The sequence below is a fragment of the Mariniluteicoccus flavus genome, from assembly GCF_054776655.1.
On the sequence record NZ_BAAHBN010000003.1, the window covers coordinates 196318 to 311660 of the forward strand.

Genomic DNA, 115343 nt, shown 5'->3' on the forward strand with positions numbered 1-115343 from the left:
GGTTGTACGTTCTCCGAGCGAGCGCCAGCGAGTCGAGGAGCCGCAGCGAGACACGGGTTGTACGTTCTCCGAGCGAGCGCCAGCGAGTCGAGGAGCCGCAGCGAGTCGAAGCCGGGTGACCTCTCTCACATCTCGGCCCCCCGATTCGTCTGATCACCGCAGCGCTCGGTAGGTTTCGTCCATGGATTGGGCGGGTGCGGTCGAGCTTGTGGGCCTGGCGCTGGTGCTGCTCGTCCTCATCCCGGTGATCGCCCTCTTCGCCCGCCGCCGGTGGCTCTCCCGGCAGGGCGGCATGTTCGAGTGCAGCCTACGTCTCAACAAGGCCATCCCGGGCGCCGGGTGGAGCCTCGGGGTGGCCCGCTACAACGGCGAACACCTCGAGTGGTTCCCCGCCTTCTCGCTCGGGTTCCGGCCACGCGTACGCCTGCGTCGCACCGCGACAGCCGCCATCGACACGCGCGATCCGCGCGATGCCGAGGCGGTTCTGCTGTATCAGGGCCAGCGCATCGTCGAACTCCGCACGATCCAGGATTTCGGCGATCCGGAGGAGTGGGAGCTGGCGATGGATGCCGGCTCGGTCACGGGTCTGCTGTCGTGGCTCGAGGCCGCCCCGCCCAGCGTGGGCCGCTTCCGCTCCTGAGACCGTTGACCCCTCGCGGACCCCGCGTACGCCACCGTGCGACGATGCCCGCATGACCGCCCCCGATCCCGCGTCCACGATGGTCGAGCTGCTCGACCTCCCCGACCGCCTGGACCTCCCGGAGGGGGAGCGGCCCTCGGTCCAGCGCGTGCTGGTCGGCGACGGCTGCCGCGTGGTGATGTTCGCGTTCCGCGTCGGTCAGGAACTGCGCGAGCACTCCGCGGCCTTCCCGATCCTCGTCCAGCCGCTGCGCGGCGAGGTCGATTTCACCTGCGGTGGCCGCACCGCGGCCCTGGCGCCCGGTTCGGTCGTCCACGTGCCGGCGCGCGTACGCCACGCCGTGCGCGCCACGACGGACGCGTCGATGATGCTGACCATGCTCGACCCCGATGCGCGGCTGGGCGAGGACACCGCGACCACCCGGCTTCCGGACGCCTGAGGCGCGCTCCAGAGCCTCAGCGCTGGTCGTCGTGGCGCTTGGCCGGCGCCTCGCGGTCGGTGCCCGGCACCCACAGCACCTCGCCCTCGGCCCCGTTCACCGCGCGCGTCAGCACGAAGAGCAGGTCCGACAGCCGGTTGAGATAGCGCACCGCGACCATGTTCACCCCGCCGGGCTGCTCTGCGTCCTCGCCGGCCTCCTCGGTCCCGTACGCCTCCACCGCCGCCCACGCCGACCGCTCGGCGCGGCGGCAGATCGTCCGCGCCATGTGCAGGTACGCCCCCGCGGGCGAGCCGCCCGGCAGGATGAACGAGCGCAGTGTCGGCAGGCCCTCGGAGAACTCGTCGCACCACGCCTCGAGGCGCTCCACCGACGCGTCCACGGCGCGCAGCGGCGCGTACTTGGGGTTGGCCGTCAGCGGGTTCGACAGGTCGGCCCCGACGTCGAACAGCTCGTTCTGGACGATGGCGAGGGCGGCCGCGATCGGCTCGGGCAGCCCGGTCGCCAGGGCGACTCCGATCGCCGAGTTGGTCTCGTCCACATCGCCGTACGCCTGCACGCGCGGGTCGGTCTTGCGGGCCTGCGACATGTCCGACAGGCGGGTCTCGCCGGCGTCGCCGGTGCGGGTGTAGATGCGATTGAGGACGACCATGCGCGAAGGCTACCCCGGCCGCGCGCCGAGTCGGGGAGCGGGCCGAGGGGCCCTATGCTGGGCGGGTGCGCGTACTCCCGATCGCCCTCGCCGGCGCCCTGCTGATCCTCCCCACGGCAGCCTGCTCGGCCGATGGCACCGCCCAGCCGGGCTCGGCCACCAGCAAGGCGGTGAAGTGCTCCTACCCGCCGTCGGGCGATCCGGCGAAGCCCGTCGACCCGCCGTCGCCCACCGAGGTCAAGACGTCCGGGCAGGTGAAGCTCACGATGAACCTCGGTCAGGGTCCGGTGACGTTCACCATGGATCGCAGCGCCACACCCTGCACCGCCCACTCGTTCGAGTCGCTGGTCAAACAGGGCTATTTCGACGACACCGCGTGCCACCGCCTGGTCGACTCCGGAATCTTCGTGCTGCAGTGCGGCGACCCGACCGGCACCGGGCGCGGGGGCCCCGGCTATCGCTTTGCCGACGAGTTGAAGGGAAGCGAGAAATATCCAGCCGGCACGGTGGCGATGGCCAACGCCGGGGCCAACACGAACGGCTCGCAGTTCTTCTTCGTCTACAAGGATTCGCCGCTGCCGCCGAAATACACGGCGTTCGGTCAACTGGACGAGGCCTCGCTCGGTGTCGTCGCGCGCATCGCGGCCGAGGGGCAGGACGGCTCCAACCCCGACGGCTCCGGCAAGCCCAACGGCGACGCGAAGATCGCGACGGCGAAGGTCACCGGCTAGGTGTCGCCTCACGTTCTCCGAGCGAGCGAAGCGAGTCGAGGAGTCAGGCGTCCACGAAGTGCCGCAGCGCCGCGGTGAACACCTGCGGCTGCTCCGAGTGGACCCAGTGGCCCGCGTTCTTGACCGTCACGAGGCGCACGCGGCGGAACAGGGCCCGCATCGCGTCGGCATGCTCCGGTCGCACATAGTCGGAGTCGGCACCGGCGATCCACAACACCGGACCCTCGTACGCCGGCTCCTGGGGCGCCTCCCAGCCACCCAGCGTGTCCAGGTTGGCCGCGATGACGTCGAGGTTCATCTGCCAGCGCCACTGCTCGCCCGCCTGGGCGTGCTGGTCGCGACGCAGGTTCTGCATGAGGAACGAGCGCACCACTGGGTCGGGGACACCGTCGGTCAGGTGGGCGTCTGCCTCGGCCCGCCCCGACAGGTTGGCCAGGTCGAGCGAGGTCATGGCCTCGACATAGCGGTGGAATGACCGCAGGCCGGGATAGATCACGGGCGCGACGTCGACGATGCACAGCCGTTCGACCAACTCGGGGTGGCGGAGTGCCACGTGCATGGCGATCTTGCCGCCCATCGAGTGGCCCACCAGCGCCAGCGGTCCCTCCGGTGCGAGATCGGCCGCCACGACGTCGGCCATCGCGGGATAGGACGTCGCGGACGTCCACGGTGAGCGCCCGTGGTTCGGCATGTCGAGCAGGATCGACCGGTGGGGGGCGCCCGTCCCGTCGTTCAGCGCCTTCGCGACCGACGTCCAGTTCTTCCCCTGGCCGAAGACACCGTGGCAGAACGCCACAGTCGTGCCCTCGTCGCCGATGCGGGTGGTGTGCAGCTCCATGTCTCTCCTCGTCACGCCATCTCTGGCAGCCTCAGGCGGTCACGGCCGGCGTTCCCAGCACGCCCGGTGCCAGTGCCGCCGCTCGTCGAGCCCGCTGGCCGACAACCACGACCCCTCGCGGGGCCAGACCACGACGTGGGCCGCGCCCACGGGCACCAACTGGTCGCATCCGGGACACCGGTACGCCTTCTCCGAACGACCCACGGGGATGCCGCGCACCAGCCAGCCCCCGTCGCGCTTGGTGACCGCGATCGGGTGATAGCCGCCCAGCTCCCTGTGGGGACGGGCGTGCTTGCTGGGGCGGCGGCCGGTCGGCATCAGGCCCGCGTCGCCGCCCGCAGCTCGGCCACGGCGGCGGCGCCGTCGTCGGCCGCCGCGAGCTCCTCGAGGAGCCGGGCCGGGCGGTGGCCGGGCTCGGCGGTCTCGTCGAACGTGCGCCGCTGCACCTCCAGCACGTGCTTCGGCCCCAGCTCGGCCAGCACCTCGAACGGCTTCGGCATGCGGCACCCCTCGGCCATGCCGGTGTCCACGTCGTCGACCGACGCGTACCCCGTCTCGACCATCCGGATCGCCTGGTTCAGATATTCCGCGACGAGGCGGTCGGGCAACTCGTCGGCGCGCGAGCGCCGGGGCGTACGCGCGGGCCCGGCCCACTCGGTGACGCCGTCCGGGCCGTACTCGTAGAACCCGCGGCCCGACTTGCGGCCCAGCATGCCGGCGGTGACCATCTGGGTCAGCAGGGGAGCGGGCGCGTTGAGCCGGTCCTTGGTCTCGTCATACATGCGCTCGAGCACGGCCAGCGTCACGTCGTGGCCCACCAGGTCGAGCAGCGTCAACGGGCCCATCGGATAGCCGGCCTTCTCGACCATCGCGGCGTCGAGCTCCTCGCGCGACGCGAACCCGTCGGCGTACAGCTTGATGGCCGAGCCCAGGTAGGGCACCAGCAGCGCGTTGACGATGAACCCGGCGCGGTCGCCGCAGACCACCGGCGACTTGCCGAGGCCGGCCAGTAGTCCGGTGAGCTCCGAGACGACCTGCTCGCGGGTGTGGATGGTGCGGATGACCTCGACCAGCGTCTGCACCGGCGCCGGATTGAAGAAGTGGACGCCGACGACGCGGCCCGGGTCGGCGACGACGGCGGCGATGGCGGTGATCGACAGCGACGACGTGTTGGTCGCGAGGATCGCCCCCGGCGCGGCGATCCGGTCGAGGTCGGTGAAGATCGACGTCTTCAGGTCGAGGTTCTCGTTGACCGCCTCGATGATCAGCTGGCAGTCGGCGACGTCCTCGCGGCTCGTCGACAGCTGCAGCCGGCCGAGCAGGGCGTCGCGGTCGGCCTCACTGAGCTTGCCCTTGGACAGGGCGCGCTGGGTGGACTTCTCGATGATGCCGCGGCCGCGCTCGAGCGCCGAGTCGTTGTATTCGATGCCGCGTACGGTGTGGCCGGCCTTCGCGAAGACCTCGGCGATGCCGGCCCCCATCGTGCCGAGGCCGATGACGGCGACGTTGATCGGGGTGCTGGTGGGGGTGCTGGGCGTGGTCACGCGCCCAAGTCTAGCCAGACGGGGCCGGGCCGGCACCGCGATGGACGTAGGCTGGCCGGGTGAGCACATCCCCCTGGTCGCGCCCCGACCACCACGATCCGTACGCGTCCCCGCAGCCCTCCTACGGCCCCGGCCCCCAGCAGGCGGCCAACGACGAGCCGGTCGGCTACGTCGACGCGCAGGGGAACATCGCCCGCGGGCCCGCCACTCCGGGGCCCGGTCCGCAGCCCTACCCCCAGCACCACCCGCCGTACGCGGGCCAGTTCGGCGTGCCGATGATGCCGAAGCACCCCAACGCGGTCATGGTGCTCGTGCTGGGCATCGTCGGCTTCGTGGCCTTCCCGATCGTGGCCCCGGTGGCCTGGGTCATGGGTCACCAGGCGCGCAGCCAGATGAGGGCCCAGCCCGGACGGTGGGCCGACGGCTCCGAGGTCACCATCGGCTGGATCCTCGGCATCCTCGCCACGATCGGCTGGACCCTCCTGCTGCTGGTCTATGTCGTCCTCGTGGTCGTCGCGGTCGCGGTGAGCAGCAGCTGAGGCCATCGGCTAGTCTCCTCGGGTGCGTCTGGTCATTGCTCGCTGTCAGGTCGACTACGCCGGACGCCTGACGGCCCACCTGCCCCCGGCCACCCGGCTCATTCTGGTGAAGGCCGACGGCTCGGTGTCGATCCATGCCGACGACCGCGCCTACAAGCCCCTGAACTGGATGAGCCCGCCGTGCACCCTCACGGTGCGGGAGCCCCAGGTCGTCGGCGGCGCCCAGGACGAGGCCGCCGTGCCGTCCGCCCTCGACGCCGAGGTCACCGAGGTCTGGGAGGTTCGCGGCAAGGACGGTGACACCCTCCAGATCTCGATCTTCGAGCTGCTCCACGACTCCCACCACGAGCTCGGCGTCGATCCCGGGCTGCAGAAGGACGGGGTCGAGGCCCACCTCCAGGAACTGCTCGCCGACAATCCCGAGACCTTCGGCCCCGGCTGGACCGTCGTGCGCCGCGAACACATGACGGCCATCGGGCCCGTCGACCTCCTGTGCCGCGACGCCGGGGGCGCGTACGTCGCGGTCGAGGTCAAGCGCCGCGGCGAGATCGACGGCGTGGAACAGCTGACGCGCTATCTCGACCTGATGCGCCGCGACCCCCTGCTGGGTGACGTACGCGGGGTCTTCGCCGCCCAGCAGATCAAGCCGCAGGCGCGGGTGCTGGCGACCGACCGCGGCATCGACTGCCTCACGGTCGACTACGACGCGCTGCGCGGCATGGACGACGCGGAGGACCGCCTGTTCTGATCGGCGTACGCGCGGGTCTGATCGGCGTACGCGGGGTCAGCTCCGGTCGAGCTTGGGGATCAACACCTCGCGATAGAGCAGCAGCACGATCGCCGCGGTGGGAATCGCGATGATGGCGCCCACGATGCCGAGCAGCAGGCCGCCCGCCAGCGCCGAGACGATGACGACGGGGCCCGGCACGTCGACCGAGCGCCGCATGACGCGGGGCTGGACATAGTAGGCGTCGAACTGCTGGTAGATCTGGAAATAGATGATCATGGCCAGGCCGTACCAGGGCCCCAGCGTGGAGAACGCAACGATCGCGACGAGGAGCATGGCGATGTTCTGGCCGACCAGCGGGATGAACGCGCACATCGCCACGAGCACGGCGAGGGCCAGGGCGTACTTGGCCATGCCGGCCAGCATCAGGAACACGAACGAACACGTGCCGGCGAGGGTGACGACGAAGAACATCCCGCTGAGATAGCCGCCGATGCGGCGGAACATCTCGTCGGCGAGGTAGCGCACGCGCGGCCGGCGCGACGCGGGCGCCAGGCGATAGATGGTGTCCTTGATCGACGGCAGCGACGCGAGGAAATAGATGGTCAGCACCAGGCCGACGACCGTGGAGAACAGGACGTTGGCGACCAGCTTGCCCGCGCCCACGAGACCGCCGAAGATCTGGTCGAGCATGGTCCCGCCGTTGAGGTAGGCCGTCGCCTTCTCGATGATCTGGAAGCGGCGGTCGAGCTCGGCGATCTGCTCGTTGCGGCGCAGCCCCTCGAGGTAGTTCGGGGCGTTGCCGATCAGCGTGGTGATCTGCTCGGTGAAGACCGGCACCACGGCCCAGCCCGCGAGGACCAGCAGCCCCAGGATCGACAGCGCGACCAGCAGGACGGCGAGTCCGCGGCGCAGGCCGCGCCGCACCACGGCCTCGACCAGCGGGTTGAGGCCGAGCGCCAGGAACAGCGAGACCAGGATGATGATGAGGATCGACTGGAGCTGACCCAGCATGAGCGTCAGGCCCCAGGCCACCATGGCCCCGAGGGTGCCGAAGAAGCCGATCGCGAACGGGTTCATGCGTGTCAGCACGCCAGCCTTGTCCGCCGGCTCCACGGGCGGCGGCGGTGGCGTCGTGGCCACTGGTTCGGGGGCCGGCGGGGGTGCGACCGCCTTGAGCGCCCGGCGTTTCAGCGACGACAGTACGCGGCGCCCGCGGCCGCGCCGGGTCTCTGCGGGCGGGGTCGGACTGACGGTCCCGATCGGTTCCGTGGGCTCGTCCTGGGTCATCGACGCTCGGTCGTCCCGGGCGGCTGGATCGGGGGGCGCTGGGCTGGAGGCTGGTGTGGGGCGGGCTGCTGTTGCGGCCGCGCCTGGGGCTGGGGCTGGGGCTTGGGACGGGGCTGCGGCGACGGACGCGGGCCCTGCGGCGGACGGAGCTGGGTCGTCTCACCCTCGCTGGGGGACGACGGGCCGGCTGGCGCCGGCGTACGGTCCGCGGGCGCGTGGTCCTGCGGGGCGTTGTCGGGAGTGGGCGGCTGCACCGAGGGCTCGGGCAGGGGCCGGAGGTCGGGGAAGTCGGCCGCTGTCTGGGTCGCCATGGCCGAGAGCGATGCGAGCTGGGCCATGATGGCCTGCTTGCGCTGCATCAGCATCTCGTTTTCGCGCTTCAGTTCCTCGGCGCGCCACGCGGCGCGTTCATCGGCCTTCCGCACGACCTCGCCGGCACGCTTGGTGGCGTTGGCCAGCACCATCTCCGCCTCGCGGGCGGCCTGGATCTTGGTGCGTTCGACCTCGGCGGCGGTCTCGCTGCGCAGGCGGGTCACCGACTCGACCTCACCCGCGACGAGCCGCTGGGTCTCCTCGTGGTTGCGGGTGGCCTCGGCGAGGAGCTGGGCGCTCCGGCCTGCGGCCTCGTCGTGCTCGGTCGCCAGCTTCGCGAGCAGCTGCTCGCGCTCGGTCGCCGAGGTGGCGCGGAGCTGGGCCGCCTCACGCTCGGCGGCCTGTCGCACCGAGGCGGCCTCGAGGCGCGCGGCCTCGAGCATGGCCGACGCCTTGCGCTGCGCCTCGTGCTGAACCTGCTCGGCGTGGCGCTGGGCGGCGGCCACCAGGCGCTCGCCCTCGCTCCGGGCGTGCTGGAGCTGCTCGGCTCCGCGCCGTTCGAGGTTGCCGCGGAGTTCGCGGAGCTCGCCGACCGACGCCATGCGTACGTCCTCGGCCTCGCTCTCGGCCTGCTCCCGGGCCGCCTCGCCCTGGCGACGGGCCTCCTCATGGATGCGGGCGGCCTCGGCCTTGGCGCGCTCGGTCAGTTCGCGTGCCTGGACCTGCGCTATGCGCAGGATCTCGGTGGCGTGGCCCCCGAGATGGTCGAAGTCGTGGTCCTCGGGGCGGGGCTCGGGGCGGTTGGCGAGTTCGGCGACCTGTGCCTCGAGCCGGCGGCATTCGTCGCGGGCCTGGGCCAGACGGGACTCCAGGCCCAGCACGTAGTCGTCGACCGCGTTGCGGTCGTAGCCACGCAGGGCACCGGGGAAGTTGCCGGCCGCGCTGGCGGTCTCGTCGAACAGGCTCAGCCCTGACTCGTGGGACACCGCTCCTCCTGGATCTTGTTGCGGGTGCGCTCGCCCGAGACGCGCGCCACGGGGTGAAGCGTACCCGCCGGCACCTGCCGACGGGGCGGTGACGCCCCGCCGGTGCGCGGTGATTCAGTGAGCGGTGGCGGCCGGCTCGACGAGTTCGAGCAGGAAGCCGCCGGCGTCCTTGGGATGGACGAAGTTGATCCGGGATCCGCCGGTGCCGATCCTGGGCTCGTCATAGAGCAGGCGCATGCCGCGCTCGCGCAGCGTGGCGCACACGGCGTCCATGTCGCGCACCCGGTAGGCCATCTGCTGGATGCCGGGGCCGTTCTTGCCGATGAACTTCGCGATCGTCGAGGTCTCGTTGAGGGGCGCGAGCAGCTGGATCTGAGCGCTCTCGGGAAGCTGGTCGCCGGTGCCGAGCATGGCTTCCTCGACGCCCTGTTCCTCGTTGGTCTCGCGGTGCAGCACGCGCCACCCGTTCACCTCGGTGTGGTGCTTGATGGCGGCTTCGAGGTCGGGGACCGCGAGGCCCACGTGGTCGATGCAGACGAAGAGACTTTCGGTGTTGTCCATGGCCCCAACTCTGTCACTGCGCGGTGTACGCGGGTTTAAGGGGTCTGGCCGCGCGCCCGTCGCGCGCGGACTAGGGTGACCATGGGCCCGCCAGCGGCCCGGATTCGACGCGGAGGAAGGTCACGGCAATGGGTTCTGTCATCGTGGGGGGCGCGCGTACGCCCATCGGTCGCCTGCTCGGCGGCCTCAAGGACCTGAGCGGCGCCGAGCTGGGCGGCATCGCCATCGCAGGCGCGCTCGAGCGCTCCGGTGTGCCGGCCGATCGCGTCGACTACGTGATCATGGGCCAGGTGTTGCAGGCGGGCGCCGGCCAGATCCCCGCGCGCCAGGCCGCCATCGCCGGTGGCATCAGCAAGGACGTGCCCGCCCTCACGATCAACAAGGTCTGCCTGTCGGGCCTCAACGCGATCGCGCTGGCCGACCAGCTGATCCGCGCCGGGGTCTGCAAGGTCGTGGTGGCCGGCGGCCAGGAGTCCATGACGAACGCGCCCCACCTGCTTCCGAAGTCGCGCTCGGGGTTCAAGTTCGGCGACGTGGCCCTGAAGGACCACATGGACGTCGACGGGCTCTACGACTCCATCACCGACCAGGGCATGGGCCCGCTCACCGAGGCCCACAACGTCGACGCCGAGGCCGTCAGCCGTGAGGACCAGGACGCCTTCTCGGCGCGGTCCCACCAGCGCGCCGCCGCGGCCGCCGACGTGTTCGCCGAGGAGATCGTCGCCGTACGCATCCCCCAGCGCAAGGGCGACGACCTGGTCGTCAGCGCCGACGAGGGCGTACGCCCCGACACGACCGTCGAGGGCCTCGCGAAGCTGCGCCCCGCGTTCTCGAAGGACGGCACGATCACGGCGGGCTCGGCCTCCCAGATCTCCGACGGCGCCGCCGCGGTGGTCGTCATGAGCCGCGAGACCGCCGAGGAGCTCGGCTGCGACGTGCTGGCGGAGATCGGCGCGAGCGGCATGGTGGCCGGACCCGACTCGTCGCTCCAGCTCCAGCCCGCCAACGCGATCCGCAAGGCGTGTGAGATCGAGGGCATCGACGTCGCCGACCTCGACCTGATCGAGATCAACGAGGCCTTCGCCGCCGTGGGTGTGGCCTCGGCGCGCTCGCTCGGCCTGTCCGAGGAGGATGCCGACGCCAAGGTGAACGTCAACGGGGGAGCGATCGCGCTCGGCCACCCGATCGGCGCGTCGGGCGCGCGACTGGCGCTCCATCTCGCCCTCGAGCTCAAGCGCCGCGGCGGCGGCACCGGCGTCGCCGCCCTGTGCGGCGGTGGCGGACAGGGTGACGCCCTGATCCTGAAGGTGGCCGGCTGACGGTGGCGACCCCCTCCCTCGACGACCTGCTCGAGTCGGCCCGCGCCGGCAGGCCCCGGGCGATCGCGAAGCTGATCAGCAAGGTCGAGAACCAGTCCTCCGACCTGCGCGACCTCATGGCGCGGCTCGCACCGTTCACCGGGCACGCCCACGTCGTCGGCCTGACCGGGTCGCCGGGGGTCGGCAAGTCGACCTCGACCACCGCGCTGGTCTCGGCCCTGCGGGCCAGGGAGCTGAAGGTCGGCGTGCTCGCGGTCGACCCCAGCTCGCCGTTCTCGGGCGGAGCCGTGCTCGGCGACCGCGTACGCATGCAGAAGCACTCGACCGATGACGGGGTCTACATCAGGTCGATGGCCTCGCGTGGACACCTCGGTGGTCTGTCGACCGCGGCCCCGCAGGCATTGCGCGTGTTCGACGCCGCCGGGTTCGACGTCGTCCTCGTCGAGACGGTCGGTGTGGGCCAGTCGGAGGTCGAGATCGCCTCGACCGCCGACACCACGCTGGTGTTGCTGGCGCCTGGCATGGGCGACGGGATCCAGGCCGCGAAGGCCGGCATCCTCGAGATCGGCGACATCTTCGTCGTCAACAAGGCCGACCGCGACGGTGCCCAGAGCCTGATCCGCGACCTGCGGAACATGGTGGCCCTCGACAGCCGCGGGCCCGACGCGTGGAAGCCACCGATCGTGCGCACCGTCGCCTCGAAGGAGGAGGGCATCGACGAGTTGGTCTCCGAGATCGATCGCCACCGCGAACACGGGCAGGCGGGCACGGCGTGGGCCGACCGCCGTCTCGCGCGCGCCTCGGCCGAGGTCGAGGCCCTCGCGCTGGCGCAGGTGCGGCGTCGGTTCCTCGCCGAGGGGCGCCAGGGTCTGGATTCCCTGGCGGCGGCCGTCCGCGACGGCGAGCTGGACCCGTTCACCGCGGCCGACCGGCTGCTGGCCGAGATCTGATCCGCCCGGTCGTCGCGCCCGATCGGGCGCGGTTCGGCGCGCCGTGGGTGTGGGCGGGCCCGCGTACGGTAGACAAGGCTCGCAAGCACTGCGCACTTCCCGCACCCGCAGGCCTGACGAAGGGTTCGTTCGATGAAGGACTGGATCAAGAAGATCTTCTGGTTCCTCGTGGTGGGTTTCGCCCTGTTCTATCTGGTGACCCGCCCCGAGGACGCCGCCAACGCCGTGAAGGGCTTCTTCGACGCGCTCGGAGGCCTCGTCCGCTTCTTCGAGACCCTGGCCCGCTGATCGGCCCGCCATGGGCAACCCGTTCGCCAAGTTCCTCGACCCCCAGGTCACGCGGCTGCTGATCAGCGACGAGGGCGAGATCATCATCGACGAGGTGCGCCGCCACTGGATCGCCCTCACGCTGCCCGTGCTCGGCCTGTTCGGCGCCATGGCCCTGTTCGTGGCGATGGCGTACGCGGGGGGCCTGTGGTTCGTGCCCTGCGTGCTGGGGCTCGTCCTGTTCACCTGGTGCCTGTGGCGCATCCACAGCGAACACATGGATCGCTTCGTGGTCACGAACATGCGGGTGTTCCGCGTCCATGGGGTGTTCTCCCAACACATGGCCACCATGCCGCTGACGCGGATCCTCGACATCGCGGTCGACAAGCCCTTCATCGGGCGGCTGCTGGGCTATGGCCACTTCGTCTTCGAGTCTGCGGCCCAGGACCAGGGGTTGCGCGACATCCGCTACGTGCCCCGCCCCGAGGAGCGCGACCTCACGATCCAGCGGGTCATCCAGCGCTCCGGCGCCCGCAAGAGCTTCGCGGGTGAGATGTGATGGCGGGGGACAGGTGAGCGGGCGTGCGCCGCTCCCGTTCGACCCCATCGAGCAGGCGAGCGCCCAGTGGGCGGAGCGCTTCGGCGAGGTCGAGCGCATGCGCGCGATCACCTCGGTCATGCGCGTGCAGCAGTTACTGCAGGCCCAGCTCGACGAGCTGCTGAAGCCGTTCGGGCTGACGTTCGCGCGCTACGAGGTGCTGGTGCTGCTGTCGTTCTCGCGCCGCGGGTCGCTGCCGCTGGGGCGCATCGGCGAGCGGCTGCAGGTGCACGCGACATCGGTCACGCCGCTGGTGAATCGTCTGGCGGCGGCCGGGCTGATCGAGCGCCGACCCCACCCCGAGGACGGTCGTGCGGTGCTCGCATCCTTGACGGACAAGGGAAAGCGGGTGCTCGCCGACGCCACGACGGCGCTGACCGACGCCGAGTTCGGGCTCGGCGCGCTGACGCTCGACGAGTGCGAGCGGCTGACGCAGACGCTGACCGGCGTGCGTCGAGAGGCGGGCGATTTCGCGTGAGGATCGTCAGCGTCTGTGACTCCGACTCCTACCTGAAGTGGGCCGCGTCGCTGCTGGAGGACGTCCCCGCGTCCTGGCGCGTACGCCACACCGTGGTCACCAACGTGCTCGAGCCGTCGGACGCCCAGGTCGAGGCCGTACGCGGGGGCTGGCCGATCGAGCGGCGCACCGCCCTCGGGCTCGCGCGGTTCCTCCGCCGCGAGAGGCCGGACGTCGTCCTGCTGTCGGCGACCGGTCCCGCGATCGAGGCGGTCATGGAGGTGCTCCACGAGACCGGCGCGCTGGCCCATCGCCCCGTCCTTGCGACAGGGCTGCCCGGGATCTCCTTCCCCGCGAACGATCTGGCGGTCCATCACCGCCGCGACTGCGACCTCTTCGTGCTCCACTCGCGCCGCGAGGTGGCCGCGTACGCCGCGGTCGTCGCCGCCCGCGGGGGAGCGGGACCCGCGATCGGGCTGGCCACCCTCCCTTACCTGCAACGGATCGCGCCGTCCGCGGGCGGGCGCGACGTGGTGTTCGCCGCTCAGGCGCTGGTGCCCGTCGATCTCGTCGATCGCCGGCGTGTCCTTGCGGCGTTGGAATCCCTCCCATCGGAGTTCAACCCGGTGGTGAAGGTGCGCGCGCTGGCGGGGGAGCGCCAGGCCCACAACGAGGACCACCCATACGCCGGCCTCTGGGCCGCCCGGCCCCATAGCCGCGAGATCGAGTTCCGCGCGGGCGCCATGCGCGACGCGCTCGCGCGGGCGCACGGATTCGTGACGGTGTCGTCCACCGCGGCGATCGAGGCGATCGCGGCCGGTGTGCCGAGCCTCGTGCTCGGTGACTTCGGCGTGGACGCGGCGACGATCAACCTGGTCTTCGAGGGGTCGGGGCTGATCGGCGATCTCGATGACCTGGCCGGGGCGCGCTTCCGCACTCCGGACCCCGCCTGGCTCGACGCCAACTATTTCCACGACCCCGCCGCCGATGACTGGCGCGAGCGGCTGGAATCGCTGGTGGCGCAGCGATCCACGCTGCCGACGATCGCGTTCAGGCCGTCGGGTGGCCCGATCGCCCGGGCTCGTCGCCTGGCCCGTCTGGTCCCGCGAGGCTGGCAGTCGACCGCGACCAGCGCAGCCCGTCGGCTCCGGCCAGGTCGCTGACCGCGTGCGCGCTCTCGGGGCGCGCCGCGAGCACCCGCTCGCACACCTCGCGGACCGCGCCGCGTCCGCCGGGGTGGGTCAACACTGCGCGCGCGACCCCGAGCACCGCCGGATGGGAGTCGGGCACCGCGATCGGCCACCCCACGACACTCATTGGGCCGAGGTCGTTCACGTCGTTGCCGACATAGGCCGCCCGGGCGGGGTCGATGCCGCGCGATTCCAGCCAGGCAAGGATCGCGGTGCGCTTGTCGTCGACCGCCTGCAGCACCTCGACACCCATCTTGGCCGCGCGCGCCGACACCACGGGGTTGCGCTCGCGCGACAGGATGAGGAACGGGATGTCGGCCTTGCGCAGGAACGAGACGCCCATGCCGTCCGAGCGCGACACCCGCACCATCTCGCGACCGTTCTCGTCCACATAGGCCGTGTCGGCCGTGTGGACCCCGTCGAAGTCGGTGATGACCGCGTCCACGTCGATCGGCTGGGGGCGCGCGGGGTCGTCGGCGGGGCCGCGGTCGAGCACGCCGGCGAACGCGTCGGCCAGCGCGAGCTCCTCGGCGGTGTCGATCTCGAGCGAGGCGAGTTCCGAGACGCGCACCACGGCGGTGCGGCCGAAGAACCGGTGCTGGGCCTGGCGGAAGCCGTCGACCCGCATCACATAGAACGCGCCGGTCTCACGGAAGTCCGGTCGACGGTCCTGGCGACGCGGCCGGAAGCCGGCGTCGTGGTTCTGCCCCACGACGCTCCCGGTTCCGGGGTCGGTCGACTCGTCGGCGTCGCGCCACAGGAACTCATAGGTCTCTACGCCGGAGAACACCGAGTCGGCCTCGCCGTCCTGGATCTTCCCGATGGCCTCGTCGATGTCCTCGCCCCGGATGAACGGGCTCGTGCACTGCACGAACACCAGCACGCGCGCGTCGATGCCGCGGTCGGCGATCTCGTCCAATCCGTGCAGGAGTGCGGATTCCGACGATGCGGTGTGGCCCGAGAGGTCGGCGGGCCGCCAGATCACGTCCGCCCCGGCGTTGCGCGCCGCCTCGGCGATCGCCTCGTCGTCGGTCGACACGAAGATGTCGTCGATGCCGCGGGTGGCCCGGCACGCGCGCACCGCGCGCGCCACGAGCGGGATGCCGCCGATCAGCCGGAGGTTCTTGCCGGGCACGCCCTGCGACCCGCCGCGGGCGGGGATGATGGCCACGGTGTGGGGCTGGTCGGTCACGGGGTCGAGTCCTCCTCGGTCGGGTGCGGCGATTGTCTCACCGACCGGCGTACGCGGGGGACAGGCTCGCCCCGGCCGATGTCACCTGACCCCCCGGCCCTGCGCGACGACCCGCGGCGCCCCGGCTCGCCCCTTTCGCCCAACTACTAGGGTGCCCTAGTATTTCGGGGCGTGGGGACCGCGTACCGTGGGTTCCACCCGTCGAAGGAGCCGAGGATGACCGAGAACCCGACCACGTCCACCGATCCGGCGACGAAGTCAGCCGGCTTCGACCGGTGGCAGGCCGCATGGCAGTCGGCCGTGACGAAGGGCCAGGTGCGCGACGCCGACTTCACGACGCTCTCGGGCGTCGAGGTCGACCCGGTCTACGGCCCCGCCGACGAGTCGGCCGACCCCCGCATGGAGCGCATCGGCTGGCCGGGTGAATATCCCTTCACCCGTGGCCTCTATCCGACGGGCTACCGCGGCCGCCAGTGGACGATCCGCCAGTTCGCGGGCTTCGGCAACGCCGAGCAGACCAACGCGCGCTACAAGATGATCCTGCGCTCGGGCGGCGGCGGCCTCTCGGTCGCCTTCGACATGCCGACGCTGATGGGCCGCGACTCCGACGACGAGCGCGCGCTCGGTGAGGTCGGCCACTGCGGCGTCGCGATCGACTCGGCCGCCGACATGGAGACGCTGTTCGGCGGCATCGACCTCGAGAAGACCACCACGTCGATGACGATCTCCGGCCCCGCGGTGCCCGTCTTCTGCATGTACCTGGTCGCCGCCGAGCGCCAGGGTGCCGACATCACGAAACTCAACGGCACGCTGCAGACCGACATCTTCAAGGAATACATCGCCCAGAAGGAGTGGCTGTTCGCGCCCGAGCCCCACCTGCGGCTCATCGGCGACCTGATGGAATACACGTCGTCGACCATCCCGAACTACAAGCCGCTGTCGGTGTCGGGCTACCACATCCGCGAGGCCGGGGCGACGGCCGCGCAGGAGCTCGCGTTCACGCTCGCCGACGGCTTCGGCTATGTCGAGCTCGGCCTGTCGCGCGGCCTCGACGTCGACGTGTTCGCTCCCGGGCTCAGCTTCTTCTTCGACGCCCACATCGATTTCTTCGAGGAGATCGCGAAGTTCCGCGCCGCCCGTCGCATCTGGGCGCGCTGGATGCGCGACACCTACGGCGCGAAGAGCGCCAAGGCCCAGTGGCTGCGGTTCCACACGCAGACCGCCGGGGTCTCACTGACGGCCCAGCAGCCCTACAACAACGTCGTACGCACGGCCGTCGAGGCCCTCAGCGCTGTCCTCGGCGGAACCAACTCGCTGCACACCAACGCGCTCGACGAGACCCTGGCGCTGCCGACCGAGGAGAGCGCCGAGATCGCCCTGCGTACGCAGCAGGTGCTCATGGAGGAGACCGGCATCACCAACGTCGCCGACCCGCTCGGCGGCTCCTGGTATGTCGAGGCCCTCACCGATCGCCTCGAGGCCGAGGCGGAGAAGATCTTCGCCCAGATCCGCGAGATGGGGGAGCAGGCCCGCCCGAACGGCGACCACGAGATCGGCCCGATGACGTCCGGCCTGCTGCGCGGCATCGAGGAGGGCTGGTTCTGCGCCGAGATCGCCGACAGCGCGTTCATTCACCAGACCATGCTGGAGAAGGGCGACAAACGCATCGTCGGCGTGAACTGCCTGACCGACACGGTGACGGGTGAGCTCGAGATCCTGCGGGTCAGCCACGAGGTCGAGACCGAGCAGGTACGCGCCCTCGCTGGCCGGAAGTCGGGCCGTGACCAGGCCCGCGTCGACGCGGCCCTGCAGCGCATGGTCGAGGTGTCCCGCACCGACGCGAACATGATCGAGCCGATGCTCGACGCGGTCCGCGCCGAGGCCACGCTGGGCGAGATCTGCAACGCGCTGCGCGCCGAGTGGGGCGAATACACCGAGCCGGCGCGCTTCTGAGACACCTCCCGCTACCCTCCCTCCATGACCGAGCCCACCGACCACATCGTCGTGATCGGCTCGTCCACCACGGCCGTACGCCTGGTCGAGGAGCTCGAGCGCGCCGGCGAGCAGGTTTACGTGATCGCCGTCGCGGCCGACCCCGGCATCGTCGAGGACATGCAGGAGTTCGGTGCCGAGGTCGACGTGGTCACCAAGGTCCGCAACCCCGAGCTCGAGCGCGCGGGCGTACGCAGGGCCCGCGCCGCCGTCGTGTTGGGCTTCGACGACGTGGTGACGACCCAGGTCGCGCTGGCGCTCGAGGAGCTCAACCCCGAGCTGCGGCTGGTCCTCGAGCTCGCCAACCCCAACTTCTCCGACCGGCTGGGTGCGCTGCTGGGTGAGTGCGTCGTGCTGTCCTCGGCCGAGCTCGCGGCGCCCAGCTTCATGGCGGCCACCATGGAGGGCGGCGACCTCCAGACCTTCGAGCTTGCCGGGCGCGTGGTCACCGCCGGCCCCGAGTCGGGCGTCGGCGGCGACCGCCTCGCCGTCCTCGGCGACTCGACCGTGCCCGGCATCGAGGGCGTGCTGCCCGCACGCGGCGACATCGTGCTTGGCACGCAGGCGCTTGCGTCCGCCCGCCGCCACGTCCGCACGTCCGGCGTCTGGGGCGCGATCACCTCGGTCTTCGACCGTCGGCTGCGCTGGGTGCTGTTCGGGCTGGCGGTGCTGATGCTGGTCTCGGTGCTCTATTTCCGTTTCGTCGGCGGCCAGACCTGGCTGATGTCGATGTACCTCGCGCTGACCGCGTCCACCCTGACGGGCATCGGCGACACCGAGCTGCCGATCGGCGCGCGGTTCGGCGCCGTGGTGATCCAGCTGTTCGGCGTCGTGCTGTCGTCCGGCATCACCGCCGTCATCGTCGACGCCCTGATCAAGGCGCGCCTCGGCGACCTCACCGGCGGCGTACGCGGCCGCCCTCGCCACCACACCGTCGTCTGCGGATTGGGGCGCATCGGCACGTCGGTGATGACCTATCTCGTCTCGCGCGGCGTCCCCGTCGTCGCGATCGAGCGCCGTGAGGACACCCCCGGCGTGCTGCGCGCGCGGCGGCTCAAGGTGCCGGTGATCATCGCCGAGGCCACCGATGCGACCGCGCTGGAGCAGGCAGGCATCGCCGAGGCCGATGCGGTCGTCGCGCTGACTGACAACGACGCCGCGAACCTCGAGATCGCGCTGGTGGCGAAGAACACCCGACCCGAGGTACGCGTGGTCACGCGCCTGTTCGACCACGACCTCGCCGGCCGGGTCGAGCGGCGCCTCGCGCTCGGCCCGACGCGCTCGGTGTCGATGGTGGCGGCCCCGGCCTTCGCGGCCGCCGCGATGGGTCGCCGCAAGGAGGTCGTCTTCTCGGTCGGCCGCCGCGTGCTGATCTTCACCGAGCTGTCGATCAAGGAGGGCTCGCTCGCCGCCGACGGCGTCGACCACCGGGCGCTCGCGCGGGCGGGCGAGGTCCGCGTACTCGCCGTGAAGCACGCCGACGGCGACTGGACCTGGTCGCCCGACGACCGCCCGGTGCGGGCAGGCGACCGCGTGGCCGTGGTGGCGACGAGGTCGGGCCTGGCCGAGCTGCTCAAGACGATCAAGCGTCACTCCTCGAGCGGCGGTCCCGCCTGAGGGGCAGGCCCGTCGGCGGGCCGCTCGGCGTCGAGCCGCAGCTCACGCCCCTCGGCGACCAGCCGCTCCTCCTGCTCGCGCGCGTCGGCGCTGGCGTCCGCCTCCCGCGGGGGGAGTTGCAGTTCGTCCTCGGCGGCGATGCCGCCCTCGAGCTGGCGTACGCGCTCCAGCGCCGCGTCGAGTTCGGCGCCCGCGAGCAGGGCGACGTTGGCGAGCCAGAGCCACAGCAGGAAGACGATGACGCCGCCGAGGGTGCCGTAGGTCTGGTTGTAGCTGCCGAAGTTGGCGACATAGACCATGAACCCGAGCGACATCACGAACCAGACGACGATGGCGAGGATCGCGCCGGGGGAGACCCAGCGCAGATGGGGCTGGCGGATGTTCGGCGTGCCGTAGTACAGGGCGGCGACCAGCAGCACGGCCACGATGATGATGAGCGGCCAGCGGACGACCTCGAGCACGAGCGCGGTCTGGCGGCCCATGCCGAGATAGAAGACGACCGAGCGGGCGAGCGGCCCGCTGAGGCCCACGCCGAGCACCGCGAGCGTCACGAGCACCAGCACCGCGAGGGCGATCAGGAGCTGCTGCGGGCGCAGGATCCACCAGCGCCTGCCCTCGTCGATCTCATAGACGCGGTTGAGCGCGCGGCCCATCGCCCCGATGTACGCGGAGCTGGACCACACCGCGCCGAAGACGCCGGCCGCCAGGGTCAGGCCCGACCCGGAACTGGTCTGGAGCTGCACCAGCAGGTCGCGCAGGACGGCGATGGTCGACCCGGGCACCACGCCCGACAGGACCTCGACGAGCACGGTGCTCGTCGACTCGGCCTCGCCCACGAGCCCCAGCAGCGAGACGATCGCCAGGAGACCGGGGAAGATCGCCAGCACGCCGTAGTAGGTCAGCCCGGCCGCGAGGTCGGTGCACTCGTGGGTGAGGAAGTCGAGCGAGCCGCGCTTCAGGGCGTACTTCAGGTGGCGCCGGTCGAGGTCGCGTACGCGGGTGGGCTTGGCCGGGTCGTCGGGCGCGGGCGCGCCGACCCGATCTGCGGCGGAACCGATGCGCGCCATGGCGGCCTCCTTGCTCGGGGGAGACCATTGTGGCCTACAGTCCACGTTCTCGGAGCGAGCGCGCGCTGACGTTGGCTGAGCGAGCGCGCCGCCCACGTTGGCTGAGCGAGCGAAGCGAGTCGAAGCCCCTCACGTTCTCCGAGCGAGTCGAAGCCCCTCACGTTCTCCGAGCGAGCGCCAGCGAGACGAGGAGCCCAGCGTCCACCTAGTGCCGGAAGCTGCTCCCCAGGTCCACGCTCAATCGCGGCGCCAGGAACGCGCCCAGCGCCGTCAGCAGCGAGATCACGGTCAGCAGGACCGCCGCCGGCCACCAGTGGCCTCCGGCCCACGCGGTGACCCCTGCGGCGATCATCGGCACGAACCCACCCACGATCGCGGCGCCGTTCGACGACATCGCCACACCGGTGAAGCGGCTGCGCGCCGGGAAGAGCCCGGTGAGGATCGAGCCCATGGCCGCGTACGGAATCGACAGGACCAGCACGGCCAGCGTCATGCCGAGGATCACGAGCGCGGGCACGCGGGTCGTGATCAGCAGGAAGCACGGGAACGCGATGACGGCTGACAGGAGCGCGCCGATGAGGGCGACCTTGCTCGCGCCGGCACGCATGCCGATCTTGCCGGCCAGCAGCAGGATGCCGATCTCGGCGGTCGCGGCGACGAGGTTGCCGGCCAGCATGAGGTTCTTCGACAGCTTCAGCTTCTGCACGCCGTAGTTCACGACGAACGTGGTGACCAGGAAGAACCCGGCGATGCCGAGGAGCGCGGCCAGCAGGCCGACGAGGAACTGCGGGAAGTGCTTGGTGAAGACCTCGACCAGCGGCGCGCGCTCGCGGCTCGCCTCCTCCGCCTCCAACTCGCGGAAGACCGGCGACTCCTCGAGCCGGTTGCGGATCCACAGCGAGACCAGCAGCAGCGGGATGGCGGCCCAGAAGAGGGTACGCCAGCCCCAGCTGGCGAACGCCTCGTTCGACAGCGCGGCGCCGACGGCGAAGAAGCCGCCCGAGCTGAGCAACGTGCCGATGGGGGAGCCGATCTGGGGGATCGACGCATACCAGGAGCGCTTCTCGAGGGGGGCGTTCTCGATGGCGATGGTCATGGCGCCCGACCACTCGCCACCGACGCAGAATCCCTGCAGCAGACGGAGAACGACGAGCATGATCGGCGCGGCGATGCCGATCGAGGCGTAGTTCGGAAGGAAGCCGATGAGGCCGGTGACCAGGCCGATGCCGACGATGGTGATCATGAGGACGGTCTTGCGACCGCGCTTGTCGCCGAGCCAGCCGAAGATCGCGCCGCCCAGCGGCCGGGCGAGGAAGCCGACCGCGAAGGTGGCGAACGAGGACAGCGTGGCGACCGCGGGGTCCTTGGAGGCGAAGTACTGCACGTTGAACACCAGGGCGGACGCCGTGGCGAACAGGAAATAGTCGTACCACTCGAGGGCGGTGCCGACCAGGGCGCCGAACACCACGCGTCGGGTCTGCGACTCATCGATGTGCAACGCGGCGGAGGCTTCGTTGCTGTGAGCCTGCAGGGCGTTCTCGGACATCATGATCCTTCCGCTGGGTTGGTTGACCCTACCGCGGCAGCGAGACGAGGAGTGCGGTTCTACGTTCTCCGAGCGAGCGAGCGCAGCGAGTCGAGGAGTGCGGTTCTACGTTCTCCGAGCGAGCGCAGCGAGTCGAGGAGTGCGGTTCTACGTTCTCCGAGCGAGCGCAGCGAGTCGAGGAGTGGGTTCACGTTCTCCGAGCGAGCGCAGCGAGTCGAGGAGCGCGGTTCTACGTTCTCCGAGCGAGCGCCAGCGAGACGAGGAGCCCGGTTCCACGTTCTCTGAGCGAGCGCAGCGAGACGAGGAGCGACTCAGCTGCCCGGCTCCTCCGTCGCCCGCGCCGGCCGATCGACCGCGTCGTCGCCGCGCGCCTCGGCGTGTTCGCGGATCTCACGCCCCTGGCCGATCAGCTCCTCGCGCTTCTCCTCGGCCTTGTCGCTCGCGCGGGTGTCGCGGGGCGGCAGCTGCAGCGAGCGCTCGGCCTCGATGCCGGCCTGGAGCTGGCGGCTGCGCTCCATCTCGGAGTCGACCTCGGCGCCGAGGAGCAGGGCGTTGTTCGTGATCCAGATCCACAGCAGGAAGATGATCACGCCGCCGAGGGCGCCGTACGTCTTGTTGTAGTTGCCGAAGTTCGCGACATAGAACCCGAACACGACCGACAGCAGGATCCAGATCAGGATCGCGATGATCGAGCCGACGCTCACCCAGCGGAACTTGGGCTGCTGGACGTTGGGCGTCGAGTAATAGAGCAGGGCGACCAGTGCCACGACGATCGCGAGCATCACCGGCCATTTGATGACATTGAAGACCGTGAGGCCGAAAGACCCGAGGCCGAGCATGCGGCCGATCGTCTCTGCGATCGGGCCGCTGACGACCAGACCCACGAGCAGCAGTGCGACCATCACGACGCAGACCAGGGTGATCAGGAGCTGGATGGGGCGCAGCTTCCAGATGGGCCGGCCTTCATCGACCTCATAGATGCGGTTCATGGCGCGCCCGAAGGCACCGACGTAGCCCGACGCCGACCACAGGGCGCCGAGGATGCCGATGACCAGGCCCAGGCCGGAGCCCTTGGACTGCGTCATCTGCTCGATGGGGGCGCGGAGCTGGTCGGCGGCCTCGCCGGGGGCGATGCCGCGGATGAGGTCGAGCATGGCGGCGGTCGTCTGCTCGGCCTGTCCGACGACGCCAAGCAGCGAGACGACGGCCACGAGGCCGGGGAAGAGCGCGAGGACTGAGTAGTAGGTCAGGCCCGCGGCCAAGTCGGTGCACTGGTCGCGGGTGAACTCGGAGAAGGCCTTCTTGCCGGTGAACCGCCAGCTGGTCGCGTGGAGGTCCTCCGGGCCGTCGGGCTTGCGGGGATCGTCGGGAGCGGGTGCGTCAGCCTTCTTCGCGGCGGTGCCATCTGTAGCCATGCCCGCCAGACTATCGACATTTGGCCGGCAGGTATCAGGTCAAGGGCCCAGGACGCCGTTCACCAGGTCCTTCGCCTCGGCCTGAACCTTCTGCAGGTGCTCCTCGCCCACCAGCGATTCCGCATAGATCTTGTATTTGTCCTCGGTGCCCGACGGACGCGCCGCGAACCAGGCGTTCTCGGTCTGCACCTTGAGCCCGCCGATCGGCGCCCCGTTGCCCGGCGCCTCGGTCAGCACGGCGGTGATCTTCTCGCCCGCCAGCTCGGTCGCGTTCACGTCGTCGGCCGACAGGGCCGCGAGCTTCGCCTTCTGCTCGCGGTCGGCCTCGGCGTCGACGCGCGCATAGAACGAGGTCCCGTGGCGCTGCTCGATACCTGCGTACCGCTGTGACGGCGACTCGCCCGTGACGGCCTGGATCTCGGAGGCGAGCAGGGCCAGCAGGATGCCGTCCTTGTCGGTGGTCCACGTCGAGCCGTCCAGCGCCAGGAACGACGCCCCCGCCGACTCCTCGCCGCCGAAGCCCAGGTCGCCCGAGATCAGCCCCGGCACGAACCACTTGAACCCCACCGGCACCTCGACCAGGCGTCGGCCCACGTCGGCCGCGACCTTGTCGATCAGGCTCGAGGACACCAGCGTTTTGCCGATCCCCGCGTCGGCCGACCAGCCGTCGCGATGGGCGAAGAGATATTCGATGGCGACCGCGAGATAGGCGTTCGGGTTCATCAGCCCCGCGTCGGGCGTCACGATGCCGTGACGGTCGGAGTCGGCGTCATTGCCGGTCGCGATCTGATATTTCTCGCGGTTCGCGATGAGCGAGGCCATCGCGTCGGGGGAGCTGCAGTCCATCCGGATCTTGCCGTCGGTGTCGAGGGTCATGAAGCGCCACGTCGGGTCGACGTCGGGGTTCACGACGGTGAGGTCGAGCCCGAGCCGGTCGGCGATGCAGCCCCAGTAGTCGACCGCCGCCCCGCCCATCGGGTCGGCCCCGATGCGTACGCCGGCCTCGCGGATCGCATCGATGTTCAGCGCATGGGGCAGGTCGTCGACGTACGCGGTCATGTAGTCGTAGCGCTGCACGTCGGCGGAGGCGGCCGCGTACGGGCTGCGGTTGATCTCACCCGGCGTACGCATCAGCGCGTTCGCGCGCGCGGCGATCCACTTGGTGGCGTCGGTGTCGGCGGGACCGCCGTTCGGCGGGTTGTACTTGAACCCACCGTCGCGCGGCGGGTTGTGGGACGGCGTGACGACGATGCCGTCGGCGTCGGCCTGCGCCTTCGTGGCGTTGTGGACGATGATCGCGCGGCTGACCGCGGGCGTCGGCGTGTATTCGTCCTCGCGCTCGGCGCGCACGTGCACCCCGTTGGCGTGGAGGACCTCGATGGCGGTCTTCCAGGCCGGCAGCGACAGGGCGTGGGTGTCCTTGCCGAGGAACAGGGGACCGGTCGTCCCCTGCTCGGCGCGGTAGTCGCAGATCGCCTGCGTCGTCGCGGCGATGTGGAGCTCGTTGAACTTGGTGTCGAGGCTCGAACCGCGGTGGCCCGAGGTGCCGAAGGCGACCTGCTGGTCGATGTCGTCCGGGTCGGGCGTGAGGTCGTAGTAGGCGCCGATGACGGCGTCGACGTCGATGAGGTCCTCGGGACGGGCCGGCTGTCCTGCGCGCTCGTGTGCCATGACCCGATCCTAGGATGCGGCGCTCGGCGGTCCGGGGCGGGGCGTCAGGAGCGCCGCGCCCGGTACGCCGCCACGGCGTTGCGGTTGCCGCACGTGGTGCTGCAGTAGCGGCGCGAGCGGTTGCGGGACAGGTCCAGCACCAGAGCCTCACAGCCGTCGTCGGCGCAGACCGACAGCCGAGAGTGCTCGTCGTGGCGGATGACGTCGACCATGGCCATGGCCGTCTCGACCTTCACGCTCGTGGCGAGCGGCGCGTCGTCGGGCACCGCGTGGATGTGCCAGTCCTGGTCGTCGTGGCGCACCAGGCGGGGGACCGCGCCGGCCTCGGCGAGGAACGCGTTGACCAGTGCGGCGGCGACCTCGCGGTCGGCGAGCAGGAGCGTACGCAGGGGAGCGCGCAGGTCGCGGAGGGCGTCGAGCTCGGCCCGGTCGCGGTCGTGGCGCCCGGTGTAGCCCCACGCGTGGAGGAACGCGTCGAGGTCGGCGACGGTCGTCAGGGTGTCCGGCGTCTCGCCCGAGTTCACGAGCGCGACGGCGGACGCGAGCGCCATCTCGGTGTCATGGCCAAAGATCACGTTGACACATTACACGACGGTGCGTACGGTCATGAGTCATGACCACTCTTGCCGATGACACCCGCACCGTCGAGACCGCGCCCTCGCGCATGGCTTCGGGGCTCGCGTTCGCACTGGTCTCGGCGCTCACGTTCGGGCTGTCGGGCTCGTTGGCGACCGGACTGCTCCGGTCGGGCTGGTCGCCGGGGGCCGCCGTCCTCGCGCGCATCACGGTCGCGGCGATCGTCCTGGTGGTCCCCGCCGTCCGCGCCCTCCGCGGCCGCTGGCACCTCCTGCGCACCCACGCGGGGACGATCCTCGCGTACGGCCTGATCGCGATCGCGGGCTGCCAGCTCTGCTATTTCCTCGGCGTGGAACGGGTTCCGGTGGCGGTGGCGCTGCTGATCGAATACACCGCGCCGGTCGCGGTGCTGCTGTGGCTGTGGCTCATCCGCGGGCAGCGCCCGACCTGGGTGACGGTCGCCGGCGGGATCGTGGCGGGCGGGGGGCTCGCACTCGTCGTCGGCATCACTGGCGGCGTCGCGCTCGACGTCGCCGGCGTGCTCTGGTCGCTCGGCGCGATGGTCGGCGCGGCGGTCTATTTCATCTTGTCCGGCAACGAATCCGAGCTGCCGCCCCTCACGCTGGCGGGCGGCGGGCTGGTGGTCGGGACCGTTGTCCTGGGGCTGGCCGGGCTGGTCGGGATCGTCCCGATGGCGGCGACCACGCTGCCGGCCGCGTACGCCGGCGTCACCGTCCCGTGGTGGCTGCCCGTCCTCGGGCTGGGGGTGGTGACGGCGGCGATCGCTTACACCACCGGCATCGCGGGTGCCCGCCGACTCGGGTCGCGACTGGCGTCGTTCGTGGCGCTGTCGGAGGTGCTCGCGGCGGTGCTGTTCGCGTGGCTGCTGCTGGCCCAGCTCCCGCGGCCGGTGCAGTTGTTGGGCGGTGCCCTCATCCTGGCCGGGGTCGTGCTGGTCCGCGTGGGGGAGACGCCGCGTCGACGCCGGTTGCCGAAGGCTGGAAGAATGCCCGCATGACGTCTGCGAACTTCGGCCGTGCCATGGACCTGTCCGCCCTCAAGAACAAGGCCCAGTCGGCGCCCGCCGGTGGTGCGCCGGGAGGTAATGCCGGTTCGGCGCAGGGGAGCGGCTATGTGATGCAGGTCGGTGACGTCGCCGCGTTCGAGTCGCTGCTCACCAAGTCGATGCAGCACGTCGTCGTGGTCGAGTTCTTCTCCGTCCGCGCCCAGGGCGGCGACCAGCTGTCGAAGGACCTCGCCGACCTCGCGAACGCCGCGGGTGGCAAGTGGCTGCTCGCGCGCGTCGACTGCGACCAGAACCCCGAGATCGCACAGGCGCTCGGCGTGTCCGGCGTGCCCACCGTCGTCGCCGTGATCGGCGGCCAGCTCGCCCCGCTGTTCCAGGGCGTCCAGCCGCGCCCGCAGGTCGAGGCCGTGCTCGAGCAGGTCATGCAGGCCGCCGCCGCCAACGGCGTCATGGGCAAGGCCGAGCCGGTCGGCGGCGCACCCGCGCCGGAGGGTGAGGCCGAGGAGTCGGCCCCCGACCCGCGGTACGCGGCCGCGTACGACGCCATGGAAGTCGGCGACTTCGCCAAAGCCGTGGAGGAGTTCGACAAGGTGCTGGCCGCGACGCCGGGCGACACCGAGGCCCAGGCCGGGCGCGCCCAGGCTGGGCTGCTGGCGCGGTCGATGGGGCTGTCGGGCGACGAGATCGCGAAGGCCGACGCCGATCCGAGCGACGTCGACGCGCAGCTCGCGGCGGCCGACGCCCACCTGGTGCAGGGCGAGTCGGCGGCGGCGTTCGAGCGCCTGATCGGCCTGGTCCGGCGTACGTCGGGGGACGAGCGCGACAAGGTACGCAAGCACCTGCTCGAGCTGTTCGAGACGATCGGCAACGCCGATCCGGCGGTGCTGAAGGCGCGTCGCGACCTGATGACCGCGCTGTTCTGACCGGTCACGCTGGCGGAGCGCGGAACGAGTCCACGCTGGCTGAGCGCGGAACGAGTCGACGTTGGCTGAGCGAGTAACGAGTCGAAGCCCCTGGTGGTCACGTTGGCTGAGCGAGGAACGAGTCGAAGCCCCTGCGGGTCCACGTTGGCTGAGCGAGGAACGAGTCGAAGCCCCTGCGGGTTCACGTTGGCTGAGCGAGGAACGAGTCGAAGCCCCTGCGGGTTCACGTTGGCTGAGCGAGGAACGAGTCGAAGCCCCTGCGGGTTCACGTTGGCTGAGCGAGGAACGAGTCGAAGCCACGCTCTCCGAGCCAGCGCTTCGCCTTGGCTGCGCCGCGACTCGCCCAGCACAGGCTCCGCGAGAACGAGGAGTCATCCCGGCAGCCTGACCTGGTCCCACTCACCGACGTCGCACTGCCCGTCCGCGTTGGTCCCCGTCCCCACCATCGTTCCATCGCCGCGCAGACCCAGCGTGTGCGTGGATCCGGCGGCGACCGTGACGATGTCGCGCCAGCCGCTCACGTCACACTGACCCTGGGAGTCGTCGCCCGTCGCAAACACCCGCCCATCAGCCGTGATAGCAACGGTGTGCTGGCTTCCTGCGTCCACGGCCACGACGTCATTCCAGTCATCGACGACACAGGCACCCGCTGACCTGTCCCCGGTCGCGACCACCCGCCCGTCGCGTCGCAGCCCCACCGTGTGGAGATGTCCCGCGGCGACGGCGATGAGGTCCCTCCATCCGTCGACCGCACACTGCCCTCGCTGGCTGTTGCCCGCGGCCACCGCCGAGCCATCGGCCATGACGCCCACGGAATGCCAGTCACCACAGGAGATCGCGGTGACCTCGCGCCAGGCTTCCACCGCGCAGGCCCCCTCGTTGGGGCGGCCGCTGGCGACGACATTGCCGTCGGCGAGGAGCCCGAGCGTACGCCGCCACCCGGCCGCGATGGCGGTGACTTCGCGCCACGACTCGATGTCGCACTGGCCGTCACCGTTCCAACCGGTGGCTCGGAGGGTGCCGTCGGCGAGCAGGGCGACCGAGTGTGATCGGCCGGTGTTCCTTGCGGTATGGACATTCCCGGCGGCGAGGGCGACGACATCCTTCCATTCCGCGACTCGGCACTCGCTGGCGGAACCATTCCCCGTGGCCAGGACGGTGCCGTCGTGGCGCAGGGCGAGGGAGTGGCGTCGTCCGGCGGCAATCACGTGCCTCATGGCTGACTCCCTTCTTCGTGGTGGGACGGCCATCTTCTCGTAGTAGGGGCCGCGGTTGGGGCGCGGGCCGGGCTCCGCGAGCTTCGTCTTGCGGCTGGGACGCCGGGCCGCAGGCTCGTTGGTCGCGTTGGGTTCGCGGCGTCTTTACGCCGCTTCGCCGAACTCGCGGCCGCCCTGCCCCCGCCCCAACCGCGTCGACGTTCCCCGAGCCCACGCTGGCTGAGCGAGGAACAAGTCGAAGCCACTTTGGTTCACGCTGGCTGAGCGAGGAACGAGTCGAAGCCACTTTGGTTCACGCTGGCTGAGCGAGGAACGAGTCGAAGCCACTTTGGTTCACGCTGGCTGAGCGAGGCACGAGTCGAAGCCATCCGTGGACGATGTGCGGAGATCGCGCCTCTGACAGGCGAAGAGGGGGCGAGGCGGCCGATCTCTGCACATCGTCCAGCGTTCTCCGAGCGAGCGCTTCACCGCTCCGCCGGGCGGCCTCGCCCAGCACAGGCTCCGCGGGTCGAGGACCCCGCGCTGGCTGAGCGAGGAACGAGTCGAAGCCACCGCCCGCGGGTCACGTTGGCTGAGCGACGCAGGAGTCGAAGCCACCTGCCCGCGATCCCCTTCCCCACAAGAAAAAAATAGTTCGAGATTCTTTTCGCAGAACCCCGTTCTGGACCCGAATTTGTCAGACCCCCTTCCTAGGCTGGAACCATCACCACACCCCAGGGAGGCACATCATGGACGACCTCACCGAACACCTACTGGCCAAGGGAAAACCCGACCGCACCGCGGTCATCCTCGGCCTCAAAGACGCCGCCGACCGCCAACGCCAAGCAGAGATCGACCAGGTCGCGCTGGTCGCCGCCGCAGCGAAGGCGTACGCCTGGATCGACGAACCCCTACCCGACAACGATTCCGCACCATCGGTCCTCCACGGCGAACGCCTGATCGTCCTCGGCGGGGACGGCACCCCGCAGGTCGCCGAGTTCTGCACCCTCGAAGTCGGCCCAGCGCTCGGGATTTCCCCGGACGCGGCGGCCCAGCTCATCGCCGACGTCCTCGACCTGCGCCACCGCCACCCCAAGCTGTGGGCACTCGTGATCGGCGGCTACATTCGCGTGTTCGCCGCCCGCAAAGTCGCCCAACTCACCCGCACCCGCGAACTCACACACAAGATGGCCGGGGAAGTCGACCGGAAACTCGCGCCGTTCGCCCCGCAATACACCGTCACCCGGCTGCTGAACCAGGCCGAACTGCTGTGCGATGTGGTCGACCCCGACGGTGCCGAAGCACGACGGAAAGCCGCACTGGAGCGACGCTTCGTCACCGTTCGGCCAGGGGAGGCCGGGACCGCGCTCGTCACCGGGCAGGTCGACGGCCCCGCCGGGCTCCGCCTCGACAAGACCATCACCCAACTCGCCGGCATCCTCCGCGACGCCGGACGCCGAGACTCGTCCGACGAAGACGGCACCGTCGTCGATGGTGCAGGTGCCGATAGTGCTCGTGTCGATGGTGCTCGTGTCGATCCCTTGGACCAGGAGTTCGCCGTGCTCCGCGCCCAGGCGCTCGAGCTCCTCGCCGACCCAGCCCGCGCCGGACGCGTCCTCGGCTCCGGAACCCTCGACTTCGATGACGCCGAAGGGCATGCCGGCACCCTGCCCGCACGCAAGGACCACCTCGAACTCGTGGTCCACGTCCGCCCCGACCAGGTCGACCGCGGTGCCGGCGGAGAGGTCACCGGCCTCGGCTCTGTCGCCCGTTCCCAACTGGGCGCACTGCTCGCGAACGCCGCGAAGGTGACCGTGCGGCCCGTCCTCGACCCAGATATGCCCCACGTGACCGTCGGCTACGAACCCACCGAGGCGCAGCGCCGGGAAGTGTTGCTGCGGGAGGAATACGAGGCGTTCCCGTTCTCCACACGGCGCTCGGCCGGGAAGTTCATCGATCTGGATCACATCGTGGAGTTCCCGCTCGGTGCGACGTGCACGACGAATCTGACGCCGCTGTCGAAGCGGGTCCATCGCGCCAAGACCTTCGGCGGGTTCACCACCACCCCCGTCCGCCCCGGCGTGAAGCACTGGAGAACACCCACCGGGCAGGAGTTCTGGACCACACCCCACGGCACCTACACCCGCAACCCCGACACCGACCTGATCATCGACCCGACCGGAACCCGACGACGCATCCGCCAGGCGACCCGACGAGCCGCCGAACTCGCCGAGAACCGCGCCAAACAACGGATTCGCGACGAAGCACGAGCCGCCGCGGCAAAGGTGTTCGCTCGGATGAGCCCAGCCCTCATCCCCTTGGCGGAGGAGACGGCCGCAGCTTGACCGTTGTGCCCACATGCGACCGTCCCGCTCGGAGACCTCCCCGGCGGGTGCGAAGCATGCCCTGATGCATAGGGTCATTCCATGGGGGATCTTCAGAACGGTGACTTCTCCCGCTTCTCGGAGGCGGGCTGGGGCGTGCGGAAGCAGGGGCTGGACTGCTCCCGGGCGTCGGCGTCGAACGGCAGGATGAGCATCGAGTTCACCAACGCCCACCAGGGGAAGTTCTTCCTGTTCCTCGAACGCCGGGGCTCGTGGTATCGCGCCGATGAGTCCTTGGCGTACCTCGTGGATGCCGCTGGCCACGAGGACGAAGTGGCCACGACACTGATCGACTGGCTGCCCCGCCTGACGCCTCGGAGCTTCCGGAAGTTGATCCGCGACGTGGTGCGCACGGGCTCCGTCGTGGAGACCGAGGTCAGGGGTGAGTGGATGAACGTCGCCGACGAGTGACCCGGCCCCGCCAGACCTTCACGGACGCGGTCCCGCCCGCCCGTCCTCGATGTAGTCCACCTGTCCCTGCGCCAGCCCCAGCGCGTGCCTCAACCGCCGCGCCGACAGCTCCGACACGTGCTCGCCCAGCCGCTCCGGCTCGACCCAGTGCAACTCGGCGATCTCGCTCTCCTGCTTGACGATCCGCGCGATCGTCGCCTCGTCCAGCACGCCGCCGTCGAAGATGAACTCCAGGGCGTCGTCCCAGCCGAGGTAGGGCGGCATCCAGTCCACCACCAGCAGGCGCAGGTCCTCGACCGTGATTCCGGGTTCCTCCTGCAGTTCCCGCGACGCACCCAACCGCGGCGACTCGTGCTGCTCGACCACGCCACCGGGCAACTCGAAGTCGTCCTTGAAATGCGTGTCACACAGGAGAATGCGGCCGGCGGAGTCCCGCAGCACCACGTGCCCGATCACCCGCTTGGTGGCCAGCACCGTGTTCATGACCCCTGAGAATCCAGCCGGCCCATAGACGATGTCGTCGGCGAGCCTCGCGTACATGTGGACGTCGGTCCACGAGCCATCGGGAAGCCGGAAGGCCTGCCGGCGTACGCCTTCCAGCCGGAACCCGGCCCTGTGCACCGCACGCCGCGCCATCGCGTCCGCCGCAGGCAGGGCGACCTCGACGCGGTGCAACCCCTTGTCGAGCAGGGAATCATCGGCGGCCAGGCTCACCGCCGACGCCAGCGTCTCCGCGTCGGTCGGGGCCGACCACTGCAGCTCGCCGACCCCCTCCTGGGTGACGTGGACGCTGATCGAGAACTCAGTCACGCTCGTCGCGCCCCGCAGCCCCCGGTCCGGAGGCGGCAACACCGGACTCACCGGCGTCGCGCCCCGCCTCCTCCGACTCGCGACGGCCCACGGCCTCGGCCTCCGCGCGGTGGGCGGCCTCGACCTCGGGCGACACGCGCGCGGCGTCGAGCGCGACAGACTCGTTGTCGCCGATCCCCGCCGGATCGAACCGCAACCACACAGCACCCAGTGGAGGCACCACCAAGGACGCGCTCGCGGCCTGGTCGTTCCACGGCATGTCGGTCGCGATGACCTGGCCGTTGAGCCACTGGCCGTTGCCGTCGAACTCGGGGTCGTCGGTGTTCAGCACCTCGCGCCACGCGCCGGCCACGGGCAGGCCGATGCGATAGCCCTCGCGCACCTCCGGGGAGAAGTTCACGACCGCCGCGACCATGTCGCCCTCGCCGTCGAACCGCAGGAAAGAGAAGACGTTCCCGCCGGCGTCGTTGGCGTTGATCCACGCGAATCCCGAGGGGTCGGAGTCCTTCGCCCACAGGGCGGGCGTCGCCCGATAGAGCTCGTTGAGCCGGCGGAACAGCAACTGGAGCCCGCGGTGACCCCACAGGTCCGACACCCACCACTCGAGACCCTTGGTCTCGCTGAACTCCGAGCGCTGACCGAACTCGTTGCCCATGAAGGTCAGCATCTTGCCGGGATGGGACCACATGAACGCATAGAACGCCCGCAGGGTCGCGAACTTGCGCCAGTCGTCCTGCGGCACCTTGGTGACCATCGATCCCTTGCCGTGCACGACCTCGTCGTGGCTGATCGGCAGGACGAAGTTCTCCGAGAACGCATAGACGAGCGAGAACGTCATGTCGTGGTGGTGGTACTGCCGGTGCATCGGGTCGCGCTGCAGATAGGACAGCGAGTCGTTCATCCAACCCATGTTCCACTTGAACCCGAAGCCGAGCCCGTCGTGGTGCACCGGACGCGTGACGCCGGGCCACGACGTCGACTCCTCGGCGATCGTCATGACACCGGGCACGCGCTCATAGAGGTGCTTGTTCACATAGCGCAGGAAGTCCACGGCCTCGAGGTTCTCGCGGCCGCCATACTTGTTCGGCACCCAGTTGTCGCCGCGCGAATAGTCGAGATAGAGCATCGAGGCCACCGCGTCGACGCGCAGGCCGTCGATGTGGAACTCCTCGATCCAATACAGGGCGTTCGAGACCAGGAACGACTTCACCTCGTTGCGCCCGAAGTTGAACACGTACGTTCCCCAGTCGGGCTGCTCGCCCTGGCGCGGGTCGGCGTGCTCATAGAGGGCGGTGCCGTCGAAGCGGCCGAGCGCCCACTCGTCCTTCGGGAAGTGACCGGGCACCCAGTCCATGATCACGCCGATGCCGGCCTGGTGGAGGCGGTCGATCAGATAGCGCAGTTCGTCCGGCGTGCCGAACGGCGACATCGGCGCGAAATAGCCCGTCACCTGATAGCCCCAGGACGGCGCGTACGGGTGCTGCGCCAGCGGCAGGAACTCGACGTGCGTGTATCCCTGCCAAGACACGTATTCCACGAGCTCGTCGGCCAGTTCGAGATAGGTCTTGCCCGGGCGCCAACCGCCCATGTGGACCTCGTAGATCGACATCGGCTCCGCGTGCGGGCGGCTCGCCGCGCGGCGCTCCAGCCACGCGGCGTCGTTCCACTCGTAGTGCGACTTCGTCACGATCGAGCCCGTCGCCGGCGGTCCCTGCGCGAATCGCGCCATGGGGTCGGCGCGGTCGATCCAACGCCCGTCGGCCCCGTGCACCTTGAACTTGTAGACCGTGCCCTCGCCGACGCCGGGCACGAAGATGCCCCACACGCCCGACCCCGGGATCAACTGCATCGGATGGGAACCGCCGTCCCACCCGTTGAAGTCGCCGACGAGCGCGACCTCGCGGGCGTTGGGTGCCCACACGGTGAAGCGCGTGCCGGTCACCTGCCCGCCGCCCTCGTCCTCGATGGAGACGACGTGCGCGCCCAGCCGCTTCCACAGCTCGGTGTCACCGCCGGAGTGCAGTCCTTCGAAGTCCCAGCCCTGCAGGCCGCCGAACGTGTCCATGGTCATCGGTTGTCCTCCGTGCTCGTGGGTTCGTGTGTGGTGTGGTGGTCGGCCTGCGTCGCCAGCGCCGCGAGGGCCGACAGCGGGAACGGCAGCCAGTCCGGCCGGTTCCGCGCCTCATACATCACTTCATAGATCGCCTTGTCCGCCATGTACGCCCGCAGCACGAGCGCCTCGTCGGCCGTGGCGGCGCGCCCCGACCGGTACGCCTCCTCGAACGCCCGCGAGCAGGCCTCGACCCAGGCGCTGGCAGCCCCCGCGTCGGCGCCGTCGAGCGTGGCCGCAGCCCCCGCATAGTCGAACGAGCGCAGCATTCCCGCGACATCGCGCCACGGGGTGTCGGCCTCGCGACGCTCGTCGAGCGTCTTCAGCGGCTCGCCCTCGAAGTCGATGATCTTCCACCGCCGTACGCCGTCGGCGTCGGCCGCCATCAACGTCTGGCCGAGGTGGAAGTCGCCGTGGACGCGCTGGACCTCGAAGTCCACGTGGGCCACCGACTCCAGCGTCCCTCTCAGTCCATCGGCCAGCCCAGCCAGCTCCGGCGCCAGCGGCACCGTCGCCTCGAGCCGGCGCAGCATGGCCGGTGTCACCGAGGCACCCGAACGCGTCGACGTGCCGAACCGCTCCGCCAGGGCCCCGTGGACCTCCGCCAGCGCCGACCCCAGAGCCGCCGCGTCCTCGGTGAACGGGCGCCCTTCGCGGCACGCGGCCACGGCCAGGTCCCACCCGTCCTCGGCCTCGCGCAGCTGCTCGACGAGCATGCCGGCGTCGGCCGCGAGGGTCTCGCCGTCGTGCTGCCACGTGACCTCGATCCACCCGAACAGCCGCGCGGCGTTCGCCACGTCGCCGCCGAACGCGTCGTGCACCTCGATGTCGAGGTTGCGTCCGAGCTCGAGCCGGCGGAACAGCTTCAGCATCGCCACGTCGGCATACATGATCGACGTGTTCGACTGCTGGCCGCCGAACACCCGCGGCGCCAGTCCGGCCGTCAGTCCGGTCGCGTCCGGCAGGTGGCTCGTCACCGAACCGCGCTCGTCGGCGTGCTCGGCCTCGCCGAGCATCATCGCCAGCAGGAGGTCGAGCGCGACCGGGTCGCGCGTCGCGTCGTGCACCTCGACGGAGCCGAGGTCGTCCAGCGGCGCCGACCCGATCAGCGAGTCGGACGACCCCACCGAGTCCGCGTCGCGATAGGCCAACGGGAGCAGATAGAAGTGGGTTTCGCGGTCACCGTCGTCGTACGCGACCTCCGCGATCTCGAACCGCACCAGGGGAAGCTCGTCGGCCACCGTCAGCGCCGGCAGCGCCGTCAGCGACACCAGCGAGCCGTCGCGGCCCTTGCCGCCGAACCAGCGCGCGCCCTGCATGTGCTGCCACAGCAGCGATCGCCGGTCGTCGTCACCCTTCCCGAACAGCTTCTCGAACATGTCAGCCACCCACGATCGGGATCGCGCCGGTGCGCTCGTCCTCGAGCACCGGCAGGTCGGGATCGTGCGCCATGATGCGCAGCCACAGGAATCCGTGGGCGGCCACCTCGACCTCGTACGCGTGGGCCGTGTCCTCGTCGATCGGGTGGTGGTCCTGGTCGCGCAGCAGGTCGAACGGCACCAGACCGCGGAATGGCGACAGGTCGAGCGTCACGGTCTGGGCCTGCGACGACAGGTTGTTCACACACAGCACGGCCACGCGCGGCTCGTCGGGACCGCCGCGATGTGAACGCAGGAAGGAGAACACCGCATCGTTGTCCCCACCGAGGTCCTCGAACGTGCCGAGCCCGAACACCGGGTGGTTGCGCCGGATCACGAGGATCGCGCGCAGCCACAGCAGCAGCGAGCCCGGGTCCATCATCTGCGCCTCGACGTTCACCGCCGACTTCCCGTACGCCGGGTCCTGCACCAACGGGAGATAGAACGAGTCCTCATCGCCCTCGGAGAACCCCGCGCCGTCGACGTCGGACCACTGCATGGGAGTGCGTACGCCGTCGCGGTCGTGCAGCCAGATGTTGTCGCCCATGCCGATCTCGTCGCCGTAGTACAGGACGGGCGAACCGGGCAGGGCCAGCAGCAGGGCGTGCAGCAGGTGGATGCGCTTGATGTCACCGTCGACGAGCGGAGCCAGCCGGCGCCGGATGCCGATGTTGCACTTCATGCGGGGGTCCGGCGCGTACTCGTTCCACATGTATTCGCGGTCGGCGTCGCTCACCATCTCGAGCGTCAGCTCGTCGTGGTTGCGCAGGAACGTGCCCCACTGGCAGCCCGGCGGGATCTCCGGGGTGTCGGCGAGGATCTCCGAGATGCACGCGCGCGACTCCTGCCGCAGGCCCATGTAGAGCCGCGGCATGACGGGGAAGTGGAACGCCATCTGGCACTCGTCGTCGTCGCCGAAATATTCCACGACGTCGTGGGGCCACTGGTTGGCCTCGCACAGCAGGATGCGGCCGGGGAACTCCTCGTCAACCATTCTCCTGACCTGCTTGAGGATCGCGTGGGTCCCGCCGAGGTTCTCGCAGTTCGTGCCGTCCTCCTCGATGAGGTAGGGGACGGCGTCGAGGCGGAACCCGTCGATGCCCTTCTCCAGCCAGAAGCGGATCGCGTCCATGACGTCGCGCACGACGTTGGGGTTCTCGAAGTTCAGGTCGGGCTGGTGGTGATAGAAGCGGTGCCAGAACCACTGCCCGCGCACCCCGTCGTACGCCCAGTTCGACGGCTGGTGGTCGACGAAGATGACGCGCGCGTCGCCATACGTGCGTGGCGGCGTCCCCTCGGGGTCGTTCGGGTCGGCGTCGGCCCACACGTAGTAGTCGCCGTACGGCCCCTGCGGGTCGGCGCGCGACTCCTGGAACCACGGGTGCTGGTCGCTCGTGTGGTTCATGACGAAGTCGATGATGATGCGGATGCCGCGCTCGTGGGCGCCCTCGATGAACTCTTCGAACTCCTCGAGCGTGCCGAGCACCGGCAGGACGCCGGTGTAGTCGGCCACGTCGTAGCCGCCGTCGCCGAGCGGCGACGGGAAGAACGGCGGCAGCCAGATGCAGTCGACGCCCAGCCACTGGAGGTAGTCGAGCTTTTCCTTCAGGCCGGCGAAGTCGCCGACCCCGTCGCCGTTGGAGTCGCGGAAGCTGCGGACCATCACCTCATAGAAGACGGCCTTCTTGAACCACTCGTCGTCATGGGGGTCCATGCCGGCGGTGGCCTCGATGAGTGGTTCGGTCTGGGTGGAATCGTTCACGAACGGCACCTCCCTCAGTCGGTGACGACGGTCAGCACGTGGGCCGGGTGGGCGGGGGAGAGGCGGATGAAGTTCCTGGCCCCCCACCGGAAGTCGGCTCCCGTGATGTGGTCGTGGACGTCGATGACCGAGCTCTGGTCGAGGCCGAGCGCGCCGAGGTCGAGATAGACCTCCGACTCCTGGGTGTGGTGGGGATCCAGGCTGCACACGACGATGGCCGTGGACGTCTTGCCGGTCTCGGGATCGCTGTCCTGCTTGGAGAACGCCACGATCTGGCTGTTGGGCACGTGGTGGAAGTGCAGGTCGCGCAACTGCTGCAGCGCGGGCACGTCCCGGCGTACGCGGTTGAGGATCGTGATGAACTCGTTGAGGGTGCCGCGCTCGCCGCCCGACCAGTCGCGGGGGCGGAACTCGAACTTCTCGGAGTTGAGGTATTCCTCGCCGCCCACGCGCAGCGGCTCGGCCTCGAACAGCTCATAGCCCGAATAGACGCCCCACGTCGGCGACAGGGTCGCCGCCAGCACCGCGCGGATCGCGAAGCCCGCCGGACCCGAGGTCTGCAGGTAGGCCGGGTTGATGTCGGGCGTGTTAACGAAGAAGTTCGGGCGATAGAAGGAATCCATCTCGTGCGTCAGCTCGCCGAGGTATTCCTCGATCTCCCACTTCTCGTTGCGCCACGTGAAATAGGTGTAGGACTGCTGATAGCCCACCTTGCCGAGCATGTGCATCATCTCGGGCTTGGTGAACGCCTCGGCGAGGAACAGCACGTCGGGGTGGTTCTTCCGCACCTCGCCCAGCAGCCAGGCCCAGAACTCGACGGGCTTGGTGTGGGGGTTGTCGACGCGGAAGATCTTCACGCCCTTGGCGATCCAGAACTCCAACAGGCGCAGGCATTCGGCGTAGATGCCCGCGCGATCGCGGTCGAAGTTGATCGGATAGATGTCCTGGTATTTCTTCGGCGGGTTCTCCGCGTACGCGATGGTGCCGTCGGGGCGCTCGGAGAACCACTCCGGGTGCTCGGTGACCCACGGGTGGTCCGGCGACGCCTGCAGGGCGAAGTCGAGGGCCACCTCCATGCCGAGCTCGCGCGTCTTGGCCACGAACCGGTCGAACGCGTCCCAGTCACCCAGCTCGGGGTGCAGAGCGTCATGGCCGCCCTCGACGTTGCCGATGGCCCACGGCGAGCCGGGATCGTTCGGTCCCGGCGTCAGCGTGTTGTTGGGTCCCTTGCGGAACGACGTGCCGATCGGGTGGATCGGCGGCAGATAGATGACGTCGAAGCCCATCTCGGCGGCCGCCTCGAGGCGCTCGTGGGACGAGTCGAACGTGCCGGACGTCCACGTCTTCGTCTCCGGGTCGTACGCGGCCCCCTGCGAGCGCGGGAAGAACTCGTACCAGGACCCGAACAGCGCCCGGCGGCGGTCGCAGAAGATCGGGTAGTCCGGCGTGGGGGAGACGAGCCGGCGCGGCCCGTGCTGGGCCATGATGCGGCGCACGTCGCGGTGGAGCAGCTGCTCGGCCCGGTCGGGCACCTCACGGGTGCCGTCGGTGAGCGGCTCGAGCTCGGCCAGGCGCTTGGCCGCGTACGCGTCGCCGGCCTCGCGGGCGTTCGCCGCGGCCTCGCGGAACAGGTCGGCGGCCTCCATGCAGACCAGTTCCACGTCCATACGCGCGGGCAGTTTGACCTCGGCGTGGCGGACCCAGGTCTCCCACGGGTCGTCCCACGCCTCGACGCGGAACGTCCACGGTCCGACCTCGTCGAGCCGAACGTACGCCTCGTAGCGGTTCCAGCCCTTCGGCTCGCACGGCACCATCTCCACCCGGCGCTCGGCGCCGGTCGGGGAGGTCAGCACGACGGTCGCGGCGACCGAGTCGTGCCCCTCGCGGAAGACGGTGGCGCGGATCGGGAGGCGCTCGCCCTCGGCGGCCTTGGCGGCGTACGCCCCGCACTCGATGACGGGCGAGACCTTCGTCACGGGGATGCGGCCGATCACGACCCCGTGTGGGGTCTCGACCACCGTGGACGTGCCGGCGGACGGCGTGGACAGGGACTTCGAGGCAGTGTTCGCAGTCACAGAGGCAACGCTAGCGGGGCGGCCGCGGCACGATTCGTGACCCCCGCCACGAGCCGGATTTCCTGACCCGCGGTCGCGCCGAGAACGTTATTCCGACGACACCTGAACGTTAGGTGGCCGACAACTTTGACCGGTAGGTTGGCCCCGTGCGTGCCATTCGTCGATTCATCGTCCAGCCGGTCCTCCCGGCAGAGCTCAAGCCGCTCGGGGAGCTGGCCACCAACCTCCGGTGGGCCTGGCACCAGGGCACCCAGGAGCTGTTCAAGGCCATCGATCCCGCCCTGTGGGACTCGACCGGTCACGACCCGATCAAGCTCCTGTCGCAGGTGTCTCCCGATCGCCTCGAGATCCTCAGCCGCGACAGCCGGTTCGTCCGCAACCTGAACCTCCTGTCGGCCGACCTCGACGATTACCTCTCGGCCGACCTCTGGTTCCAGGAGTACGCTGCCGCGAACAACGCGCCGAGCGCCATCGCGTACTTCTCGGCCGAGTTCGGCATCACCGAGGTCCTGCCCATCTACTCCGGCGGCCTCGGCATCCTCGCCGGCGACCACCTGAAGGCGGCCTCCGACATCGGCGTGCCGATCATCGGCGTCGGCCTGATGTATCGCCACGGCTATTTCCGCCAGTCCCTCAACGCCCAGGGCTGGCAGCAGGAGCGCTATCCCACGCTCGACTCGTCGGAGCTGGCCATCAAGCCGCTGCTCGACGGCGAGGAGGAGGTCCACATCACCGTCGACATCCGCAACCGACCCGTACGCGCGGCCCTGTGGGTCGCCCAGGTCGGCCGCGTGCCGCTGGTGCTCATGGACACCGACATCGAGGGCAACGACGAGGGCCAGCGCGCCGTCACCGACCGCCTGTACGGCGGCGGCACCGACCACCGCCTCGCCCAGGAGGTGCTGCTCGGCATCGGCGGCGTCCGCGCCGTACGCGAGTTCACGCGCCTCACCGATCGCCCCACGCCCGAGGTCTACCACTGCAACGAGGGCCACGCCGGCTTCCTCGGTCTCGAACGCATCCGCGAATACCTGGCCGAAGGCCACGACTTCGACGCCGCCGTCGAGCTGACCCGCGCCGGCACGGTGTTCACCACCCACACCCCGGTCCCGGCCGGCATCGACCGCTTCCCGCGCGAGATGATCGTCGACCAGTTCCAGCACTTCGACGGGCTGCCGCTCGACCGCATCCTCGCGTTCGGCACCGAGGACTACGAGGGCGGCGACCCCACCCGCTTCAACATGGCCGTCATGGGCTTCCGCCTCGGCCAGCGCGCCAACGGCGTGTCCGAGCTCCACGGCGAGGTCTCGCGCGACATGTTCCACGGCCTGTGGCCGGCGTTCGACGAGTCGGAGGTGCCGATCGGCTCGATCACCAACGGCGTCCACCACCGCACGTGGGTCCACCCCGAGCTGCTCGAGCTCCTCGAGTCGCCGATCTCCGACAACGAGTCGGTCATCGACGGCTATGACTGGAACGGCCTGAGCCGCGTCGACGCCAACACGATCTGGTCGCTGAAGCGCAAGATGCGCGGCGACCTGATCACGATGGCCCGCGAGCGCCTGCAGCAGTCCTGCCGTGCCCGCGGCATCAACGCCGACTGGGTCGACAACGCGCTCGACCCCCACCACCTGACGTTCGGCTTCGCGCGTCGCGGCGCGTCCTACAAGCGCCTCACGCTGATGTTGCGCGACCCCGAGCGCCTCAAGTCGCTGCTGAACCACCCCGAGCGACCCATCCAGATCGTCATCGCCGGCAAGGCCCACCCGGCCGACGACACCGGCAAGGCGCTCATCCAGCAGATGGTGCAGTTCGCCGACCAGGAGGACGTGCGCGAGCGCATCGTCTTCCTGCCCGACTACGACATCGCCATGGCACGACCGCTCTATCCCGGCTGCGACGTCTGGATCAACAACCCGCTGCGCCCCTACGAGGCCTGCGGCACGTCCGGCATGAAGGCCTCGCTCAACGGTGCGGCCAACCTGTCGATCCGCGACGGCTGGTGGGACGAGTGGTATGAGCCCCGCGTCGGCTGGGAGATCCCGTCCGCCGAGGGCATCACCGACCCCGAGGCTCGCGACGAGGCCGAGGCCAAGTTCCTCTACGACATCATCGAGAACGAGATCGCGCCGCGCTACTACAAGAAGGACTCCAGCGGCCTCCCGCAGGAGTGGATCACCCTGATGCGCGACACCATCGCCATCCTGGGCCCGAAGGTGCTCGCCTCGCGCATGGTCCGCGACTACGTCACCCACCTCTACGCGCCCGCGTCCGTCTCGGCGGCCAAGGTCGCGCCGCAGGGCGTCGCGAGCGAGCTGGCCGCATGGAAGAAGCGCGTCCGCGCGGCCTGGCCGCAGGTGCGCGTCGAGCACGTGGAGGCCACCAACTCGGGCGCGGTCGAGGTCAACCAGCAGATCGAGTTCTCGGCGCTGGTGCGCCTGGGCGAGCTGCGGCCCGAGGATGTCGAGGTGCAGCTGATCGCCGGCGACGTCGACGCCGACGACGAGCTGCACAACATCCGGCGCTATGCGGTCACCGAGAACCACGAGGCCCATGACGGATTCCGCCGCTATGAGGTGACGGTCCCGGCGCGCTACACCGGCTCGATCGGCTTCACCATGCGCGTCGTGCCGCGCCACGACCTGATGGTCACCCCGGCCGAGCTCGGCATCGCCGCGCTCCCGGCGGTGCCCACGCGCTGACGCAGGACAACGGATCAGGGGCCGGCACGCGGATGCGTGCCGGCCCCTGGTCTTTGTGTGGGTGAACGCCCTCTCAGGTTCTCCCGAGCGGGCGCCCGGCCTCAGGTTCTCCGAGCGGGCGCCCGGCCTCAGGTTCTCCGAGCGGGCGCCCGGCCTCAGGTTCTCCGAGCGGGCGCCCGGCCTCAGGTTCTCCGAGCGGGCGCCCGGCCTCAGGTTCTCCGAGCGAGCGCCCGGCCTCACGTTCTCCGAGCGAGCGCCAGCGAGTCGAGGAGTAAGAGTCACGATTCGTCCACTCGATCGCTGAGATCGGGCGAGATCGCCGTTCTGGGTGATCGACTGGACGTTTCGTGACATGGATTCGGACGCCGGCCGCTCCTCGTCTCGGCCGCAGGCGGCCTCGCTCGGAGAGCGTTCTCCAAGCGAGCGCCTGCCCACGTTCTCCGAGCGAGCGCCAGCGAGTCGAGGAGCTGGTCGCGGCGTCCCCAGTTCAGTCCCGCTCGATGACCGTCCCGACCCCGCCCTCGACCGCGTCGACGATGTGGTCCAGCGCCGTGATGACCGACCGCGGCCCGCCGCCGCGGACGAAGCGCAGCGCCGCCTCGATCTTCGGTCCCATCGATCCGCTCGCGAAGTGGCCCTCGTCGGCGAGGGCCTCCATCTCCGCGAGCGTCACGCGTCCGATGTCCCGCGCCTCGGGCGTGCCCCAGCCGACGACGGCGTGCGCGACGTCGGTCGCGATCACCAGCACGTCGGCCTCCACCTGGCGCGCGAGGATCGCCGCGGTCAGGTCCTTGTCGATGACGGCCTCGATGCCGCGCACGCCGCCTCCCGTCGCCGTGACCACGGGAATGCCGCCGCCGCCGGCCGCCACGACCACCAGCCCCGCCGCCAGCAGCGTCAGCATGGCGGGGGAGTCGAGCACCTCGAGCGGGTCGGGCGACGGCACGACGCGGCGCCACCCCTTCTCGCCGCGGTCCTGCCAGTGCTGGCCCATCTCGATGAACTTCCGCGCCTCGTCCTCCGGCAGGAAGCGCCCGATCGGCTTCGATGGCTCGGCGAACGCCGGGTCGTCGACGTCGACGAGCGTGCGGGTCACCAGCGTGGCGACGCGCCGCTCGACGCCCCGGGCGGAGAGCGCCTGCTCGAGCGCGTTCATCACGGTGTAGCCGACCGTGCCCTGGGTCTGCGCCCCACACCAGTCGAGCGGCACGGGCGGCACGACGTGGGCGGCGAGCTCGTTCTTGACCAGCAGGTTGCCGACCTGCGGGCCGTTCCCGTGGGTGATGACGACCTCGTGGCCGGCGGCGATGAGGTCGGCGACCGACTCCATGGCCACCTCGACGGCGCGGCGCTGCTCCTCGGGGCGCGCCGAGCCGTCCGGGGAGGTCATGGCGTTCCCGCCGAGGGCGAGCATCACACGCACGTCAGTTCTCCTCGTCGAGCCACGCGCGGACCGATTCGTTGTGCTGGCCCAGCAGGGGCGGCGCGAGGTGGGTGGCGCGGCCGCCGGCATACGGGTTGTCGTCGAGGCGCAGCGGCGGGCCGGGCACCTCGATCGAGCCGAGCACCGGGTGATCGACGTCGAGCACGAGGTGCTGCGATCGGGTCTGGTCCCAGGCGTACACCTCGTCGATCGTCCGCACCTTGCCCGCCGGGATTCCCTTGTCGGCAAGGGCCTGCAGCAGGTCTCCGGCCTTCCAGCCCGACGCGATCTCGTTGATCAGGTCGATGACGGCGTCGCGGTTGCGGACGCGCTCGGGGTTGGTCGCCATGCCCTCGCGGGCGGGGTCGAGGTCGAGCAGCTCGCAGAGCTGGGCCCACTGGCGCTCCGACCCGCACGCGATCTGGACGGGTCCGTCGGAGCACTCGAACAACCCATAGGGCGTGATCGACGGGTGGTGGTTGCCCTTGCCGCGGCCGACCTTGCCGCCGACCGTCCAGTTCGTGCCCTGGAAGGCATGCACGCCGACGAGCGACGCGAGCAGCGAGGTGCGGACGATGCGGCCGCGACCGGTGCGCTCGCGCTCATAGAGGGCCGAGACGACGCCGTACGCGCCGTACATGCCGGCGAGCAGGTCGCCGATCGGTACGCCGACCTTGGTGGGGGAGTCGGGGTCCGGACCGGTGATCGACATCAGGCCCGACTCGCCCTGGCCGATCTGGTCGTAACCGGGGCGGCCTCCCTCCGGGCCGTCGTGGCCGAAGCCCGTGATCGACAGGACGACCAGGCGTGGGTTGATCTCCTGCAGGCGCTCCATCGAGAACCCGAGGCGGTCGAGGACCCCGGTGCGGAAGTTCTCGAGCAGCACGTCGGCCTTCGCGACCAGACGGGTGAGCACGTCCTTGCCGTCGTCGGACTTGAGGTCGAGCTCGATGGACTCCTTGTTCCTGTTGCAGGACAGGAAATAGGTGGAGATCTCGTCGTCGGGGCCGACGAAGGGCGGCCCCCACGAGCGGGTGTCGTCGCCGGTGCCGGGCGACTCGACCTTGATCACGCGGGCGCCCATGTCGCCGAGCATCATGCCGGCGTGCGGGCCGGCGAGCGCGCGGGTCAGGTCGATCACGACCACGCCGTCGAGAGGGCCTGCGGTCTGGGTGTCAGTCATGGGTTCTCCCTGGTGTCGTGGGCATGCGGGAAATGGGGGTCATCCGTCGGCTCCCGGGAGACCGATTCTGCCCATCCCGTCGGCGCGCGGCCCAGCAGGGTGGTCAGGACCAGCGGTGACCCGACGAACCCATGGGCGTCGTAGTGGGCGAACATCGCCCGGAGCTCGCTCACCTGGCGGGTGCCGTCGGGCTCGGGCGGTGCGACCGCCTCGGCGACCACGGGCCGCCCCAGCACGTCGGAGGCGAGCTCGGCCATCGTCGAGACGTCCAGAGCCTCGGGCCCCGCCAGCTCATAGGTCCCGTGGACGTGCGCGCCGTCGAGCAGCACGGTGGCCGTCGCCTCGGCGACGTCCGCCAGGTCGACGTTCGAGAACGGGCGGTCCAGCGCGTACGGCACCGCGAGCCGCCCGGCCCGCGCGGCGGCGATGAGGTTCTGGTGGTACGCAGCCGGCTGCAGGACGGTCCAGTCGAGCCCGCTGGTGCGGACCACGTGTTCGGCCTCGGCCTTGCGCAGGTGGTGGGGCATGGTGGGCGCGTACGGGTGCATGACCGAGTGGAACACGAGCCGGCGTACGCCCGACTCGCGCGACCGGTCGACGATGTTGCGGGCCATGACGACCTCGTCGATCGAGAGGTTCGGCGCGGCGTGGTGGATGGCCGCGATCCCTGCCAGTGCAGGAAAGAGGCCGTGCCCGGTTGCGAGGTCGGCCTCGACGAGCTCGACCCTGGCCGGCACCCGGCCCGCGCCCGACACCGCGCGCGTGACCCCGCGTACGCGGACCCCGCGCGCCAGCAGGGCGCGGGCCACGGCGCCACCGGTCTTCCCGGTGACGCCTGTGACCAGCACGACCTGCTCGCCCATCGTTGTTCCTGTCCGTCGATCAGAGCCAGGCGGTCAGAGCCAGTCGACCTCGGGGGCCGTGCGGCCCTCGGGGTCGAGCTGGGCGAAGCCGGGACCGCGGTCGAAGAAGGCCTCCTCGCCGGTGCGGGCGTCGCGCAGCTCGCGACGCAGCTGCTCGGTCGCCTGCTCGTCGACCTGCGGGTCGTCCTTGTCGCCGGTCGCGACGACGCCGTAGTCGTTCCTCGCGCCCTCGAACGAGACCTTGCCCCAGCTCAGGTCGCGGCGGACCTCGTCGACCGGACGCTCCAGCGGATCGCCCCAGCCGCCGCCCCCGGTGGTGCGGATGCGGACGACCTCACCGGCGCGGATCGGCTCCGCGTCCGAGAGGGCCTCGAGCTCGCGCTCGTTCTCACCGCCGGGGTCGATCGTGACCTGGAAGGGCTTGCCCGCCTTCCCACCCTTCACGCCCCAGCACGCGAGGATCGACCGGTCGGCGATCGACATGAAGTTGGCTTCCTTCAACATGCGGATGTGCTTCTCATAGCCGAGCCCGCCGCGATAGCGCCCCGCGCCGCCCGAGTCGACGGCGAGGCCCAAACGCTCCACCAGGAAGGGGAAGCGCGACTCGGTGAACTCGGTCGGCAGGTTGCGGGAGTCGGGCACGACGTGGATCGTGTCCTCGCCGTCGGCGTAGTAGCGACCGCCCGCGCCGCCGCCGAGCACCTCGCGCATGAGGTAGTCGTTGCCGTCGCGGTCCTTGCCGTAGACGCCGGTGTAGCGGATCGTCTCCTGGTCGGCCGGCATCTGTCCGTCGACGGCCTTGGCCACCACGCCGGCCAGCACGCCCAGCAGGCGGAGGATGACGAACGTGCGCGCGTTGGTCGGGCCGGGATAGATGGGCGTCAGCAGCGTGCCCTTCTCGGGGAAGCGCATCTCGATCAGCGGCACGATGCCCTCGTTGACGTCGAGCTCGCCCATGCGCTGCGGGGTGTCCGCGAGGTTGCGCAGGATCGGGGCGAGCCACTTCTTCAGGAAGTTGCCCCCGACATAGTCGCCGCAGTGGTTGATCGGTCCTGCGGCCTGCGCCGCGGTGCCGGTGAAGTCGATGATGAGCTTGGGCCCGTTGCCGGGTCCGCCGGTCGACACCTTGGTCAGGGTGATCCGCTGGGTGTGCAGCATCGGGTCGGAGACGCCGTCGTGCTCGGCGTAGTCCTCCCAGACGTATTGCCCGTCCGGGATCTTGGCGAGGATCTCGCGGCGATAGATCTCCGTGGTGTTGTCGAGGATCGTGTCGAACGCGGCCTCGACGGTGTCGCGGCCGTAGCGCGCGAACAGCTCGGTGAGACGGCGCGCGCCCATCAGGCAGGCCGAGCACTCGGCGTCGAGGTCGGCGGCCAGCGAGTCGGGCATGCGGGAGTTGCGCGTCATGATGCGCAGCGCCGCCCTGTTCGGTACGCCGGCGTCCCACAGCTTGATCGGCGGGACCGACAGCCCCTCCTCGTGGACGCTGGTGGCGCCCGACGGCATCGAGCCGGGGCACGCGCCGCCGATGTCGTCGTGGTGGCCGAAGGCCTGGACGAAGCAGACGACCTCGCCGTCGTGGAACACCGGGACCGTCACGCAGAGGTCGGGCAGGTGGCCGATGCCGCCCTCGGACTCGTAGACGTCGTTGTGGAAGAAGACGTCGCCCTCGCGCATCGTGTCGAGCGGGAAGTCGCGCACGATCGGGTGCACCAGGGCCGAATAGGAACGGCCCGTGAGCTTGCGGAGCTGGCGGTCGTGGATGCCGGCGCGGAAGTCGTGGGCGTCGCGGATCATGGGGGAGCGCGACGTGCGGGCGATCGAGGTCTCGACCTCCATCTCGACGCTCGCCAGGGTGCCCTCGACGATCTCGACGACGATCGGGTCGACCTGCGTACCCTCCGGCGTCAGGCGGTTGCCGTGGTCGTACGCGGTGGGCAGGCCGGCCGGATTGATCGGCTCCGCGGCGATGTAGGCCTCGAGGGCCTCGCCGGTCAGCGGGGTCAGGGACAGCATCGAGCCGGAATCGGTGGCGTTGCCGGGGGTGTGGATGTCGGTGGCGGTCACTTCGCGGCCTCCTTCGTGATGATGAGGTTCCCGTGCTCGTCGACGCGGACGCCGAAGCCGGGGTGGACGGGGACGGTGGAGCCGAACTCCTCGATGATGACCGGCCCGGCCAGCGTGTCGCCGGCGCGGAGGTCGGGGCGCCAATAGACGCCGGTGGACACGGCACCCTCGTCGGCGTCGAAGCAGACGTCGCGCGTGGAGCGGCGGGCGCGCTCCTCGAGCGGGGCGGCGCCCTCGGTGGTCTCGATGGTGGCGAGCTCGGGCCGGGTGATGGGGCCGATGCCGGACACGCGGAGGTTGACCCACTCGACCTGCTGCGAGTCGTCACCGCGGAAGTCGTAGCCGTAGAGCGCGCGGTGCTCGGTGTGGAACGCGTCGGCGACCTGCTCGGCCCACTCGCGGGTGACCTCACCCTCCGGCGCGGGCACGCGTACCTCGAAGGCCTGGCCGAAGTAGCGCAGGTCGGCGGTGCGTTGGAACCGGTGGTCGGCCTCGGCGAAGCCCTCGGCGGCCAGGGCCTTGGCGGCCCGGCCCTGCAGGTCGCCGAAGATGTCGGCAACCGTCGTCAGGTCGAGTCCGATGTGCTTGGTGACGTGGGTCTGCACGTAGTCATTCTTGACGTCGACGGTGAGCAGGCCGAACGCCGAGACGTTGCCGGGGTTCTGGGGCACGACGACGCCCGCGAGGTCGAGGATGTCGACCAGGCGGCACGCGAGCAGCGAGCCCGAGCCGCCGAACGTCGCGAGCATGAAGTCGCGTACGTCCAGACCGCGCTTGACCGAGATCTGGCGCAACGCGTTGGCCTGGTTCCAGGCCGAGATCTCGAGGATGCCGGTGGCGCACTTCTCCGGCGACAGTCCGAGCCGGCCGGCCAGCTCGGTCACGCCCGTACGCGCGGCCTCGGCGTCGAGCGGGATCTCGCCGCCCAGCAGGTGGGGAGGGATGCGCCCCAACATGACGTGGGCGTCGGTGATGGTCGGGTCGGTGCCCCCCTTGCCGTAGCAGATCGGGCCGGGGTCGGCGCCGGCCGAATGGGGGCCGACCTTGAGCTGTCCCTCGGGCGTGGTCCAGGCGATGGAGCCTCCGCCGGCGCCCACGGTGACGACGTCGATCATGGGGATCTTCGAGGGGTACGCACCCACCGACCCCTCGGTCGTCAGGGCGGGCTCGCCGTTGGTCACGACCGTCACGTCGGTGGACGTGCCGCCGCCGTCGCAGGTGAGGACCTTGTCGAACCCGGCCTTCTGGGCGATGAGGCCCGCGCCCAGGGCGCCGGCCGCGGGACCGGACAGGACGGTGGTGATGGGCTGGTTGACGACCTCGTCGGCCGACAGCACGCCACCGTTGGATTTCATGATGTAGAAGGGAATGCGCTCGCGCGCGTTCTCGTTTTCGGTCGAGGTGGCGCCGGTGAACTGGTCGAGGCGCTCGTGGATGTTGGTGACATAGCGCGACACCTTCGGCTTCACCGCGGCGTCGACGAGCGTGGTCATGGAGCGCTCGTATTCGCGGTATTCGCGCAGGACCTCCGAGCTCAGCGACACGATCGCGTCGGGGTGCTCCTCGCGGAGGATCTCGCGCATCCTGAGTTCGTGCGCCGGGTTCGCGTACGCGTGGAGGAAGTTGACGCCGAGCGTCGTGATGCCGCGGTCGCGGAACCAGCCTGCGGCCGCGCGGGCGCCCTCCTCGTCGAACGGGCGGACCTCGTTGCCCTCGAAGTCGAAGCGGCCCTCGACGGTGCGGACGAGGTCGGCCGGCACGATGCGGTCGGGCTTGACCCAGAAATAGGAGTTGCCGTAGCCGTCCGGCACGGCCTGGCGCGCGATCTCCAGCACGAACTCGTAGCCCTCGGTGGTGATGAAGCCGAGTCGGTCGACCTTGCCCTCGAGCAGCTGGTTCGTGGCGACCGTCGTGCCGTGGCAGACCGCGGTGATGTCGCCGCCGTCGGCGCCGAGCATGTCGAGGACCTTCTCGACGCCGTTGATGAACCCGTCGGCGGGGTTCGAGGGCGTGGAGGGGGTCTTGGTCGTGGTGAGGGTGCCGGCGTCCTCGTCGAAGGCGACGACGTCGGTGAAGGTGCCGCCAGTGTCGATGCCGATGCGGATCCGGCGCGGGGTCCGTGCGGGGGTCTGGGTCATGTCCGTCCTTCGCTGGTGGTGCCTGGCGCTCAGGGTGTGCTGGGTCGATTCAACTGGTCGGGGGGCGCCAGTTCGCCGTCAACTTGTGCCAAACCCCGGCCCCGGATGTTCGTGGAAGGCTGCCCGGGAGGAGGATTCGTCGGCGTGATCCGCCAAAGATCGGTGGGTGGGGTGCCCGTGAAAAGTGCGCAGGTGTGCCCATTTCGAGGCCTGGGGTCCGGGTACGTCGGCGTGTTGCGCGCAGGTGTGCCCATTTCGCGGGCTGGGGTCCGCGTACGTCGGCGTGTTGCGCGCAGGTGTGCCCATTTCGCGGGCTGGGGTCCGCGTACGTCGGCGTGTTGCGCGCAGGTGTGCCCATTTCGGGGCCTGGGGCCCGCGTACGCCGGCGTGTTGCGCGCAAGTGTGCCCATTTCGCAGCCTGGGGCCCGCGTACGGCGGCGTGTTGCGCGCAAGTGTGCGATTTTCACGACCGGGCGACACCAGAGACGGCACGAGCCCGTGAAAGGTGCACAGGTGCGCACTTTTCACGGGCTCGGCCACCGGTACGCCCGGCTCAGCCGTGCTGGTAGCCCGTCGGCTCGTCGCCCAGGTCGACGATCGCCGCCACCGGGCCGCCGCCCTCGGGGCCCTGGTGGGCCGCCGAGACCGACACGAACACCGCCGGGTCGCCCGTCACGGCCGCGGTCACGCCGCCGACGCACGACTTGATCTGGCGGTGCCAGTGGACGTCGGAGTCGTCGAGCATCGCGTTGCGGCGACCGCGGACCTCACCGTCGTTCGACACCTCGCACTTGAGGAACACGTTGACCAGCCGGCCCTTGATGTCGCTCGTGTGCGGGCGCTCCGGCAGGTCCAGCCCGGCGTCCTTGATCGCGTTCCAGATGCCGTCGCTGTCGAGCGCGTCGTTCATGACCGAGTGGCCGATGCGATAGCGGCCGCCGACGCCGCGCGCGTTGCCCACCACGACGACCTGCGCCTGGTCGAGCTCGACACCCGACGAGCACGACGCGACCGCCGAGAACTTCTCGCGGTTGTGCATGACGTCGGCGTCGGTGATGTCGTCGGCCTCACCGAGCGCCTTGGCGATGCCGAGCGCGGTGCAGCCGTTCGACAGGTCCATCGACTCGTGGGTGTGCTCGGTCCAGACCTTCTTGCCGCGCGACTTGGCGTCGCGGATGGTGTGGATCGTCAGCAGCGGTGTCTTGGTCTGGACATAGTGGACGTCCGCGACGTCGGTGATGCCCGCCTTCTCCATGGCGACCTTGACGGCGTCGGCGACCTTGTCGACCATGCCGACATAGCCGATCTCCTCGGGCAGGATCGGCTCGCTCATCGCGAAGCCGACCGTGAGGCGCGGCTCGTCGGTCTGCTCGGCCTTGGCCGGGTCGATCGAGGCGAAGACGGTGGCGTGGGGGCTGATCACGCCGTCGGTGCCGCCCGACCACACGATCGGGATCTGCTTCACCTTGGCGGCGTCGGCGCCCTTCTCCACCAGGATCTCGCGGAACGCCCGGTCGGCGATGATTCGCGTGTAGTCGTTCACGCCGCCGTTGCCCTCGGTCTTGCCGATGATGGCGATGACGCGATCGGCCTCCATGACGCCGTCGTCGATGAGCTTGCCCAGCTCGGAGGCGTCGGAGACGGAGTGGAGCGGGACCTTGCGTACCTCGATGGGATCTGGCATGGGTGCGACCTTTCTTCAGGGGTGACGCTCAACTGATGGTGCGACTCACCCCGAGACTAGGGGTGACCCGCGGCCCCCGCACGGGCAGCATTCGCCAACCGCCGAGGAGGATTTCGTGGAAGTTGCCAATGGCGCCGGGCGGCGCCGGGCGGGCACGACGCCTCAGTGGCGGCTCTCTCGGTCGTAGTTGCGCCCCAGGAACGCCGGCACCCGCACCCACCGCAGCGCGAACACCATGACGAACAGCGTCGCGATGAACGGCAGCATCGAGATGAACTGGTGGGGTACGCCGAGCCCGCCCACCTGCGCCCGCAGCGCCAGCACCTCGAGCCCGGCGAAGAACACCGCGCCCGCGACGATGAGCGGCGGTCGCCAGCCGCCGAAGAACGCCAGCGCGATCGCGAGCCAGCCGCGGCCACCGACGATGCCTTCGGTGTAGGTGCCGGTGAACGCCATCGGGAGGTACGCCCCCGCCATGCAGACCAGCGCGCACCCGAGCGCCGAACAGACCAGGCGTACGCGGGTCACGTCGACGCCGAGCGAGTCGGACGCCTTCGGGTTCTCGCCCACCGAGCGGACCTTCAGCCCGAGGTTGGTGCGATAGAGCACCCAGTGGATGACGAACGAGATCGCGAGCGCGAACCACACCATCACGTCCTGGGTGAGGATCGGTCCGAGCACGGGGATCGACGACACCACAGGGAGGTGGATCCGCGGCAGCGTGTCGACCAACGGCGGCTCCAGCGTCACCCCGACCGCGACCTTGTAGAGCAGCGTCGCGAGCCCGATCGACGCGAACAGCAGCGCGAGGCCGATGACGAACTGGTCCAGCTTGAACCGCGTGGACACCCAGCCGAGCAGCAGGCCGAACGCGACACCGACGACGGCCGCCACGAGCAGTCCGAGGAAGTTCGAGCGCGACGACCAGCCGATGACGAACCCGACCGAGGCGCCGAGGGTCATGAAGCCCTCCTGTGAAACCACGAAAATGCCGGCGCGGCCCGCGAGCGCGGTGCCCTGGGCGGCGAGGACGAACGGCACCATGGCCGTGAGCACGAGCTGCAGGAACGAGACGACCTCAGTCATGGGTGCGACCTCCCAGGCGCGCCGACACGATGTCGGAAAAGAGCAGGAACAGCAGGATGAGCGCCTCGACGATGAGGACCATCTCGGCGGGTACGCCGGCCACGCGCTGCATCGCGCTGGCGCCGACCTCCAGCACCGCGATGCCGAAGGCCACGAACGGCACGACGACGACCTTGCCGCGCGAGATGAGGCCGATGATGATGCCGAGCAGCAGGTAGTTCGACTGCATGCCCTCGATCAGTTTGCCGTGCACGCCCGCGACCTCGATCGCGCCGGCAAGCCCACCGAGGGCGCCGCCGACGACGAGGGCACCGACGGCGATGCGGGAGATGCGTACGCCGTGCACCTGCGCGGCCCGCGGGTTGGCCCCGACCGCCCGCAACTCGAAGCCGGGCAGGGATCGCAGCACGCCGTGGATGCAGAAGAAGCAGGCGATGAGCGCGAGCAGGACGCCGAGGTGGATGCCGCCGATCACGGGCAACCGCCCGCCCGCCCCGATCGGCCACGTCGTCGGGTGTCCCGCGGCCGGATCGCTGAAGACCTCGCCCGCGACGTAGTCGACGATGCCGAAGCTCACGAAGTTCAACAGCACCGTGGACAGGATCTCGTTGACCCCGAAGCGGTCCATGAGCCACGCGGCGATGAAGGCGTAGGCGGCGCCCGCGACCACGCCGGCGACGATCACCAGCAGGAGCAGCAACGGGAAGGGGAGTGACTTGAGCGTGATGCCGGTGATGGCGGATGCGGTCGCCCCGACGAGCAGCTGTCCCTCACCGCCCATGTTGTTGCGGCCGGCGGCCAGCGGGATCACGAACCCCAGCGCGATCAGCAGCAGCGGAACCCACTTGTGCAGGGTCTCGATGAACCCCCACGGCGACTTGAACGACGTCGTCAGGATCGCCTGGAAGGCGAGGAACGGATTCTGGCCCATCGCGGCGATGGCGATGCCGGCGACCACGAAGGCTCCCGCGATCGCCATCAGATAAGGCAGTACGCGGCGGCCGAGGCTCGCGCCCGCCGTCGGTGCGGTCAGCGTGGCGGTGCTCATGCGGAAACCTCCAGTCCGGCCATCAGGCGGCCGAGCTCGTAGTGGTCATAGGTTCCCCGGGCTCGTTCGCCGACCAGGCGCCCGGCGAACAGCACGCCGATGCGGTCGGACAGCACCGCCAGCTCGTCCAGGTCCTCCGACAGCAGCAGCACGGCCGTCCCGCGGGCCGTGGCCTCGCGGACCTGGTCATAGACGAACTGGGTCGAGGCGATGTCGAGGCCACGGGTGGGGTTGTGCAGGATCAGCAGGCGCGGCTCGTGGCCGAACGCGCGGGCCAGGATGACGCGCTGGATGTTGCCGCCGGACAACGTGGCGGCCAGGGCCTGGGGACCGCTCGCCTTCACCTGGTATTTCTCGATCACCCGCTCGGTCTCCTCGGCGGCGCGCTTCCAGTTCACCAGGCCGGCGCGACGGAAGCGCGGGCCGTGGTGGGCGCCCAGCAGTACGTTCTCGGTGAGCGAGTTGCCCGGCAGGATGCCGTCGCGGTGGCGGTCTTCTGGCACGTACGCGACCCCGCCCAGCAGCCATTGGCGCGTCGGGCGCCCCGCCAGCCCGTCACCGTCGACGGTCACGGTCCCGGCGGTGAGGGGGCGTACGCCGGCCATCGCCTCCGCCAGCTCGACCTGCCCGTTCCCTGCCACACCAGCGATCCCGAGCACCTCGCCGCTGCCGATGGTCAGCGCGATGTCATGCAGGGCGTCGACCCCGACGTCGTTGTGGGCGCGTACGCCGGTCACCGCGACGCGTTCGTCGAACTCGCGTCCGTCGGCGTCGGCCCGGGTGAGGTCGCGCGACACCATCCCCTCGGAGACGACTGCGGCGACGCGATCGGAATCGCGGTCGCCGACCATCATCGTGGCGAGCTCGCGCGCATCGGTGTCGCGGCGGGCCACCGTGCCGATGCGCCTGCCCTCCCGCATGACGGTGAGGCGATCGCAGACGGCCATCGTCTCCTTGATCTTGTGGGTGATGAAGACCACCGACATGCCCTCGTCGACGATGGCCCGCAGCGACGCGAACAGGTCGTCGACCTCCTGCGGGGTCAGGTTGGTCGTGGGCTCGTCGAGGGCCAGCACCTGGGCGCCGCGATAGAGCGCCTTGAGGATCTCCACCCGCTGGCGGATCCCGACGGGCAGGCCGCCGACCACGGCGCGGGAATCGACCGCGAGGCCGAAGTGCTCCGACAGCTCGGCGACCCGCTGCTCGGCGGCGCGCAGGTCGAGCCGTGGCCACGACGGCTGGTCGGTGCCGAGCACGATGTTCTCCACGACCGTGTAGGTCTCGACCTGCAGGAAGTTCTGGTGGACCATGCCGATGCCGTGGCCGATCGCGTCGCGGGGCCCGGACAGGGTGACCTCGCGGCCGTCGACGCGCACGGTGCCCTCGTCGGGGCGATAGAGGCCGTAGACGATGTTCATCAGCGTCGTCTTCCCGGCGCCGTTGCCGCCCAGCAGGCCGTGGACCTCACTGCGGTGGAGCGTGAGGTCGATGCCGTCGAGGGCGAGCACGGGGCCGAACCGCTTGGTGATGTCGGTCAGCTCGAGCCGGGGAGTGGTTTCGGCGCTGGGCGGTGTCAGGGGGGTCGATGTCATGGGAGCCTCGTTCGCGTCGCTCATGGGGTGGTCACTTCGTGGGGGTCGTGTTCTTGGCGACGGTGACGCGGCCGGCGGTCACGTCGGCGATGGCCCTGTCGACCGCCGCGCGGGCCTCGGCCGGCACACGGTCCGGCATGACGATGCGTACGCCGGTGTCGTAGCCGAGCGCGAGATAACCGGAACGCGTTCCTGCCAACGACTTCTCGACGATGCTCGTCAGGGGGCCCACGAAGTCGTAGGTCACCGAGGCGCCGGCGTCGGTGGGGGAGAAGCGGGACTTGTCGGTGTATTTGCCCACGACCCACTGGGGCCGGTCGTCGGACTTCGCCGCCTGGAAGACCCCCACCATGCCCATGTTCAGCGAGCCGACGATGACGTCCTTGCCCTGGTCGGACAGCTGGCGGGTGATCTGGGTGGCTTTGGTCGGGTCGTTGAAGTCGCCGGTCCAGACCGCGGCGACGGTCGCGGTCGACCCCGAGTCCTTCAGGCCCTGGCGCAACGCGTGCACCTCGGAATAGGAGAAGGGGAGCGAGAGTCCGCCGACGTAGCCGATCTGGCCGTGCCGGGTGAGCTTCCCCGCCAGCACGCCGACGGGATAGAACGCGTTGTGGAAGTTGCGGTCGATCACCCACAGGTTCGGCGGGAGCTCCTTGGGCTGGGCGTCGAACTCGCCGATGAACGTGACGTTCGGGAATTCCTTGGCCAGCTTCAGGGTCTGTTGGTAGAACTGGCTGCCGTGTGACCAGACCACGGTGTAGCGGTCGGCGACGTATTCGCGCATCACCCGCTCGACGTCGGGCACGGGGACGTTCTCGGAGAACGACGTGTGGGCGTTGAACTTCTTGCCCGCCTCGTCGAGCGCGACCCAGCCGAGCGCGTTGTAGTCGGCGTCGGTGACCGCTCCCGAGAAGACGCCGGCGATGCGGATGGGGGAGTCAGGGTTGCCCGAGGGGGCGGAACCGGAGCACGCCTGCACGGCGATGATGACGACGGCCGCGAGCAGCAGCCTCAGGCGGTGGGCGAACGTGTGGCGTCGCATGGCGGTCCTTCCACGGATGACACGACCCCTGCGGGGATCGCGTGGATTCATTCCCTCACAGGGGTCGGATGGCTGCACATGGCAGATTCTGACGAACAACCGGGCGGGCGGTGGGGAACCGGCGCGTACGCCCGACCAACTGGAACACGCCCGAAACCCCTGTGAAACAAAGGGGTTCCGGGCGTGGTGGAAACGTCCGAAGGGCTCCTCGTCTCGGCCGCGGGCGGCCTCGCTCGGAGAGCGTGGTGGCGAGTCTCCTCGACTCGGAGAACGTTCTCCGAGCGAGCGCCAGCGAGACGAGGAGTCAGCAGCTCGCCCGGCCCGTCCCCGCTCCGTGCGGGAACGACGTCCTCGCCTCTCCCTCCAGATCGCTGCGGTGCTTGCGGATCAGGTCGAGGTTGCGGTCGCGCAGGTGGTCGAAGCCCTGGCCGATGTTGCTGCCCGGAGTCAGCGACGCCAGCGCCTGCTCGGGGTCGAGCCGCGCGCTGACCCAGCCCTCGTGGGACGCCGCACGCGCAAGCACGTGGGCGTTGGGCGTGACGATGTGGGAGTTGCCGAAATAGAGCACGCCCGCCGGGTCGATGCCGGTCGCATTGGCGCCGATCAGGAACACGTGGTTGTCGTACGCCCGGGCCCGCGACGTCAGCTCCCAGATGTCAACGCTGCGCAGGAGGGCCGACGGGCGCAGGATGACCTCGGCGCCCTGCACCGCCTGGATGCGGGACAGCTCCGGATAGTCCCCGTCGAAGCAGATGATCATGCCGATGCGGCCCAGCTCGGTGTCGACGACGCAGACATCGGTGCCGGGGGTGACCCAGCCTCCGCCGAGCGTCGCCTCGGAATAGAAGGGGTGGGTCTTGTCGTAGACGCCGAGGACCTCCCCGTCCGGCCCGATCAGCACGCTGGAGTTGAAGATCGTGCCCCGTTCGGCACCGCGCCGGTAGGTGCCCACGCACAGGTGGATGCCGAGCTCGGCGGCCACGGCGGTGTAGGGGTCGAGGATGGCGCCGGGCACGTCGGTGACGAGGTCCCACAGCTCGGCGGGCGTGATGCCGGGCGTGAAACCGGTGGTGACCGATTCCGGCAGCACGACCAGCTCGGCGCCCGTGGCGGCCACGCAGTCGCGCACCCAGGCCACGGCGTTCTCGGCGTTGCCCGTGATCGATTCGGCGCGCAGGGGGCCCTGGACCGGGTTGACCTGGATTGCGGCGGCGGTGAAGGCGCGCATCATCGCCTCCCCGCCGCGATGCCGATGACGACGCCCAGAAGGGCGATGCCGGCGCCGAGGGCCGCGCCCAGCGCGAGGTCTTTCGACGAGTGCGCCGCGGCCGCGGCTGGCGCCCTGCCCGTCCACACCTGGCCGGTCTGGCCCGCCTGACCCGTGGTGGCCGCCTCGCCCGACGGCGACGTGCCGGATTCCTGCGTGGGTTCGGATTTCGCGACCTCGCCCGGCTGGCCGGCCTCACCGCCCGACGCGATGTCGGCGTCGATCGCGGCGAAGAACTGCGTCGCCATCTTGCGGGCCACGCCCTGCAGCATGCGCTGGCCGACGCCGCCGATGGCGCCGCCGACCGAGGCATCGGCGCCCCAGACGATGTCGGTGCCGCCGTCGTCGGCGCCGGTCAGGCGTACGCGGACGTCCGCGCTGATCGTGCCGGGACCGCCCTCGCCCGATGCCTTGAGCAGGAAGGTCTCGTGGAGCTTCTGCTCGGTGAGCGCGACGTTGCCCGTGTAGGTGCCCTTGATCGACGCGACGCCGGCTGAGACCGAGGCCTTGTAGGCGTCCTCACCGGTCTGCTCCAGGCTCTGCAGACCCGGGATCGTCCGCGACAGCACGCCGGGGTCGTGGAAGGCGTCCCACGCGATGTTCACGGGGGCGTTCATGTGGGCGGTTCCGGTGATCTGCATCAGTCGTCCTTCTGCTGCTCGTCGGATCGGCGTTCCTCGGCGGTCGTGGTCGGGATCTCCACGGCGTCGTAGTGGTCGGGCGTCTCGGCCTTCTCGGGCACCGGTTCCCCGGTGCGATCGGCGATGGGCTGCCCGGCGGACTGCGGAGCACTGGGGCTGTGCTCCGCCCCGCGCGTCAGCGACGGAAGCTCGCCCGACGCGTGGCGCGCCCGCAGCCGCCACAGGTCGTGGGGTGAGATCGGCATCGTGGTGATCGGGAATCCCTCGGCGTCCTCGATGGCGCTCGCGATCACTGCGGAGGCAGGGATCGTGCCAGCCTCGCCCGCCCCCTTGATGCCGAGCGGGTTGAGCGGGCTGGGGGTCTCGAGGTGGTCGGTCTCGATGTGGGGGACCTCGGACGCGAACGGCATCAGGAAGTCCATGAACGACGCGTTGAGGAGCTGGCCCGACTCGTCGTACTCCATCTTCTCGTAGAGCGCGCCGCCCACGCCCTGGGCGACCCCGCCGTGCACCTGCCCCTCGACGATCGTGGGGTTGATCATGTTCCCGCAGTCGTGGACGACGCAGTAGCGCAGGATGCGGATGTCGGCGGTCTCGGGATCGGTCTCGACGATCGCCGCGTGCATGCCGTTGGCGAACGTCGCGCCCTTGGGGGAGTAATAGTCCTTCCCCTCCAGGCCTGGTTCCTCGCCGTCGGCGACCGGCGGCTTCGACAGGTCGGTCGTGGGCGCGAACTGGGTCGCCGCCCGCGCGGTCTCGTCGAACGCATACCGCAGGGGGTTGGACAGCACCGAGACCATGGCCAGCGACATCTTGTCTTCAGGGTCGCCCTTGATGCGGATGAATCCGTCGACGATCTCGAGGTCGGCGGGGTCGGCCTCCAACGCGTCGCCGGCCAGCCGCAGCGCCTTCTCCTTGACTTTCTTGGCGGCCAGGTGAACGGCGGAGCCGCTGGTCACGGCCGCCCGGGACGCGAACGTGCCCACCGAATAGCCGAAGCGACGCGTGTCGCCGGTGGTGACGTGGACGTCCTCGATGGGGACGCCCAGCTCGTCGGCCACGATCTGGGCGAACGAGGTCTGGTGGCCCTGGCCCTGGGTGGTCACGCCGGTGGCGACGTTGACGCGGCCGTTGGTCTCGACCTGGATGTGGCCGCCCTCGTAGGGTCCGATGCCGGTGCCCTCGACGTAGCAGCCGATGCCGAGCCCGACGCGGCGACCTTCGGCCGTCGCCTTCTCCTTGTAGGCCAGGAAGTCGTCCCACCCCACGAGTGCCTTGAGCTTCGCCAGCGAGGCGGGGAAGTCGCCCGAGTCATAGATCGTCGGCCGACCGTCCTGGAACATCAGGCCGACGTCCCACGGCATCTCGTCGGGCTGGATGAAGTTGCGCGAGCGCACCTCGGTGCGATCGAGGCCGAGGTGGTCGGCGATCGCGTCCATCGTGCGCTCCATGACGAAGACGCCCTGCGGCCGCCCGGCCCCGCGATAGGGCGTCACGATGACGGTGTTGGTGTAGAGGGAGAAATATTCGACGCGGTAGTTCGGCAGGCGATAAGGCCCCACCAACTGCACCGACGTGTTCAACGGCACGATGACGCCGTAGGGCAGATAGGCCCCGTGGTCGTGCCAGAACGTCACGTCGAGGCCGAGGACGCGCCCCTCGTCGTCGAAGCCCACGCGCGCCTTCTGGAGCTGGCCGCGCTCGTGGGCCGACGACACGAAGTGCTCGCGGCGGTCCTCGACCCACTTCACCTGGCCCTTCAGCCGGCGCGCGGCGGCCGCGACGCAGACCTCCTCGGGCCAGGGGTGGTTGATCTTGACGCCGAAGCCGCCGCCGACGTCGGGCGTGACCACGTCGATCTTGGCCAGCGGCAGCTGGAGTTTGGCCGCCAGTGCGGCGCGGAGGCCGGTCGAGGTCTGGGTCGAGGAGTGCACCTTGAGGTGCTCCTCGGTCGAGTCCCACGAGGCCAGGACACCCTTGCCCTCCATCGGCATGCAGGCGCTGCGCTGGAAGTCGAGGTCGAGCTCGAGCACGTTCGGCGCAGATTCGATGGCGCTGACCGCGTCGCCCACCTCCTGCACCAGGTGGGCGCCCACGTTGCCGGGCGCGCCCTCGTGGACGAGGTCGGCCCCGTCGCGCGCCTTCGCGATGCCGACGACCGGGGGCAACTGCTCGTAGGTCACGCGGATGCGCTGGCAGGCGTCCTCGGCGATGTAGCGGTCGGTCGCGACCACCATCGCGATGGCCTCGCCGACATGGTTGACCTCGTCCTTGGCCAGCGCGTGGGCGGTGAACGGGTGCTCGATGCTCGGGTGGGGCAGCAACATCGGCAGGGGATCCGCGGCCGGGCCCTCGAGGTCCTCGTGGGTCCACACGCAGATGACGCCGTGGACGTCGAGCGCGCCCTCCACGTCGATGTCGGTGATGCGGGCGTGCGCATGCGGCGAGCGCACGAACGCGGCCTCCAGCGCGGTCTCGCCCAGGTCGTCGAGATAGCGGCCGTGGCCGCTGACCAGCCGGGGATCCTCGCGCCGGTTGACCTTCGCACCCATCAGCTTGCCGGTCATGCGCGCTCCTCCCCGGCCGTCACGGCCCGTGCAGAGCCCGCCCGTTCGCGGCGCAGCTCCGCCGCCCGGCACACGCTCGCCACGATGTTCTGATAGCCCGTGCAGCGACACAGGTTCCCCGACACGGCCTCGCGCGCCTGTTCGGGCGACGGGTCTTCGTTCTCCTCCAGGAAGGCCGTGATCGTCGTGACGAAGCCCGGCGTACAGAACCCGCACTGCAGACCGTGGCACTCCACGAACGCCTGCTGCACCGGGCCCAGGTCGTCCGGCCCGTTGCCGCAGCCCTCCACGGTGGTGATCTCGAGCCCCTCGGCCGACACCGCGAACATCAGGCACGACCGCATCGGTCGGCCGTCGACCAGCACGGTGCAGGCGCCGCACACGCCGTGCTCACAGCCGACGTGGGTGCCGGTGAGCCCGACATCGTGGCGCAGCGCGTCCGACAGCAGCCGGCGCGCCGGGACCTCGATCGTGTGCTGCACGCCGTTCACGCGCAGGGCGACGGGCTGGGTGGCTTCGGCCTCCGGTCCGGGAACAGCCTCGGTCATCGGTCGTCCTCCTTCGTCGTCGCGGCCCGCGAGGAGGCCGCATCACTCAGCGCCGTCGCCAGCACCCTGCGGCACAGCACGCCGCTGAGGTGGCGACGGTAGTCGGCGCTGGCGTGGATGTCGTCGCCCGGCTCGACGTGGTCGCGGGCTGCGTGTTCAACGGCGGCGAGGTCGTCGCCATCGATCGCCGCGACGTCCTTGCCGGCAAGGATCCTCGTGAGGTCCAACACGTCGGGGGTGTCGGTCACCGACACGAACGACGCGCGCGCCGCATCGATCGTGCCGCCCTGCGCGGTGACGGCCACGGCCACGCCCGCCATCGCATAGTCACCGCTGCGCCGCGCCAGCTCGTCGTACGCGGTGGTCGTGCCGAGCGGGAAGGTCGGGAAGTCCACGCCCACCACCAATTCGTCGGCCTCGAGGGCGGGCTCCATGGGGCCGAGGAAGAAGTCCTCGGCCGCGATCGTGCGCTCGCCGCGGGTCGACACCGCGCGTACGCTGCCGCCCGTGATCGCCAGCACCGCAGGCATCTCGCCCGACGGGTCGGCGTGCACGATCGACCCGACGGTCGTCCCACGGTTGCGGATCGCCGGGTGGGCGACCCGCTGCAATGCCTGCCTCAGCAGGGGAAGCGCGGCGTACGCACCCTCGTGGTGTTCCAGGTCGGCGTGGCGCACCACGGCGCCGACCCGAACCCGACCCCCGCCCACCTCCACGCGGGCCAGCTCCTCGATCCGGTTGATGTCGACGAGGTGGGCGGGCGTCGCCAACCTCATGTTCATCACCGGCACGAGGCTCTGGCCTCCGGCCAGCACCTTCGCCTCGGGCCCCAGCTCGGCGAGCAGGGCCACGGCCTCGGCGACGGTGGTCGGCGCGTGGTGGGTGAACGGGGGTGGTTTCACGATGGTCCTTCCTGCGTGGGGATCGCGGGATCCCACGCCGTGCGTCGGGGGCGGCTCAGTGGCGTTCGCGCGGCCCGGGCCGCGGATCGCCCGGGCCGTGGTCGTCGGCCACGCTGCTCGGCGGGACCTCCCGGTCGCGGGAGCGCCCGAGCCGGCCGTGGTCGTGCTCCAGCCCAAGGTAGTCGAGGTCCTGGTCGCCGGTCCTCGAGGCCACGATCGAGGCGCCGTCGGCGCGGTCCACCATGTCCTTCGGCGCGACGAGCCGGGCCAGGTGATACATCAGCACGGTCACGATGGTTCCGAGCGAGATGCCGGACAGGGCGAAGCCCTCGGTGAACTGGAGCTTGGTGTCACCGATGGCGATGATGATGCCGGCGGCGATCGGGACGAGGTTCAGGGGGTTGGCGAAGTCGACCCGGTTCTCCTTCCAGATCTTGGCGCCGAGCAGGCCGATCATGCCGTAGAGGACCACGGTGATGCCGCCGAGCACGCCGCCCGGGGTCGCGGAGATGATCGCGCCGAACTTCGGCGAGAACCCGAACAGGATGGCGACGATGGCTGCCACGTAGTAGGCCGCCGTCGAATAGATGCGGGTCGAGGCCATGACGCCGATGTTCTCGGCGTACGTGGTGGTGGGGGAGCCGCCGAACAGGGTGGCGACTCCGGTGCCGACGCCGTCGGCCATGATCGCCGAGCCCATCTTCGGGTCGAGGTCCTGCTTGGTCATCTCGGCCACGGCCTTCACGTGGCCGACGTTCTCGGCGATCAGCGCGATCACGGCCGGGAGGACGAGCAGCACGAAGCCGAGGCGGATGTCGGGCAGGTGCCAACCCACGATGCCCGCCGCGTTGTCGGTCGCGGGCGGAAAGCCGAACCAGTCGGCCTTCTGCACGTTGGTCCAGTCGACGCGCCAGTGGGTGTCGACCTTCTCGGTCACGGCGTTGTACGCGGTGATCTGGCCCATGGTCCTGTCGAGGACGAACGACAGGACATAGCCGAACAGCAGGCCGAGGAAGACGGAGATGCGACCCGCGAAGCCTCGGAGCCCCACGCTCATGAGGATCACGGCGACCATGACGATGAACGCGACCCACTGGTCCTGGGGCCAATAGATCGTCGCGACGACCGGGGCGAGGTTGAAGCCGATCAACATCACGACCGCGCCGGTGACGGCGGGAGGGAGGACCTTGGTCAACATCGCGGCGCCCGCGAAGTGGATGAACGCGCCCACAGCGATCAGAGCCAGCGCCGAGATGAAGATGGCGCCGGTGACCTGCTGGGGCGTACCACCGGCGGCGTGGATGTTGACGACGCCGCCGACGAAGGCGGCCGAGGTGCCGAGGTAGGACGGGATGCGGCCACGCACGATCAGCAGGAACAGGATCGTCGCGATGCCGCTCATCATGATCGCCAGCTGCGCGTTGAGGCCCATGATCAGGGGGAACACGAACGTGGCGCCGAACATGGCCACCACGTGCTGGGCGCCGAGGCCGACGGTGCGGCCCCAGCTGAGGCGTTCGTCGGGGGCCACCACGTCGTCGGGGCCGAGGGTCTTGCCGTCCCCGTGCAGTTTCCACATGGCCATTGCTTCTCCTTAGGGCCGTGGCGCCAGGCAGTCCGGCGTGCCGACAGTGGCACCCCGCGTTGGCGTCGTTGCGTGAACGCTAGGCGGTGGGCACGGGGGCGGGATTGGCGAAACTCACCGACAACCCGCCGGTCGGGATGGCAACAGTTGCCGTCCGACCCGGCTCAACTTCGCTGTGACTAGGTGTGATGCAGGCCACTGGAATGTTTCGCGAAAGTTGCGGGTCGGTGACGATCGCCCTCAGATGCCGCGCATCTGCACCACATGGAGCGCCAGGGCGATCGAGAACCGACGGTGGGGGTCGGTCGTGAACGGTCCGAGCATCTGTTCGAGCTTCGTGATGCGATAGCGCAGCGTGTTGTAGTGGAAGTGCAGCGCCCGCGACGTCTCGGCCACGTTGAGGTTGTGGTCGAGCAGCACGCTGAGCGTCCGGCGCAGGTCCTCGGAGTCGGGGGCGTCGTCGGACGCCAGCGGTCCCAGCGTCTCGGCGGCGAACGAGCGCAGCTCGGCCGGATCGACCAGCGACAGCAGGCGGAACACGCCCAGCGCGTCGAAGTGGGTGATGGACCCGCTGCCGTGCATGCGGCGGCCGACGGCCACGGCCTTGCCGGCCTCCGCGTACGCCTGGGGCAGCTCGGCGATCGAGGTGAGCGTCCGCGACACCCCGGTGGTGAACGGCCGCCGCCCGCCGCCGCCATCCCCGCGTACGGCCTTCGCATGAGTCGTGACGGCCCGCGTGACGTCCTCCAGCGACGCGCCCGGCTTGACGCCGACGATGGCGACGACCTCCTGCGAATAGCCCGCGACGGGCGCACGCGAGTCAGAGGCGTGGACCGCCTGCGACCAGGCCCGGGCGAACCGCTCCTGCAGCGACCGCTCCTCACCCGCGTCGCCCGGCGCGTCGGCGGGGGAGTCATCGATGAGGGCCACGACGACCGCGACCGGACGGTCGAGGTCCCACCCGAGCGACGCGGCGTGGCTCACGACGCGCTCGGGCGGGCCCGCCCGACCCGCCAGTGCGTCGCGCAGGAAGTCGGCGCGGTACTTGTTCTCCACCACCGCGACGGCCTGCTCCTTGGTCATCACCAGCGCCGCGGCCGCCGCGGCCTGCTCGACCATGTGGACGTCGGTCTGCTCGATGACCGCGGAGCGGAACACCACCAGCCGGCCCTCGTGGCGCCCGCGCGCCCGGACGGGGACCGTGAGCCGGTGACGGCCCTCGGCGGCGGTGACCTGCCCGGTCTGCTCGGCCTCCACCCGGAAACGGCCCGTGCGGTCGAAGCAGTCGAGACCCAACAGGTCGTCGACGCGCTCGTCGGCCCGCGTGCTGGCGGCGAGGATGCGGCCGTCCATCGTCGTCACGAGCGCCGCGTCGGCCATCGCGCCCACCAGCCCGTGGCAGACCTGTCCCAGGTCCCCACCCGAGATCACGATCTCGACGAGGTCGGCCAGGACCTGCTCGCTGCGGGCCAGGTCCTCGGCGCGGCGATCGAGCACGCGCGACAGGGCCTGGTTCAACACCTCGTCGAAGCCCACCCCGTCGGGCAGCGACACCAGCGGGAAGTCGAGCTCGTCGGCGACCGCGATCATGTCGGCCGGGAGCCCGTCGAGATAGCGGTTCAGCTTGATCACCAGGCCGGCCAGCCCGATCTCGTGCAGTTGGCGGACGAAGTCGGCCAGGTCGGCGTGGCGGCGCAGGGGGTAGCCCGTGGTCAGCAGGAGTTGGTCGGCGTGCACCCACGGCAGCACGTCGGGCACCTCCATCACGTTCACGCGGCGCACGACGCGGTCGAGACCCCCGGCCCCCGCGATCACCTCGGCCCGCGAGAGGGCCGGGACCTGGAGCAGGGCGCGCACCGGCAGACCCGCGTGGGATGCGGGGTCGTTTGTCAGGACCTGACGGACATCGGCGTCGATGTTGTCCCCTTTTGCCATGAACGCAGGGTAGTCGGACGCCTTAGCGTCGCTGGTGTGATCTCAACCCCCACTCGACGTGCGCGAGGCCTGCGACGCGTTCGCGGCGCGGCGGGGGACGGGTGCGGGGTGGCTTCGACTCGCTGGCGCTCGCTCAGCCAGCGTGGGGAGGACGGGCGCTCGCTCAGCCAGCGTGGGGAGGACGGGCGCTCGCTCAGCCAGCGTGGGGAGGACGGGCGCTCGCTCAGCCAGCGTGGGGAGGACGGGCGCTCGCTCAGCCAGCGTGGGGAGGACTGCGTCGTGGTCGCCGCGTTCCCGACGGCCGCGTACCTCAAGGTCGGCGACGCCCACGACGACGTGCTCGCGCTGCTGCGGCCCGACGCGCTGCAGATCCCCGGCGGCGTACGCCTGGAGGCGACGGCCCCCGACCTGCGCACGCTGCTCGCGCCGGGGGACGTCGGCACGGTCGACCGCGACCGCGTGCGTGTGGGGGGACTCGAGGTCGCGGTCACCGGAACCTGGAAATCGGCGCGCGTACGCCGCCACGTTCTCGCCGCGAGCGGCAACTCCACCAACGTTCTCCGAGCGAGCGGCAGTCCCAGCCACGTTCTCCGAGCGAGCGCCAGCGAGACGAGGAGCCTGCGCCCCGAACCCGCCCTGCGCGCCGAGGCGCGCGACCTCGCCGCCGCGCTGACCGAGGGGCGCACCGACGGCCTTGACGCGCTCATCGGCCGCGGCACCGGCCTCACGCCGAGCGGCGACGACGCGGTGTGCGGCGTCGCGCTGGCGCTGGTCGCCACCGACGCCGTCGACCCGGACTGGTTGGCGCGCGAGCTCGCCTCACGGGCCACGCGCACGACCAGCCTGTCGGCGCGCCTGCTGGCCTGCGCCGCCCAGGGGTATGCGGTGCCGCAGGTGGTCGCCCTGGTCGACGAACTGCTGGATCCCTGCGTACACACAGATCCCGGCCCCCCCATCGATCCCCCCGTGCGCCTGGCCGCCCGCGTACGAGCCGTGCACGCCATCGGCCACAGCTCCGGGCGCGACCTCTGCGCCGGGATCGCCGGCGCGGTCGACCACCTCTCGTCCCAACCCGTCCACGTCTGACCACCCCGACCACCATCCCCAACCGAAGGGAACGCTGATGACCGACCACGTCGAGGTACGCCGCGGGGCGTACTACGACTCGGTGAGCCTCATGCAGGTCTCGCGCCAGGTGAAGGCCGCCGACGGCCTCTCCGACGCGCAGATCGGCATGGCGACCGAGCTCAACGTCGCGCTGCTGGAGCAGTACGGGTTCGCCGTCCCCGATGACGCCACCCCCAACGACGTCGTGGTGGCGCTGCGCGGCGACGACGACGCGGCCATCGAGCGCGGCCTCGCGGCCCTCGACGAGGCTCTGGCGCAGTTGCGCGCCGCCTCGCGCGGCGCATCGACGGGCGCCGACGACGTGCCCCCGCGTACGCTCGGCTCGGCCGCCGGGGCCGCGCCCGACGCGGCCCTTGTCGTCGTGTCGGTCCCCGGTGAGCACGCCTTCAGCGAGGCCATGGACGCCGTGGATCACGGCCGCTCGGTCGTCCTGTTCTCCGACAACGTGTCGGTCGCCGACGAGGTCGCGCTCAAGGACGCCGCCGCACGCCGCGGCGTGCTCGTGATGGGCCCCGACTGCGGCACCGCCGTCGTCAACGGCGTGGCGCTGGGCTTCGCCAACCGCGTACGCCGCGGCCCGGTCGGCATGATCGCCGCCTCGGGCACCGGCGCCCAGCAGGTCATGTGCCTGCTCGACGTCGCGGGCGTCGGCATCAGCCACTGCCTGGGGCTCGGGGGCCGCGACCTCAAGGCCGAGGTCGGGGGCCGCTCGGCGAGCCAGGCGCTGGCCGCGCTGGGCGACGACGAGGACACCGCCCAGGTCGTCGTGGTCTCGAAACCGGCCGCGCCCGAGGTCGTCGAGCGACTGGAGCGCGAGGCCGAGGGCTTGGGCAAGCCCGTCACGTGGGCCACGCTCGGCGCCGACCAGCCCGACCTCACCGCTGCGGTGGAGCAGGCGCTGCGCGACGGCGGCCACGAGGTCCCGCAATGGCCCCTCTGGCCGGGCGAGGACCCCGCGTCCCCGGTGGACGGCTCGCTGCGCGGCCTCTTCTGCGGCGGGACGCTGGCCGACGAGGCGATGTTCGTCGCCGGGGCCGGGCTCGGGGCGATCCGCTCGAACATCCCGCTGTCACCCGACCTGGCCATCGATGCGGACGCGCCGTCCGAGGGCCACGTGGTGCTCGACTTCGGCGACGACGAGATGACCCGCGGCCGCCCCCACCCGATGATCGACCCCTCACTGCGGCTCGAGCGCATCGTCGCGGAGGGCCGCGACGCGAGCTGCGGCGTGCTGCTGCTCGACCTGGTGCTGGGGTACGCGGCCCACCCCGACCCGGCCGCCGAGCTGGCTCAGGCGATCACCGACGCCCGGGCCGCCGCCCGCGAGAGTGGCCGCGAACTGCCGGTGGTGGTCTCGCTCATCGGCACCGACGAGGACCCGCAGGGCCTGACCCGCTGCGCAGAGGCACTGCAGGGCGCCGGCGCCTCGGTCTTCTGCTCCAACGCGCAGGCCACGCGCCACGCGGTGGGGCTGTTGGCCGGTTCCAGTTCTGACACCCCCGACACCTCCGACGCTGGAAGGAACGACGCATGAGCGACACGACCCTGAACGGACTGCTCACCTCCGGCCCGTCGGTGCTGACCGCCGGCGTCGGCCTGTTCGCCGACGCCCTGCGCGAGCAGGACGTCGAGGTCACCGAGGTCGACTGGCGCCCGCCGATGGACGGCGTGGACCCGCGTGCCCTGGCCGCCGTCATGGGCGACCCCCGCCGCGAGCGGGCCAACCGCACGGCGGTCGAGCGCATCCACGCCGCCGGCTCGGAGCTCGTCGGCCTGCGCCCCGCCTCCGAGGTCCTGGGCCTCGAGAAGGGCCAGTTCCTCCACGCGGGCCCGCCGCTGGAGTGGGAGAACGCGTCCGGACCCATGAAGGGCGCCCTCATCGGCGCGATGATCTTCGAGGGCCTCGCCGACACCCCCGAGCAGGCCGAGGAGGCGCTCGCGGCCGGCCGCGCCTCGTTCGAGCCCTGTCACCACCACGACACCGTCGGCCCCATGGCGGGCGTCGTCTCGCCGTCGATGTGGATGTTCGAGCTGCGCGACCCGGTCCACGGGACCACCGCGTACTGCTCGCTGAACGAGGGCCTCGGCAAGGTCCTGCGCTACGGCGCATACAACGACGAGGTGCAGACGCGCCTGCAGTGGATGGCGCGCGTGCTCGGCCCGGCGCTGGCGAAGGCCATGGAGCGCATCGACCCGATCGACTGCCGTGCGATCGTCGCCCAGATGTTGCAGATGGGCGACGAGGGCCACAACCGCAACAAGTCGGGCACGCTGATGTTCCTGCGCGACATCATGCCGTCGCTGGCGAACATCGACCTGCCCGCCGCCGACCTCGCCGAGGTCGCGCGGTTCATCGGCGCCAACGACCACTTCGCGCTGAACCTCGTGATGCCGACGTGCAAGCTGGCGATGATGGCGGCGCGCGACATCCCCGGCTCGTCGGTGGTGGTGACGATGGCGCGCAACGGCACCGAGTTCGGCATCCGCACCGCCGGCACGGGCGACGACTGGTTCACCGGTCCGGCCAACAAGCCGGAGGGGCTGTTCCTGGGGTCCTACGGGCCGGACGACGCCAACCCCGACATCGGCGACTCCGCGATCACCGAGACCGCCGGCATCGGCGGGTTCGCGATGGCGACGTCGCCGGCGATCGTGAAGCTCGTGGGCGGCGACGTGCCGTTCGCGCTCACCGCCAGCCGCACGATGTATGAGATCGCGCTCGCCGAACACCCGATGTGGCAGATCCCGATCCTCGAGTTCCGCGGCGTGCCGAGCGCGATCGACGTGGCGCTCGTGGCTCGCACCGGCATCCTGCCGCAGATCAACACCGGCATGGCCGGCGCGGTCGCCGGCACGGGTCAGGTCGGCGCCGGACTGGTCACGCCGCCGGAGAAGTGCTTCACCGACGCGCTCGCGGCGCTCGCCGCGAAGGCGGAGCGCGCCTAGGCTGGCGCGATGATGCGTACGCGGGTCGCGGGCCTCCTGCTCGCCGCGGGGGCCGGGCGTCGCCTCGGCACGCCGAAGGCGCTCGTCGCGGACGCCGACGACGAGCCCTGGGTGGCGACGGGCGTGGCACGGCTGCGCGCGGCCGGGTGCGACCCGGTGACGGTCGTCGTCGGCGCGGAGGCCGAGCGGGTCGGGCCCGTGGTCGAGGCCGCGGGGGCGTACGCGGTGGTCGCCGAGCGCTGGGCCGACGGGATGGGTGCCTCGCTGGCGACCGGGCTGGCCCGGGTGGCCGAGGGCGACGCCGACGCGGTCCTGATCATGCTGGTCGACCTCCCGGGCGTCGCTGTGGATGCGCTCGGCCGGGTCGTGGGCGAGGCCCAGACCCCGGACGCCCGCCGCATCGTCGCGCGGGCCGCGTACGGTGGTCGGCCCGGCCATCCGGTGCTCGTCGGGCGGGACCACTGGGCCGACCTGGCCGCGGAACTGGGGGCCGGCGACCGCGGGGCCCGCGACTGGCTGGCCGGGCGGACGGTGGCGCTGGTCGAGTGTGCCGACGTCGCCGACGGTGCCGACATCGACGACGCCGGGGCCTTGGCGCGATGGCGGGAGAACGAGGGAGGGCGGACATGAGCGAGGCAGGGACCGGCGCGTACGCCGACCCCCGCGCCCTGCGCGCGGCACTCGGGGGGCGCGGCTATCTGGCCGACGACGCCCTGGCGACCGCCGCATGGCTGGCGCTGCGGATGGAGCGGCCCCTGTTCTGCGAGGGCTCGCCCGGTGTGGGCAAGACCGCGCTGGCGCGCGCGATGGCCGGCGTGCTGGGCGGGCCGCTGCTGCGGCTGCAGTGCTATGAGGGCATCGAGGCCCATCAGGCGCTCTATGACTGGGACTTCCCGCGGCAGCTGCTGCACGTGCGGGCGGCCGGGGGCGGGGCTGACGGCGGAGCCCGCGTCGAGCAGGACGTCTGGGGGGAGGCGTACCTGCTGGAACGGCCGGTGCTCGCGGCACTGCGTGCGTCGACGCCCGAGCGACGCGCGGTGCTGCTGATCGACGAGGTCGACCGGGCCGACGACGAGTTCGAGGCCCTGCTGCTGGAGGTGCTGGCCGACTGGGCGATCACGATCCCGGAGCTCGGCCGGGTCGAGGCGGCGGCGCCGCCGTTCGTGGTCATCACCTCCAACCGCACCCGCGACGTGCACGACGCGCTGAAGCGGCGCTGCCTCTACCAGTTCCTCGACCTGCCCGATCGCGAGCGGGAGCGCGCGATCGTGCGCCACCACGTGCCCGAGGCGGCCGACGGCATGGTCGCGCAGGTGCTCGACGCGGTCGCGCGCCTGCGCGCGGTGGCCCTGGTGAAGCCGCCCGGAGTCGCCGAGACGATCGACTGGGTGCGCTCACTGGCGCTGCTCGGCGTCGACGGGCTCGACCGGGCGACGGTCGACGCCACGCTGTCGGCGGTCGTCAAGCACGCCGACGACCTCGCGCCGGCGCGGGCGGAACTGCCATGAGCGGGCTGGACGAGGTGCTGCTCACCTTCGCGGCGCGGCTGCGCGAGGCCGGGGTGGCGGTGTCGCCCGACCGTGCGGCCACGATGGTGCGGGCGGTGGCGCTGGTCGACCTTCTCGACCGGTGCGCGGTCGCGGCGGCGACGCGGGCGACGTGCTGCGCGTCGCCGGCCGACGTGACGATCCACGACGCGGTGTTCGCGGCTTATTTCGGGCGGCGCTCGGGGACGGTCGAGCCGGTGCCGACCGAGGTCGAGGTCGTCCACGACGATCCCGGAACGGGACAGGGTCCGGCCGAGCCGGGCGCCCCCCGGGAGGTGGCCAACGCCGCCGAGGCGCTGCGGAACAGGCCCCTGGTCGGGCTGGCCGACGCCGAGCGCGACGAGGCCCGGCGCCTGCTGGCGGCGCTGCGGCTGAAGCGACCGCGGCGGCGTACGCGGCGGCGCGGGCGGGGTGGCCACCGGCTCGACGCACGGGCCACGACCCGGACGCTCCTGCGCCACGGCGGGGAGCCGGTCGGCCTTCGCCGCCGGCGACCCGGCGGCCGCCCGCGTCGGGTGGTGGTGCTGGTCGACGTGTCGGGGTCGATGAAGCCGTGGGCGGACGCGTACCTGCGGTTCGCCCACGCCCTCCACCGCGCCCACGGGGCCGAGGTGTTCACGCTGGCGACGCGGCTCACGCGCGTGACCGGCGCGCTGGCGCGGCCATCGGTGGACGCGGCGATCGCGGAGGCGTCGCGGGCGATGCCGGACTGGACGGGCGGCACGCGCCTGGCCGACGGCCTCAGGGCACTCGCGGACGACTGGGGGAGGCGCGGCCCGCTGCGCGGGGCCGTCGTGGTCGTGGTGTCGGACGGCCTGGAGCGCGGCGAGCCCGCGGCGCTGGCCGAGGCCGTGGCGCGCGTACGCAGGCTTGCGCACCGCATCGTCTGGATCCACCCGCGCGCCGGCGCCGAGGGCTGGCGCCCGGCGACGCGCGGACTGGCGGCCGCGCTGCCGTTCGTGGACGCGCTGGTGGCGGGCGACTCGGTGGCAGCACTCGAGGACGCGGGCCGGGTCATCGCGCGGTCGCGGCGCGAGGACGGGCCGCGGGGGACCGTGGAACGGGAGTGGGCGCATGCGTGACATCGCGGCGGAGTTGAGGTTGTTGGTGGACGGCGCGGAGCCGTTCGCGCTGGCCGTCATCGCGAAGACCTGGCGGTCCTCGCCGCGGCCGGCCGGCACGTTCATGGCCGTGACGGCGGACGGTCGGGCGATCGGCAGCCTCTCGGGCGGCTGCATCGAGGGCGCGGTCTATGACGCGGCGCTCGAGGTGATCGCCTCGGGTGAGCCGGTCGCGGCCCATTACGGGGTGACGGGCGAGGACGCGCTGCGGCTCGGGCTGACGTGCGGCGGCGAGATCGACGTGACGATCGCGCGGGTCGACCCGGGCGACGAGGCGGCGGTGGGACCGCTCCGGGCGGTGATGGACGCGCTGGCTGACGAGCGGCCGGTGGCGCTGGTGGAGCGGGTGCGTACCGATCCGGAGCGGCGCGAGGGGACGGACGCGGGGCTCGGGCGCTGGCTCGCGGTGACCGAGGACGGCGTACGCGGGTCGCTGGGGATGGATGGGGCCGATCGGGTGGCGGTCGAGGCCGCACGCGAGGTGCTGCACGAGGGGCGGACGACGCTGGTGGAATTGCCTGGGTTGCCCGGCGCGGCGCCCGACGAGGCGCTCGTCGTCGGCTGGGCGCCACCGGCGCGGCTGATCGTCTTCGGCGCGATCGACTTCGCGCGGGCGGTCTCACGGCTCGGCGTACTTCTGGGCCACCACGTGACCGTGTGCGATGCGCGGCCGGTCTTCGCGACGCGCGAGCGGTTCCCCGAGGCCCACGAGCTCGTCGTCGACTGGCCCCATCGATGGTTGGCCGGCGAGGTCGAGGCGGGACGCGTGACGGCGTCGACGGTGATCCTGGTGTTGACCCACGACCCCAAGTTCGACGTGCCGGCGCTGGAGGTGGCGCTGCGGTCGGCGGCGGGGTTCGTCGGGGCGCTCGGATCGCGGCGCACCACGCGCGAACGGGAGAAGGAGCTGCGCCAGGTCGGGCTGACCGACGAGGAGTTGGCGCGGCTGTCGGCGCCGGTGGGGCTGGACATCAATGCCCATACGCCCGAGGAGACGGCGGTCTCGATCATGGCTGAGGTGATCGCAGCGAGGGGCGGCGGGACGGGGCGGCGGCTGTCGGCGGGGGAGATGGCGATCCACCGGGACTAGGGCTTCGACTCCTGCGTCGCTCAGCCAGCGGCTTCGACTCCTGCGTCGCTCAGCCCCAGAGCGTCCGCGCCGCCGTGGCCGCCTCGTCCGCGCGGCCCCGGCGTACGCGCCCACACAGGTCCGCGAGGGCTGCAGGGTCGGGCTCGGGGAGGCGCCCGAGTGCGTCGAGCGTCGCCGTCAGGGCCGAGTCGCCCGCGAGCCGGCGCAACCGCGGCCAGACCGACCCCCACGACTCGGGGCGACCGTCGGGGGCGAGTAGCGCCTCGCGGGCCGACGGCGATGCCTCGGCCGCCGCCGCGACGACCGTGGTCAGGAGCGTGGCCGCCAGCGCGAGCAGTTCATCCGCGGGGGAGCCGACCCACGGCAGCGGGCCGGCCTGCCGCGCGGCGGGGTCGAGGATGACCGCGCCGTTGCCGTGCTGGACCTCCACGCGGCCGCGTACCTCCAGGGCGACCAGGGCGCGGCTCAACGTCGTGCGGCTCACGCCGAGCTCCGCCGCGAGGGCGCGCTCCGGCGGCAGGCGGTCGCCCGGACCCAGACCCTGGGCCTCGATGAACGAGGTGATGTGGTCGGCCAACTGCTCATACAGGCGCGGCCGCTGGAAGGCGGCGGGCGAGGCCTCGGCGGACGACATGGGTCCAGAGTATTGACACGAACGCCATTGGCCTAGAGGCTGGGCCAATCCAATCCCGGTTTAGGAGCAATGGCGCCCATGGCCCCCCAAGTGATCTCCCTGCTCGTCCTCGTGGCGGTCTTCCTCATCGCCACGGTGCGATCGGTCAACATGGGCGCCCTGGCCCTCGTCGCCGCGGCCGTGATCGGCACCACGGTGTTCAAGATGCCGATGGCCAAGGTGCTGGGTCAGTTCCCGGCGAGCCTGTTCGTCATCCTCGTCGGTGTCACCTATCTGTTCGCGCTCGCCAAGAACAACGGCACCGTCGACTGGATCGTCCACGCGGCCGTCCGCGCCGTGCGTGGACGCGTGGTGCTGATCCCGTGGGCGATGTTCGTGGTGTGCGCGCTGATCACGGCGTTCGGTGCCGTCAGCCCGGCTGCGGTCGCCATCGTGGCGCCGATCGCGCTGGGATTCGCGGTCCGCTACAAGATCCACCCGGTGCTCATGGGCATGATGGTCGTGCAGGGCGCGACCGCCGGCAGCTTCTCGCCCGTCGGCATCTTCGGCTCGATCACCAACGGCGTCGTGGCCCGGTCGAAGCTGGAGTCGAACCCCACGATGCTCTTCGTCACCACGTTCCTGGCCAGCCTGCTGTGCGCCTTCATCGTCTTCCTGGCCTTCGGCGGTCGTGAGCTGGCGAAGCGCGAGCGGGTCGCCGACGACGAACTCGACACCGCGGTCGACCCGGCCCTCGCGTACAACCGCGCGCCCGTCACGGGCACGACCGAGGCAGCGGTGGAGGGCGTGGAGCGTACGCGGTCTCCCGGGCACTGGGCCAACCAGGGCTCCACGAAGGCCGAGGCCGAGGACACCGGCCTGAACCTGCAGCGCATCCTCACCCTCGTGGGCCTGGTCGGCCTGGCCGCCGGCGCGCTGATCTTCAAGCTCGACGTCGGCATCACGGCGTTGGCCATCGCGGTGGCGCTCACCCTGATCTTCCCGGCGACCGCCAAGGGCGCGGTCGACAAGATCAGCTGGGGCACCGTGCTGCTCATCGGCGGCATCGTCACCTATGTCGGCGTGCTCGAGTCGCAGGGCGTCGTGAAGTGGATGGGCGACGAGGTCGCCCACCTGAGCACCCCGCTGGTCGTGGCGCTCCTGATCTGCCTCATCGGCGCCGTCGTGTCGGCGTTCGCGTCGACCACCGGAATCCTGGGCGCGCTGATCCCGCTCGCCGTGCCGTTCCTGGCGACCGGCCAGATCGGCGCCGTCGGCGTCATCTGCGCGCTGGCGATCTCGTCGTCGATCGTCGACTGCAGCCCGTTCTCGACCAACGGCGCGCTGGTCGTGGCCAACGCCGAGGCGAGCGAGCGCGACATGACGTTCAAGCGCCTCATGCAGTGGGGCATGTCGATCATGATCGTCGCGCCGATCGTGGCGTGGGCCGCCCTGGTGTTGCCGGGCTGGCTCTGAGGGGTCAGCCGCGCGGCTGCTGCGCGTCCATGTCCTTGGCCACCTCGACCTGCTCGTCCTCGTCGGCGGGGCGGACGCCGCCCTGCGCGCGCTCGGCGTCGGTGAGGTCGAGCACGGCCGACGTGGCCTGCGACTCCTGGCCCTCGGGCACCTCGGTCACGCCCTGCTCGACCTCGGCCTGCAGGAGAACGACCGAGCGGCCGGGGATGTGCAGCGTCGAGCCGGGCTCGAGCACCTGGTCGGCGCCGGGGAACTCGCCGTCGAAGCCCGAGTGGACGACGACGCGCCACGACTTCGCCCAGGGGTCACCCGGCAGCTCGGCGTCGACGCCCTCGGCGCCGCCGTGGAACCAGGCCAGGAACGCGCTGGTGGCGTCGGAGGAATACATGCCGAGCGTACGCCGGTTGCCGTCATGCCAGTCGTCCTCGCCCATCTGGCCGCCGGTGTGGTCGAACCAGCTGAGGTCGACGCGGCCCAGGCCGTTTCCGGCGGCGTCGGTGACCTCGTGGTGGTAGCGGAACTTCTCCGAGCGCAGCACCGGGAACTCCCGGCGCAGGCGCAGGATCTCGGTCGTCATGCCGACCAGGTCGCCCCACGACTCCTGGGTGTCCCAGTGGACCCACGAGATCGGCGAGTCCTGGCAGTAGGCGTTGTTGTTGCCGCCCTGCGTACGCCCCATCTCGTCGCCCGCGGTGATCATGGGGACGCCGGTCGCGAGCGTGAGCGTGGCCATCATGTTCTTGACCTGGCGGTGGCGCAGCGCGTTGATGCCGGGGTCGTCGGTGTCGCCCTCGTGGCCGCAGTTCCACGAGCGGTTGTCGTCGGCGCCGTCGCGGTTGCCCTCGCCGTTGGCCTCGTTGTGCTTGCCGTCATAGGTCACGAGGTCGCGCAGCGTGAAGCCGTCGTGGGCCGTGATGAAGTTGATCGAACTCGTCAGCGGGCGGCCGTCGTGGTCGAAGATGTCGGCCGACCCGGACAGGCGGGACGCGAGCTCCTGCACGCCGCCGACCTGGCCGCGCCAGAAGTCGCGCACGAAGTTGCGGAAGCGGTCGTTCCACTCGCTCCAGCCGTGGCCCCAGGCGCCGACCTGATAGCCGAACGGGCCCATGTCCCACGGCTCGGCGATCATCTTGATGCCGGCGAAGGCTGGGTCGGCCGCGATGCGCTTCTTGAACTCGTGCATCTGGTCGACGTGGTGGTTCTCGTCGCGGATCAGCTCCGAGGCCAGGTCGAAGCGGAACCCGTCGACGCCCATCTCGGTGACCCAGTAGCGCATCGAGTCGAGGATCATGTTGAGCACGCCGGGCTCGGACGTGTCGACCGAGTTGCCGCAGCCCGTCACGTCGTAGTCGTTGCGGAGGTCGTCGGTCAGGCGGTAGTAGCCGCCGTGGTCGATGCCGCGGAACGACAGCGTCGGGCCCTCGTGTCCGCCCTCGCCGGTGTGGTTGTAGACGACGTCGAGGATGACCTCGATGCCGGCCTCGTGGAGCGCGGAGACCATGTTCTTGAACTCGGTGACCTGCTGGCCGAGCGTGCCCACCGAGCAGTACGCGGCGTGGGGCGCGAAGAAGCCCAGCGTGTTGTAGCCCCAGAAGTTCGACAGGCCGCGGCCCACGATGAACGGCTCGGACACGAACTGGTGGCACGGGAGCAACTCGATGGCCGTGACGCCGATGTTCTTGAGGTGCTCGATCACCGCGGGGTACGCGAGGCCCGCGTACGTGCCGCGCAGGTGCTCGGGGACCGCCGGGTGAAGCTGGGTGTAGCCCTTGACGTGGGTCTCGTAGATGACCGACTCCGACAGCGGGATGCGGCGCTCGATGGACGTGGGCGCGGGGGAGTCGGCGACGACGACCGACAGGGGGACCGCGGCGTACGAGTCGGTCGGGTCGAGCTCGTAGTCGTCGTCGGCCGGGTGGTCGAGGATTGGGCCATTGTAGTCGACGCCGGCGGTGATCGCGCGTGCGTACGGGTCGAGCAGGAGGCGGGCCGGGTTGAAGCGGGCGCCGTTGGACGGGTCCCAGTTGCCGTGCACCCGGAAGCCATAGCGCTGCTCGGCCTCGACGCCCTCGACGAACGCGCTCCAGACGCCGTCTTCCTCCGACTTGTGCAGGTCGACGTTGCGCTGGGTGCGGTCCTCGTCGACCAGGGTCAGCTCGACGCGGGTGGCGCGCGGCGCCCAGAGGGCGAAGTGGCAGCCTCCCTCGCCGAGCTGCGCACCCAGGATGGTCGAGTCGATCGGGGCGGGCAGGGTCTGCGACATGGATGGTCTCCTCGCATGGCCGGCGGCGTGCCGGCACGGTGTCGTGGTTGTGCCCCCTCGGGTGGGACCGTCGTTGGCGTCGGGGCAACGCCACATTCTGCCCTACTCGCGCGTCATTCAACGATTCCGGCGGCGCGTCGTGGACACGCGGGTGGGTCGATCGTCCGATCCGGAGGGTACGCGGGGTCGCGGACGGGGCGCTCGCTAGAGTCGCGCCATGGCTGACAACACCTTCGACACGGGCTCCGACCACGTGCGCCTCGACGTCGCCGACGGCGTGGCCGTCCTGCGCGTCGACCGGCCCAAGATGAACCCCCTGAACACCGAGATCCAGCTGGCGATCGGTCACGCGGCCCGCTGGGCCGCACAGGCCGAGGACGTGGCGGCCGTGGTCGTCACAGGAGGCCAGAAGGTCTTCGCCGCCGGGGCGGACATCAAGGAGATGATCGACTACGGCTCCGGCGACATGATGAAGCTCGGGCGCGAGATCCACGCGGCGTTCGACGACCTCGCGCGGTTGCCGAAGCCGGTGGTCGCGGCGATCAACGGGTATGCGCTGGGCGGCGGCTTCGAGCTCGCGATGTGCGCGGACTGGCGCATCTGCGCCGACGACGCCAAGGTCGGCCAGCCCGAGGTCACGCTCGGCGTGGTGCCTGGCTTGGGCGGCTCGCAGCGCCTGACGCGGCTGGTGGGCCCGTCGCGGGCCAAGGAAATCCTGTTCACCGGTCGCCTGGTCGAGGCCGACGAGGCGTACCGCATCGGCATGGTCGACCAGGTCGTCCCGGCCGACCAGGTGCAGGACGCGGCGCTGGCCTGGGCGAAGCAGTTCGTGGGCGGCCCGGCGCGGGCGATCGCCGCGTGCAAGGAGCTCGTCGACACCGGCCTGGACGGCGACCTGGCCTCGGGACTGGCGCTGGAGCGGGTCCACTTCGCGGCGCTGTTCGACTCCGAGGACAAGGACCGCGGCATGCGCGCGTTCGCGGCGAAGGAGAAGCCGACGTTCACGGGCCGCTGAGCGCGTAGGCTGACCGCGATGGACGCGGTCAGTTACCCGTGAGTAATATTGGCGTGATCCCGCGCAGGCGGGCCACGCAGCAGACCGGCGTACGCCGTGCGCCCTTTCAGAGTGGAGAGAGATGAAGATCGTAGCCCTGGTCAAGCACGTCCCCGATGCCACGGGTGACCGCGGCTTCAGCGACGACGGCACCGTCGACCGCGAGGCCGCCGACGGCATCTTGTCGGAGCTCGACGAATATGCGGTGGAGCAGGCCATGCAGGTCGCCGAGGCCGGCAGCGACGTCGAGGTGGTGGCCCTGACCATGGGCCCCGACGACGCGGCGGGCGCGCTGAAGAAGGCGCTGCAGATGGGCGCCTCGTCGGCGGTCCACCTCAACGACGACGCGATCGCCGGGTCCGACTCGCTCGCCACCTCGAAGGTGCTGGCCGCGGCGATCTCGAAGATCGGGCCCGACCTGGTCGTCTGCGGCATGGCCTCGACCGACGGCGCCATGGGCGTCGTCCCGGCCATGCTGGCCGAGCGGCTGGGCTGGCCGGGCGTCACGTTCGGCGTGGACCTCAAGGTGACGGACGGTTCGGTGTCGATCCGCCGCGACGGCGACGTCGCGTCGCAGACGATCGAGGCGTCGCTGCCGGCCATCGTGTCGGTCACCGACCAGTCGGGCGAGGCGCGCTATCCGACCATGAAGGGCATCGTCGCGGCCAAGAAGAAGCCGGTCGAGACCTGGACGCTGGCCGATCTGGGCGTCGACGCGGGCGAGGTGGGCCTCGGGGCCGCCGCCACGAAGGTGGTCGACACCACGCCGCGCCCGCCCAAGGAGGCCGGCAAGGTCGTCACCGACGAGGACGGCTCGGGCTCCTCGGCGCTCGTCGACTTCCTCACAGCCGGCAAGTACATCTGAGCGATCTCAGGCAGACAAGGAGAAACGGACATGTCGAACGTTGTTGTCGTCGCCGAGGTCGTTGACGGCCAGGTGACCAAGCCGACCCTCGAGGTCATGACGCTGGCCCGCCGCATCGGCGACCCGATGGCTGTGGTCTTCGGGCCGGCCGGCGAGGCGGGAGTCGAACTCGGCGAATATGGCGCCGCCATGGTGATCGAGCTGCAGGACCCGGCCTTCGAGGAGTTCCTCGTCGCGCCGAAGGCCGAGGCGGTCGCCCAGGTCGCGCAGGCCCTCGAGGCCGGGGCGGTGCTGTTCAGCTCGAACCTCGAGTCGAAGGAGGTGGCCGCGCGCGTGGCCGTCAAGCTCGACTCGGGCCTGATCACCGACGCCGTGGACATCACGGCCGAGGGCGGGACCGTCCAGTCGGTGTTCGCCGGCAACTGGACCGTGGGCGCCCAGGTGACCCGCGGCATCCCCGTGGTCACGGTGAAGCCGAACTCGTGCGCCCCGGAGAAGGCCCCCGCCGGCGGCCAGGTGCAGCCGGTGGAGGTCGAGATCAGCGACGCCGCCAAGGGCGCGCGCATCGCGGAGTCGAAGGAGAAGCAGGCCTCGGGTCGCCCCGAGCTGACCGAAGCCGCGATCGTGGTGTCGGGCGGCCGCGGCACGGGCGGCGACTTCGCGCCGGTCGAGGCCCTGGCCGACGCGCTGGGGGCCGCCGTCGGTGCCTCGCGCGCCGCGGTCGACTCGGGCTGGTATCCGCACAGCTATCAGGTGGGCCAGACCGGCAAGACGGTCTCGCCGCAGCTCTACATCGCGGCCGGCATTTCGGGCGCGATCCAGCACCGCGCCGGCATGCAGACCTCGAAGGCCATCGTCGCGGTCAACAAAGACGACGAGGCGCCGATCTTCGAGCTGGTCGACCTCGGTGTCGTGGGCGACCTGCACACGGTGCTGCCGGCGGTGACGGAGAAGCTGAAGGGCTGAGGGGGCTGTTGCAGTTTGTGTGAAGTGTCCTCAGTTGTGTGAAAAGTGCACACCTGTGCGCGACACGCTGGGCGTTCCTCTCGAGGGCCCGCGTGTTCGGCGCAGGTGTGCACTTTTCGCGTTCGGCGCCCCCTGGCTGGCCTAGGTTGGGGGCCATGCGGATCACCACCCTCGACCAGCTGCGCGAGCACTATCCGAACGAGCCGTCGCCGGTGTCACTGGCCAAGGAGACCGACCATGTCACCCCGCTGTACGCGGATCTGATCGCCGCGTCGCCGTTCTGCGTCGTGTCGACCGTCGGCGACCGCGGCATCAACTGCTCGCCGCGCGGCGACGGCCCGGGGTTCGTCCGCGTACGCGATCCCCGGACGCTCGAGCTCGCCGATCGGCGCGGCAACAACCGCCTCGACGGGCTGCGCGACCTCATCGCCGACCCGCGGATCGGGTTGATCTTCCTGGTCCCAGACGTGGGGGAGTGCGTCCGCGTACGCGGGACCGCGCAGATCCGGGTCGAAGACGACCTGCTGGAATCCCATGCGGTGAAGGGAAAGGCGCCGGCATCGGTGTTGGTCATCGACGTCGAGAAGGTGTTCTTCCAGTGCTCGCGGGCGATCCTCCGGTCGAAGCTGTGGGACCCGGACTCGCGGGTGGATCGGGGGAGCCTGCCGACGCCCGGGATGCTCGCTGAGGAGCAGGGTGGCTTCACCGCGGACGAGAGGTCGGCGTACGACGCCGGGCTGGCGGAGCGCCAGGCGCAGACGCTGTATTGATCCGGCGGCGGGAACATCGGCGACGCCGGGCGGCTCGGAGCGGACATGACGACGGTGACGCGTGAGACGACGACACGGGCCGACGGGCGGGGCGCGAGAGCGACCCGCCGCCTTCCGGTGGTGGGTCTGGTGGTCACCGTGGCGTCTGGGGTGCTGGTGAACGGGCTGGCTGTGGCCATGCTTGTGGTGAGCGGAGTCGGCTATCCGCTGGAGACCGGCCTGGACCTGTTGGGCATACTGGTCGTGCTCTCGTCGGTGGTGGGGTGGTCGGTTGCGGGCAACGGGGCGGCTCGTGGCCGTGGGTTGGCCAGTCTGGTGGTGCTGCACCTGGCGCTGGCCGTCACGGCGTTCGCCGTGCTCATGGTGGCGCACTCGGCGCTGGCCGGATGGATCCAGTTGGGCGACACCATCCAGGTCACACTGAGGGCCATCGTCCTCACCGGTGGCATCACGGCGCTGGGCGCGTGCCTCGGCGTCCTGACCCGCCGGACGTGGATCGCGCCTGCGATCGGGATCGGCTGGGTCGCCAGCGCCGTGGTCCGCCTCCACCTCGATGCGACGATGGAGTTGAGGTGGTGGAACACCTTCGCCCCGGAATTGTTGCTCAGCCAGGTGGTGTACACCGAGGGGCGGGGCTACGACCAAGGCCATACTCCCCAACCCGACCACGTCGAGGCGAACCTCGTCGCGCTGTGCTGGGTCGCCCTGATCGCCCTCGTCGTGGGGACGGTGCAGACGATCCTCGCCCGGCGGCGGTCGGCTACCGTGAACGGGTGACCGACCGCGCGTACCTCGACCACGCTGCCAGTGCGCCCATGGTGCCGGAGGCGATCGAGGCGATGACCGCGGTTCTCGGACGCGGGGGCAACGCGTCGTCGCTGCACACGTCGGGTCGGCGGGCGCGGGCGGTGCTGGAGGACGCGCGCGAGTCGCTGGCGGCCGACCTGGACTGCGACCCGGCTGAGGTGGTGTTCACCTCGGGCGGGACGGAGGCCGACAACCTCGCGATCCAAGGGGCCTGGTTGGCCCGCCCGCAGGGGCGCGTGGCGCTGCGTGACCGGCTGGTCTGCTCTGCGGTCGAACACCCAGCGGTCGCGGAAACCGTGGCGGCGTTGGGAATGCGCGGGGCCGATGCGCGGGTTGTCCGCGTCGACGGCGATGGTGTCGTCGACCTCGACGACCTGCGCGACGCCCTCGAAGTCGGCACCATGATCGTCTCGGTGATGGCGGTGAACAACGAGACCGGTACGCGGCAGCCGATCGCCGAGATCGCCCGCCTGGCCAGGGAATCCGGGGCGTGGTGCCATGCGGACGCGGTGCAGGCGCTCGGCCACGTGCCGCTGTCGTTCCGCGACTCCGGGCTCGACCTGATGTCGGTGTCGGCCCACAAGGTCGGGGGCCCGATCGGCATCGGCGCACTGGTCGCGCCCCGCGGGATTCCCCTGCGGGCGTACGGATTCGGCGGTGGACAGGAGCGCGACCTGCGCTCGGGAACGTCCGCGCCGGCGCTGGCGGCGGGGTTCGCGGCGGCCGTGCGACGGACGGTGGGCTCGCTGGAGAAGGAATCTGCCCGGATGGGCGGGCTGCGCGCGCGGATCGTGTCAGCTGTGGAGGCGATCGACGACACGATCGTCAACGGGGGTAGGGATTGCAGCCCTGCGATCGTCAACGCGTCGTTCGCGGGGACGCGGGCGGACGACGTGCTGATGCTGCTCGACGGCCAAGGCATCGACTGCTCGACGGGATCGGCGTGCACCGCGGGTGTCCACCAGCCCAGCGAGGTGCTGCTGGCGATGGGGCGCACCGAGGAGCAGGCCCGCCAGTCGGTGCGGTTCTCGCTGGGCTGGTCGACGGCGGACGCCGACGTCGACCGGCTCGTGGCGGCGCTCCCGCGGGCGGTGGAGCGGGCACGGACGGCGTACTGACGGGCTGGTCCGAGCGCCTAGACTGGGCGACTGCCGACCTGCGGTGCTCTGAAGGAGGTGACCCATGCGCATACTCGCTGCGATGTCCGGCGGCGTCGACTCCGCCGTCGCCGCTGCCCGCATGGTCGACGCCGGACATGACGTCACCGGCGTCCACCTCGCCCTGTCGAAGAACCCCCAGTCGTTCCGCTCCGGCGCGCGCGGGTGTTGCTCGAAGGAGGACGCCCACGACGCACGCCGCGCGGCCGACCGACTCGGCATTCCTTTCTATGTCTGGGATCTGAGCGATCGTTTCGTCGAGGACGTGATCGACGACTTCGTCGCGGAATATGCGGCGGGGCGGACGCCGAACCCCTGCCTGCGGTGCAACGAGAAGATCAAGTTCGCCGCGGTCCTCGAGCGCGGCATGGCGCTGGGCTTCGACCTGGTCGCGACGGGTCACTATGCGCAGCTGACCACGGCTCCCGACGGCACCGTCGAGCTGCGCCGCGCGGTCGACCCGGCCAAGGACCAGTCGTATGTGCTCGGCGTGCTCGACCAGGAGCAGTTGCGCCACAGCGCCTTCCCCCTGGGTGACACGGTGAAGACCGACGTGCGGGCGGAGGCCGAGCGCCGCGGCCTGACCGTCGCCGCGAAGCCCGACAGCCACGACATCTGCTTCATCCCCGACGGTGACACCGCCGGGTTCCTCGACCGGCGCCTGGGGCGGCGCAGCGGTGCGATCGTGGACGAGGACGGGACGCCGCTCGGCGAGCACGACGGCACCCATCGCTTCACCATCGGCCAGCGCCGCGGCCTGCGCCTCGGGACTCCCGCGAATGACGGGCGCCCGCGCTTCGTCCTGGGGCTCGAGCCGGTCTCCAACACCGTGACGGTCGGTCCGAAGGAATCCCTGCAGGTGCAGGAGATCCGCGGCATCCGCCCCACGTGGGCAGGGGCTCCCGTAGACGGGGAGTGGGCCGCGTACGCGCAGGTCCGTGCGCACGGCGCGCCGATGGCGGCGACGGTGACGACCACCGCGGACGGTGTGGAGGTGCGGCTCGCCGAGCCCGCCACCGGCATCGCGCCGGGCCAAGCAGTCGTCCTCTATGACGGCGACCGTGTCGTCGGCTCGGCGACGATCGCGGCCACGACGACGGCCGAGGCCCGGGCGTGAGCGGGGTCCGCGTCACCGGACTGGGATCGATGCCCGGCACCGACTTCGCGGCGACGCAGCGCATGGTGCTCGGCGAGGGACTCGACCTGCCCTGGCTCGTGGAGCTGCCCGACCGCGGCGTCGGCTCCCAGATGGTCGGCCGCACCGGCGCGCTGCTGGATGGGGTCGCCCTCGACCTCCAGCCCGCCGGCTGGCGCCTGACCGAAAACGCCGGCGCCGACGCGCGCCGCGCGCAGACCGACTGGCGGCGCGACCTCGACGTGCTCGAGGAGCTCGCGCAGGGGTACGCCGGCCCCCTCAAACTGGCTGTCACCGGCCCGTGGACGATGGCCGCGATGGTCGAGAAGCCGCGCGGCGACAAGGTGGTCAGCGACCACGGCGCGCGCCGTGACCTGGCCGGTGCACTGGCGCATGGCGTGGCCGGCGTGGTGGCGGAACTCGGCCGCCGCCTCCCCGAGGTCGAGGTGGTCCTCCAGGTCGACGAGCCGCTGCTGCCGCGCGTACTGGCGGGCCAGGTGGCGACCGCGAGCGGGTTCTCGCGGCATCGCCGCGTCCACGCGCCCGAGGCGAGCGAGGCGCTCGGCCAGGCCGTCGCGGAGGCCGGCGTACGCGCGGCCCTGCACTGCTGCGCGCCCGGTCTGGACGTGGACCTCGCGTACGGGGCGGGGTTCGCGGCCGTGAGCCTCGACCAGCGCCACATCGACGCGCGGACGTGGGACCGGCTGGCCGCAGCGCTCGACGCCGGCCGCGAGGTCTGGCTCGGCTGCGCGCCGACCCACCAGCCCGACGCCGTGCCGCGGCCCGACCGGCTGGCCGAGCGCGCGCTGGCGGGCGTACGCCCCCTCGAGGTGGCGGCGACCGCCGACCACCTGTGGCTGACGCCGGCGTGCGGGCTGGCGGGGTGGAGCCCGCGGGGCGCGTTGGCGCTGCTGCGCGCGCTACGGGAGGCGGCGGGGTTGGTTACGGAGGGTCTGGAGCGGTAGCACGACCGAGCGTGGAGACGCGTGTCAGTCGCCCTCGCTAGATTTGCCCCGTGACCGAACTTCCCGATGACCTGGTCCTCGCCGACGAGGGATCCGCGCCGACCGAGGCCGCGCGCGAGCGCCACGCCGAGCTGAGCCGCGTGCTGGACGAGGCGCGGTGGCGCTATCACGTGCTGGACGCGCCGACGATGTCCGACAGCGAGTTCGACGGCCACATGCGCGAACTGAACGCGCTGGAGGACGAATTCCCGGGGCTGCGTACGCCGGACTCGCCGACCCAGCAGGTCGGCGGGCCGCCGTCGGCGACGTTCGCCGCGGTGACCCACCTCGAGCCGATGCAGTCGCTCGACAACGCGTTCTCCCACGACGAGCTGCTCAAATGGGGCGACCGGGTGCTCAAGGATGCGCCGGACGACCTCGGCGGATTCCTGTGTGAGTTGAAGATCGACGGACTCGCCACCGACCTGGTCTATGAGAAGGGGCGCCTGGTGCGGGCGGCCACGCGTGGTGACGGTCGCGTGGGGGAGGACGTCACAGCGAACATCCGCACGATCCGGGCGATCCCGAACGAGCTGACGGGCGACGACGTGCCCGACCTGCTCGAGGTGCGCGGCGAGGTGTTCCTGAGCCTCGAGGCGTTCCGCCAGCTGAACGCGTCGCTGGTGGAGCAGGGGAAGGCGCCGTTCGCGAACCCCCGCAACAGCGCCGCGGGATCGCTGCGCCAGAAGGACCCGCGCGTCACGGCGAGCCGCGCGCTGGCGTTCATCGCGCATGGCATCGGCGCGGCCAAGGGGGTGGAGTTCGCCCGATTGAGTGAGGCGTACGCGGTGTTGCGCGAGTTCGGAATTCCGACGACGGCCCACGCGCGGGTCGTCGACGACCTGGCCGGGGTGTGGGCGTTCGTCGAGGAGGTCGCGGGACGGCGCCACGACTTCGAGCACGAGATCGACGGCGTCGTGGTGAAGGTCGACCGGCGCGAGGCCCAGCGGCGGCTTGGGTCGACGAGCCGGGCGCCGCGGTGGGCGATCGCGTACAAATATCCGCCGGAAGAGGTGACCACGAAGCTGCTCGACATCCGGGTGAACGTGGGACGCACGGGGCGCGTGACGCCGTACGCGGTGATGGAGCCCGTGCTGGTGGCCGGCTCGACGGTCGCGATGGCGACGCTGCACAACGCCTTCGAGGTGGAGCGCAAGGGCGTGCTGATCGGCGACACAGTTGTGCTGCGCAAGGCGGGCGACGTGATCCCCGAGGTGCTGGGGCCGGTCGTCGACCTGCGCGACGGGGGCGAGACCGCGTTCGTGATGCCGACGCGGTGCCCGGCGTGCGAGACGGCGCTGGCGCCCACCAAGGAGGGCGAGAAGGACATCCGCTGCCCGAACCAGCGCTCGTGCCCGGCCCAGCTGCGCGAGCGGTTGTTCCACCTGGCCTCGCGGCAGGCGCTCGACATCGAGGTCCTGGGCTGGCAGGCGGCCGACGCCATGCTGGCGGCGGGGCTGCTCACCGACGAGGGCGACCTGTTCGACCTGACGGCCGATGACCTGATTCGCGCCGAGTTCTTCACGCGGGCGGCGAAGAAGACCGAGATCGCCGACGGGGCAGGGCCCCGGGTGTTGAACGCGAACGGGCAGAAGCTGCTGGCGAACCTCGACGAGGCGAAGACGCGGCCGTTCTCGAAGTTCCTGGTGGCGCTGTCGATCCGCCACATCGGCAAGGGGGTCGCGCCCGACGTGGCCGCGGCGTTCCCGAACATCGACGCGCTCGAGTCGGCGACGTTCGAGGAGCTGTCGGCGGTGGACGGCATCGGGCCGACGATCGCGACGGCGATCCGCGAATGGTTCGACACCGACTGGCGCCGGGCGATCGTGGAGAAGTGGCGCGCGGCGGGGTGTGTGCTGGCGGACGAACCGGGGGAGGTCCGGGCCGAGGTCGCCCAGAACCTCGCCGGGCTGTCGATCGTGGTGACGGGGTCGATCGAGGGCTACACGCGCGACGGCATCGCCGAGGCGATCGTGGAGCGCGGCGGGAAATCGGCGAGCTCGGTGTCGAAGAAGACCGACTTCGTGGTGGTGGGCGACTCGCCGGGCTCGAAATATGACAAGGCGGTCAAGCTCGAGGTGCCGATCCTGGATGGTGAGGGATTCGCGGTGTTGCTCGAGCAGGGACCGGAGGCCGCCCGGCCGTTGGCGCGGGTGGGGGAGGCCTGAGGGTCGCATTCCCCATTCACGCGACTCGCCCCATCACCCGCTCGCCCCCATCACCCAACTTGTGCACACGGATGCGCAGGTTGGGTCGGTCGCCCGGCGTGTCGCCCCAACCTGCGCACACACCCCCGCTGGCCGTCCCCCCACTAAGGTGGAACGGTGAGCACCGGGCCAGAGGAACACGAGGTCGAGACCACGCAGCGGCCGCGCCGCGCGGCGGCTGGGCGGGGTCCCGCCCCGGACGTCCCCGACCAGCGGGGCCAGGCGTACAGGGCCGGTGAACCGCAGGGTCAGGCGTACGCGGGTGGCCAGGGGCACACCCACGAGCCGACCCAGGCGCACACCCCAAAGCCGGCGACCCAGGCGTACGCCGGCCCCCAGCCGGCCGACCAGGCGTACGCGGCGCCGGACTCCGGCCAACGGGCGGAGGTGGAGCCTGCGGCCACACCCGCGGAGGCGAAGCCCATGAGGAAGGGGCGCGCGCCCAGGAGGCCGCGTACGCCGTCGCGTTTCAGCTCGAACCTTGATCTCAACGCCGATGTCCCCACGCGCGCCCAGCCGGCGATCGGCGACTGGGGCCCGAACGGGCTGCCGACCACCCGCGAGAAGCGCCGCCAGCGCTGGGTCGTGCCCGTCGCGCTCGCGCTCATCACCATCGTGGTGATCGTGGCGTGGCGCTATTTCGCGGCGATGCTGGGCTGACCCCGTCGCGGCCGAGGGGTTTCGGCGCACGGGAGTCGGCGTACGCCTCGTCGCGTGTGCACGAGTTGCGTCGACACGCCGGAGCCCGAACCCAACTTCCGCACCCGTGTGCACAAGTTGCGTGGGAGGAGGAACGACGACCTGCGTGGCGGCCGCAGGCCTCAGACCACCGGCACCAGCGTCGCCAGATAGCGCAGCCGTGCGACCTCGGCCGCCAGGAACGCCGGGCCGCCGTGGCGGCCCAGCAGCAGCGCGCGGTTGCCGCGCACCGGCGTCACCGCAAGCGTCGTCTCGACCCATTCCGGCACCCAGCCCTTGTCGAGCTCGAGCGTGCGCGTGAAGTCGAACGGGCCCAGGTCGGCCAACACCTCCGACGTCAGGTCGGGCGCCATCGGCGTCGCGTGGATCACCGATCGGTTGACCTTGTTCACCAGCACCGACCAGTGGGAGTGGAACATGCCGGGCGCCGACTGGCAGAGGACCTCGGCCGCGTGGGCGGGTTCGGCCAGCATGCGCTCCAGGACCTCGACGTCGAGCTCGAGACCGGTCCCGGCGGGATAGCGCGCGCACCACAGCACCGACACGCCCTCGAGCTGGGTGCAGGCGCTGACGGCGTTGTCGGGCATCACCGATTCCGGCAGCGACACCATGAAGTCGTCGACGACGCGTCCGTCCTCATGACGTCCCACGATCTCGACGGCCTGGATGTCCGCGCCGACGGTGCCCATGGCGGACGCGACCGCCCCCAGGGTGCCGGGGCGGTCGGGCAGGGCCACTCTGATCAGGAACACCCCGCCATCTTTGCGCACGCCTCGGGCCATTCCCAATCGAAATCGTGTCGGTGAGAGCGCCTAGGATGGGGGAGCCCCGGGGAGTCCTGGGCGAAGACCGACCAGGAGTGACCTGTGGCGCTGAGCGTGTCCGACGTGGCCCGGCTGGGAAAGCTGGCCCGCATCGACCTGTCCGATGAGGAGCTGGGGCGGCTCGCCCCCCAGCTCGACGTGATCCTCGAGTCCGTGGCCCGGGTGAACAGCCTCGACACCGCCGACGTGCCGCCGACCTCACACGCGCTGCCGCTCACCAACGTGTTCCGCGACGACGTCGTCCACCAGTCGTTGTCCGTCGAGGACGCGCTCGACCAGGCGCCCGCCGCCGAGGACGACCGCTTCCGCGTGCCGCGAATCCTGGGGGAGTCCGTATGAGCGACGCGACCCAGAACGCCCGGAGCAACCAGAACACCGAGAACGCCATCCTCCGCGCCCCCGCCAGCGAGATCGCCATGGCCATCGCCAACGGCCGCTGGACCGCCGAGCAGGTCACCCGGGCCCACCTCGACCAGATCGCCGCCGTCGACGGCGCGGTCCACGCGTTCCTCCACGTCGACGCCGACCGCGCCCTCGAGGCCGCCCGCCGCGTCGACGCCAAGCGCGCCGCCGGCGAGACCCTCGGCCCGCTGGCCGGCGTCCCCCTCGCGCTCAAAGACGTGCTCACCATGCGCGGCGCGCCCACGACCGCCGGCTCGAGAATGCTCGAGGGGTGGCACCCGCCCTACGACGCGACGGTGACCCAGCGCCTCCTCGACGCCGACCTCGTCATCCTCGGCAAGACCAACATGGACGAGTTCGCCATGGGCAGCTCGACCGAGAACTCGGCGTACGGCCCGACTAAGAACCCATGGGACCTCGCCCGCATCCCCGGTGGCTCGGGCGGCGGCTCGGCCGCAGCCCTGGCCGCCTTCGAGGCCCCCCTTGCAATCGGCACCGACACCGGCGGCTCCATCCGCCAGCCCGCGTCGTTCACCGGCACCGTCGGCGTGAAGCCGACCTACGGCGGCACGTCGCGCTACGGCCTCGTCGCCCTCGCCTCGTCGCTCGACCAGCCCGGCCCCTGCGCCCGGAACGTTCTCGACGCGGCCCTGCTCCACGAGGTCATCGCCGGCCACGACCCGCTCGACTCGACGTCGATCGACCGCCCCGTGCCGCCCGTCGTCGAGGCCGCCCGCTCCGGCGACGTCCGCGGCCTGCGCATCGGCGTGGTCAAGGAGCTCGGCGGAGAGGGCTACGCGCCCGATGTCGAGCGCCGCTTCGCCGAGACCGTCGATCTCCTGACCGAGCTCGGCGCCGAGGTCGTCGAGGTCTCCTGCCCCCACTTCGAGTACGCCCTGGCGGCCTACTACCTGATCCTGCCCGCCGAGTGCTCGTCCAACCTCGCCCGCATGGACGCGATGCGCTTCGGCCTGCGCGTCGGCGACGACGGCGCGCGGTCGACCGAGGAGGTCATGGCGATGACCCGCGGCGAGGGCTTCGGTGACGAGGTCAAGCGGCGCATCATCATCGGCACGTACGCGCTGTCGTCCGGCTACTACGACGCCTACTACGGTTCGGCCCAGAAGGTGCGCACGCTGATCATGCGCGACTTCGACGCCGCGTTCGAGGCCGCCGACGTCCTGGTCTCGCCCACGACCCCGACCACGGCGTTCCCGCTGGGCGAGCGCGTCGGCGACCCGCTCGCGATGTACAAGAACGACCTGTGCACCATCCCGTCGAATCTCGCCGGCAACGCGTCGGCGTCGTTCCCGGTCGGGCTGTCGGAGACCGACGGCCAGCCGATCGGCTTCCACGTGATGGCGCCCCCGATGGCCGACGACCGGCTCTACCGCGTCGGTGCGGCGCTGGAGCGCGCGTACGCGGAGCGCTCCGGCGGAACCGTCCTCGACCGCATCCCCGACCTGGCCGGTTCGCTGGCCGCGAAGCAGGAGGTCGCCCGATGAGCGAGCCCGTCGTCGACTACGACCAGGCGCTGGCGACCTATGACCCCGTGATGGGGCTGGAGGTCCACGTCGAGCTGAACACCGCGTCCAAGATGTTCTGCGGCTGTTCCACCGCCTTCGGGGCCGCGCCGAACACCCAGACCTGTCCGGTCTGCCTCGGCCTGCCGGGCGCGATGCCCACCGTCAACGGGCGGGCCATCGAGTCGGCCATCCGCATCGGCCTCGCGCTCAACTGCGACATCGCCTCGTGGTGCCGCTTCGCCCGGAAGAACTACTTCTATCCGGACATGCCGAAGAACTACCAGATCAGCCAGTACGACGAGCCCATCGCGTACGACGGCCACGTCGACGTCGAGCTCGACGACGGGTCGACGTTCCGCGTCGAGATCGAGCGCGCCCACATGGAGGAGGACACCGGCAAGTCGACCCACGTCGGCGGTGCGACCGGCCGCATCCAGGGCGCGGACCACTCGCTGATGGACTTCAACCGCTGCGGCGTGCCGCTGATCGAGGTCGTCACGCGCCCCATCGAGGGAGCCGGCGTACGCGCCCCGGAGGTCGCGCGGGCCTATGTGAAGGCGCTGCGGGAGATCGTGAAGGCGCTGGGCGTCTCCGAGGCCCGCATGGAGCAGGGCAACCTGCGCTGCGACGCGAACCTGTCGCTGCGGCCGTCGCCGGACGCGCCCCTCGGCACGCGCACCGAGACCAAGAACGTCAACTCGTTGCGTTCGGTCGAGCGCGCGGTGCGTTATGAGATCACACGCCAGGCGGCCATCCTCGACGCGGGTGACCGCGTCCACCAGGAGACCCGCATGTGGCACGAGGACTCCGGCATCACGACGCCCGGCCGCTCGAAGGAGACCGCGGAGGACTATCGCTATTTCCCCGAGCCCGACCTCGTGCCGGTCGAGGCGACCCCCGAATGGGTCGAGCAGCTCCGCGCGACCCTGCCCGAGCCCCCGGCCGCGCGCCTGCGCCGGCTCGTGGGGGAGTGGGGCTTCTCGGAGTCCGACATGACCGCGGTCGTCAACGCCGACGCGCTCGACCTGCTCGAGGCGACGGTGGCCGCCGGGTGCACCCCCCAGGCCGCCCGCAAGTGGTGGCTGTCCGACCTGTCGCGTCGCGCCAACGAGGCCGGCGTCGAGTTGGGCGAGCTGTCCATCACGCCGGCCCAGGTCGCGGGGGTCCAGGCGCTGGTCGACGCCGGCACCGTGAACGACAAGCTGGCCCGCCAGGTCATCGACGGCGTCATCGCCGGCGAGGGCGAGCCGGCCGAGGTCGTGGAGAAGCGGGGGCTCGCGGTCGTGTCCGACGACGGCGCGCTCTCGGCCGCCGTCGACAAGGCCATCGCGGCCAATCCCGACGTGGCTGACAAGATCCGGGCCGGCAAGATGGCCGCCGCCGGTGCGCTGATCGGCGTGGTGATGAAGGAGATGCGGGGCCAGGCCGACGCCGGTCGCGTGCGCGAGCTGATCGTCGAGAAGCTCGGCTGAACCCGTGAGCGATCCGCGGGCCGCGAACGATCCCGAGGCCACCCGGCTGCGGCCGCGCACCACCGGTGCGCGGCCGGGCGCGGTGCCGCCCGACGCCTGGGAGAACCGGGCGGCGTGGGGGCGGCAGGCCCCCGAGGGACGGTCCGGGCTCCCCGAACATTCCCGCGTCGCCCCACCCGCGGGCGAGGGCCCCCAACGCAGCACGGCGCGCGAGCGACCCTTGGCCGAGGCTCCCCTGCCGGAGCAGGCGCCGGTCCCGCAGCGCGTCGGCATGTTGTTGGGCGCTGTCAGCGTGCTCGCCGCGCTTGCCCTGCTGGTCCCCGTCTGGCTGACCCCGGCGGAGACGGCGACCGGACGCGCCATCTCTGTGGCCCACGGTCCAGCCCCCCACCGGGCCGAGCGCGCGAAGCTGCCGGCGGCGGTGGGAGACGTGCGCCGCGATCCCGCAGGGGACTCGGCGGGCCTGCCTTTCGGCCAGGTCGACCGCGCGCTCTTCGTCGACCCCGGCGGACGCCCGGTGCGGGTGCTGACCCAGCGGATCGAGGTCGCGAGCCTCGAGGAATACGACCGCCGCACCGGAATGCAGTCGCGACGCTTCGGGCGGGTGTCCTGCGGGCAGCGCTACGACGCGCTCCAGTGCACGATGTTGCTCGACGGCGGCACGATCAGCGCGACCACGGTCGACCAGCGGTGGCAGGCCGAGGAGCTCGCGGGTTTCGTGCGCCAGGCGTACGCCCAGCTGCCCTGATTCAGACCCCGAGCTCGGTCGACCGGAGCTTCTGCACGGCCTCGTCAGAGCCCACCAGGCGCACGTCGGCGGCGTCGACGCGGCCGTACGCGAACAGCATCATCTCCGACGGTTTTCCGACGATCGTCACGATGTCGCTGCCGGCCATCGCGCGGACCGTCTCCGGCTCGCCCGCGGTGGTCTCGGGGCGCTCGCGCTCGAGAACGACGCCGACGGGCGAACGGCGGAACATCGCGCGTCCCATCAGCTTCATGCGACGCCACATCCAGTCCTCGAACTCCTCGCCCAGCTCGCGCGGCGGGAGCGGGGACGCGCCGGCCCGGCGGACGTCCTCGAGATGGATGAAGAACTCGACGGTGTTGGCCTCCTCGTCGACGCCCGGGAAGGCGAAGACCGACATGCGGGCGGGGCCGCGGCGCAGGCGGTCGACCAGTTCGGCGTACGGCCAGCGCGCCTTCGACTCGGCCATGCGGCGCTCGGTCAGACCGGCCAAGGGCTTCGCGACGATGCCGGGCGCGCCCAGGGGATCAGTCTCGCGGATCCAGAGGTGGGCGGCGAGGTCGTGGGTCGACCACCCCTCGCAGAGGGTCGGCGCGTCGGGCCCGAGGTCGTCGAGCAGTTCGCAGAGCGCGGCACGTTCGGACTTGGCAGGATTCACGGAACGAGACTAGTCGCCCTCGCGACGGGCGGCCAATGCACCCGGCGCGCCGCCGGACGCGCAGGTGCACGACCGCCGACGTGGGCAACAATGGCCGGGTGACCGACCTCCCCGCCGCCGACCCGGCCCTCGACCTGGCCCTCGACCCCGCCATCGCCCGGCTCCTGAAACGGACCGACGACGGGCTGGTCCCCGCCATCGTGCAGGACGCCACCAGCGGCCGCGTGCTGATGATGGCGTGGATGAACGACCTCGCCCTCGCCCAGACCCTGACCACGCGGCGCGGCACCTACTGGTCCCGCAGCCGCGGGCGGCTGTGGGTGAAGGGGGAGGAGTCGGGCCACACCCAGCGCGTGCGTGGCGTCAGCCTCGACTGCGACGGCGACACTCTGCTGGTGGCGGTCGACCAGACCGGTCCCGCGTGCCACACGGGAGCCACGAGTTGCTTCGACACCCACACGCTGCTGGAGGACGAGCGATGAGCCTGGCCCACACCCCCGACCTCGAAGCCTTCCGTGACCTCGCCCGCGTCCGGCGCGTGGTGACCGTCGCGGCCCGCGTGGTCTCCGACGCCGACACCCCGGTCAGCCTCTATCAGCGCCTCGCCCAGGGGCGGCCCGGCACCTTCTTGCTGGAGTCGGTCGAGCGGGGCGTGAGTTCGCGCTGGTCGTTCGTCGGCGTACGCACCGTCGCGACGCTCACCTCCGTCGACGGCGAGGCCGCGTGGACCGGCACGGTGCCGGTCGGCCTCCCCGCCGCCGACGGCGGCGGCGGAAACCCGCTCGAGGTGCTCGCCGAGACCTTGGAGCTGTTGGCGTGCGAGCCCCAGCAGGGCCTGCCCCGCCTGGTGTCGGGGTTGGTCGGCTACCTCGGCTACGACGTCGTACGCCGGCTCGAGCGCCTGCCGCGCGACACAGTCGACGACCTCCAGATCCCGGAGCTCGGCATGATGCTCGTGTCCGACCTGGCCGCCATCGACCACCGCACCGGCGAGGTGTGGCTGCTGGCCAACGCGATCAACTTCGACGCCTCCGACGAGCGTGTCGACGACGCGTACGCCGACGCCGTCGCCCGCGTCGAGCGCATGGCCCGCGACCTCGCCGAGCCGCGGGAGCCGCTCGTCCGGGTCGCGACCGACGCCCCGGCCTCGGAGGTCGTTCGGGGGTCGACCGACGCCGAGCACGAGCAGGCGGTGCGCGACGCGATCGAGGAGATCCGGGCGGGCGAGGTGTTCCAGGTCGTCCCGTCCCAGCGGTTCGAGGTCGCGACGACCGCCGACGCGTTCGAGGTCTATCGCCGGCTGCGCCTGGTCAACCCGAGCCCCTACCTGTTCCTGCTCCGCATCCCCGATGCCGAAGGCGCCCACGCCTTCGACATCGTCGGCAGTTCGCCCGAGGCGCTGGTGACGGTCAGCGACGGGCGCGCGACGACCCACCCGATCGCCGGCACGCGCCCCCGCGGTGCCAACGCCGACGAGGACGTCGCGCTCGAGCGCGAGCTGTTGGCCGACGAGAAGGAGCGCGCCGAGCACGTGATGCTCGTCGACCTCGGCCGCAACGACCTGGGTCGGGTCTGTGTCCCGGGGACGGTCGAGGTGCTGGAGTTCATGCAGGTCCAGCGCTATTCCCACGTGATGCACCTCGAGGCGACCGTGGTGGGCACGCTCGCGCCGGGCCGCAGCGCGCTCGACGCCACCCTGTCGTGCTTCCCCGCGGGCACGCTCTCGGGTGCGCCGAAGGTGCGGGCCATGGAGATCATCGAGCGCCTCGAGAAGACCTCGCGCGGCATCTACGGCGGCGTCATCGGCTGGTTCGACTTCGCCGGCAACTCCGACTGCGCCATCGCGATCCGCACGGCGCTGATCAAGGACGGAAGGGCCTACGTGCAGGCCGGCGGTGGCATCGTCGCCGACTCCGATCCCGCCACCGAGAACCAGGAGACCAAGAACAAGGCGGCCGCGGTCCTGCGGGCCATCGCGGCGGCCGAGGGGTTGACCGACCTTGACTGAGCCCACGGCGGTCGCCACGGGTGGCTCCGCCAACGTCCCCACGGTCGGCGCGCGCCGCATGCGGACCGCGGCCTACTCGCTGCTCACCGCCGGATCGCTGACCGCGGTCGCCGGCGCCAACGCGACCTGGCGGCGCACGGTCGGCGAGCTCGGGCAGGAGGTCACCCGCACCGGCGCCGACGCGACGGGCACGCTGGCGCTGATCCTCGCCGGGGTCCTGGCCGCCGGCACGTTGCTGATGTTGACCCTGCGTACGCGCGGTCGTCGCCTGCTCACGCTGCCCCTCGCGCTCGTCGCGATCGCCATGGTGATGCTGGGGGTGGCGCAGGTGGGGGAGCCCGGCGCCACCTGGCTTCCCATCGCCTACAGCGTCGCGGGCCTCGTCGCCCTCGCCGGGGTCGCCGTGGTCGCGGCCACCGCCCACCGCTGGCCGGCGCCGGCCGACCGCTTCTCGCGACGCGCCCGGCGCGCGGGCACCCGCGCCGACGACGACCCGGCGGACGTCTGGCGGGCGCTCGACGAGGGCCACGACCCGACCGAGAACGACGATTCGGCTGGCAACCGCCGCCGCGATCGGCCAGAATGATGACAGACCGGGCAGTCGCGCCCGGGGACCCACGGGAAGAGGAACGATGAACTCCACCGCCACGCGCCGGCGCCGCCCCATGCAGAAGGACATCCACCACGGTCGGACGCCCGCAGCCTGGGCGGGGTCGATCCTGGCGCTCGTCGGCTTCATCCTCGGGTCGCTGGGCTTCGTGTTCGGGCCCCACGGCGTTCCCTCCATCAACTGGACCATGGTCATCGTCGGCGGCGTGCTGCTCGTGGCGGCACCGCTGGTCGGCGGCATCCTGAACCGCGTGGGCATGGGCCAGGACTGATGACCGCGCCCGGAGCCCGCTCCGGCCACCCGGTCGCCGGCACGGTCCTCGACGGCATCATCTCCGGCGTCCGCGAGGACCTCGAGGAACGACGCTCGGCCGTGCCCCTGTCAGCGCTCCAGGAGCGCCTCGCCGACGCCCCGAGTCCCCGCGACCCGAGGCCGGCCTTCCGCGCCCCGGGCGTCGCCGTGCTCGCCGAGGTGAAGCGCGCGAGCCCCTCCAGGGGTGCACTGGCCGACATCCCCGACCCGGCCGCACTCGCCGCCCTCTATGAGCGGGGCGGCGCTGCGGCCGTCTCGGTGTTGACCGAGCGCCGCCGTTTCGGCGGGTCGCTCGACGACCTCGTCGCGGTGCGTGCCCGGGTCGACATCCCCGTGCTGCGCAAGGACTTCATCGTCGACGCCTACCAGCTGGTCGAGGCGCGCGCCGCGGGCGCCGACCTCGCCCTGCTGATCGTGGCCGCGCTCGACGACGCCGAGCTCGCCGACCTGTTCGCGACCGCCACGGAACTCGGCCTGACCCCGCTCGTGGAGACCCACGACGAGGCCGAGGTCGAGCGTGCCCTCGCGGTGGGCGCCGACGTGATCGGGGTCAACAACCGCAACCTCAAGACGCTCGACGTCGACCGCGCCCGTTTCGGGCGCATCGCCGCCACCGTGCCCGACACCTGCATCCGCATCGCCGAGTCCGGCATCACCGGCCCGGACGACGTCGCGGAGGTCGTCGCGCAGGGCGCCGATGTCGTCCTCGTGGGCGAGGCGCTGGTGGTCGGCCACGACCCCGCCGCCGCCGTCGCCGCGATGATCGCCGCCGGCGCCCGCTGACCCGCGCCGGCACGACCGGCCACCCGCCCGACCTCCAGGAGGGATCCGCATGAGCAGCACCTATCCGGACCAGCACGGCCACTTCGAGCGCTTCGGCGGCAAGTTCGTCCCCGAGGCCCTGTACGCCGCCCTGGCCCAGCTCGAGGAGGCCTTCGAGGACTCCATCGCCGACCCCGATTTCCAGACCCAGCTCGACGACCTTCGACGCAACTACACAGGGCGTCCGAGCCCGCTGACCGAGGCCCCGCGGTTCTCGGCCCACGCGGGCCGTGCCCGCATCGTGCTGAAGCGCGAGGACCTCAACCACACCGGCTCCCACAAGATCAACAACGTGCTGGGCCAGGCCATGCTCGCCCGCGCCATGGGTAAGACCCGCCTGATCGCCGAGACGGGCGCCGGCCAGCACGGGGTGGCCACCGCCACCGCCGCCGCCCTGTTCGGCATGGAGTGCCGCGTCTACATGGGCCGCGTCGACACCGACCGCCAGGCCCTCAACGTCGCCCGCATGCAACTGCTCGGCGCCGAGGTCGTCGCCGTCGAGTCGGGTTCCCAGACGCTGAAGGACGCCATGAACGAGGCCCTGCGCGACTGGGTCGCCAGCGTCGACGACACCCACTACCTGATCGGGTCGGTCGGTGGGCCCCACCCGTTCCCCAAGATCGTCCGCGAGTTCCAGCGCATCATCTCGACCGAGGCGCGCGAGCAGTCCCTCGAGCGCTTCGGCCGCCTGCCGGACGCGGTCGCGGCCTGCGTGGGTGGCGGCTCGAACGCCATGGGCATGTTCGCCGACTTCATCGCCGACCCCGACGTCGCCCTCCACGGCTTCGAGGCCGGCGGCGACGGCGTCGAGACCGGCCGCCACGCCGCCACGATCACCGCCGGCCAGCTCGGCGTGCTGCACGGCATGCGTACGTTCGTGCTCCAGGACGAGGACGGCCAGACCATCGAGTCCCACTCGATCTCCGCCGGGCTGGACTATCCGGGCGTCGGCCCCGAGCACGCGTGGCTCGCCGACACCGGCCGTGCCCACTACGAGCCCGTCACCGACACCGAGGCGATGGAGGCGCTGCAGCTCCTCACCCGCACCGAGGGCATCATGCCGGCCATCGAGTCGGCCCATGCGCTGGCGGGTGCGCTCCGCCTGGGGCGGCGGCTGAGCGACGAGTCGCCCGACACCGAGCCCCTGATCATCGTGAACCTGTCGGGCCGCGGCGACAAGGACGTCGAGACCGCGATCCGCTGGTTCGGCATCGACGGCTCGGTCGACGGCACTGCGGGCGGCGTACGCGACCACGCCCCGGCCGAGCCCGCCGAACCCACCGGCAGCAAGGAGCTGTGATGACCGACCAGAACGCCCCGATCCCCGGATTCGACCCCGGTGTCACCGGCCGCGCCCTGCAGGCCGCCGCGGCCGAGGGCCGCAGGGCGCTGGTGGGCTATCTGCCGGTCGGCCACCCCACGGTCGACGGCTCGCTGGACGCGCTCCGCGTGCTCGCCGAGGGTTGCGATGTCGTCGAGGTCGGCATGCCCTACAGCGATCCCGTGATGGACGGCCCGACGGTCCAGCTGGCCGGCACGCGCGCGCTCGAGCGCGGCGTACGCACCCGCGACCTGTTCCGGGCGACCCAGACCATCGCCGACGCGGGCACGCCGGCCGTGGTCATGACCTACTGGAACATCGTGGAGCGCTACGGCGTGGACGCGTTCGCCCGCGACCTCGCCGCGGCGGGCGGCCGCGGCCTGATCACCCCCGACCTCACGCCCGACGAGGCGCAGGAGTGGATCGCGGCCTCGGACGCCCATGGGCTCGACCGCGTCTTCCTGGTCTCCCCGAGCTCGAGCGACGAGCGCATCCGGTCGACGGTCGCGGCGTGCCGCGGCTGGCTGTACGCGACCTCGGTCATGGGCGTCACCGGCGCCCGCGCCGAGACGTCGTCGGCCGCGCCGACCCTCGTCTCCCGCATCCGGGCCCTGTGCCCCGACGTGCTCGTCGGCATCGGTCTGGGCGTGTCGACCGGCGAGCAGGCGCGCGAGACCGCCGCGTACGCCGACGCCGTGATCGTCGGCAGCGCGCTCGTGCGGACGCTGCTGGACGCCGAGGACGCGGGCCGTCCCGACGACCTCACGGGGCTGCAGGCGCTGGTCGACGACCTGGCGGCGGGCGTCCGGGGCTGACGGCGACGGGCGTACGCGGTTGGGAACTGCTGCGTACGCTTGGCCGTTGCGGGGCCGGAGGGCTCGGCACACAGATCCGGAGGTGGCCATGGTGAGGCTTGTCGGCGCGCTGCTCGTGGCGGTCGCGCTCCTCAGTGCGTGCACGGTGCCGCAGGAGGGGTCGGGCGTGGTCGTCCGACGCACGGGCGCCGAGCATCCCAGCGGCCTTCGCGGTGCGGTGCTGACCCAGCCCTATGACGTGCCCGAGGTGACGCTCACCGACACCGCCGGACAACGGTTCAACCTGAGGACGACGCCGTCGCGCCCGGTCACGCTGGTCTTCTTCGGCTACACCAACTGCCCCGACGTGTGCATCGGCGTGATGTCCGACGTCGCGAGCGCCCTGCAGCGCATGGACCCGGCGGTCCGCGGCGACGTCCAGATGGTGTTCATCACCACCGACCCGGCGCGCGACGACCCGAAGACCGTCCGCGCGTACCTCGACCGTTTCGATCCGTCGTTCTCCGGCCTCACCGGGGACCTGGGGGACATCAAGCGCGCCGCCGAGGCCCTCGGGGTCGCCGTCGAGGACATGAAGAAGCTGCCCTCGGGGGGCTACGAGGTCGGCCACGGTGCGCAGGTCGTCGGCATCGGCAAGGACGACCGCGCCCACGTCGTGTGGACCCAGTCGACGCCCATCGGCGACCTGATCCACGACTTCTCGCTGTTCGCCCAGCAGCAGCGGTGAGTGGCATCATGGGCGCCGTGACGACCACGACCTCCCCCAACCGCGATCGCACGTGGGCGGCAGTGGCTGTCTTCGTCCTCGCCACTGCCCTGGCGACGGCACCCCTGTGGTGGCTGCAGACGCGCCTCGACATCGCCTGGTGGGTGTTCAGCCTCCCGTCGGCCGCCCCGGCCTTCGGCGCGCTCGTCACCCTCGCGCTGCGTCGACCCCTGGGGCTCGCCGCGGTGTGGCTGCCCGGTTTCGGGTTCAACATCCAGGTCGTGCGCCGCTGCATCCTCCTCCTGGCGCTCGGCGCCGGCATCGTCCTGGGCTGCGTCCAGTTCGCCACGATGTTGCGCTGGCCGAAGCGGCCCATCGTGCTCGAGCAGGTGCCCTATCCCTTCTCCCTGCCGGGTGACCTCTCGACGATGCTGCTGCTGCTGGGGCTGGGCTTCTTCCTCATGGCCGGCCTCGAGGAGCTCGGCTGGCGCTCACTGCTGCAGCCGACCCTGCGGCGCACCCACGGCGTCCTGGTGACCGGTCTGGTCACGGGCCTGCTCTGGGGCCTCATGCAGCCCGAGCTCTATGTCCGCGCGCTCGAGCGGTGGCGGCTGCGTCCGGTCATGACCGAGGTCGGCATGTTCGTCATCGCCCACGTGGCGGCGGCGGTGGCGCTCTCGTGGCTCATCGCCCTGGGCCAGCAGCGCATGAAGCACGGCCAGTGGCTCTCGGCCGTCGCGATCCGCTGGGTCCTCTCCATGGGCTTCTTCCTCTGGTTCGACGAGGAGCTCGGCCGGTGGCAGCCCATGGTCGTGATCGCCTTCGTGATGACCTGCTTCGCGGCCGTCGGGCTCTACTACCACTGGCGCGGCCTTCGCGCGAGGGCCGTGCGCGCCGCCGGCGGCCAACCCGCCACGGCACGCTGACGCACGTCGAGTCAAGGGCGTCTCAGCGTTCGTCTCGGGTTCTGCACTTCGGCCCACCCTCATTACTGTTCTGCTCGCCAGCGGTCCGCGCTCACCATGATCCGTCCGTCTGGCACGACGTCCCGCCCCGGCGGGCTGACAGGCAGGAGACACGATGGTGCAGCGAGTGCAGCAGGCCCAGGGCCTCTATGACCCGGCGTACGAGCATGACGCCTGCGGCGTGGCGTTCGTCGCCACGCTGACGGGCGAACCCAGCCACGACATCGTCGAGAAGGGCCTGGAGGCGCTGCGCAACCTCGACCACCGGGGCGCTACGGGCGCCGACACCGCGGCGGGCGACGGCGCCGGCATCCTCCTGCAGGTCCCGGACGCGTTCCTCCGCGAGGTGTGTGACTTCGACCTTCCGGAGCGCGGGGCGTACGCCGTCGGCGCGGCCTTCCTCGACCGCTCCACCGGTGGCGCCGCCCGACAGCGGATCGAGCGGATCGCCGCCGAGGAGGGCCTGACGGTCCTCGGCTGGCGTGACGTCCCGACCGAGTCGGCCACGCTGAGCCACGTCTCCACCGAGTTCATGCCGGACTTCGCCCACCTCGTCGTCGCAGGAGCCAAGGACGAGACCGGGCTCGAGCTGGAGCGGTTGGCGTACTGCCTGCGTCGCCGCTCCGAACGCGAGGCCGGCACCTATTTCGCCTCGTTGTCGGCGCGCACGCTGGTCTACAAGGGCATGCTGACCACCGACCAGCTCGAGGAGGTCTTCCCCGAGCTGCACGACCCGCGCATGACCTCGGCGCTCGCCCTGGTGCACTCGCGCTTCTCCACCAACACGTTCCCGAGCTGGGAGCTCGCCCATCCCTTCCGCATGATCGCCCACAACGGCGAGATCAACACCGTGCGCGGCAACCGTAACTGGATGCGGGCCCGCGAGGAGCTGCTCGCCAGCGACCTCATCGGCGGCAACCTCGAGCGCCTCTTCCCGATCTGTACGCCCGGTCACTCCGACTCGGCGTCGTTCGACGAGGTGCTCGAGCTGCTCCACCTCGGCGGGCGCTCGCTGCCGCACGCGGTGTTGATGATGATCCCGGAGGCGTGGGAGAACAACCCCCACATGGACGCGAAGCGGCGCGACTTCTATCGTTTCCACTCCTGCCTCATGGAGCCGTGGGACGGGCCGGCGTCGGTCTGCTTCACCGACGGCACCCAGATCGGCGCGGTCCTCGACCGCAACGGGCTGCGCCCGGGCCGGTTCTGGGTCACCGACGACGGCCTGGTCGTGCTCGCGTCGGAGTCGGGCGTGCTCGACATCCCGCAGGAGCGGGTCGTCCGCAAGGGACGCCTCCAGCCCGGGCAGATGTTCCTCGCCGACCTCGACCAGCACCGCATCATCCCCAACGACGAGATCAAGGACATCCTCGCCGCCGAGCACCCCTACGGCGAGTGGCTCGACGCCGGGCTCATCGAGCTCGACGACCTGCCCGAGCGCGACCACACCGTCCACGGCCACGCGTCGGTGACGCGGCGCCAGCAGGTGTTCGGCTACACCGAGGAGGAGCTGCGCATCCTGCTCACCCCGATGGCCAACACGGGGGCGGAGCCGATCGGCTCCATGGGCACCGACTCGCCGATCGCCGCGCTGTCGGAGCGCCCGCGCCTGCTGTTCGACTATTTCGCCCAGCTGTTCGCCCAGGTGACGAACCCGCCGCTCGACGCGATCCGCGAGGAGCTCGTCACCTCGCTGGCGGGGTCGATCGGGCCGGAGCAGAATCTGCTCGACCCGGGTCCCGCCTCGTGTCGCCAGATCAACATCCCGTTCCCGATCCTCGACAACGACCAGCTCGCCAAGATCGTGGCGCTCAACCGGCACGGCAACATGCCGGGATTCCAGCCGTTCGTCGTGCGCGGGCTGTTCCGTGTCGAGGACGGCGGGATGGGCCTGCGCCACGCGCTCGACCGCGCCTGCGCGGACGTGTCGAAGGCCATCAGGGAGGGCGCGCGGACGATCATCCTGTCCGATCGCCACTCCAACGCCGAGTATGCCCCGATCCCGTCGCTGCTCATGACGGCGGCGATCCACCATCACCTGGTGCGGGAGAAGTCCCGCACGCAGGCCGGTCTGATCGTCGAGGCCGGCGACGTACGCGAGGTCCACCACGTCGCGACCCTGATCGGTTTCGGCGCGGCCGCGGTCAACCCCTACCTCGCCTTCGAGGGGGCCGAGGACCTCGCGCGGGAGGAGGTCTATGTCAAGGTCGCCCCCGAGGACGCCGTCAAGAACGTCAAGAAGGCGCTCGGCAAGGGTGTGCTCAAGGTCATGTCGAAGATGGGCGTCTCGACGGTGGCGTCCTACACCGGCGCGCAGATCTTCGAGTGCCTCGGCCTGTCGCAGGAGGTCGTCGACACGTACTTCACCGGCACGACCTCGAAGCTCGGCGGCCTCGGGCTGGAGGAGATCGCCGAGGAGATCCGGCGCCGCCACCTGAAGGCGTACCCCGCCGACGGCATCCCCCTGCCGCACCGCGAGCTGGAGATCGGCGGCGAATACCAGTGGCGTCGCGAGGGGGAGCCCCACCTGTTCGACCCCGAGACGGTGTTCCGCCTGCAGCACGCGACGCGGTCGGGGCGCTACGACATCTTCAAGAAGTACACCTCGCACGTCGACGACCAGAGCAAGCGCCTGATGACGCTGCGCGGCCTCCTGACGTTCAAGTCGGGCCGCGGACCGGTCGACATCGACGAGGTCGAGCCGATCTCCGAGATCGTCAAGCGGTTCTCGACGGGAGCCATGTCGTACGGTTCGATCAGCCAGGAGGCCCACGAGACGCTGGCGATCGCCATGAACCGACTGGGGGCGAAGTCGAACACCGGTGAGGGCGGTGAGGACGCCGACCGGCTCTATGACCCGACGCGTCGCTCGGCCATCAAGCAGGTCGCGTCGGGCCGGTTCGGCGTGACATCGGACTATCTCTCGAACGCCGACGACATCCAGATCAAGATGGCGCAGGGAGCCAAGCCCGGCGAGGGTGGTCAGCTCCCCGGCCAGAAGGTCTATCCGTGGGTCGCGAAGACCCGTCACTCGACGCCCGGTGTGGGCCTGATCTCGCCGCCGCCCCACCACGACATCTATTCGATCGAGGACCTCAAGCAGCTGATCCACGACCTCAAGTGCGCCAACCCGTCGGCGCGGGTCCATGTGAAGCTCGTCGGTGAGGTCGGGGTCGGCACGGTCGCGGCCGGTGTCTCGAAGGCCAAGGCCGACGTGGTGCTGATCTCCGGCCACGACGGCGGAACGGGCGCGGCGCCGCTGACCTCGCTGAAGCATGCCGGCGGCCCCTGGGAGCTCGGGCTCGCCGAGGCCCAGCAGACGCTGATCGTCAACGGCCTGCGCGACCGCATCGTCGTGCAGGTCGACGGGCAGCTGAAGACGGGTCGCGACGTGGTGATCGGCGCCCTGCTGGGCGCCGAGGAATATGGCTTCGCCACGGCCCCACTGGTCGTGTCGGGCTGCGTCATGATGCGTGTCTGCCACCTCGACACCTGCCCGGTCGGCATCGCCACCCAGAACCCGGTGCTCCGCGGGCGCTACACCGGCAAGGCCGACCACGTCGTGAACTTCTTCGAGTTCATCGCGACCGAGGTCCGGGAATACCTTGCCGAGCTCGGATTCCGCAGCCTCGACGAGGCCATCGGCCACGTCGAGTGCCTCGACACCCGCGACGCGGAGGCGTACTGGAAGGCCCACGGACTCGACCTCTCACCGATCCTGCATCGCCCGACGGGCGGCTTCGCCGACACGTCGCCGGTCAAGCGGGTGACGACCCAGGACCACGGGCTCGACGCGTCGCTCGACCGGACGGTCCTGATCCCGCAGGCGCGCACGGCGCTCGAGTCGGGGGAGCGGGTCGCCTTCTCCACCGGCGTGCGCAACATCAACCGGACCGTGGGCACCATCCTCGGCCACGAGGTCACGAAGGCCACGCGCGGCCGCGGGTTCGACGACGACACGATCGACATCACGCTCCACGGCACGGGCGGACAGAGCTTCGGCGCCTTCCTGCCGCGCGGTGTGACGTTGCGCCTGGTGGGCGACTCCAACGACTACGTCGGCAAGGGGCTCTCGGGCGGCCGCATCGTCGTCCGCCCCGCCGCCGACGCCGGCTTCGAGGCCCGCGAGCAGATCATCGCCGGCAACGTCATCGGCTATGGCGCGACCTCGGGAGAGCTGCTGCTGCGCGGTCGCGTCGGCGAGCGCTTCTGCGTCCGCAACTCCGGGGCGACCGCGGTCGTCGAGGGCGTGGGCGACCACGCCTGCGAATACATGACGGGAGGGCGCGTGCTCGTGCTCGGTGGCACCGGGCGCAACTTCGCGGCTGGCATGTCGGGCGGCGTCGCGTACGTGACCGACCTGGCCGAGCACAACCTCAACACCGAGCTCGTCGACATCGTCGCCATGACCGATGACGACGTGGCGCAGGTGGCGGAGCTGCTGCAGCGCCACCACGACCAGACCGGCTCGACCGCGGCCAGGGACCTGCTGGACCGCGGCAACGAGGCCATCCGCACCGCGGTGACGAAGGTCCTGCCGCGCGACTACGCCAAGGTGATGGCCGCACGCGCCGCCGCCGAGGCCGAGGGCCTGGACGAGCCGGCCACCACCACGAAGATGATGGAGGCCGCCGGTGTCTGAATCAACAACGCTGGCTGCGCGAGCCACCACCCCTGAAGGGAGCCACTGACATGGCCGATCCTCGCGGATTCCTCAAGCACGACAGAGAAGTGGCCAGGCGCCGCCCCGTCGAAGAGCGCGTCAACGACTGGAAGGAGGTGTATGAGGGCAGCCCCGCTCGGCCGCTGCTCCCGATCATCTCCACGCAGGCGGGTCGCTGCATGGACTGCGGCATCCCCTTCTGCCACACGGGTTGCCCGCTCGGCAACCTCATCCCGGAGTGGAACGACCTCGCCTACCGCAACGACTGGAACGGCGCGCTCGACCGCCTGCACGCCACGAACAACTTCCCGGAGTTCACCGGTCGCCTCTGCCCGGCGCCGTGCGAGACCGCCTGCGTGGTGGGCATCTCCGGCGAACCGGTGACCATCAAGAACGTCGAGGTCTCGATCATCGAGCGCGGCTTCGCGAACCGTGCGGTGAAGGCCCAGCTGCCGGAATGGCACACCAACAAGACGATCGCGGTCGTCGGATCGGGCCCCGCGGGTCTTGCCGCCGCCCAGCAGCTGACGCGCGAGGGCCACACCGTCGCGGTCTATGAGCGCGACGACGCCCCGGGCGGCCTGATGCGCTACGGCATCCCCGAGTTCAAGATGGAGAAGGAGGTGCTCGACCGCCGCATCCGCCAGATGCGCAACGAGGGCACGATCTTCCGCAACGGCATTGAGGTCGGCGTCGACATCACCGCCGAGGAACTGCTCGACCGCTACGACGCCGTGGTCTTGGCCATTGGGGCGACGCTGCCGCGCGACCTGCCGATCCCGGGGCGCGAGCTCGGCGGCATCCACCAGGCCATGGAGTTCCTGCCGCAGGCCAACCGTGTGGCGCTCGGCCAGCAGGTCGAGGGCCAGATCACGGCCGAGGGCAAGGACGTCGTCATCATCGGCGGCGGCGACACCGGCGCCGACTGCCTCGGCACGTCGATCCGTCAGCGGGCTCGCTCGATCACCCAGCTGGAGATCATGCCCCGTCCGACCGAGCTGCGGCCGGACAACCAGCCGTGGCCGACCTATCCGATGCTCTATCGCACGTCGTCGGCCCACGAGGAGGGCGGTGAGCGGGTCTATGCCGTCTCGACCTCGGAGTTCGTCGACGACGGGGAGGCCAACGTGGCGGCGCTGCGGCTGTCGGAGGTCGAGATGGTCGACGGCCGGTTCCAGCCGGTCGAGGGCAGCGAGCGCGAGGTGCCGGCGCAGCTGGTGCTCTTCGCCATGGGCTTCACCGGCCCGCAGCGCACGGGCCTGGTCGAGCAGCTCGGCCTCGAGCTCGACGAGCGCGGGAACATCGCGCGCAGCGAGCACTACGAGACGTCGAAGCCAGGGGTCTTCGTCTGCGGCGACGCGGGCCGGGGCCAGTCGCTGATCGTCTGGGCGATCGCCGAGGGGCGCTCGTGTGCGGCGGGCGTGGACTGGTTCCTGACTGGGGACACGAAGCTGCCGAAGCCGATCCTCCCGACCGAACGCCCCATGGTCGTCTAGCTCCCCGGGCTCCACCCCGGCAGGCCGACACGCCCGACACGACGTGTCGGCTTGTTCCGTTCACCTTCCGTTCACGTGCTGGCGGTGAGGATGTGGCCGCCCCACATGAGGGCGGCCAAGGATGAAGACACATTCGCCGGCCCATCCGGGGCCGGATTCCCGGGGGGGATGTGTTGTGACATACGAAAATACTGAGCCTGTGCCCTTTGACAGCAGACGGGCAACGGCGGCGACAGTGGGACGAGATTCCCTGTCGCCCGTGATGCTGCTCGTCGCGATGCTCGCCCTGTTGGGCATCATCGCGTACGCGGCCTTCCTGTGGAATCCGGCGTACTGGGGCGACCCACTGCCGTGGACCCTGGTGATGATCGCCGAATCGGTGCTCATCTTCCACGCCCTGATGGCGATGTGGACGATCCTGTCGGGCACCTGACCGATGCGCGACTTCGACGTCAACGTGAACTCCCAGAACCTGTTCGCCCACCGCGGTCACCGACATCGCGGACAGCCCGGGGGGCAAGGACTTCCCCCGGCGCCGCAACTTCGACGCGTACGCCTCCCACTCGTGGGCGTCCGGCACGTCCCCGTTCGGCGCGGTCGGCGCAGGCCTATTGGACCGATTTCGACGCCGCCGACCCGGTCTATCGCGGGTTCGACCACGCGATCGCGCCCCTGAACTGGGGCGGGAAGCGTGACTATGCGACGTGGTTCTCGGCCGAGCCGGCCGCGGCGCTGGCGATCCTCGTGATCCCCGGCAGCCCGTCGTCGGAGCACCTCGCGACCGAACCCGCGCGCATCGGCCGCAACGTGGCGGAGGCGACCGCGACCAAGGGGTTCCAGCAGCAGTACGGCGACTACCTGATGATGTACGCCGCCCTCGGCGGCGAACAGGCCCGCACGCGGGCGCTCGACGAGGCCCGGCGCTTCGGGCCCGGCCGCGTCGACGACGGGAACTCGTACGCCTACCTGCTCGCGTGGTTGATGAGCCTGCGGCGCTGAGGGCCCCGCGCCGCGGGGGCCGGCGGCGCGGTCAGCGCGGGCACCCCGGCGCGCGCAGGCCGCGCCCATGGTCGGCGAGCCAGCCGGCCACGGCGTCGAGTTCGGCCCGGGCCCCGGCTTCGGTGCCGGCCTCGGTGGCGATCGCGATCGCCACCTGACCCGAGCCCAGGTCGACCACGCCCATCTGGCGGACGAGCTGGGAACCGGTCGTCGTGGGACCCCAGCCCCCCTTGAACCGGGCGCCGGGGAGCCGGCCGAGACCCCAGCGGTGATCCGGCGAGATCCGCCCCATGAGTTCCTTGGTGGCGACTGCCGCGGGGGAGGAGTCGCACGCCAGCCCCGCCATGAAGCGCGCCTGCCCCGCGGTCGACCACTCGGTCTGACCGAAGGGGGAGAAGCCTGCCCGGACGACCCGGCGCTGCGTCTGGATCGGCGCCCCGTACGCGGCCGCGACGGCATCCACACGCGCGGCCGCCTGGTCCGGCGTCCCCAGGGACTCCCACAGGCGCATCGCCGCCGCGTTGTCGGACCGGACGATCGCGGCCTCGCGCACGGTGGCCGGGGCGGCGGGGTCCTGGCGCGCGCTGGCGACGACCAGCGGCACCTTGCTGGTCGACCAGGCGACGCCGGTCGACCAGGTGCCCGCCTCGACGGGTTGGCCGCCGATGGGGAGCACGACGACGCCCAGGGGGACGCCGCGGGAGGCGGCGTACGCGCGCAGCTGGCCGGTGAAGGCCGCGACGTCGGACGAGGGCGAGGTGGGCGGCACGGGCGACTCCGATGCGGTCGACGGGGACGGACGGGACGGGCTCGACGGCACCGCGGTCGGGGCCGGGGCCGAGGGGATCGGGACCGGGGGGATCGGGGTCGGCCAGGCGGGGTTCGACCCGCCGGGCACGCACGCCGTGACCGCCAGCGCGGCCACCAGGGGGACCGCCGCCGCCCGACCGGTGCCCCTCACAGGAGGTGCACCACGGCGTTCGTGCCGCCGGTGCAGGTGACCACCGCGTCGCCGGTGCAGACCATGGGATAGGTCTGCCGCGTGACGGGCGAGCGGGCGCTGAGGTCGACGCGGGCGTTGCGGACGGGTTGGGCCGCGTACACCAGGCGGACCTCCTCGGCGAACGCGCAGGTGGTCGCGCTGTTGCCGATGGCTGACCGGCCCGGGCTCATGGACGCGGGGTGGATCGCCGGACATTCCCTGGCTCCGGCCGGGAGCACGGCAGGCGGGCGGGGCGCGGGCGGCGGAGCCGACGACGGGGCCGGGGTCGGCTCGGGCGGGGCGGGGGTCTCTCGGGCCGTGGGCTCCGGGCCGGGCGAGGGCGGGACCGTCGTGGCGGGAGGCGTCGGCACGGTGACCTCCACGCCTTGGCGGCCGCGGAGCTGCGTGAAAGCGAACGCCGCGACACCCGCGATGACGATCACCACCAGCAGGATGAGCAGGAGGGGCACGAAACTGCGCTCCTCGGGCGGCGGGTCCTGTGGACGTCGCGGTGGGTGCTGGGGCTGCTGGGGCGGCCGCGCAGGGAACTGCTGGGTGGTCGGGAACTGTTGTGTGGGAGGGAATTGCTGGGCCGGGAACTGTTGCGTGGGCGGGCCGAACGGATGTGGGTGCGGCCCGGCGTACGGTCCCTGGGGTCCGGGCGGCGGCAGCGGTGGGCCGACCTCGTCGCGGAACCACGGTCGGTCGTCGTCGGCGGCGGGCCGCGCCGGGTCGTCTGGTCCGTGGCTCATGGTCCTCCTTCGCTGAGCGTCACTGTAGTGGCGCACCACTTCACTTGGCCGCGGAACCTTCTGCGTGCCCGGACCCGTCGTGCAGAGTGGAGCCAGGGACCAGGAGCCAGAAGAGCGGGACCAGTGAGGGAGGTGTGGTGGCGAACCGGACCGACGAGGAGTTCGCGGCCTTCGTCCGTGACCATTCGCCGCGCCTGCAGGTCATCGCGCGCGGCCTGTGCGGCGACCCCCACCTGGCCCAGGACCTGGCCCAGCAGGCGCTCGAGAAGGCCTACCTCAAGTGGGGGCGCGTGCGCCGGGCCGACGACCGGTTCGCCTACGTGCGGCGGATCCTGGTCAACGTCCACCACGACCGGCAGCGGCGTCGTCCCTGGCGCGAGCAGGTGACCGAGCACGACCTCGAGCCGCACGGCCCCGGACCCGACGTGCCGGGCGCCATCGCCGATCGCGAGGCGGTCCGCGCGGCGCTCGCCGAGCTGACGCCGCGGGAGCGGGCCGTGGTGGTCCTGCGCTATGCGGACGACCTGACCGAGGCCGACACGGCGCGCGAGCTCGGCATCGCGGTCGGCACCGTGAAGAGCGCCTGTGCGCGGGCGCTGGGCAAGTTGCGGGCAGCGCCGGGGCTCAGCGAGGTGAGGGAGGCGTGATGGAGGAGAGGGAACCGATGACCGATCCCGAGGAGAGGCTGCGCATGGCCCTGCGCGAGGAGGCACCCCCGGCGCTGGACGCCGACGCGATCATCCACGGCGCGCGGCGCCACCGCGCCGCACGCCGGCTGCAGGTCGCCGCCGCGGCCGCCGGACTGGTGGTCGTCACGGGCGGCGTCGTGACCGCGGTGAACGTGACGGATCAGGCGGCGCAGGAGGGATCGAGCGCGGCCGCGCCGGCCGCGCCGGCGGAGCGGCGGGCCGACGCCTCGACCTCGCCCGGCAGCGCCCATCGCACGGTCGGGCCGCAGGCACCCCAGGCCGGTCGCGACGCGCCCGTGGTCGACGGCCTGGCGCTCCGCGTCCGGGCGGACGGCTTCTGCGTCGTCCCGCCCGCCGGTCCGCCGGTCTGCCGCACGGGTCCGGGCGCGGTCGCCGCGCCGGGCGCGACGCGTCGCTGGGTCATCCACCGGGGACCGCGGGCCACCCACGTCGCTCAGTACGCGTCCGGCGACCGGTGGCTCCCGATGACCGTCGTCGGGGCCGGGTCCCCGGACGAGCCGTTGCTCGCGTACGCCCCCGACCCGGTCGGCGACGGGCCCTTCCGCGTACGCCAGGTCGCGCCGGACGGCAGCGTGGCGCGCACGGACTGAGCCCGGGGCACGGCGTACGGATGTGCGCCGTTGCGAACGTCGTCGGCGTGGGATGCGGACTGTCGGAGAACCCGGCTAGGGTGTTCATCTCAGCGGTTCGGTCGGCGGAGGTGTGTGCAGGGGATGTCGGGTTCGTCGTCGGACGGTTTCGTCCACCTGCACGTCCACTCGGAATATTCGATGCTGGACGGCGCGGCGCGTGTGAAGGACCTCTTCACCGGCTGCGAGGAGATGGGCATGCCGGCGATCGCGATGACCGACCACGGCAACCTGTTCGGCGCCTACGAGTTCTACAAGAACTCCAAGGGCACGCCGGTGAAGCCGATCATCGGCCTCGAGGCCTACCTGACGCCGAAGACCCACCGCTCCGAGCGCAAGCGCGTCCGGTTCGGCGACGGCACGGGCGACGACGTCGCCGCGTCGGGCGCCTACACCCACATGACGATGTGGGCCGAGAACACGGCCGGGATGCACAACCTGTTCCGACTGTCGACGCGGTCGAGCCTCGAGGGCTTCTTCTACAAGCCGCGCGCCGACCGGGAGCTGCTGAACACCTACGCGAAGGGCCTGCTCGCGACGACCGGGTGCCCCTCGGGCGAGGTCCAGACCCACCTGCGGCTGGGGCAATACAAGGAGGCGCTGGCCTCGGCCGCCGAGTTCCGCGACATCTTCGGCCACGACAACTTCTATGTCGAGCTCATGGACCACGGCCTCGACATCGAGACGTCCGTACGCCAGGGCCTGCTCGACATCGCGAAGGACCTTTCGCTCCCGCTGGTCGCGACCAACGACCTCCACTACGTCCACAAGCACGACGCGGGCGCCCACGACGACCTGCTCTGCGTGTCGGCCGGCTCGACCAAGATGAACCCGAACCGGTTCCGGTTCAACGGCGAGGGCTACTACCTGAAGTCGCCGCAGGAGATGCGTGAGCTGTTCCGCGAACTGCCGGAGGCGTGCGACACCACCCTCGACATCGCCGAGCGCTGCCAGATCGAGTTCACCGAGGGGGAGGGACGGTTCATGCCGCGCTTCCCCGTCCCCGACGGCGAGAACGAGGAGTCCTGGTTCGTCAAGGAGGTCGAGCGCGGCCTGTCCGAGCGCTTCCCCGACGGCATCCCCGACTACGCCCACAAGCAGGCGGCCTACGAGACCGAGGTCATCCTCGGGAAGGGGTACGCGGGCTACTTCCTCGTCGTGTCCGACTTCATCAAGTGGGCCAAGGCCAACGGCATCCACGTCGGCCCGGGTCGCGGTTCGGGCGCCGGGTCGATGTGCGCGTACGCGATGCGCATCACCGACCTCGACCCCATTCCCCACGGCCTGATCTTCGAGCGGTTCCTGAACCCCGAGCGCAAGTCGATGCCCGACTTCGACGTCGACTTCGACGACCGCCGCCGTCCCGAGGTGATCCGCTACGTGACGGAGAAGTACGGCGCCGACAAGGTCGCCATGATCGTCACCTACGGCACGATCAAGGCCAAGCAGGCCGTGAAGGACGCCGCGCGCCTGCTCGACAAGCCCTTCTCGATGGGCGACCGCATCACCAAGGCCATGCCGCCCGCGGTGATGGGCAAGGACGTCCCGCTGAAGGACCTGTTCAACACCGACCACAAGCGCTATTCCGAGGGCAACGAGTTCCGCGAGCTCTATGAGGGCGACCCCGAGGTCAAGCAGGTCGTCGACACCGGCATGGGCATCGAGGGGCTCAAGCGCCAGTGGGGCGTCCACGCCGCCGGCGTCATCATGTCGAGCGAGCCCCTGATCGACATCATCCCGCTGATGAAGCGGGAGGCCGACGGCGCGATCATCACCCAGTTCGACTATCCGACGTGCGAGACGCTCGGCCTGGTCAAGATGGACTTCCTGGGCCTGCGGAACCTGACGATCATGGGCGACGCCCTGGAGAACATCAAGCTCAACCAGGACATCGACATCGACCTCGACGCCCTCGCGAAGGACCTCACCGACCGCAAGACCTACGAGCTGCTCGGCCGCGGCGACACCCTCGGGGTGTTCCAGCTCGACGGCGGCGGCATGCGAGAGCTCCTGCGGCTGATGCAGCCCGACAACTTCGAAGACATCTCGGCCGCCCTCGCGCTCTATCGTCCCGGGCCGATGGGCGTGAACGCCCACACGAACTTCGCGCTGCGCAAGAACGGCAAGCAGGAGCTGATCCCGCTGGACCCCCAGCTCAAGGGGAAGCTGCAGCCCGAGATGATCGAGGCGCTCGACCCCATCCTCGGCACGACCTATGGCCTGGTGATCTATCAGGAGCAGGTCATGGAGATCGCCCAGAAGCTCGCGGGCTACACCCTCGGCAACGCCGACCTGCTGCGCCGCGCCATGGGCAAGAAGAAGCGCGAGGTGCTCGACGCGGAGTTCGTGAACTTCGAGGCCGGCATGAAGGCCAACGGCTACAACGAGGGCTCGATCGCGGCGTTGTGGGGCGTGCTGGTCCCGTTCTCCGACTACGCGTTCAACAAGGCCCACACGGCTGCGTACGGCCTGGTGTCCTATTGGACGGGCTATCTGAAGGCGAACTTCCCGACCGAATACATGGCCGCGCTCCTCACCTCGGTGAAGGACGACAAGGACAAGATGGCCATCTATCTGGGCGAGTGCCGCCACATGGGCATCAAGGTGCTGCCGCCCGACGTCAACGAGTCGTCCATGAACTTCACCCCGGTCGGCACCGACATCCGCTTCGGGCTGTCGGCCGTCCGCAACGTGGGCGCCAACGTGGTCGGCGTGATGGCGGCCGAGCGCGAGGTGACCGGCAAGGCGACGAGCTTCAACGACTTCCTCGACAAGGCGCCGCTGCAGGCCTGCAACAAGCGGCTCGTCGAGTCGCTCATCAAGGCCGGCGCGTTCGACTCGATGGGCCACCCGCGGCGGGCGCTGATGGAGGTCTATGAGAACAACATCGACCAGGTCATCGACGTCAAGCGCAACCAGGCCAACGGCCAGGACGACCTGTTCGCGGGCTTCGGCGACGACTCCGTGGGCTCGGCCATGTCGATGCTGACGCCCGTGCCCGAGATCGACGACTGGGACAAGCGCACCAAGCTGGCGTTCGAGCGCGAGATGCTCGGCCTCTATGTCTCCGACCACCCGCTGCAGGGGCTCGAGCACATCCTCGACAACGAGCGCGACATCTCGATCGGCCGGCTGATGGCCGAGGACGGTCCCCGCGACCAGTCGATCGCCGTGGCCGGCATGATCACGTCCGTGGTCCGCAAGACGACCAAGTCGGGCGACTTCATGGCGATCCTGACGCTCGAGGACCTCGAGGCGTCGATGGAGATCGTGCTGTTCCCCAAGGTCTACAACCTGGTGTCGACCTCGCTCGCGACCGACGTGGTGGTCCGCATCAAGGGCCAGGTTCGCGCGCGCGAGGACTCGGTCTCGATGATGGCCCAGGAGGTGACGGTCCCCGACGTGAACGAGGGACCGTCGAAGCCCGTCGTCATCACCCTGCCCGCCACGCGCTGTACGCCGCCGGTGGTCGAGGAACTGCGCCACGTCCTGAAGGCCCACCCCGGCATGACCGAGGTCCAGTTGCGCCTCCAGACCCAGAACAAGGTCTCGGTCTGGCGGGTCGACCAG

Annotated in this window: 98 protein-coding genes (1 of these 98 running past the window's edge); 56 read left to right on the plus strand and 42 right to left on the minus strand. The window is 70.9% G+C overall.

Features of this window, described 5'->3' with window-relative positions; translation table 11 throughout:
* The first annotated feature begins 181 nt into the window (after positions 1 to 181).
* Together ACYVAG_RS07095 and ACYVAG_RS07100 are read left to right on the plus strand one after the other, a co-directional pair.
* Positions 182 to 640 (plus strand): DUF2550 domain-containing protein, encoded by a 459-nt coding sequence (locus ACYVAG_RS07095; RefSeq protein ID WP_460768312.1) that lies wholly within the window; start codon positions 182 to 184, stop codon positions 638 to 640.
* 52 nt (positions 641 to 692) lie between these two features.
* Positions 693 to 1079: a cupin domain-containing protein gene (locus tag ACYVAG_RS07100; protein WP_460768314.1), complete on the plus strand. Its 387-nt coding sequence runs from the start codon at positions 693 to 695 to the stop codon at positions 1077 to 1079.
* Between the two features lie 16 nt (positions 1080 to 1095).
* Here the strand turns inward: ACYVAG_RS07100 and ACYVAG_RS07105 are convergent, their stop codons facing one another.
* Positions 1096 to 1731: a cob(I)yrinic acid a,c-diamide adenosyltransferase gene (locus ACYVAG_RS07105; protein WP_460768316.1), complete on the minus strand. Its 636-nt coding sequence runs from the start codon at positions 1729 to 1731 to the stop codon at positions 1096 to 1098.
* Between the two features lie 65 nt (positions 1732 to 1796).
* Here ACYVAG_RS07105 and ACYVAG_RS07110 point away from each other — a divergent pair, with 65 nt between their 5' ends.
* Complete coding sequence (locus ACYVAG_RS07110; RefSeq protein ID WP_460768317.1) at positions 1797 to 2462, plus strand: peptidylprolyl isomerase; 666 nt, start codon at positions 1797 to 1799, stop codon at positions 2460 to 2462.
* Positions 2463 to 2505: 43 nt separating this feature from the next.
* Here the strand turns inward: ACYVAG_RS07110 and ACYVAG_RS07115 are convergent, their stop codons facing one another.
* Genes ACYVAG_RS07115 through ACYVAG_RS07125 form a run of 3 tightly spaced genes read right to left on the minus strand, consistent with a single transcriptional unit; the run spans position 2506 to position 4844 of the window.
* Entirely contained in the window at positions 2506 to 3300 is a 795-nt protein-coding gene (locus ACYVAG_RS07115) for an alpha/beta fold hydrolase (protein WP_460768319.1), read from the minus strand.
* 39 nt (positions 3301 to 3339) lie between these two features.
* Entirely contained in the window at positions 3340 to 3618 is a 279-nt protein-coding gene (locus ACYVAG_RS07120; protein ID WP_460768321.1) for a hypothetical protein, read from the minus strand.
* Positions 3618 to 4844 (minus strand): 3-hydroxyacyl-CoA dehydrogenase, encoded by a 1227-nt coding sequence (locus tag ACYVAG_RS07125; RefSeq protein WP_460768323.1) that lies wholly within the window; start codon positions 4842 to 4844, stop codon positions 3618 to 3620. The genes ACYVAG_RS07120 and ACYVAG_RS07125 overlap by 1 nt, the downstream gene beginning before the upstream one ends.
* Positions 4845 to 4903: 59 nt before the next feature.
* On the opposite strand from ACYVAG_RS07125, the gene ACYVAG_RS07130 reads away from it, so the two are divergent.
* Both ACYVAG_RS07130 and nucS read left to right on the plus strand, forming a co-directional pair.
* A complete protein-coding gene (locus tag ACYVAG_RS07130) occupies positions 4904 to 5383 on the plus strand; it encodes a DUF4190 domain-containing protein (protein ID WP_460768325.1) in 480 nt (159 codons plus the stop codon).
* Positions 5384 to 5405: 22 nt separating this feature from the next.
* Positions 5406 to 6131 (plus strand): endonuclease NucS, encoded by a 726-nt coding sequence (nucS, locus tag ACYVAG_RS07135; protein WP_460768327.1) that lies wholly within the window; start codon positions 5406 to 5408, stop codon positions 6129 to 6131.
* Between the two features lie 36 nt (positions 6132 to 6167).
* Here the strand turns inward: nucS and ACYVAG_RS07140 are convergent, their stop codons facing one another.
* From ACYVAG_RS07140 to mce, 3 genes are all read right to left on the minus strand, one after another.
* The gene (locus ACYVAG_RS07140) at positions 6168 to 7202 is read right to left on the minus strand and encodes an AI-2E family transporter (protein WP_460768329.1); all 1035 of its coding nucleotides are present in this window, start codon (positions 7200 to 7202) and stop codon (positions 6168 to 6170) included.
* 194 nt (positions 7203 to 7396) lie between these two features.
* Entirely contained in the window at positions 7397 to 8698 is a 1302-nt protein-coding gene (locus ACYVAG_RS07145; protein ID WP_460768331.1) for a DivIVA domain-containing protein, read from the minus strand.
* 114 nt (positions 8699 to 8812) lie between these two features.
* Positions 8813 to 9259, minus strand: a complete 447-nt coding sequence (gene mce, locus ACYVAG_RS07150) for a methylmalonyl-CoA epimerase (protein WP_460768333.1) — start codon at positions 9257 to 9259, stop codon at positions 8813 to 8815.
* A 128-nt stretch (positions 9260 to 9387) separates the two neighbouring features.
* Here mce and ACYVAG_RS07155 point away from each other — a divergent pair, with 128 nt between their 5' ends.
* From ACYVAG_RS07155 to ACYVAG_RS07180, 6 genes are all read left to right on the plus strand, one after another.
* Positions 9388 to 10578 (plus strand): acetyl-CoA C-acetyltransferase, encoded by a 1191-nt coding sequence (locus tag ACYVAG_RS07155; protein WP_460768335.1) that lies wholly within the window; start codon positions 9388 to 9390, stop codon positions 10576 to 10578.
* Positions 10575 to 11528: a methylmalonyl Co-A mutase-associated GTPase MeaB gene (gene meaB / locus ACYVAG_RS07160; protein ID WP_460768647.1), complete on the plus strand. Its 954-nt coding sequence runs from the start codon at positions 10575 to 10577 to the stop codon at positions 11526 to 11528. Before ACYVAG_RS07155 ends, meaB begins: the two co-directional genes overlap by 4 nt.
* A 132-nt stretch (positions 11529 to 11660) precedes the next feature.
* Complete coding sequence (locus ACYVAG_RS07165; protein WP_460768336.1) at positions 11661 to 11816, plus strand: hypothetical protein; 156 nt, start codon at positions 11661 to 11663, stop codon at positions 11814 to 11816.
* A gap of 10 nt (positions 11817 to 11826) precedes the next feature.
* The gene (locus ACYVAG_RS07170) at positions 11827 to 12354 is read left to right on the plus strand and encodes a PH domain-containing protein (protein WP_460768338.1); all 528 of its coding nucleotides are present in this window, start codon (positions 11827 to 11829) and stop codon (positions 12352 to 12354) included.
* Between the two features lie 13 nt (positions 12355 to 12367).
* On the plus strand, positions 12368 to 12871 hold the full coding sequence (locus tag ACYVAG_RS07175; protein WP_460768340.1) for a MarR family winged helix-turn-helix transcriptional regulator: 504 nt from the start codon (positions 12368 to 12370) through the stop codon (positions 12869 to 12871).
* Positions 12868 to 14013 carry a DUF6716 putative glycosyltransferase gene (locus ACYVAG_RS07180; protein ID WP_460768342.1) on the plus strand — a complete coding sequence of 382 codons (1146 nt, stop codon included), beginning with the start codon at positions 12868 to 12870 and terminating at the stop codon, positions 14011 to 14013. The genes ACYVAG_RS07175 and ACYVAG_RS07180 overlap by 4 nt, the downstream gene beginning before the upstream one ends.
* Here the strand turns inward: ACYVAG_RS07180 and ACYVAG_RS07185 are convergent.
* Positions 13901 to 15232 (minus strand): cytidylyltransferase domain-containing protein, encoded by a 1332-nt coding sequence (locus ACYVAG_RS07185; RefSeq protein ID WP_460768343.1) that lies wholly within the window; start codon positions 15230 to 15232, stop codon positions 13901 to 13903. The two genes, ACYVAG_RS07180 and ACYVAG_RS07185, sit on opposite strands and share 113 nt — an antisense overlap.
* 216 nt (positions 15233 to 15448) lie before the next feature.
* Between ACYVAG_RS07185 and ACYVAG_RS07190 the strand changes: the two genes are divergently transcribed.
* Positions 15449 to 17185 carry an acyl-CoA mutase large subunit family protein gene (locus ACYVAG_RS07190; RefSeq protein ID WP_460768345.1) on the plus strand — a complete coding sequence of 579 codons (1737 nt, stop codon included), beginning with the start codon at positions 15449 to 15451 and terminating at the stop codon, positions 17183 to 17185.
* Positions 17186 to 17209: 24 nt separating this feature from the next.
* Complete coding sequence (locus ACYVAG_RS07195; RefSeq protein ID WP_460768347.1) at positions 17210 to 18841, plus strand: potassium channel family protein; 1632 nt, start codon at positions 17210 to 17212, stop codon at positions 18839 to 18841.
* Here ACYVAG_RS07195 and ACYVAG_RS07200 read toward each other — a convergent pair.
* The 5 genes from ACYVAG_RS07200 to ACYVAG_RS07220 form a co-directional block, all read right to left on the minus strand.
* A complete protein-coding gene (locus ACYVAG_RS07200; protein ID WP_460768349.1) occupies positions 18814 to 19908 on the minus strand; it encodes a YihY/virulence factor BrkB family protein in 1095 nt (364 codons plus the stop codon). The genes ACYVAG_RS07195 and ACYVAG_RS07200 overlap by 28 nt on opposite strands.
* Positions 19909 to 20113: 205 nt before the next feature.
* Entirely contained in the window at positions 20114 to 21454 is a 1341-nt protein-coding gene (locus ACYVAG_RS07205) for an MFS transporter (protein ID WP_460768350.1), read from the minus strand.
* 311 nt (positions 21455 to 21765) lie between these two features.
* Positions 21766 to 22869 (minus strand): YihY/virulence factor BrkB family protein, encoded by a 1104-nt coding sequence (locus ACYVAG_RS07210; RefSeq protein WP_460768352.1) that lies wholly within the window; start codon positions 22867 to 22869, stop codon positions 21766 to 21768.
* A 39-nt stretch (positions 22870 to 22908) separates the two neighbouring features.
* Positions 22909 to 24540 (minus strand): phosphoglucomutase (alpha-D-glucose-1,6-bisphosphate-dependent), encoded by a 1632-nt coding sequence (pgm, locus tag ACYVAG_RS07215; RefSeq protein ID WP_460768354.1) that lies wholly within the window; start codon positions 24538 to 24540, stop codon positions 22909 to 22911.
* A gap of 44 nt (positions 24541 to 24584) precedes the next feature.
* Positions 24585 to 25115, minus strand: a complete 531-nt coding sequence (locus tag ACYVAG_RS07220) for a CGNR zinc finger domain-containing protein (protein ID WP_460768356.1) — start codon at positions 25113 to 25115, stop codon at positions 24585 to 24587.
* A gap of 38 nt (positions 25116 to 25153) precedes the next feature.
* Here ACYVAG_RS07220 and ACYVAG_RS07225 point away from each other — a divergent pair, with 38 nt between their 5' ends.
* Together ACYVAG_RS07225 and ACYVAG_RS07230 are read left to right on the plus strand one after the other, a co-directional pair.
* Positions 25154 to 26134: an EamA family transporter gene (locus ACYVAG_RS07225; RefSeq protein ID WP_460768358.1), complete on the plus strand. Its 981-nt coding sequence runs from the start codon at positions 25154 to 25156 to the stop codon at positions 26132 to 26134.
* Positions 26131 to 27066: a co-chaperone YbbN gene (locus ACYVAG_RS07230; RefSeq protein ID WP_460768359.1), complete on the plus strand. Its 936-nt coding sequence runs from the start codon at positions 26131 to 26133 to the stop codon at positions 27064 to 27066. Before ACYVAG_RS07225 ends, ACYVAG_RS07230 begins: the two co-directional genes overlap by 4 nt.
* Positions 27067 to 27437: 371 nt before the next feature.
* On the opposite strand, the gene ACYVAG_RS07235 is transcribed toward ACYVAG_RS07230, so the two are convergent.
* Complete coding sequence (locus ACYVAG_RS07235; protein WP_460768361.1) at positions 27438 to 28283, minus strand: RCC1 domain-containing protein; 846 nt, start codon at positions 28281 to 28283, stop codon at positions 27438 to 27440.
* A gap of 728 nt (positions 28284 to 29011) precedes the next feature.
* Here ACYVAG_RS07235 and ACYVAG_RS07240 point away from each other — a divergent pair.
* Both ACYVAG_RS07240 and ACYVAG_RS07245 read left to right on the plus strand, forming a co-directional pair.
* Entirely contained in the window at positions 29012 to 30607 is a 1596-nt protein-coding gene (locus ACYVAG_RS07240) for a DUF222 domain-containing protein (RefSeq protein ID WP_460768362.1), read from the plus strand.
* Between the two features lie 81 nt (positions 30608 to 30688).
* Positions 30689 to 31057, plus strand: coding sequence for a hypothetical protein (locus ACYVAG_RS07245; RefSeq protein WP_460768364.1), 369 nt, complete (start codon positions 30689 to 30691; stop codon positions 31055 to 31057).
* Between the two features lie 18 nt (positions 31058 to 31075).
* Here the strand turns inward: ACYVAG_RS07245 and ACYVAG_RS07250 are convergent, their stop codons facing one another.
* The 5 genes from ACYVAG_RS07250 to ACYVAG_RS07270 form a co-directional block, all read right to left on the minus strand.
* Positions 31076 to 31867: an NUDIX hydrolase gene (locus ACYVAG_RS07250; RefSeq protein WP_460768365.1), complete on the minus strand. Its 792-nt coding sequence runs from the start codon at positions 31865 to 31867 to the stop codon at positions 31076 to 31078.
* Complete coding sequence (glgB, locus tag ACYVAG_RS07255) at positions 31860 to 33938, minus strand: 1,4-alpha-glucan branching protein GlgB (RefSeq protein ID WP_460768366.1); 2079 nt, start codon at positions 33936 to 33938, stop codon at positions 31860 to 31862. The genes ACYVAG_RS07250 and glgB overlap by 8 nt, the downstream gene beginning before the upstream one ends.
* Positions 33935 to 35356, minus strand: coding sequence for a maltokinase N-terminal cap-like domain-containing protein (locus ACYVAG_RS07260; protein WP_460768368.1), 1422 nt, complete (start codon positions 35354 to 35356; stop codon positions 33935 to 33937). The genes glgB and ACYVAG_RS07260 overlap by 4 nt, the downstream gene beginning before the upstream one ends.
* Position 35357: 1 nt before the next feature.
* The gene (gene treS / locus ACYVAG_RS07265) at positions 35358 to 37109 is read right to left on the minus strand and encodes a maltose alpha-D-glucosyltransferase (RefSeq protein WP_460768648.1); all 1752 of its coding nucleotides are present in this window, start codon (positions 37107 to 37109) and stop codon (positions 35358 to 35360) included.
* Positions 37110 to 37171: 62 nt separating this feature from the next.
* Positions 37172 to 39232 carry an alpha-1,4-glucan--maltose-1-phosphate maltosyltransferase gene (locus tag ACYVAG_RS07270; RefSeq protein ID WP_460768369.1) on the minus strand — a complete coding sequence of 687 codons (2061 nt, stop codon included), beginning with the start codon at positions 39230 to 39232 and terminating at the stop codon, positions 37172 to 37174.
* Between the two features lie 146 nt (positions 39233 to 39378).
* Between ACYVAG_RS07270 and glgP the strand changes: the two genes are divergently transcribed.
* A complete protein-coding gene (gene glgP, locus ACYVAG_RS07275) occupies positions 39379 to 41934 on the plus strand; it encodes an alpha-glucan family phosphorylase (RefSeq protein WP_460768371.1) in 2556 nt (851 codons plus the stop codon).
* Between the two features lie 487 nt (positions 41935 to 42421).
* Here glgP and ACYVAG_RS07280 read toward each other — a convergent pair whose 3' ends face one another.
* From ACYVAG_RS07280 to ACYVAG_RS07360, 17 genes are all read right to left on the minus strand, one after another.
* Entirely contained in the window at positions 42422 to 43348 is a 927-nt protein-coding gene (locus tag ACYVAG_RS07280; RefSeq protein ID WP_460768650.1) for a carbamate kinase, read from the minus strand.
* A 10-nt stretch (positions 43349 to 43358) separates the two neighbouring features.
* Positions 43359 to 44540 (minus strand): CaiB/BaiF CoA transferase family protein, encoded by a 1182-nt coding sequence (locus ACYVAG_RS07285; RefSeq protein WP_460768372.1) that lies wholly within the window; start codon positions 44538 to 44540, stop codon positions 43359 to 43361.
* Entirely contained in the window at positions 44537 to 45403 is an 867-nt protein-coding gene (locus ACYVAG_RS07290) for an NmrA family NAD(P)-binding protein (RefSeq protein WP_460768374.1), read from the minus strand. Before ACYVAG_RS07290 ends, ACYVAG_RS07285 begins: the two co-directional genes overlap by 4 nt.
* 33 nt (positions 45404 to 45436) lie before the next feature.
* The gene (locus tag ACYVAG_RS07295) at positions 45437 to 47470 is read right to left on the minus strand and encodes a hydantoinase B/oxoprolinase family protein (protein WP_460768375.1); all 2034 of its coding nucleotides are present in this window, start codon (positions 47468 to 47470) and stop codon (positions 45437 to 45439) included.
* The gene (locus ACYVAG_RS07300; RefSeq protein ID WP_460768377.1) at positions 47467 to 49608 is read right to left on the minus strand and encodes a hydantoinase/oxoprolinase family protein; all 2142 of its coding nucleotides are present in this window, start codon (positions 49606 to 49608) and stop codon (positions 47467 to 47469) included. Before ACYVAG_RS07300 ends, ACYVAG_RS07295 begins: the two co-directional genes overlap by 4 nt.
* Before the next feature lie 553 nt (positions 49609 to 50161).
* Positions 50162 to 51292, minus strand: coding sequence for a barbiturase (bar, locus tag ACYVAG_RS07305; protein WP_460768379.1), 1131 nt, complete (start codon positions 51290 to 51292; stop codon positions 50162 to 50164).
* A 162-nt stretch (positions 51293 to 51454) separates the two neighbouring features.
* Positions 51455 to 52378, minus strand: a complete 924-nt coding sequence (locus ACYVAG_RS07310) for an ABC transporter permease (protein ID WP_460768381.1) — start codon at positions 52376 to 52378, stop codon at positions 51455 to 51457.
* The gene (locus tag ACYVAG_RS07315; protein ID WP_460768382.1) at positions 52371 to 53426 is read right to left on the minus strand and encodes an ABC transporter permease; all 1056 of its coding nucleotides are present in this window, start codon (positions 53424 to 53426) and stop codon (positions 52371 to 52373) included. The genes ACYVAG_RS07310 and ACYVAG_RS07315 overlap by 8 nt, the downstream gene beginning before the upstream one ends.
* Positions 53423 to 55018: an ABC transporter ATP-binding protein gene (locus tag ACYVAG_RS07320; protein ID WP_460768384.1), complete on the minus strand. Its 1596-nt coding sequence runs from the start codon at positions 55016 to 55018 to the stop codon at positions 53423 to 53425. Before ACYVAG_RS07320 ends, ACYVAG_RS07315 begins: the two co-directional genes overlap by 4 nt.
* Positions 55019 to 55049: 31 nt before the next feature.
* Positions 55050 to 56060 (minus strand): BMP family protein, encoded by a 1011-nt coding sequence (locus ACYVAG_RS07325; protein WP_460768385.1) that lies wholly within the window; start codon positions 56058 to 56060, stop codon positions 55050 to 55052.
* A gap of 304 nt (positions 56061 to 56364) precedes the next feature.
* A complete protein-coding gene (locus ACYVAG_RS07330; protein WP_460768387.1) occupies positions 56365 to 57288 on the minus strand; it encodes a carbon-nitrogen hydrolase family protein in 924 nt (307 codons plus the stop codon).
* Positions 57288 to 57968 (minus strand): CoxG family protein, encoded by a 681-nt coding sequence (locus ACYVAG_RS07335; protein WP_460768388.1) that lies wholly within the window; start codon positions 57966 to 57968, stop codon positions 57288 to 57290. Before ACYVAG_RS07335 ends, ACYVAG_RS07330 begins: the two co-directional genes overlap by 1 nt.
* Entirely contained in the window at positions 57968 to 60535 is a 2568-nt protein-coding gene (gene cutA / locus ACYVAG_RS07340; RefSeq protein ID WP_460768389.1) for an aerobic carbon-monoxide dehydrogenase large subunit, read from the minus strand. Before cutA ends, ACYVAG_RS07335 begins: the two co-directional genes overlap by 1 nt.
* Positions 60532 to 61083 carry a (2Fe-2S)-binding protein gene (locus ACYVAG_RS07345; protein ID WP_460768391.1) on the minus strand — a complete coding sequence of 184 codons (552 nt, stop codon included), beginning with the start codon at positions 61081 to 61083 and terminating at the stop codon, positions 60532 to 60534. The genes cutA and ACYVAG_RS07345 overlap by 4 nt, the downstream gene beginning before the upstream one ends.
* Positions 61080 to 61985, minus strand: a complete 906-nt coding sequence (locus ACYVAG_RS07350) for an FAD binding domain-containing protein (RefSeq protein ID WP_460768393.1) — start codon at positions 61983 to 61985, stop codon at positions 61080 to 61082. Before ACYVAG_RS07350 ends, ACYVAG_RS07345 begins: the two co-directional genes overlap by 4 nt.
* A gap of 55 nt (positions 61986 to 62040) precedes the next feature.
* Complete coding sequence (locus ACYVAG_RS07355; RefSeq protein WP_460768395.1) at positions 62041 to 63570, minus strand: uracil-xanthine permease family protein; 1530 nt, start codon at positions 63568 to 63570, stop codon at positions 62041 to 62043.
* A gap of 240 nt (positions 63571 to 63810) precedes the next feature.
* Positions 63811 to 65505, minus strand: a complete 1695-nt coding sequence (locus tag ACYVAG_RS07360; RefSeq protein WP_460768397.1) for a PucR family transcriptional regulator — start codon at positions 65503 to 65505, stop codon at positions 63811 to 63813.
* 108 nt (positions 65506 to 65613) lie between these two features.
* Here ACYVAG_RS07360 and ACYVAG_RS07365 point away from each other — a divergent pair, with 108 nt between their 5' ends.
* Genes ACYVAG_RS07365 through ACYVAG_RS07395 form a run of 7 tightly spaced genes read left to right on the plus strand, consistent with a single transcriptional unit; the run spans position 65614 to position 73337 of the window.
* Positions 65614 to 66591: an oxamate carbamoyltransferase subunit AllH family protein gene (locus tag ACYVAG_RS07365; RefSeq protein WP_460768398.1), complete on the plus strand. Its 978-nt coding sequence runs from the start codon at positions 65614 to 65616 to the stop codon at positions 66589 to 66591.
* A gap of 37 nt (positions 66592 to 66628) precedes the next feature.
* Positions 66629 to 68167, plus strand: coding sequence for an FdrA family protein (locus ACYVAG_RS07370; RefSeq protein ID WP_460768399.1), 1539 nt, complete (start codon positions 66629 to 66631; stop codon positions 68165 to 68167).
* The gene (locus tag ACYVAG_RS07375) at positions 68164 to 69579 is read left to right on the plus strand and encodes a YlbE family protein (protein WP_460768401.1); all 1416 of its coding nucleotides are present in this window, start codon (positions 68164 to 68166) and stop codon (positions 69577 to 69579) included. The genes ACYVAG_RS07370 and ACYVAG_RS07375 overlap by 4 nt, the downstream gene beginning before the upstream one ends.
* A gap of 9 nt (positions 69580 to 69588) precedes the next feature.
* Positions 69589 to 70209 carry a nucleotidyltransferase family protein gene (locus ACYVAG_RS07380; protein ID WP_460768402.1) on the plus strand — a complete coding sequence of 207 codons (621 nt, stop codon included), beginning with the start codon at positions 69589 to 69591 and terminating at the stop codon, positions 70207 to 70209.
* Positions 70206 to 71087, plus strand: a complete 882-nt coding sequence (locus tag ACYVAG_RS07385) for an AAA family ATPase (RefSeq protein WP_460768404.1) — start codon at positions 70206 to 70208, stop codon at positions 71085 to 71087. The genes ACYVAG_RS07380 and ACYVAG_RS07385 overlap by 4 nt, the downstream gene beginning before the upstream one ends.
* A complete protein-coding gene (locus tag ACYVAG_RS07390; protein WP_460768406.1) occupies positions 71084 to 72208 on the plus strand; it encodes a vWA domain-containing protein in 1125 nt (374 codons plus the stop codon). Before ACYVAG_RS07385 ends, ACYVAG_RS07390 begins: the two co-directional genes overlap by 4 nt.
* Entirely contained in the window at positions 72201 to 73337 is a 1137-nt protein-coding gene (locus tag ACYVAG_RS07395) for an XdhC family protein (protein WP_460768407.1), read from the plus strand. The genes ACYVAG_RS07390 and ACYVAG_RS07395 overlap by 8 nt, the downstream gene beginning before the upstream one ends.
* A gap of 49 nt (positions 73338 to 73386) precedes the next feature.
* On the opposite strand, the gene ACYVAG_RS07400 is transcribed toward ACYVAG_RS07395, so the two are convergent.
* Positions 73387 to 73971 (minus strand): winged helix-turn-helix domain-containing protein, encoded by a 585-nt coding sequence (locus tag ACYVAG_RS07400; protein WP_460768409.1) that lies wholly within the window; start codon positions 73969 to 73971, stop codon positions 73387 to 73389.
* A 78-nt stretch (positions 73972 to 74049) separates the two neighbouring features.
* Between ACYVAG_RS07400 and ACYVAG_RS07405 the strand changes: the two genes are divergently transcribed.
* Positions 74050 to 75426 carry an SLC13 family permease gene (locus tag ACYVAG_RS07405; RefSeq protein WP_460768411.1) on the plus strand — a complete coding sequence of 459 codons (1377 nt, stop codon included), beginning with the start codon at positions 74050 to 74052 and terminating at the stop codon, positions 75424 to 75426.
* 4 nt (positions 75427 to 75430) lie between these two features.
* Here the strand turns inward: ACYVAG_RS07405 and glgX are convergent, their stop codons facing one another.
* Positions 75431 to 77689 (minus strand): glycogen debranching protein GlgX, encoded by a 2259-nt coding sequence (gene glgX, locus ACYVAG_RS07410; RefSeq protein WP_460768413.1) that lies wholly within the window; start codon positions 77687 to 77689, stop codon positions 75431 to 75433.
* Between the two features lie 217 nt (positions 77690 to 77906).
* Between glgX and ACYVAG_RS07415 the strand changes: the two genes are divergently transcribed.
* From ACYVAG_RS07415 to ACYVAG_RS07460, 10 genes are all read left to right on the plus strand, one after another.
* Positions 77907 to 78704: an enoyl-CoA hydratase/isomerase family protein gene (locus ACYVAG_RS07415; protein ID WP_460768415.1), complete on the plus strand. Its 798-nt coding sequence runs from the start codon at positions 77907 to 77909 to the stop codon at positions 78702 to 78704.
* Positions 78705 to 78825: 121 nt separating this feature from the next.
* The gene (locus ACYVAG_RS07420) at positions 78826 to 79608 is read left to right on the plus strand and encodes an electron transfer flavoprotein subunit beta/FixA family protein (protein ID WP_460768417.1); all 783 of its coding nucleotides are present in this window, start codon (positions 78826 to 78828) and stop codon (positions 79606 to 79608) included.
* A 30-nt stretch (positions 79609 to 79638) separates the two neighbouring features.
* Positions 79639 to 80574: an electron transfer flavoprotein subunit alpha/FixB family protein gene (locus tag ACYVAG_RS07425; RefSeq protein WP_460768419.1), complete on the plus strand. Its 936-nt coding sequence runs from the start codon at positions 79639 to 79641 to the stop codon at positions 80572 to 80574.
* Positions 80575 to 80729: 155 nt separating this feature from the next.
* A complete protein-coding gene (locus ACYVAG_RS07430; RefSeq protein WP_460768421.1) occupies positions 80730 to 81344 on the plus strand; it encodes an MSMEG_1061 family FMN-dependent PPOX-type flavoprotein in 615 nt (204 codons plus the stop codon).
* 45 nt (positions 81345 to 81389) lie between these two features.
* Positions 81390 to 82121 (plus strand): hypothetical protein, encoded by a 732-nt coding sequence (locus tag ACYVAG_RS07435; RefSeq protein WP_460768423.1) that lies wholly within the window; start codon positions 81390 to 81392, stop codon positions 82119 to 82121.
* On the plus strand, positions 82118 to 83269 hold the full coding sequence (locus tag ACYVAG_RS07440) for a cysteine desulfurase family protein (protein ID WP_460768425.1): 1152 nt from the start codon (positions 82118 to 82120) through the stop codon (positions 83267 to 83269). The genes ACYVAG_RS07435 and ACYVAG_RS07440 overlap by 4 nt, the downstream gene beginning before the upstream one ends.
* Before the next feature lie 64 nt (positions 83270 to 83333).
* Positions 83334 to 84425: a tRNA 2-thiouridine(34) synthase MnmA gene (gene mnmA / locus ACYVAG_RS07445; RefSeq protein ID WP_460768427.1), complete on the plus strand. Its 1092-nt coding sequence runs from the start codon at positions 83334 to 83336 to the stop codon at positions 84423 to 84425.
* Positions 84422 to 85408, plus strand: a complete 987-nt coding sequence (locus ACYVAG_RS07450; protein ID WP_460768429.1) for a uroporphyrinogen decarboxylase/cobalamine-independent methonine synthase family protein — start codon at positions 84422 to 84424, stop codon at positions 85406 to 85408. Before mnmA ends, ACYVAG_RS07450 begins: the two co-directional genes overlap by 4 nt.
* A 50-nt stretch (positions 85409 to 85458) precedes the next feature.
* The gene (ligA, locus tag ACYVAG_RS07455; RefSeq protein WP_460768431.1) at positions 85459 to 87615 is read left to right on the plus strand and encodes an NAD-dependent DNA ligase LigA; all 2157 of its coding nucleotides are present in this window, start codon (positions 85459 to 85461) and stop codon (positions 87613 to 87615) included.
* 156 nt (positions 87616 to 87771) lie between these two features.
* Positions 87772 to 88314: a hypothetical protein gene (locus tag ACYVAG_RS07460; protein ID WP_460768433.1), complete on the plus strand. Its 543-nt coding sequence runs from the start codon at positions 87772 to 87774 to the stop codon at positions 88312 to 88314.
* A gap of 161 nt (positions 88315 to 88475) precedes the next feature.
* Here the strand turns inward: ACYVAG_RS07460 and ACYVAG_RS07465 are convergent, their stop codons facing one another.
* A complete protein-coding gene (locus tag ACYVAG_RS07465) occupies positions 88476 to 89105 on the minus strand; it encodes an ACT domain-containing protein (protein WP_460768435.1) in 630 nt (209 codons plus the stop codon).
* A 114-nt stretch (positions 89106 to 89219) separates the two neighbouring features.
* Here ACYVAG_RS07465 and gatC point away from each other — a divergent pair, with 114 nt between their 5' ends.
* The 4 genes from gatC to ACYVAG_RS07485 all read left to right on the plus strand — a co-directional run bounded on the left by gatC (position 89220) and on the right by ACYVAG_RS07485 (position 93325).
* Positions 89220 to 89516, plus strand: coding sequence for an Asp-tRNA(Asn)/Glu-tRNA(Gln) amidotransferase subunit GatC (gene gatC / locus ACYVAG_RS07470; protein ID WP_460768436.1), 297 nt, complete (start codon positions 89220 to 89222; stop codon positions 89514 to 89516).
* A 77-nt stretch (positions 89517 to 89593) separates the two neighbouring features.
* Entirely contained in the window at positions 89594 to 91084 is a 1491-nt protein-coding gene (gene gatA, locus ACYVAG_RS07475) for an Asp-tRNA(Asn)/Glu-tRNA(Gln) amidotransferase subunit GatA (protein ID WP_460768652.1), read from the plus strand.
* A complete protein-coding gene (gatB, locus tag ACYVAG_RS07480) occupies positions 91081 to 92577 on the plus strand; it encodes an Asp-tRNA(Asn)/Glu-tRNA(Gln) amidotransferase subunit GatB (RefSeq protein WP_460768438.1) in 1497 nt (498 codons plus the stop codon). The genes gatA and gatB overlap by 4 nt, the downstream gene beginning before the upstream one ends.
* A gap of 4 nt (positions 92578 to 92581) precedes the next feature.
* Entirely contained in the window at positions 92582 to 93325 is a 744-nt protein-coding gene (locus ACYVAG_RS07485) for a hypothetical protein (protein ID WP_460768439.1), read from the plus strand.
* A gap of 1 nt (position 93326) precedes the next feature.
* Here the strand turns inward: ACYVAG_RS07485 and ACYVAG_RS07490 are convergent, their stop codons facing one another.
* Positions 93327 to 93983 (minus strand): TIGR03085 family metal-binding protein, encoded by a 657-nt coding sequence (locus ACYVAG_RS07490; RefSeq protein WP_460768441.1) that lies wholly within the window; start codon positions 93981 to 93983, stop codon positions 93327 to 93329.
* Between the two features lie 134 nt (positions 93984 to 94117).
* Here ACYVAG_RS07490 and hisI point away from each other — a divergent pair, with 134 nt between their 5' ends.
* The 13 genes from hisI to ACYVAG_RS07555 all read left to right on the plus strand — a co-directional run bounded on the left by hisI (position 94118) and on the right by ACYVAG_RS07555 (position 108700).
* The gene (gene hisI, locus ACYVAG_RS07495; RefSeq protein WP_460768654.1) at positions 94118 to 94465 is read left to right on the plus strand and encodes a phosphoribosyl-AMP cyclohydrolase; all 348 of its coding nucleotides are present in this window, start codon (positions 94118 to 94120) and stop codon (positions 94463 to 94465) included.
* A complete protein-coding gene (locus ACYVAG_RS07500; RefSeq protein ID WP_460768443.1) occupies positions 94462 to 95991 on the plus strand; it encodes an anthranilate synthase component I in 1530 nt (509 codons plus the stop codon). The genes hisI and ACYVAG_RS07500 overlap by 4 nt, the downstream gene beginning before the upstream one ends.
* A complete protein-coding gene (locus ACYVAG_RS07505) occupies positions 95984 to 96577 on the plus strand; it encodes a Trp biosynthesis-associated membrane protein (RefSeq protein WP_460768445.1) in 594 nt (197 codons plus the stop codon). The genes ACYVAG_RS07500 and ACYVAG_RS07505 overlap by 8 nt, the downstream gene beginning before the upstream one ends.
* 46 nt (positions 96578 to 96623) lie before the next feature.
* The gene (locus tag ACYVAG_RS07510) at positions 96624 to 96872 is read left to right on the plus strand and encodes an HGxxPAAW family protein (RefSeq protein WP_460768446.1); all 249 of its coding nucleotides are present in this window, start codon (positions 96624 to 96626) and stop codon (positions 96870 to 96872) included.
* Entirely contained in the window at positions 96872 to 97696 is an 825-nt protein-coding gene (gene trpC, locus ACYVAG_RS07515) for an indole-3-glycerol phosphate synthase TrpC (protein ID WP_460768448.1), read from the plus strand. The genes ACYVAG_RS07510 and trpC overlap by 1 nt, the downstream gene beginning before the upstream one ends.
* Positions 97697 to 97745: 49 nt before the next feature.
* Positions 97746 to 99035: a tryptophan synthase subunit beta gene (trpB, locus tag ACYVAG_RS07520; RefSeq protein WP_460768450.1), complete on the plus strand. Its 1290-nt coding sequence runs from the start codon at positions 97746 to 97748 to the stop codon at positions 99033 to 99035.
* Positions 99035 to 99871, plus strand: a complete 837-nt coding sequence (trpA, locus tag ACYVAG_RS07525; protein ID WP_460768452.1) for a tryptophan synthase subunit alpha — start codon at positions 99035 to 99037, stop codon at positions 99869 to 99871. The genes trpB and trpA overlap by 1 nt, the downstream gene beginning before the upstream one ends.
* Positions 99872 to 99959: 88 nt before the next feature.
* Positions 99960 to 100598 (plus strand): SCO family protein, encoded by a 639-nt coding sequence (locus ACYVAG_RS07530; protein WP_460768454.1) that lies wholly within the window; start codon positions 99960 to 99962, stop codon positions 100596 to 100598.
* A 17-nt stretch (positions 100599 to 100615) separates the two neighbouring features.
* Entirely contained in the window at positions 100616 to 101503 is an 888-nt protein-coding gene (locus tag ACYVAG_RS07535) for a hypothetical protein (protein ID WP_460768456.1), read from the plus strand.
* Positions 101504 to 101657: 154 nt separating this feature from the next.
* Positions 101658 to 106184, plus strand: a complete 4527-nt coding sequence (gltB, locus tag ACYVAG_RS07540) for a glutamate synthase large subunit (RefSeq protein WP_460768457.1) — start codon at positions 101658 to 101660, stop codon at positions 106182 to 106184.
* Positions 106185 to 106234: 50 nt separating this feature from the next.
* Positions 106235 to 107701, plus strand: coding sequence for a glutamate synthase subunit beta (locus tag ACYVAG_RS07545; RefSeq protein WP_460768459.1), 1467 nt, complete (start codon positions 106235 to 106237; stop codon positions 107699 to 107701).
* A gap of 235 nt (positions 107702 to 107936) precedes the next feature.
* Entirely contained in the window at positions 107937 to 108134 is a 198-nt protein-coding gene (locus tag ACYVAG_RS07550; protein ID WP_460768460.1) for a hypothetical protein, read from the plus strand.
* Positions 108110 to 108700 carry a hypothetical protein gene (locus ACYVAG_RS07555; protein WP_460768462.1) on the plus strand — a complete coding sequence of 197 codons (591 nt, stop codon included), beginning with the start codon at positions 108110 to 108112 and terminating at the stop codon, positions 108698 to 108700. The genes ACYVAG_RS07550 and ACYVAG_RS07555 overlap by 25 nt, the downstream gene beginning before the upstream one ends.
* A 31-nt stretch (positions 108701 to 108731) precedes the next feature.
* Here ACYVAG_RS07555 and ACYVAG_RS07560 read toward each other — a convergent pair whose 3' ends face one another.
* Positions 108732 to 109661 (minus strand): hypothetical protein, encoded by a 930-nt coding sequence (locus ACYVAG_RS07560; RefSeq protein WP_460768463.1) that lies wholly within the window; start codon positions 109659 to 109661, stop codon positions 108732 to 108734.
* Complete coding sequence (locus ACYVAG_RS07565; protein ID WP_460768465.1) at positions 109658 to 110434, minus strand: hypothetical protein; 777 nt, start codon at positions 110432 to 110434, stop codon at positions 109658 to 109660. The genes ACYVAG_RS07560 and ACYVAG_RS07565 overlap by 4 nt, the downstream gene beginning before the upstream one ends.
* A 137-nt stretch (positions 110435 to 110571) precedes the next feature.
* Between ACYVAG_RS07565 and ACYVAG_RS07570 the strand changes: the two genes are divergently transcribed.
* From ACYVAG_RS07570 to dnaE, 3 genes are all read left to right on the plus strand, one after another.
* The gene (locus ACYVAG_RS07570) at positions 110572 to 111081 is read left to right on the plus strand and encodes a SigE family RNA polymerase sigma factor (protein ID WP_460768466.1); all 510 of its coding nucleotides are present in this window, start codon (positions 110572 to 110574) and stop codon (positions 111079 to 111081) included.
* 17 nt (positions 111082 to 111098) lie between these two features.
* On the plus strand, positions 111099 to 111734 hold the full coding sequence (locus ACYVAG_RS07575; protein WP_460768467.1) for a hypothetical protein: 636 nt from the start codon (positions 111099 to 111101) through the stop codon (positions 111732 to 111734).
* A 123-nt stretch (positions 111735 to 111857) separates the two neighbouring features.
* A protein-coding gene (gene dnaE, locus ACYVAG_RS07580) for a DNA polymerase III subunit alpha (protein WP_460768469.1) crosses the window boundary here: on the plus strand, positions 111858 to 115343 show its 5' portion. The gene runs 75 nt beyond the window's last position; only the first 3486 of its 3561 coding nucleotides appear in the window; it begins with the start codon at positions 111858 to 111860; its stop codon lies off the right edge, out of view.

Excerpts from the sequence above, each read along its gene's own strand:
- ACYVAG_RS07415 (WP_460768415.1), top strand. The coding sequence starts at position 77,907 with ATGGCTGACAACACCTTCGACACGGGCTCCGACCACGTGCGCCTCGAC.
- ACYVAG_RS07165 (WP_460768336.1), top strand. The coding sequence starts at position 11,661 with ATGAAGGACTGGATCAAGAAGATCTTCTGGTTCCTCGTGGTGGGTTTC.
- ACYVAG_RS07285 (WP_460768372.1), bottom strand. The coding sequence starts at position 44,540 with ATGACTGACACCCAGACCGCAGGCCCTCTCGACGGCGTGGTCGTGATC.
- gltB (WP_460768457.1), top strand. The coding sequence starts at position 101,658 with ATGGTGCAGCGAGTGCAGCAGGCCCAGGGCCTCTATGACCCGGCGTAC.
- ACYVAG_RS07375 (WP_460768401.1), top strand. The coding sequence starts at position 68,164 with ATGAGCGACACGACCCTGAACGGACTGCTCACCTCCGGCCCGTCGGTG.
- ACYVAG_RS07530 (WP_460768454.1), top strand. The coding sequence starts at position 99,960 with ATGGTGAGGCTTGTCGGCGCGCTGCTCGTGGCGGTCGCGCTCCTCAGT.
- treS (WP_460768648.1), bottom strand. The coding sequence starts at position 37,109 with ATGGACCCCCATGACGACGAGTGGTTCAAGAAGGCCGTCTTCTATGAG.
- ACYVAG_RS07335 (WP_460768388.1), bottom strand. The coding sequence starts at position 57,968 with ATGCAGATCACCGGAACCGCCCACATGAACGCCCCCGTGAACATCGCG.
- ACYVAG_RS07095 (WP_460768312.1), top strand. The coding sequence starts at position 182 with ATGGATTGGGCGGGTGCGGTCGAGCTTGTGGGCCTGGCGCTGGTGCTG.
- glgB (WP_460768366.1), bottom strand. The coding sequence starts at position 33,938 with ATGACCATGGACACGTTCGGCGGCCTGCAGGGCTGGGACTTCGAAGGA.
- ACYVAG_RS07320 (WP_460768384.1), bottom strand. The coding sequence starts at position 55,018 with ATGACATCGACCCCCCTGACACCGCCCAGCGCCGAAACCACTCCCCGG.
- ACYVAG_RS07345 (WP_460768391.1), bottom strand. The coding sequence starts at position 61,083 with ATGACCGAGGCTGTTCCCGGACCGGAGGCCGAAGCCACCCAGCCCGTC.
- ACYVAG_RS07190 (WP_460768345.1), top strand. The coding sequence starts at position 15,449 with ATGACCGAGAACCCGACCACGTCCACCGATCCGGCGACGAAGTCAGCC.
- ACYVAG_RS07330 (WP_460768387.1), bottom strand. The coding sequence starts at position 57,288 with ATGCGCGCCTTCACCGCCGCCGCAATCCAGGTCAACCCGGTCCAGGGC.
- ACYVAG_RS07210 (WP_460768352.1), bottom strand. The coding sequence starts at position 22,869 with ATGGCTACAGATGGCACCGCCGCGAAGAAGGCTGACGCACCCGCTCCC.
- ACYVAG_RS07360 (WP_460768397.1), bottom strand. The coding sequence starts at position 65,505 with ATGGCAAAAGGGGACAACATCGACGCCGATGTCCGTCAGGTCCTGACA.
- mnmA (WP_460768427.1), top strand. The coding sequence starts at position 83,334 with ATGCGCATACTCGCTGCGATGTCCGGCGGCGTCGACTCCGCCGTCGCC.
- ACYVAG_RS07315 (WP_460768382.1), bottom strand. The coding sequence starts at position 53,426 with ATGAGCACCGCCACGCTGACCGCACCGACGGCGGGCGCGAGCCTCGGC.
- ACYVAG_RS07430 (WP_460768421.1), top strand. The coding sequence starts at position 80,730 with ATGCGGATCACCACCCTCGACCAGCTGCGCGAGCACTATCCGAACGAG.
- bar (WP_460768379.1), bottom strand. The coding sequence starts at position 51,292 with ATGCCAGATCCCATCGAGGTACGCAAGGTCCCGCTCCACTCCGTCTCC.
- ACYVAG_RS07380 (WP_460768402.1), top strand. The coding sequence starts at position 69,589 with ATGATGCGTACGCGGGTCGCGGGCCTCCTGCTCGCCGCGGGGGCCGGG.
- ACYVAG_RS07545 (WP_460768459.1), top strand. The coding sequence starts at position 106,235 with ATGGCCGATCCTCGCGGATTCCTCAAGCACGACAGAGAAGTGGCCAGG.
- ACYVAG_RS07370 (WP_460768399.1), top strand. The coding sequence starts at position 66,629 with ATGACCGACCACGTCGAGGTACGCCGCGGGGCGTACTACGACTCGGTG.
- pgm (WP_460768354.1), bottom strand. The coding sequence starts at position 24,540 with ATGGCACACGAGCGCGCAGGACAGCCGGCCCGTCCCGAGGACCTCATC.
- ACYVAG_RS07565 (WP_460768465.1), bottom strand. The coding sequence starts at position 110,434 with ATGAGCCACGGACCAGACGACCCGGCGCGGCCCGCCGCCGACGACGAC.
- ACYVAG_RS07280 (WP_460768650.1), bottom strand. The coding sequence starts at position 43,348 with ATGCTCGCCCTCGGCGGGAACGCCATGACCTCCCCGGACGGCTCGGCG.
- ACYVAG_RS07105 (WP_460768316.1), bottom strand. The coding sequence starts at position 1,731 with ATGGTCGTCCTCAATCGCATCTACACCCGCACCGGCGACGCCGGCGAG.
- ACYVAG_RS07500 (WP_460768443.1), top strand. The coding sequence starts at position 94,462 with ATGAGCCTGGCCCACACCCCCGACCTCGAAGCCTTCCGTGACCTCGCC.
- ACYVAG_RS07290 (WP_460768374.1), bottom strand. The coding sequence starts at position 45,403 with ATGGGCGAGCAGGTCGTGCTGGTCACAGGCGTCACCGGGAAGACCGGT.
- ACYVAG_RS07240 (WP_460768362.1), top strand. The coding sequence starts at position 29,012 with ATGGACGACCTCACCGAACACCTACTGGCCAAGGGAAAACCCGACCGC.
- ACYVAG_RS07510 (WP_460768446.1), top strand. The coding sequence starts at position 96,624 with ATGAACTCCACCGCCACGCGCCGGCGCCGCCCCATGCAGAAGGACATC.
- ACYVAG_RS07355 (WP_460768395.1), bottom strand. The coding sequence starts at position 63,570 with ATGGCCATGTGGAAACTGCACGGGGACGGCAAGACCCTCGGCCCCGAC.
- ACYVAG_RS07155 (WP_460768335.1), top strand. The coding sequence starts at position 9,388 with ATGGGTTCTGTCATCGTGGGGGGCGCGCGTACGCCCATCGGTCGCCTG.
- ACYVAG_RS07260 (WP_460768368.1), bottom strand. The coding sequence starts at position 35,356 with ATGTTCGAGAAGCTGTTCGGGAAGGGTGACGACGACCGGCGATCGCTG.
- ACYVAG_RS07225 (WP_460768358.1), top strand. The coding sequence starts at position 25,154 with ATGACCACTCTTGCCGATGACACCCGCACCGTCGAGACCGCGCCCTCG.
- trpB (WP_460768450.1), top strand. The coding sequence starts at position 97,746 with ATGAGCAGCACCTATCCGGACCAGCACGGCCACTTCGAGCGCTTCGGC.
- ACYVAG_RS07235 (WP_460768361.1), bottom strand. The coding sequence starts at position 28,283 with ATGAGGCACGTGATTGCCGCCGGACGACGCCACTCCCTCGCCCTGCGC.
- ACYVAG_RS07420 (WP_460768417.1), top strand. The coding sequence starts at position 78,826 with ATGAAGATCGTAGCCCTGGTCAAGCACGTCCCCGATGCCACGGGTGAC.
- ACYVAG_RS07310 (WP_460768381.1), bottom strand. The coding sequence starts at position 52,378 with ATGACTGAGGTCGTCTCGTTCCTGCAGCTCGTGCTCACGGCCATGGTG.
- ACYVAG_RS07400 (WP_460768409.1), bottom strand. The coding sequence starts at position 73,971 with ATGTCGTCCGCCGAGGCCTCGCCCGCCGCCTTCCAGCGGCCGCGCCTG.
- ACYVAG_RS07390 (WP_460768406.1), top strand. The coding sequence starts at position 71,084 with ATGAGCGGGCTGGACGAGGTGCTGCTCACCTTCGCGGCGCGGCTGCGC.
- ACYVAG_RS07195 (WP_460768347.1), top strand. The coding sequence starts at position 17,210 with ATGACCGAGCCCACCGACCACATCGTCGTGATCGGCTCGTCCACCACG.
- ACYVAG_RS07575 (WP_460768467.1), top strand. The coding sequence starts at position 111,099 with ATGACCGATCCCGAGGAGAGGCTGCGCATGGCCCTGCGCGAGGAGGCA.
- gatA (WP_460768652.1), top strand. The coding sequence starts at position 89,594 with ATGGCCATCGCCAACGGCCGCTGGACCGCCGAGCAGGTCACCCGGGCC.
- cutA (WP_460768389.1), bottom strand. The coding sequence starts at position 60,535 with ATGACCGGCAAGCTGATGGGTGCGAAGGTCAACCGGCGCGAGGATCCC.
- ACYVAG_RS07230 (WP_460768359.1), top strand. The coding sequence starts at position 26,131 with ATGACGTCTGCGAACTTCGGCCGTGCCATGGACCTGTCCGCCCTCAAG.
- ACYVAG_RS07120 (WP_460768321.1), bottom strand. The coding sequence starts at position 3,618 with ATGCCGACCGGCCGCCGCCCCAGCAAGCACGCCCGTCCCCACAGGGAG.
- ACYVAG_RS07300 (WP_460768377.1), bottom strand. The coding sequence starts at position 49,608 with ATGACCCAGACCCCCGCACGGACCCCGCGCCGGATCCGCATCGGCATC.
- gatB (WP_460768438.1), top strand. The coding sequence starts at position 91,081 with ATGAGCGAGCCCGTCGTCGACTACGACCAGGCGCTGGCGACCTATGAC.
- ACYVAG_RS07170 (WP_460768338.1), top strand. The coding sequence starts at position 11,827 with ATGGGCAACCCGTTCGCCAAGTTCCTCGACCCCCAGGTCACGCGGCTG.
- mce (WP_460768333.1), bottom strand. The coding sequence starts at position 9,259 with ATGGACAACACCGAAAGTCTCTTCGTCTGCATCGACCACGTGGGCCTC.
- ACYVAG_RS07425 (WP_460768419.1), top strand. The coding sequence starts at position 79,639 with ATGTCGAACGTTGTTGTCGTCGCCGAGGTCGTTGACGGCCAGGTGACC.
- ACYVAG_RS07405 (WP_460768411.1), top strand. The coding sequence starts at position 74,050 with ATGGCCCCCCAAGTGATCTCCCTGCTCGTCCTCGTGGCGGTCTTCCTC.
- trpA (WP_460768452.1), top strand. The coding sequence starts at position 99,035 with ATGACCGACCAGAACGCCCCGATCCCCGGATTCGACCCCGGTGTCACC.
- ACYVAG_RS07435 (WP_460768423.1), top strand. The coding sequence starts at position 81,390 with ATGACGACGGTGACGCGTGAGACGACGACACGGGCCGACGGGCGGGGC.
- trpC (WP_460768448.1), top strand. The coding sequence starts at position 96,872 with ATGACCGCGCCCGGAGCCCGCTCCGGCCACCCGGTCGCCGGCACGGTC.
- ACYVAG_RS07115 (WP_460768319.1), bottom strand. The coding sequence starts at position 3,300 with ATGGAGCTGCACACCACCCGCATCGGCGACGAGGGCACGACTGTGGCG.
- ACYVAG_RS07395 (WP_460768407.1), top strand. The coding sequence starts at position 72,201 with ATGCGTGACATCGCGGCGGAGTTGAGGTTGTTGGTGGACGGCGCGGAG.
- ACYVAG_RS07205 (WP_460768350.1), bottom strand. The coding sequence starts at position 21,454 with ATGTCCGAGAACGCCCTGCAGGCTCACAGCAACGAAGCCTCCGCCGCG.
- ACYVAG_RS07245 (WP_460768364.1), top strand. The coding sequence starts at position 30,689 with ATGGGGGATCTTCAGAACGGTGACTTCTCCCGCTTCTCGGAGGCGGGC.
- ACYVAG_RS07200 (WP_460768349.1), bottom strand. The coding sequence starts at position 19,908 with ATGGCGCGCATCGGTTCCGCCGCAGATCGGGTCGGCGCGCCCGCGCCC.
- ACYVAG_RS07100 (WP_460768314.1), top strand. The coding sequence starts at position 693 with ATGACCGCCCCCGATCCCGCGTCCACGATGGTCGAGCTGCTCGACCTC.
- ACYVAG_RS07325 (WP_460768385.1), bottom strand. The coding sequence starts at position 56,060 with ATGCGACGCCACACGTTCGCCCACCGCCTGAGGCTGCTGCTCGCGGCC.
- glgX (WP_460768413.1), bottom strand. The coding sequence starts at position 77,689 with ATGTCGCAGACCCTGCCCGCCCCGATCGACTCGACCATCCTGGGTGCG.
- ACYVAG_RS07385 (WP_460768404.1), top strand. The coding sequence starts at position 70,206 with ATGAGCGAGGCAGGGACCGGCGCGTACGCCGACCCCCGCGCCCTGCGC.